114 protein-coding genes and 1 pseudogene (1 of these 115 only partly in view) are annotated in these 108273 nt (G+C 65.8%); 53 read left to right on the top strand and 62 right to left on the bottom strand.

The genetic code is table 11. The features are described from left to right. The 12 genes from sucC to PHA8399_RS05570 form a co-directional block, all read left to right on the top strand. On the top strand, window positions 1–696 hold the 3' portion of the coding sequence (gene sucC / locus PHA8399_RS05620) for an ADP-forming succinate--CoA ligase subunit beta (protein ID WP_008556852.1). It extends 498 nt beyond the left edge of the window; the window shows 696 of its 1194 coding nt (coding positions 499–1194); its start codon lies off the left edge, out of view; the stop codon is at window positions 694–696. A gap of 3 nt (window positions 697–699) precedes the next feature. Beyond that, a complete protein-coding gene (locus PHA8399_RS22205) occupies window positions 700–1227 on the top strand; it encodes a hypothetical protein (RefSeq protein WP_145976976.1) in 528 nt (175 codons plus the stop codon). Between the two features lie 36 nt (window positions 1228–1263). After that, the gene (locus PHA8399_RS05610; RefSeq protein ID WP_082649465.1) at window positions 1264–2109 is read left to right on the top strand and encodes a glycosyltransferase family 25 protein; all 846 of its coding nucleotides are present in this window, start codon (window positions 1264–1266) and stop codon (window positions 2107–2109) included. Between the two features lie 12 nt (window positions 2110–2121). Next, entirely contained in the window at window positions 2122–3006 is an 885-nt protein-coding gene (sucD, locus tag PHA8399_RS05605) for a succinate--CoA ligase subunit alpha (RefSeq protein ID WP_058285186.1), read from the top strand. Between the two features lies 1 nt (window position 3007). After that, complete coding sequence (locus PHA8399_RS22200; RefSeq protein ID WP_145976975.1) at window positions 3008–3802, top strand: hypothetical protein; 795 nt, start codon at window positions 3008–3010, stop codon at window positions 3800–3802. Between the two features lie 31 nt (window positions 3803–3833). After that, on the top strand, window positions 3834–6785 hold the full coding sequence (locus tag PHA8399_RS05600; protein ID WP_058285185.1) for a 2-oxoglutarate dehydrogenase E1 component: 2952 nt from the start codon (window positions 3834–3836) through the stop codon (window positions 6783–6785). A gap of 12 nt (window positions 6786–6797) precedes the next feature. Beyond that, window positions 6798–8330, top strand: coding sequence for a 2-oxoglutarate dehydrogenase complex dihydrolipoyllysine-residue succinyltransferase (gene odhB, locus PHA8399_RS05595; RefSeq protein WP_058285184.1), 1533 nt, complete (start codon window positions 6798–6800; stop codon window positions 8328–8330). A 75-nt stretch (window positions 8331–8405) separates the two neighbouring features. Further along, window positions 8406–8678, top strand: coding sequence for a hypothetical protein (locus PHA8399_RS05590; RefSeq protein ID WP_058285183.1), 273 nt, complete (start codon window positions 8406–8408; stop codon window positions 8676–8678). Continuing rightward, complete coding sequence (locus tag PHA8399_RS05585) at window positions 8675–9085, top strand: MAPEG family protein (protein WP_058285182.1); 411 nt, start codon at window positions 8675–8677, stop codon at window positions 9083–9085. The genes PHA8399_RS05590 and PHA8399_RS05585 overlap by 4 nt, the downstream gene beginning before the upstream one ends. A gap of 166 nt (window positions 9086–9251) precedes the next feature. After that, the gene (locus tag PHA8399_RS05580) at window positions 9252–9521 is read left to right on the top strand and encodes a hypothetical protein (RefSeq protein WP_058285181.1); all 270 of its coding nucleotides are present in this window, start codon (window positions 9252–9254) and stop codon (window positions 9519–9521) included. Between the two features lie 70 nt (window positions 9522–9591). Further along, window positions 9592–10983: a dihydrolipoyl dehydrogenase gene (lpdA, locus tag PHA8399_RS05575; RefSeq protein WP_058285180.1), complete on the top strand. Its 1392-nt coding sequence runs from the start codon at window positions 9592–9594 to the stop codon at window positions 10981–10983. A gap of 116 nt (window positions 10984–11099) precedes the next feature. Next, window positions 11100–11408 carry an EthD family reductase gene (locus PHA8399_RS05570; protein ID WP_058285179.1) on the top strand — a complete coding sequence of 103 codons (309 nt, stop codon included), beginning with the start codon at window positions 11100–11102 and terminating at the stop codon, window positions 11406–11408. A gap of 117 nt (window positions 11409–11525) precedes the next feature. Here the strand turns inward: PHA8399_RS05570 and PHA8399_RS05565 are convergent, their stop codons facing one another. The 4 genes from PHA8399_RS05565 to PHA8399_RS05550 are packed head-to-tail and all read right to left on the bottom strand — an operon-like array spanning window position 11526 to window position 14428. After that, complete coding sequence (locus PHA8399_RS05565; protein WP_058285178.1) at window positions 11526–12131, bottom strand: pyridoxamine 5'-phosphate oxidase family protein; 606 nt, start codon at window positions 12129–12131, stop codon at window positions 11526–11528. Then, a complete protein-coding gene (locus PHA8399_RS05560) occupies window positions 12109–12858 on the bottom strand; it encodes a lysophospholipid acyltransferase family protein (RefSeq protein WP_058285177.1) in 750 nt (249 codons plus the stop codon). The genes PHA8399_RS05565 and PHA8399_RS05560 overlap by 23 nt, the downstream gene beginning before the upstream one ends. After that, a complete protein-coding gene (locus PHA8399_RS05555; protein WP_058285176.1) occupies window positions 12855–13754 on the bottom strand; it encodes a cell division protein FtsX in 900 nt (299 codons plus the stop codon). Before PHA8399_RS05555 ends, PHA8399_RS05560 begins: the two co-directional genes overlap by 4 nt. Further along, window positions 13751–14428 carry a cell division ATP-binding protein FtsE gene (locus tag PHA8399_RS05550; RefSeq protein ID WP_058285256.1) on the bottom strand — a complete coding sequence of 226 codons (678 nt, stop codon included), beginning with the start codon at window positions 14426–14428 and terminating at the stop codon, window positions 13751–13753. The genes PHA8399_RS05555 and PHA8399_RS05550 overlap by 4 nt, the downstream gene beginning before the upstream one ends. 220 nt (window positions 14429–14648) lie before the next feature. Here PHA8399_RS05550 and PHA8399_RS05545 point away from each other — a divergent pair, with 220 nt between their 5' ends. Then, a complete protein-coding gene (locus PHA8399_RS05545; RefSeq protein ID WP_058285175.1) occupies window positions 14649–15572 on the top strand; it encodes a zinc-ribbon domain-containing protein in 924 nt (307 codons plus the stop codon). A 63-nt stretch (window positions 15573–15635) separates the two neighbouring features. Here the strand turns inward: PHA8399_RS05545 and PHA8399_RS05540 are convergent, their stop codons facing one another. The 4 genes from PHA8399_RS05540 to argH all read right to left on the bottom strand — a co-directional run bounded on the left by PHA8399_RS05540 (window position 15636) and on the right by argH (window position 21974). Beyond that, a complete protein-coding gene (locus PHA8399_RS05540; RefSeq protein WP_058285174.1) occupies window positions 15636–18248 on the bottom strand; it encodes a TIGR02302 family protein in 2613 nt (870 codons plus the stop codon). A 48-nt stretch (window positions 18249–18296) separates the two neighbouring features. After that, complete coding sequence (gene lysA / locus PHA8399_RS05535) at window positions 18297–19562, bottom strand: diaminopimelate decarboxylase (RefSeq protein WP_058285173.1); 1266 nt, start codon at window positions 19560–19562, stop codon at window positions 18297–18299. Between the two features lie 801 nt (window positions 19563–20363). After that, window positions 20364–20543, bottom strand: a complete 180-nt coding sequence (locus tag PHA8399_RS05530; RefSeq protein ID WP_058285172.1) for a hypothetical protein — start codon at window positions 20541–20543, stop codon at window positions 20364–20366. Between the two features lie 36 nt (window positions 20544–20579). Then, complete coding sequence (argH, locus tag PHA8399_RS05525) at window positions 20580–21974, bottom strand: argininosuccinate lyase (RefSeq protein WP_208856265.1); 1395 nt, start codon at window positions 21972–21974, stop codon at window positions 20580–20582. 22 nt (window positions 21975–21996) lie between these two features. On the opposite strand from argH, the gene PHA8399_RS05520 reads away from it, so the two are divergent. From PHA8399_RS05520 to PHA8399_RS05480, 9 genes are all read left to right on the top strand, one after another. Further along, window positions 21997–22569, top strand: coding sequence for a TlpA disulfide reductase family protein (locus PHA8399_RS05520; RefSeq protein WP_244270157.1), 573 nt, complete (start codon window positions 21997–21999; stop codon window positions 22567–22569). Between the two features lie 167 nt (window positions 22570–22736). Continuing rightward, the gene (locus PHA8399_RS05515) at window positions 22737–23078 is read left to right on the top strand and encodes a hypothetical protein (protein WP_058285170.1); all 342 of its coding nucleotides are present in this window, start codon (window positions 22737–22739) and stop codon (window positions 23076–23078) included. 75 nt (window positions 23079–23153) lie between these two features. Continuing rightward, the gene (locus PHA8399_RS05510; protein WP_058285169.1) at window positions 23154–23552 is read left to right on the top strand and encodes a hypothetical protein; all 399 of its coding nucleotides are present in this window, start codon (window positions 23154–23156) and stop codon (window positions 23550–23552) included. Next, window positions 23549–24481, top strand: coding sequence for a sterol desaturase family protein (locus tag PHA8399_RS05505; RefSeq protein ID WP_058285168.1), 933 nt, complete (start codon window positions 23549–23551; stop codon window positions 24479–24481). Before PHA8399_RS05510 ends, PHA8399_RS05505 begins: the two co-directional genes overlap by 4 nt. A gap of 127 nt (window positions 24482–24608) precedes the next feature. Beyond that, window positions 24609–25448, top strand: coding sequence for an EAL domain-containing protein (locus PHA8399_RS05500; RefSeq protein WP_058285167.1), 840 nt, complete (start codon window positions 24609–24611; stop codon window positions 25446–25448). Between the two features lie 622 nt (window positions 25449–26070). Continuing rightward, window positions 26071–27246: an acetyl-CoA C-acetyltransferase gene (locus PHA8399_RS05495; RefSeq protein ID WP_058285254.1), complete on the top strand. Its 1176-nt coding sequence runs from the start codon at window positions 26071–26073 to the stop codon at window positions 27244–27246. Window positions 27247–27439: 193 nt separating this feature from the next. Then, window positions 27440–28162 carry an acetoacetyl-CoA reductase gene (gene phbB / locus PHA8399_RS05490; RefSeq protein WP_058285166.1) on the top strand — a complete coding sequence of 241 codons (723 nt, stop codon included), beginning with the start codon at window positions 27440–27442 and terminating at the stop codon, window positions 28160–28162. 143 nt (window positions 28163–28305) lie between these two features. Beyond that, window positions 28306–29796, top strand: a complete 1491-nt coding sequence (locus PHA8399_RS05485; RefSeq protein ID WP_145976974.1) for a S8 family peptidase — start codon at window positions 28306–28308, stop codon at window positions 29794–29796. Further along, window positions 29768–30034, top strand: coding sequence for a hypothetical protein (locus PHA8399_RS05480; RefSeq protein WP_058285164.1), 267 nt, complete (start codon window positions 29768–29770; stop codon window positions 30032–30034). The genes PHA8399_RS05485 and PHA8399_RS05480 overlap by 29 nt, the downstream gene beginning before the upstream one ends. Window positions 30035–30124: 90 nt before the next feature. Here the strand turns inward: PHA8399_RS05480 and PHA8399_RS22630 are convergent, their stop codons facing one another. Continuing rightward, a complete protein-coding gene (locus tag PHA8399_RS22630; protein ID WP_167592825.1) occupies window positions 30125–30274 on the bottom strand; it encodes a hypothetical protein in 150 nt (49 codons plus the stop codon). Window positions 30275–30386: 112 nt separating this feature from the next. On the opposite strand from PHA8399_RS22630, the gene PHA8399_RS05475 reads away from it, so the two are divergent. Together PHA8399_RS05475 and yddG are read left to right on the top strand one after the other, a co-directional pair. Continuing rightward, on the top strand, window positions 30387–31334 hold the full coding sequence (locus tag PHA8399_RS05475; protein ID WP_058285163.1) for a transcriptional regulator GcvA: 948 nt from the start codon (window positions 30387–30389) through the stop codon (window positions 31332–31334). Continuing rightward, window positions 31331–32209: an aromatic amino acid exporter YddG gene (gene yddG / locus PHA8399_RS05470; RefSeq protein WP_058285162.1), complete on the top strand. Its 879-nt coding sequence runs from the start codon at window positions 31331–31333 to the stop codon at window positions 32207–32209. Before PHA8399_RS05475 ends, yddG begins: the two co-directional genes overlap by 4 nt. A gap of 67 nt (window positions 32210–32276) precedes the next feature. Here the strand turns inward: yddG and PHA8399_RS21840 are convergent, their stop codons facing one another. From PHA8399_RS21840 to PHA8399_RS05460, 3 genes are all read right to left on the bottom strand, one after another. Next, window positions 32277–32450: a YdcH family protein gene (locus PHA8399_RS21840; protein ID WP_008557220.1), complete on the bottom strand. Its 174-nt coding sequence runs from the start codon at window positions 32448–32450 to the stop codon at window positions 32277–32279. A gap of 236 nt (window positions 32451–32686) precedes the next feature. After that, window positions 32687–33454: a tRNA1(Val) (adenine(37)-N6)-methyltransferase gene (locus PHA8399_RS05465; RefSeq protein ID WP_058285161.1), complete on the bottom strand. Its 768-nt coding sequence runs from the start codon at window positions 33452–33454 to the stop codon at window positions 32687–32689. After that, on the bottom strand, window positions 33451–33666 hold the full coding sequence (locus PHA8399_RS05460; RefSeq protein ID WP_027244615.1) for a putative signal transducing protein: 216 nt from the start codon (window positions 33664–33666) through the stop codon (window positions 33451–33453). The genes PHA8399_RS05465 and PHA8399_RS05460 overlap by 4 nt, the downstream gene beginning before the upstream one ends. Before the next feature lie 57 nt (window positions 33667–33723). On the opposite strand from PHA8399_RS05460, the gene PHA8399_RS05455 reads away from it, so the two are divergent. Further along, window positions 33724–34722: a polyprenyl synthetase family protein gene (locus PHA8399_RS05455; protein WP_058285160.1), complete on the top strand. Its 999-nt coding sequence runs from the start codon at window positions 33724–33726 to the stop codon at window positions 34720–34722. Between the two features lie 125 nt (window positions 34723–34847). Here PHA8399_RS05455 and PHA8399_RS05450 read toward each other — a convergent pair whose 3' ends face one another. From PHA8399_RS05450 to soxR, 4 genes are all read right to left on the bottom strand, one after another. After that, the gene (locus tag PHA8399_RS05450; RefSeq protein ID WP_058285159.1) at window positions 34848–35669 is read right to left on the bottom strand and encodes a 4-(cytidine 5'-diphospho)-2-C-methyl-D-erythritol kinase; all 822 of its coding nucleotides are present in this window, start codon (window positions 35667–35669) and stop codon (window positions 34848–34850) included. Further along, on the bottom strand, window positions 35659–37371 hold the full coding sequence (locus PHA8399_RS05445) for a tetratricopeptide repeat protein (RefSeq protein ID WP_058285158.1): 1713 nt from the start codon (window positions 37369–37371) through the stop codon (window positions 35659–35661). The genes PHA8399_RS05450 and PHA8399_RS05445 overlap by 11 nt, the downstream gene beginning before the upstream one ends. A gap of 136 nt (window positions 37372–37507) precedes the next feature. Then, window positions 37508–39157 (bottom strand): electron transfer flavoprotein-ubiquinone oxidoreductase, encoded by a 1650-nt coding sequence (locus PHA8399_RS05440; protein WP_058285157.1) that lies wholly within the window; start codon window positions 39155–39157, stop codon window positions 37508–37510. A gap of 168 nt (window positions 39158–39325) precedes the next feature. Next, window positions 39326–39805, bottom strand: a complete 480-nt coding sequence (gene soxR, locus PHA8399_RS05435; protein WP_058285156.1) for a redox-sensitive transcriptional activator SoxR — start codon at window positions 39803–39805, stop codon at window positions 39326–39328. A 96-nt stretch (window positions 39806–39901) separates the two neighbouring features. On the opposite strand from soxR, the gene PHA8399_RS05430 reads away from it, so the two are divergent. From PHA8399_RS05430 to PHA8399_RS05420, 3 genes are all read left to right on the top strand, one after another. Continuing rightward, complete coding sequence (locus PHA8399_RS05430) at window positions 39902–40282, top strand: VOC family protein (protein WP_058285155.1); 381 nt, start codon at window positions 39902–39904, stop codon at window positions 40280–40282. 251 nt (window positions 40283–40533) lie between these two features. Beyond that, entirely contained in the window at window positions 40534–41004 is a 471-nt protein-coding gene (greA, locus tag PHA8399_RS05425) for a transcription elongation factor GreA (RefSeq protein WP_008555606.1), read from the top strand. Between the two features lie 21 nt (window positions 41005–41025). Beyond that, the gene (locus PHA8399_RS05420) at window positions 41026–42060 is read left to right on the top strand and encodes a hypothetical protein (protein WP_058285253.1); all 1035 of its coding nucleotides are present in this window, start codon (window positions 41026–41028) and stop codon (window positions 42058–42060) included. Between the two features lie 148 nt (window positions 42061–42208). Here PHA8399_RS05420 and PHA8399_RS05415 read toward each other — a convergent pair whose 3' ends face one another. Genes PHA8399_RS05415 through PHA8399_RS05400 form a run of 4 tightly spaced genes read right to left on the bottom strand, consistent with a single transcriptional unit; the run spans window position 42209 to window position 46373 of the window. Then, window positions 42209–44341: a molybdopterin-binding protein gene (locus PHA8399_RS05415; RefSeq protein ID WP_058285154.1), complete on the bottom strand. Its 2133-nt coding sequence runs from the start codon at window positions 44339–44341 to the stop codon at window positions 42209–42211. Continuing rightward, window positions 44338–44829, bottom strand: coding sequence for a molybdopterin-guanine dinucleotide biosynthesis protein B (gene mobB, locus PHA8399_RS05410; RefSeq protein WP_058285153.1), 492 nt, complete (start codon window positions 44827–44829; stop codon window positions 44338–44340). Before mobB ends, PHA8399_RS05415 begins: the two co-directional genes overlap by 4 nt. Beyond that, window positions 44826–45470 (bottom strand): molybdenum cofactor guanylyltransferase MobA, encoded by a 645-nt coding sequence (gene mobA, locus PHA8399_RS05405; RefSeq protein ID WP_058285152.1) that lies wholly within the window; start codon window positions 45468–45470, stop codon window positions 44826–44828. Before mobA ends, mobB begins: the two co-directional genes overlap by 4 nt. Window positions 45471–45497: 27 nt before the next feature. Beyond that, window positions 45498–46373, bottom strand: a complete 876-nt coding sequence (locus PHA8399_RS05400; RefSeq protein ID WP_244270156.1) for a formate dehydrogenase accessory sulfurtransferase FdhD — start codon at window positions 46371–46373, stop codon at window positions 45498–45500. A 64-nt stretch (window positions 46374–46437) separates the two neighbouring features. Between PHA8399_RS05400 and PHA8399_RS05395 the strand changes: the two are divergent. Together PHA8399_RS05395 and PHA8399_RS05390 are read left to right on the top strand one after the other, a co-directional pair. After that, window positions 46438–47165: pseudogene (locus PHA8399_RS05395) on the top strand (AzlC family ABC transporter permease). After that, on the top strand, window positions 47162–47491 hold the full coding sequence (locus PHA8399_RS05390; protein WP_058285150.1) for an AzlD domain-containing protein: 330 nt from the start codon (window positions 47162–47164) through the stop codon (window positions 47489–47491). The pseudogene PHA8399_RS05395 and the gene PHA8399_RS05390 overlap by 4 nt, the downstream one beginning before the upstream one ends. Window positions 47492–47513: 22 nt before the next feature. Here PHA8399_RS05390 and PHA8399_RS05385 read toward each other — a convergent pair whose 3' ends face one another. The 5 genes from PHA8399_RS05385 to PHA8399_RS05365 all read right to left on the bottom strand — a co-directional run bounded on the left by PHA8399_RS05385 (window position 47514) and on the right by PHA8399_RS05365 (window position 51731). Beyond that, window positions 47514–48134 carry a hypothetical protein gene (locus tag PHA8399_RS05385; RefSeq protein WP_058285149.1) on the bottom strand — a complete coding sequence of 207 codons (621 nt, stop codon included), beginning with the start codon at window positions 48132–48134 and terminating at the stop codon, window positions 47514–47516. A gap of 23 nt (window positions 48135–48157) precedes the next feature. Further along, the gene (locus tag PHA8399_RS05380; protein ID WP_008557812.1) at window positions 48158–48292 is read right to left on the bottom strand and encodes an aa3-type cytochrome c oxidase subunit IV; all 135 of its coding nucleotides are present in this window, start codon (window positions 48290–48292) and stop codon (window positions 48158–48160) included. 183 nt (window positions 48293–48475) lie between these two features. After that, a complete protein-coding gene (locus tag PHA8399_RS05375) occupies window positions 48476–48928 on the bottom strand; it encodes a DUF6173 family protein (protein WP_058285148.1) in 453 nt (150 codons plus the stop codon). 48 nt (window positions 48929–48976) lie between these two features. Further along, the gene (locus PHA8399_RS05370) at window positions 48977–50044 is read right to left on the bottom strand and encodes an MBL fold metallo-hydrolase (RefSeq protein WP_058285147.1); all 1068 of its coding nucleotides are present in this window, start codon (window positions 50042–50044) and stop codon (window positions 48977–48979) included. Beyond that, window positions 50028–51731, bottom strand: coding sequence for an acyl-CoA dehydrogenase family protein (locus PHA8399_RS05365; protein WP_058285146.1), 1704 nt, complete (start codon window positions 51729–51731; stop codon window positions 50028–50030). The genes PHA8399_RS05370 and PHA8399_RS05365 overlap by 17 nt, the downstream gene beginning before the upstream one ends. 141 nt (window positions 51732–51872) lie before the next feature. Here PHA8399_RS05365 and PHA8399_RS05360 point away from each other — a divergent pair, with 141 nt between their 5' ends. Then, window positions 51873–52823 carry an L-threonylcarbamoyladenylate synthase gene (locus PHA8399_RS05360; protein ID WP_058285145.1) on the top strand — a complete coding sequence of 317 codons (951 nt, stop codon included), beginning with the start codon at window positions 51873–51875 and terminating at the stop codon, window positions 52821–52823. 318 nt (window positions 52824–53141) lie between these two features. Here the strand turns inward: PHA8399_RS05360 and PHA8399_RS05355 are convergent, their stop codons facing one another. Continuing rightward, entirely contained in the window at window positions 53142–53699 is a 558-nt protein-coding gene (locus PHA8399_RS05355; protein WP_058285144.1) for a YqgE/AlgH family protein, read from the bottom strand. Between the two features lie 179 nt (window positions 53700–53878). On the opposite strand from PHA8399_RS05355, the gene PHA8399_RS05350 reads away from it, so the two are divergent. Continuing rightward, window positions 53879–54700 (top strand): protein-disulfide reductase DsbD domain-containing protein, encoded by an 822-nt coding sequence (locus PHA8399_RS05350; protein ID WP_244270155.1) that lies wholly within the window; start codon window positions 53879–53881, stop codon window positions 54698–54700. Continuing rightward, window positions 54697–55158, top strand: coding sequence for an NUDIX hydrolase (locus PHA8399_RS05345; RefSeq protein ID WP_058285142.1), 462 nt, complete (start codon window positions 54697–54699; stop codon window positions 55156–55158). Before PHA8399_RS05350 ends, PHA8399_RS05345 begins: the two co-directional genes overlap by 4 nt. Here the strand turns inward: PHA8399_RS05345 and PHA8399_RS05340 are convergent. From PHA8399_RS05340 to PHA8399_RS05320, 5 genes are all read right to left on the bottom strand, one after another. Further along, complete coding sequence (locus tag PHA8399_RS05340; RefSeq protein WP_058285141.1) at window positions 55128–58523, bottom strand: efflux RND transporter permease subunit; 3396 nt, start codon at window positions 58521–58523, stop codon at window positions 55128–55130. The two genes, PHA8399_RS05345 and PHA8399_RS05340, sit on opposite strands and share 31 nt — an antisense overlap. Before the next feature lie 5 nt (window positions 58524–58528). After that, window positions 58529–59983 (bottom strand): efflux RND transporter periplasmic adaptor subunit, encoded by a 1455-nt coding sequence (locus PHA8399_RS05335; protein WP_058285140.1) that lies wholly within the window; start codon window positions 59981–59983, stop codon window positions 58529–58531. Window positions 59984–60112: 129 nt separating this feature from the next. Next, complete coding sequence (gene moaB, locus PHA8399_RS05330; protein ID WP_058285139.1) at window positions 60113–60655, bottom strand: molybdenum cofactor biosynthesis protein B; 543 nt, start codon at window positions 60653–60655, stop codon at window positions 60113–60115. Window positions 60656–60747: 92 nt separating this feature from the next. Further along, on the bottom strand, window positions 60748–61347 hold the full coding sequence (locus PHA8399_RS05325) for a metallophosphoesterase family protein (protein WP_058285138.1): 600 nt from the start codon (window positions 61345–61347) through the stop codon (window positions 60748–60750). A gap of 9 nt (window positions 61348–61356) precedes the next feature. Then, window positions 61357–62121, bottom strand: a complete 765-nt coding sequence (locus PHA8399_RS05320) for a uracil-DNA glycosylase (protein ID WP_058285137.1) — start codon at window positions 62119–62121, stop codon at window positions 61357–61359. Window positions 62122–62326: 205 nt separating this feature from the next. Between PHA8399_RS05320 and PHA8399_RS05315 the strand changes: the two genes are divergently transcribed. The 6 genes from PHA8399_RS05315 to PHA8399_RS05290 are packed head-to-tail and all read left to right on the top strand — an operon-like array spanning window position 62327 to window position 66380. Next, on the top strand, window positions 62327–63277 hold the full coding sequence (locus PHA8399_RS05315; protein ID WP_058285136.1) for an aspartate carbamoyltransferase catalytic subunit: 951 nt from the start codon (window positions 62327–62329) through the stop codon (window positions 63275–63277). 5 nt (window positions 63278–63282) lie between these two features. Beyond that, the gene (locus PHA8399_RS05310) at window positions 63283–63816 is read left to right on the top strand and encodes a hypothetical protein (protein ID WP_058285135.1); all 534 of its coding nucleotides are present in this window, start codon (window positions 63283–63285) and stop codon (window positions 63814–63816) included. Further along, a complete protein-coding gene (locus PHA8399_RS05305; protein WP_058285134.1) occupies window positions 63816–64199 on the top strand; it encodes a hypothetical protein in 384 nt (127 codons plus the stop codon). Before PHA8399_RS05310 ends, PHA8399_RS05305 begins: the two co-directional genes overlap by 1 nt. Then, window positions 64196–65506, top strand: coding sequence for a dihydroorotase (gene pyrC, locus PHA8399_RS05300; protein WP_058285133.1), 1311 nt, complete (start codon window positions 64196–64198; stop codon window positions 65504–65506). Before PHA8399_RS05305 ends, pyrC begins: the two co-directional genes overlap by 4 nt. Further along, window positions 65506–66111 carry a glycerol-3-phosphate 1-O-acyltransferase PlsY gene (gene plsY / locus PHA8399_RS05295; RefSeq protein WP_058285132.1) on the top strand — a complete coding sequence of 202 codons (606 nt, stop codon included), beginning with the start codon at window positions 65506–65508 and terminating at the stop codon, window positions 66109–66111. Before pyrC ends, plsY begins: the two co-directional genes overlap by 1 nt. Next, on the top strand, window positions 66108–66380 hold the full coding sequence (locus PHA8399_RS05290; protein ID WP_082649464.1) for a hypothetical protein: 273 nt from the start codon (window positions 66108–66110) through the stop codon (window positions 66378–66380). The genes plsY and PHA8399_RS05290 overlap by 4 nt, the downstream gene beginning before the upstream one ends. Here the strand turns inward: PHA8399_RS05290 and lfb1 are convergent. Next, window positions 66370–66723 carry an LIC10280 family protein gene (lfb1, locus tag PHA8399_RS05285; protein ID WP_058285131.1) on the bottom strand — a complete coding sequence of 118 codons (354 nt, stop codon included), beginning with the start codon at window positions 66721–66723 and terminating at the stop codon, window positions 66370–66372. The two genes, PHA8399_RS05290 and lfb1, sit on opposite strands and share 11 nt — an antisense overlap. Before the next feature lie 240 nt (window positions 66724–66963). Here lfb1 and PHA8399_RS05280 point away from each other — a divergent pair, with 240 nt between their 5' ends. Then, window positions 66964–67440 carry a YHS domain-containing (seleno)protein gene (locus tag PHA8399_RS05280; RefSeq protein WP_058285130.1) on the top strand — a complete coding sequence of 159 codons (477 nt, stop codon included), beginning with the start codon at window positions 66964–66966 and terminating at the stop codon, window positions 67438–67440. A 165-nt stretch (window positions 67441–67605) separates the two neighbouring features. Beyond that, a complete protein-coding gene (locus PHA8399_RS05275; protein ID WP_058285129.1) occupies window positions 67606–68478 on the top strand; it encodes a DUF805 domain-containing protein in 873 nt (290 codons plus the stop codon). 51 nt (window positions 68479–68529) lie between these two features. Here PHA8399_RS05275 and PHA8399_RS05270 read toward each other — a convergent pair whose 3' ends face one another. The 4 genes from PHA8399_RS05270 to PHA8399_RS05255 form a co-directional block, all read right to left on the bottom strand. Beyond that, entirely contained in the window at window positions 68530–69900 is a 1371-nt protein-coding gene (locus tag PHA8399_RS05270) for a glutamate--cysteine ligase (protein WP_058285128.1), read from the bottom strand. 65 nt (window positions 69901–69965) lie between these two features. After that, window positions 69966–70493 carry a hypothetical protein gene (locus tag PHA8399_RS05265; protein WP_058285127.1) on the bottom strand — a complete coding sequence of 176 codons (528 nt, stop codon included), beginning with the start codon at window positions 70491–70493 and terminating at the stop codon, window positions 69966–69968. A 340-nt stretch (window positions 70494–70833) separates the two neighbouring features. Next, entirely contained in the window at window positions 70834–71814 is a 981-nt protein-coding gene (locus tag PHA8399_RS05260; RefSeq protein WP_058285126.1) for a hypothetical protein, read from the bottom strand. Further along, complete coding sequence (locus PHA8399_RS05255) at window positions 71814–72539, bottom strand: 16S rRNA (uracil(1498)-N(3))-methyltransferase (RefSeq protein WP_058285125.1); 726 nt, start codon at window positions 72537–72539, stop codon at window positions 71814–71816. The genes PHA8399_RS05260 and PHA8399_RS05255 overlap by 1 nt, the downstream gene beginning before the upstream one ends. Before the next feature lie 12 nt (window positions 72540–72551). On the opposite strand from PHA8399_RS05255, the gene ubiA reads away from it, so the two are divergent. The 3 genes from ubiA to PHA8399_RS05240 are packed head-to-tail and all read left to right on the top strand — an operon-like array spanning window position 72552 to window position 75793. After that, the gene (gene ubiA, locus PHA8399_RS05250; protein ID WP_058285124.1) at window positions 72552–73514 is read left to right on the top strand and encodes a 4-hydroxybenzoate octaprenyltransferase; all 963 of its coding nucleotides are present in this window, start codon (window positions 72552–72554) and stop codon (window positions 73512–73514) included. A gap of 60 nt (window positions 73515–73574) precedes the next feature. Continuing rightward, window positions 73575–75479, top strand: a complete 1905-nt coding sequence (locus PHA8399_RS05245) for an OmpA family protein (protein WP_058285251.1) — start codon at window positions 73575–73577, stop codon at window positions 75477–75479. Next, window positions 75479–75793: a hypothetical protein gene (locus tag PHA8399_RS05240; RefSeq protein WP_008556394.1), complete on the top strand. Its 315-nt coding sequence runs from the start codon at window positions 75479–75481 to the stop codon at window positions 75791–75793. The genes PHA8399_RS05245 and PHA8399_RS05240 overlap by 1 nt, the downstream gene beginning before the upstream one ends. A gap of 332 nt (window positions 75794–76125) precedes the next feature. On the opposite strand, the gene PHA8399_RS05235 is transcribed toward PHA8399_RS05240, so the two are convergent. From PHA8399_RS05235 to PHA8399_RS05185, 11 genes are all read right to left on the bottom strand, one after another. Then, window positions 76126–76572, bottom strand: coding sequence for a molybdenum cofactor biosynthesis protein MoaE (locus tag PHA8399_RS05235; RefSeq protein ID WP_058285123.1), 447 nt, complete (start codon window positions 76570–76572; stop codon window positions 76126–76128). A 4-nt stretch (window positions 76573–76576) separates the two neighbouring features. Then, the gene (gene moaD, locus PHA8399_RS05230) at window positions 76577–76822 is read right to left on the bottom strand and encodes a molybdopterin converting factor subunit 1 (protein WP_058285122.1); all 246 of its coding nucleotides are present in this window, start codon (window positions 76820–76822) and stop codon (window positions 76577–76579) included. Then, on the bottom strand, window positions 76822–77493 hold the full coding sequence (pgsA, locus tag PHA8399_RS05225) for a CDP-diacylglycerol--glycerol-3-phosphate 3-phosphatidyltransferase (protein WP_008554844.1): 672 nt from the start codon (window positions 77491–77493) through the stop codon (window positions 76822–76824). The genes moaD and pgsA overlap by 1 nt, the downstream gene beginning before the upstream one ends. A gap of 137 nt (window positions 77494–77630) precedes the next feature. Further along, entirely contained in the window at window positions 77631–79532 is a 1902-nt protein-coding gene (gene uvrC / locus PHA8399_RS05220) for an excinuclease ABC subunit UvrC (RefSeq protein ID WP_439330518.1), read from the bottom strand. Between the two features lie 299 nt (window positions 79533–79831). Next, the gene (locus PHA8399_RS05215) at window positions 79832–80659 is read right to left on the bottom strand and encodes an SDR family oxidoreductase (protein WP_280137378.1); all 828 of its coding nucleotides are present in this window, start codon (window positions 80657–80659) and stop codon (window positions 79832–79834) included. Further along, window positions 80640–81608: a calcium/sodium antiporter gene (locus PHA8399_RS05210; protein WP_058285120.1), complete on the bottom strand. Its 969-nt coding sequence runs from the start codon at window positions 81606–81608 to the stop codon at window positions 80640–80642. Before PHA8399_RS05210 ends, PHA8399_RS05215 begins: the two co-directional genes overlap by 20 nt. Further along, window positions 81605–81778, bottom strand: a complete 174-nt coding sequence (locus tag PHA8399_RS22625) for a hypothetical protein (RefSeq protein ID WP_058285119.1) — start codon at window positions 81776–81778, stop codon at window positions 81605–81607. Before PHA8399_RS22625 ends, PHA8399_RS05210 begins: the two co-directional genes overlap by 4 nt. 1 nt (window position 81779) lies before the next feature. Then, the gene (locus tag PHA8399_RS05200; RefSeq protein ID WP_058285118.1) at window positions 81780–82577 is read right to left on the bottom strand and encodes a S49 family peptidase; all 798 of its coding nucleotides are present in this window, start codon (window positions 82575–82577) and stop codon (window positions 81780–81782) included. A gap of 207 nt (window positions 82578–82784) precedes the next feature. Further along, a complete protein-coding gene (locus PHA8399_RS05195; protein WP_058285117.1) occupies window positions 82785–83546 on the bottom strand; it encodes an ABC transporter permease in 762 nt (253 codons plus the stop codon). Continuing rightward, window positions 83543–84502: an ABC transporter ATP-binding protein gene (locus tag PHA8399_RS05190; protein ID WP_058285116.1), complete on the bottom strand. Its 960-nt coding sequence runs from the start codon at window positions 84500–84502 to the stop codon at window positions 83543–83545. The genes PHA8399_RS05195 and PHA8399_RS05190 overlap by 4 nt, the downstream gene beginning before the upstream one ends. Before the next feature lie 122 nt (window positions 84503–84624). Continuing rightward, the gene (locus PHA8399_RS05185) at window positions 84625–85146 is read right to left on the bottom strand and encodes an SRPBCC family protein (RefSeq protein ID WP_058285115.1); all 522 of its coding nucleotides are present in this window, start codon (window positions 85144–85146) and stop codon (window positions 84625–84627) included. A 201-nt stretch (window positions 85147–85347) separates the two neighbouring features. Between PHA8399_RS05185 and PHA8399_RS05180 the strand changes: the two genes are divergently transcribed. Then, complete coding sequence (locus tag PHA8399_RS05180) at window positions 85348–86022, top strand: NAD(P)-dependent oxidoreductase (RefSeq protein WP_058285114.1); 675 nt, start codon at window positions 85348–85350, stop codon at window positions 86020–86022. 199 nt (window positions 86023–86221) lie between these two features. Here PHA8399_RS05180 and PHA8399_RS05175 read toward each other — a convergent pair whose 3' ends face one another. Beyond that, complete coding sequence (locus PHA8399_RS05175) at window positions 86222–87082, bottom strand: crotonase/enoyl-CoA hydratase family protein (protein WP_058285113.1); 861 nt, start codon at window positions 87080–87082, stop codon at window positions 86222–86224. 90 nt (window positions 87083–87172) lie between these two features. Further along, window positions 87173–88354, bottom strand: a complete 1182-nt coding sequence (gene pobA / locus PHA8399_RS05170; RefSeq protein WP_058285112.1) for a 4-hydroxybenzoate 3-monooxygenase — start codon at window positions 88352–88354, stop codon at window positions 87173–87175. 104 nt (window positions 88355–88458) lie between these two features. On the opposite strand from pobA, the gene PHA8399_RS05165 reads away from it, so the two are divergent. Together PHA8399_RS05165 and PHA8399_RS05160 are read left to right on the top strand one after the other, a co-directional pair. After that, window positions 88459–89319, top strand: a complete 861-nt coding sequence (locus PHA8399_RS05165) for a helix-turn-helix domain-containing protein (protein WP_058285249.1) — start codon at window positions 88459–88461, stop codon at window positions 89317–89319. 46 nt (window positions 89320–89365) lie between these two features. Continuing rightward, window positions 89366–90451, top strand: coding sequence for a CaiB/BaiF CoA transferase family protein (locus PHA8399_RS05160; protein WP_058285111.1), 1086 nt, complete (start codon window positions 89366–89368; stop codon window positions 90449–90451). A gap of 2 nt (window positions 90452–90453) precedes the next feature. Here PHA8399_RS05160 and PHA8399_RS22620 read toward each other — a convergent pair whose 3' ends face one another. Together PHA8399_RS22620 and hemE are read right to left on the bottom strand one after the other, a co-directional pair. After that, window positions 90454–90621, bottom strand: coding sequence for a hypothetical protein (locus tag PHA8399_RS22620; protein ID WP_027244657.1), 168 nt, complete (start codon window positions 90619–90621; stop codon window positions 90454–90456). Between the two features lie 84 nt (window positions 90622–90705). Then, a complete protein-coding gene (hemE, locus tag PHA8399_RS05150) occupies window positions 90706–91740 on the bottom strand; it encodes a uroporphyrinogen decarboxylase (RefSeq protein WP_058285110.1) in 1035 nt (344 codons plus the stop codon). Window positions 91741–91938: 198 nt separating this feature from the next. On the opposite strand from hemE, the gene hemC reads away from it, so the two are divergent. Continuing rightward, window positions 91939–92898 carry a hydroxymethylbilane synthase gene (hemC, locus tag PHA8399_RS05145; protein WP_058285248.1) on the top strand — a complete coding sequence of 320 codons (960 nt, stop codon included), beginning with the start codon at window positions 91939–91941 and terminating at the stop codon, window positions 92896–92898. A 130-nt stretch (window positions 92899–93028) separates the two neighbouring features. Here the strand turns inward: hemC and PHA8399_RS05140 are convergent, their stop codons facing one another. The 5 genes from PHA8399_RS05140 to clpS all read right to left on the bottom strand — a co-directional run bounded on the left by PHA8399_RS05140 (window position 93029) and on the right by clpS (window position 97143). Further along, the gene (locus PHA8399_RS05140; protein WP_058285109.1) at window positions 93029–93844 is read right to left on the bottom strand and encodes a glycoside hydrolase family 25 protein; all 816 of its coding nucleotides are present in this window, start codon (window positions 93842–93844) and stop codon (window positions 93029–93031) included. A gap of 177 nt (window positions 93845–94021) precedes the next feature. Next, the gene (hemF, locus tag PHA8399_RS05135; RefSeq protein ID WP_058285108.1) at window positions 94022–94915 is read right to left on the bottom strand and encodes an oxygen-dependent coproporphyrinogen oxidase; all 894 of its coding nucleotides are present in this window, start codon (window positions 94913–94915) and stop codon (window positions 94022–94024) included. Between the two features lie 15 nt (window positions 94916–94930). Further along, window positions 94931–95734, bottom strand: coding sequence for an SDR family NAD(P)-dependent oxidoreductase (locus PHA8399_RS05130; RefSeq protein ID WP_058285107.1), 804 nt, complete (start codon window positions 95732–95734; stop codon window positions 94931–94933). 83 nt (window positions 95735–95817) lie between these two features. After that, entirely contained in the window at window positions 95818–96807 is a 990-nt protein-coding gene (locus tag PHA8399_RS05125; RefSeq protein ID WP_058285106.1) for a class I SAM-dependent methyltransferase, read from the bottom strand. Between the two features lie 12 nt (window positions 96808–96819). After that, window positions 96820–97143: an ATP-dependent Clp protease adapter ClpS gene (gene clpS, locus PHA8399_RS05120; protein ID WP_036761102.1), complete on the bottom strand. Its 324-nt coding sequence runs from the start codon at window positions 97141–97143 to the stop codon at window positions 96820–96822. A gap of 106 nt (window positions 97144–97249) precedes the next feature. On the opposite strand from clpS, the gene PHA8399_RS05115 reads away from it, so the two are divergent. The 3 genes from PHA8399_RS05115 to PHA8399_RS05105 all read left to right on the top strand — a co-directional run bounded on the left by PHA8399_RS05115 (window position 97250) and on the right by PHA8399_RS05105 (window position 100275). Beyond that, window positions 97250–97963 (top strand): HAD family hydrolase, encoded by a 714-nt coding sequence (locus tag PHA8399_RS05115; RefSeq protein WP_058285105.1) that lies wholly within the window; start codon window positions 97250–97252, stop codon window positions 97961–97963. A gap of 79 nt (window positions 97964–98042) precedes the next feature. Beyond that, complete coding sequence (locus PHA8399_RS05110) at window positions 98043–98369, top strand: hypothetical protein (protein WP_058285104.1); 327 nt, start codon at window positions 98043–98045, stop codon at window positions 98367–98369. A 262-nt stretch (window positions 98370–98631) separates the two neighbouring features. Beyond that, window positions 98632–100275 carry a D-alanyl-D-alanine carboxypeptidase family protein gene (locus PHA8399_RS05105; protein ID WP_058285103.1) on the top strand — a complete coding sequence of 548 codons (1644 nt, stop codon included), beginning with the start codon at window positions 98632–98634 and terminating at the stop codon, window positions 100273–100275. A gap of 242 nt (window positions 100276–100517) precedes the next feature. Here the strand turns inward: PHA8399_RS05105 and ccoS are convergent, their stop codons facing one another. From ccoS to PHA8399_RS05080, 5 genes are all read right to left on the bottom strand, one after another. Continuing rightward, entirely contained in the window at window positions 100518–100676 is a 159-nt protein-coding gene (gene ccoS, locus PHA8399_RS05100) for a cbb3-type cytochrome oxidase assembly protein CcoS (RefSeq protein ID WP_027235212.1), read from the bottom strand. Window positions 100677–100706: 30 nt separating this feature from the next. Beyond that, complete coding sequence (locus PHA8399_RS05095; RefSeq protein ID WP_058285102.1) at window positions 100707–102884, bottom strand: heavy metal translocating P-type ATPase; 2178 nt, start codon at window positions 102882–102884, stop codon at window positions 100707–100709. 5 nt (window positions 102885–102889) lie between these two features. Next, window positions 102890–103354: a FixH family protein gene (locus tag PHA8399_RS05090; protein WP_058285101.1), complete on the bottom strand. Its 465-nt coding sequence runs from the start codon at window positions 103352–103354 to the stop codon at window positions 102890–102892. Window positions 103355–103357: 3 nt separating this feature from the next. Beyond that, complete coding sequence (gene ccoG, locus PHA8399_RS05085; protein ID WP_244270154.1) at window positions 103358–104920, bottom strand: cytochrome c oxidase accessory protein CcoG; 1563 nt, start codon at window positions 104918–104920, stop codon at window positions 103358–103360. A 230-nt stretch (window positions 104921–105150) separates the two neighbouring features. After that, entirely contained in the window at window positions 105151–106026 is an 876-nt protein-coding gene (locus PHA8399_RS05080; RefSeq protein ID WP_058285099.1) for a LysR family transcriptional regulator, read from the bottom strand. A 98-nt stretch (window positions 106027–106124) separates the two neighbouring features. Between PHA8399_RS05080 and PHA8399_RS05075 the strand changes: the two genes are divergently transcribed. Together PHA8399_RS05075 and PHA8399_RS05070 are read left to right on the top strand one after the other, a co-directional pair. Next, entirely contained in the window at window positions 106125–106304 is a 180-nt protein-coding gene (locus PHA8399_RS05075) for a hypothetical protein (RefSeq protein ID WP_058285098.1), read from the top strand. Between the two features lie 253 nt (window positions 106305–106557). Continuing rightward, window positions 106558–107307, top strand: a complete 750-nt coding sequence (locus tag PHA8399_RS05070) for a DUF2270 domain-containing protein (protein ID WP_058285097.1) — start codon at window positions 106558–106560, stop codon at window positions 107305–107307. Here PHA8399_RS05070 and PHA8399_RS05065 read toward each other — a convergent pair. Next, entirely contained in the window at window positions 107277–108263 is a 987-nt protein-coding gene (locus tag PHA8399_RS05065; protein ID WP_058285096.1) for a calcium/sodium antiporter, read from the bottom strand. The genes PHA8399_RS05070 and PHA8399_RS05065 overlap by 31 nt on opposite strands. Between the last annotated feature and the right edge of the window lie 10 nt (window positions 108264–108273).

The raw sequence follows: 108273 nt of genomic DNA, 5'->3' as shown, positions 1-108273 counted from the left end.
CCCTACCACGGCCGCCGCATCGCGTTCTCGCTGGGCCTCGAAGGCCAGCAGGTCAAGCAGTGCGTCAAGCTGATGGGCCAGCTCTACAAAGCCTTCGTCGAGAAGGACATGGAGATGCTGGAGATCAACCCGCTGATCATCGCCGATGACGGCAACCTCAAGGTGCTGGACGCCAAGGTCGGCTTTGACGGCAACGCGGTCTACCGCCACGCCGACGTGGCAGAGCTGCGCGACACCACCGAGGAAGACCCGAAAGAGCTGGAAGCCTCCAAGTACGACCTGAACTACATCGCGCTCGACGGTGAGATCGGCTGCATGGTGAACGGCGCAGGGCTCGCGATGGCCACCATGGACATCATCAAGCTTTATGGCGCGGAACCCGCCAACTTCCTCGACGTGGGCGGCGGCGCCACCAAGGAGAAGGTGACCGAGGCGTTCAAAATCATCACCTCCGATCCCAACGTCAAAGGCATCCTGGTCAACATCTTCGGCGGCATCATGCGCTGCGACGTGATCGCCGAGGGCGTGGTTGCCGCGGTCAAGGAAGTCGGTCTGAAGGTGCCGCTGGTTGTCCGCCTCGAAGGCACCAACGTCGAGAAAGGCAAGGAGATCATCAACACCTCCGGCCTCGACGTGATCGCCGCCGACAACCTCAAGGACGGCGCCGAGAAAATCGTGAAGGCGGTGAAGGGCTGAGACGTGAATACGCCTCTTCGGCTTCAGCGGTTTACGCAGCAAGGTGAAGGTTTGCATGTTTGGTCGGAAGTAGAAGCTTCCGCCGAAGCAGTTAAACTATATTCACTTTGCAACTCTGCTTATCCCGCTGGAGAAGAAGAGCTTAGAAAGGTCGTTCTTAAGGACATCCTGAACACAGCATTCCGCTTCGCAGTTCACGCACGGAGAGTTCTGGAATTTGAGGGCGACCACACATCTCAAGTTGTGGAAACAGGTACAGACAATCACCTTGCTCGGTACTATAGTGAGACCTTTTCTTTCGAAAAGAACCTTCGGAAGGCGATTAACAAGATCATACACGCAAGAAAAATTGCGATCCTGATGGATCGCGGTGAGATGCGCGGCAATGAAGTCTTGCAGTTCGATAAAGCAGATATGGTTGTAGCATTCGAAATCCAAAGCGATCAGGGGGAGGCATTTCACGTTGTCCCCCAAGGCGTTGCTTGGGGTTATCTTCTGCGAGGACAAACCGCTGAGAAAGGAACCGCTTAGAATGTTGTTCTTCACAACAGAGCAGAGACTGGTTTCGTGCAAGGGCCAGATCCGGTGAAGGCGGCTGTCTACCTCATAGGCTTGCAGCAGGCCACCGGCCGGGCAGCGCTGATGCAGCAGGAGCTGGATCAGGCCGGGCTTTCGGCTGTGCGCATTGATGCGGTGGACAGCACCAAGGTCAGCCGCGAGGAGATGCTGCAGCAGTGCCGCTCCGAGGGGCACTGGGGCTATTTCCAGACCAAGGACATGGCCTGCACCCTCAGCCATGCCAAGGCCTGGGAGGCGTTTCTGAGATCAGATGCCGATGTGGCGCTGATCCTGGAAGATGACGTTTTTCTGTCGCCCGACACCGGTGCCTGGCTGGCGGATCTGTCCTGGTGGCCTGCAGACGCCGGCATCGTCAAGTTTGAACGCTGGCGGGCCAACAGGCTGCAGGTGGCGCTTGGCAAGGATGGTTTCACCCATCTGGGCCGCGAGGTGCGGCAGATGCTGTCCCGCCACGCCGGCGGGGCGGCTTACGTGATCTCGCGCAAGGCTGCACAGCACCTGCTGGACAGCCGCCCGTTCTGCATCACGCTCGACAACCTGCTGTTCAACTTCGACGCCTCGCTGCCTGCACGCGGCATCGCCGTCTACCAGGTCCAGCCCGCATTGGCCGAACAGGGCAATGAGGCACCGGGCGAGGTTGGCGTCGGCCCGCCACGCCACCGGCCCAGGGGCTGGCCGCTGATCCGCCAGAAACTCCGGCGCGGAATCTGTGAATTCCGCGGCGGCTTCCGAATACTTCCCCATGTGGTCCTGGGGCGGGCCACCCTCGAAAAAATCCGCTTCGACGGCCAGGCACTGGCCACCCCGCAGACCCAACACACACATACCGCTTGAAGGAACCGAAACATGGCAGTCCTCATCGACGAAAACACCAAGGTCATCTGTCAGGGCTTTACCGGCTCGCAAGGCACTTTCCACTCCGAACAGGCCATCGCCTACGGCACCAAGATGGTCGGCGGCGTGACCCCCGGCAAAGGCGGCCAGACCCACCTGAACCTGCCGGTCTTCAACTCCGTGCATGAAGCCAAGCACGTGACCGAGGCCAATGCCACGGTGATCTACGTGCCGCCGCCGTTTGCCGCCGACTCGATCCTGGAAGCGATCGACGCGGAAATGGAAGTGATCGTGGCCATCACCGAGGGCATCCCGGTTCTCGACATGATGAAGGTGAAACGGGCGCTGGAGAACTCCTCCTCGATCCTGATCGGCCCCAACTGCCCCGGCGTCATCACCCCCGATGCCTGCAAGATCGGCATCATGCCCGGCCACATCCACAAGCGCGGCACCGTCGGGGTTGTATCGCGCTCCGGCACGCTTACCTACGAGGCCGTGAAACAGACAACCGACGTTGGCCTGGGCCAGTCCACCTGCGTGGGCATCGGCGGCGACCCGATCAAGGGCACCGAGCATATCGATGTCTTGGAATGGTTCCTGGCGGATGACGAAACCGAGAGCATCATCATGATCGGCGAAATCGGCGGCTCTGCCGAGGAAGAGGCCGCGCAGTTCCTGGCCGATGAGGCCAAGAAGGGCCGTTCCAAGCCGGTTGCAGGCTTCATTGCCGGGCGCACCGCCCCTCCGGGCCGCCGCATGGGCCATGCCGGTGCCATCGTCGCCGGCGGCAAGGGCGGCGCCGAGGACAAGATCGAAGCGATGAAATCCGCAGGCATCGTGGTCGCCGAAAGCCCGGCGGGCCTCGGTGAAGCGGTACTGAAAGCGATCGGCAAGTAAGATGTCCTGGTTGCGCGTTCCTCAAAAGAAAATCACCCGCCAATCGGCGAGTGAGGAGGAATGCGCACTCCATTCCGCAGGTGACCCTTTTTGGGTCGCAGCATCATTGGCTCGCAGAATAGCAAACTCCCATCCTGCGAGTTCATTCCGCGAATTGCCTGTAGAAGTTCTTCAAGAAGCCGGGTTTACGCGTGACGACGACCCCGTTTGGCAGGCAATTATGAGGGACGCGGTCTACTATGCAGACGAGCATTTGCTGCCGAATGTCCGTGGAAGATTGCTAAAGGACATCACCGACGAGAACAATCCCAGCTCACACCGGACGCGGAAGTCGAATCCGACGGAAGGCAATGCAACGTCACGACAGTTCCTCAGTGATTTTGAAGACCCGGGCAGTTCGCTATGGCGGGACAAATGTGGCAAGACACTTGCTCTGTTGAAGCCCAATACTGAGCGAACTGTCTCCGGTGAGGCTTTTGCATGGGTAATTTCTTTGCATGACTATTCCAGTTCGGAAACCCGAAACAATGCTGAGAAACTGGAAACCTTCGGGCTCGCATCCTCTTTGTCAGATACTGAAGCGAACTCAGTTTCGGACTGCATTCTGTTAACGGAGGGCAACTCCTGCCACGGAGAAAAGATGCTGTTTGGGCGAATGACAAAGGGATTACCCCGAGAGCACTCCAATGTTGCAATGAAAGCCGCCGCCTTCGGAGATCCCTCCGGATATTATCAAAGCATCAATTCACTGCCATCATTGTTCGTGTGGGTTGAGCACAACTATATCGCAGCTTGAAAAGACCGCCAGTCTGTAAAGGCCGAATGACATGACCGATCAAAGCCCCAACGACCTCTTCCACGCCTCCTCTTTCATGCAGGGGCACAATGCGGAGTATCTGGAGCAGCTCTATGCCCAGTACGCCAATGACCCGAACGCGGTGGATGCCGCCTGGGCGGAGTTTTTCCGCCAGATGGGCGATGCCGAACTGGACGTGAAGGCAGAGGCCACCGGCCCCTCCTGGGCGCGCAAGGACTGGCCGCCGATGCCCGCAGACGAGCTGACCGGCGCGCTGACCGGCGACTGGCCGGCCCCCGTTGAGGCCAAGGCAGCAGGCAAGAAGATCCGCGACAAGGCCGCCGCCAAGGGTGTTGAGCTGACCGACGACCAGGTGCAGCGCGCGGTGCTGGATTCGATCCGCGCCCTGATGCTGATCCGCGCCTATCGGATCCGCGGCCATCTGGCGGCAGACCTCGACCCGCTGGGCATGCGCGCCGCCACCCCGCACCCCGAGCTGGACCCCAAGACCTACGGCTTCACCGGCGGCGACATGGACCGGCCGATCTTCATCGACAACGTGCTGGGCCTGCAGGTCGCGACGATGCGCCAGATCGTCGAGATCGTGAAGCGCACCTACTGCGGCACCTTCGCGCTGCAGTACATGCACATCTCCGACCCCGAGCAATCCGCCTGGCTGAAGGAGCGGATCGAGGGCTACGACAAGGAAATCACCTTTACCCGCGAGGGCCGCAAGGCGATCCTCAACAAGATGGTCGAGGCCGAGGGCTTCGAGAAGTTCCTGCACGTCAAATACACCGGCACCAAGCGGTTCGGCCTGGATGGCGGCGAGAGCCTGATTCCGGCGATGGAGCAGATCATCAAGCGCGGCGGCGCGCTGGGGGTCCGCGACATCGTCATCGGCATGCCGCACCGCGGCCGCCTGTCGGTGCTCGCCAATGTGATGCAGAAGCCCTACCGGGCGATCTTCAACGAATTCCAGGGCGGCAGCTTCAAGCCCGAGGACGTGGACGGCTCCGGCGACGTGAAATACCACCTCGGCGCCTCCTCCGACCGGGAATTCGACGGCAACAGCGTGCACCTCAGCCTGACCGCCAACCCCTCGCACCTGGAGGCGGTGAACCCGGTGGTGCTGGGCAAAGTCCGCGCCAAGCAGGACCAGCTGGGCGACGGCGAGCGCACCCAGGTGCTGCCGATCCTGTTGCACGGCGATGCCGCCTTTGCCGGCCAGGGCGTGGTGGCGGAATGCTTCGCGCTGTCCGGCCTGCGCGGCCACCGCACCGGCGGCACCATGCATATCGTAGTGAACAACCAGATCGGTTTCACCACCGCACCGCATTTCTCGCGCTCCTCCCCCTACCCCACCGACAACGCGCTGGTGGTTGAGGCGCCGATCTTCCACGTGAACGGCGACGACCCGGAGGCAGTGGTGCACGCCGCCAAGGTGGCCACCGAGTTCCGCCAGAAGTTCCACAAGGATGTGGTCATCGACATCTTCTGCTACCGCCGCTTCGGTCACAACGAAGGCGACGAGCCGATGTTCACCAACCCCTTGATGTACAAGAAGATCAAGGGCCACAAGACCACCCTGACGCTCTACACCGACCGGCTGGTCAAGGACGGGCTGATCCCCGAGGGCGAGATCGAGGACATGAAGGCCGCCTTCCAGGCCCATTTGAACGAGGAGTTCGAGGCCGGCAAGGACTACAAGCCCAACAAGGCCGACTGGCTGGACGGGCGCTGGTCGCACCTCAACAAGAAAGACGCCGACTACCAGCGCGGCAGCACCGCCATTGCGCCGGAAACCATGGCCGAAATCGGCACCGCCCTCAGCCGGGTGCCGGACGGCTTCCCGCTGCACCGCACGGTGGGCCGCTTCCTGGACGCCCGCGGCAAGATGTTCGAGACCGGCGAAGGCTTTGACTGGGCCACCGGCGAGGCTCTGGCCTTCGGCTCGCTGCTGCTGGAAGGCTACCCGGTGCGCCTGGCCGGCCAGGACGCCACCCGCGGCACCTTCTCGCAGCGCCATTCCGGCATCGTCGACCAGGAGACCGAGGAACGCTACTACCCGCTCAACAACATCCGCGCGGGCCAGTCCCAGTACGAGGTGATCGACTCGGCGCTGAGCGAATACGCGGTGCTGGGCTTTGAGTACGGCTACTCGCTGGCCGAACCCAACGCGCTGACCCTGTGGGAAGCCCAGTTCGGCGACTTTGCCAACGGCGCCCAGATCATGTTCGACCAGTTCATTTCGTCCGGCGAGTCCAAATGGCTGCGGATGTCGGGCCTGGTCTGCCTGCTGCCGCACGGGTTCGAGGGCCAGGGGCCGGAGCACTCCTCCGCCCGCCTGGAACGCTTCCTGCAGATGTGCGGCCAGGACAACTGGATCGTCGCCAACTGCACCACGCCGGCGAACTATTTCCACATCCTGCGCCGCCAGCTGCACCGCACCTTCCGCAAGCCGCTGATCCTGGTGACCCCGAAATCCCTGCTGCGCCACAAGCTGGCGATTTCCAGCACCGAGGATTTCACCACCGGCTCCAGCTTCCACCGGGTGCTGTGGGATGACGCGCAGAAGGGCAACTCCGACACCCAGCTGGTTGCGGACTCCAAGATCAAGCGCGTCGTGATGTGCTCGGGCAAAGTCTATTACGACTTGCTGGAAGAACGCGACGCCCGTGGCATCGACGATATCTACCTGATGCGGGTGGAGCAGTTCTACCCGTTCCCGGCGATCTCGATGGTGAAGGAGCTGGAACGCTTCAAGGGGGCCGAGATGATCTGGTGCCAGGAAGAACCCAAGAACCAGGGGGCCTGGACCTTCATCGAGCCCAACATCGAATGGGTGCTGACCCGGATCGGCGCCAAGCACACAAGGCCGATCTACGTTGGCCGCGCCACCTCGGCCTCGCCCGCAACCGGCCTGGCCAGCGAACACAAAGCCCAACAAGCAGCCCTCGTGAACGAAGCGCTGAGCATCTGAGGATAAAGAGACATGACAACCGAAGTCCGCGTACCCACCCTGGGCGAATCCGTGACCGAGGCCACCGTGGCCACCTGGTTCAAGAAACCCGGCGACTCCGTCAATGCCGATGAAATGCTCTGCGAGCTGGAAACCGACAAGGTGACCGTCGAGGTGCCCTCGCCCGCGGCCGGCACCCTGGGCGAAATCGTGGCCGGCGAAGGCGAAACCGTCGGCGTCGATGCGCTGCTGGCCACCCTGACCGAGGCCAACGGCACCGCCGCAGCCCCGGCCGCAGCGGAAACCAAGGCCGCGGCAGCACCGGCTCCGTCTGATGCGTCCTCCGGCGGCGGCAGCGCCCCGGTGCCGGTCATGGTCCCCGCGCTTGGCGAGTCGGTCTCCGAGGCGACCGTTTCCTCCTGGTTCAAGAAGGTGGGCGACAGCGTCGCGCAGGACGAGATGCTGTGCGAGCTGGAGACCGACAAGGTGTCCGTCGAAGTGCCCGCGCCCGCGGCCGGCGTGCTGACCGAGATCCTGGCCGAAGAAGGCGCAACCGTGAACGCAGGCGGCAAGCTGGCGGTCATGTCGGCGGGTGAAGCCGGCGCTGCGGGCGGCCAGGATGCCGGACCCGCCGCAGATGCTGACGGCGCGACCCGCACCGGACAGGGCGCAGGCGTCAAAAACGCCCCCTCGGCGGAAAAGGCGATGGCGGAAGCCGGCATTGACGCCAGCCAGGTCAAGGGCACCGGGCGCGACGGGCGCATCATGAAGGAAGACGTTGCAGCCGCCCTCGCCGCTGCCAAATCCGCACCGGCGTCTGCCCCGGCGCCTGCCCAGGTGCGCGGCCCGGTCACAGCGGACGACGCGGCGCGTGAGGAGCGGGTCAAGATGACCCGCCTGCGCCAGACCATCGCCAAGCGCCTGAAGGACGCCCAGAACACCGCCGCGATCCTGACCACCTACAACGAGGTGGACATGACCGAGGTGATGGCGCTGCGGAACCAGTACAAGGACCAGTTCGAGAAGAAGCACGGCGTCCGCCTGGGCTTCATGTCGTTTTTCACCAAGGCCTGCTGCCACGCGCTGAAGGAAGTGCCCGAGGTCAACGCCGAGATCGACGGCACCGACATTGTCTACAAGAACTTCGTGCATATGGGCGTCGCCGCGGGCACCCCGCAGGGCCTGGTGGTGCCGGTGATCCGCGACGCGGATGCGATGTCCTTTGCCGAGATCGAAAAGGCGATCGCCGAGAAGGGCAAGCGCGCCCGTGACGGCAAGCTCAGCATGGCGGAAATGCAGGGCGGCACCTTCACCATCTCCAACGGCGGCGTCTACGGCTCGCTGATGTCCTCGCCGATCCTGAACCCGCCGCAGTCCGGTATCCTGGGCATGCACAAGATCCAGGACCGCCCGATGGTGATCAACGGCGAGATCAAGATCCGCCCGATGATGTACCTGGCGCTGAGCTATGACCACCGCATCGTCGACGGCAAAGGCGCCGTGACCTTCCTGGTGCGCGTCAAGGAAGCCCTCGAGGATCCGCGCCGCCTGCTGATGGATCTGTAAGAACGGGCGCATCCGAATTGCATCGGGCCCATCAGCGGCCCGATGCGTGTTTCTTTAAAGCATTGCGTGAGCGGTATGAGCTACCAACCCGAGCCGGACCATGAAAGGGAATTTCCCAAACTTTTCGCGCTCAAGAAACGCGTGCTCGACTGGAAGGCCAACCGCCCGGTTTCCTTCTGGTTATGGATCTGGTTTCTCTGTGCTTTCGTTGCGCTGTTAACTTACGCAGGACAATCCATCCATCAGATGCAGCGACCGTCGTTCAAGGTCTTCGCTTTGTACGCGGCTTTTGGCTGGGTCTGTCCACTCTGGATTTGGGTGAAAGCTCGAAAAGATCGCCAGGCATGACCCCCGAACTCACTGCCCTCACCCTTGCCGCGCTCTTGCAGGTCTTCCAGATCGCCCTGATGGCGGTGCCTGCCAACCTGGAACTTGGCCAGGGCAAGACGCTCGGCCCCCGCGACCGGGACTGGCTGGGCGGCGATTTGCAGGATCAGGTCTCTCGCCGCACCGCGCGGCTCTACCGCGCGATGAACAACCATTTCGAAGGGCTGATCCTGTTCACAATTGCCTGTCTCACGGTCACGCTGGCAGGCAAAAGCTCGCCCCTCACCGCGGCCTGTGCCTATGCCTACCTCGGCGCGCGCCTGCTCTATATCCCGGCCTACGCCTTCGGCTGGGTGCCCTGGCGCAGCCTGATCTGGAGCGTGGGCTACCTCGCCACCGCCCTAATGCTGGCGGCGGCGCTCATATGACCATTCACCTTTGCCCAAATACTCCGGGGGAGGCCCGCCAGGGCCGGGGGCAGCGCCCCCATTCCGCAAACTTCACCGTTGAAGCCGCCCTTATTGAGGGGAATCAAAGCATTCTCCAGCCGCTTCAGGGCATCCTGCCGGCACTGAGATTAAAGGAGTAACACCGATGGCAACCCACGTACTCTGGCAGGCCGATGTGGCCGATTTCGACGCCTGGCTCACCGTGTTCCGGCAGGACAAGCGCAACCGTCAGGCTTCGGGTATCACCGACATGAACGTCTGGAGCGACCCGGACAAAAAGAATCACGCCGTGGCGCTGTTCGCCATCACCGACCTGGACAAGGCCCGCGCCTTCTTCGGCTCGGAGGAACTCGCCATGCACCTTGAACGCGACGGGGTCACCAATATCTCGATCAAGATGTTGACCCCGGTCTGATCATAAAACAACCATCCCCTAGCGCGTGTTCCGGCAAACGGAACCGGGGAGAAAAGAGGAAAACCGACCCATGTCCCAATATGACGTCATCGTAATCGGCGCCGGCCCCGGCGGCTATGTCTGCGCCATCCGCTGCGCCCAGCTGGGACTGAAGACAGCTGTTGTCGAGGGGCGCGAAACCCTCGGCGGCACCTGCCTCAACGTGGGCTGCATCCCCTCCAAGGCGCTTCTGCACTCCACCCACCTGCTGCATGAGGCAGAGCACAACTTCGCCCATATGGGCCTCAAGGGCAAAGCCCCCTCGGTCGACTGGGACCAGATGAAGGCCTACAAGGACGAGGTGATCGGCCAGAACACCGGCGGCATCGAGTTCCTGTTCAAGAAGAACAAGATCGACTGGATCAAGGGCTGGGCGTCCATACCGGCGGCGGGCAAGGTGCAGGTCGGCGACGATCTGCATGAGGCCAAGAATATCGTGATCGCCTCCGGCTCGGTGCCCGCCTCCATTCCCGGTGTCGAGATCGACGAGAAGATCGTGGTCTCCTCCACCGGCGCGCTGGAACTGCCGAAGATCCCCAAGAAACTGGCGGTGATTGGCGCGGGCGTCATCGGGCTGGAGCTGGGCTCGGTCTATGCCCGCCTGGGGTCGGAAGTGACCGTGGTCGAGTACATGGACGCGGTCTGCCCCGGCATGGACAAGGACGTGCAGCGCTCCTTCAAGCGGATCCTGGAAAAGCAGGGCCTCAACATCATCCTGGGCGCCGCGGTGCAGGGGGTCGAGACCTCCAAGACCAAGGCCAAGGTCAGGTACCAGCCCAAGAAGGGCGGCGGCGAGGAGACGCTGGACGCCGATGTGGTGCTGGTCGCGACGGGCCGCAAACCCTACGCCGAAGGGCTGGGGCTGGATGCCCTGGGGATCAAGATGACCGAGCGCGGCCAGATCGCCACTGATAACCACTGGTCCACCAACATCAAGGGCATCTATGCGATTGGCGACGTGATCGAAGGCCCGATGCTGGCGCACAAGGCCGAGGATGAGGGCATGGCGGTGGCCGAGGTGATCGCGGGCAAGCACGGCCATGTGAACTATGGCGTCATTCCGGGTGTTGTTTACACCACGCCGGAAGTGGCCACCGTGGGCGCGACCGAGGACGAGCTGAAGGCCGAAGGCAAGAAGATCAAGGTCGGCAAGTTCATGTTCATGGGCAACGCCCGCGCCAAGGCTGTGCACCAGGCCGAGGGCGGCTTCGTCAAGATCATCGCTGACAAAGAAACCGACCGCATTCTCGGCGCCGCGATCATCGGCCCGGCGGCCGGCGACCTGATCCACGAGCTGTGCGTGGCGATGGAATTCGGCGCCTCTGCCGAAGATGTGGCACTGACCTGCCACGCGCACCCGACCTACTCCGAAGCGGTCCGCGAAGCGGCGCTGGCCTGCGGCGACGGGCCGATCCACAGCTGAGCCGGGCTGATTTTGCAAATCGTAAGGGCAGCTCGCCGCAGCTGCCCTTTTTCAATTGGCAAGCCAGATTATTGCCTCTTTACTGCTGCTGGATTTCAACCCGCAGGAGGCACGCCATGCCCGTTTCATTGCAAGTCATCTACCCCGTCACAGAGGGCACCAAGTTCGATCACGCCTATTATGCGGACACCCACTTTCAGATCGTGGATGAACACATGGGAGCGCATATCCAGACAATAGTTGTCACCAAGGGTTTGGCAGGCGGACCGGATACCCCGGCACCCTATTACGCCATTGCCACAATGACCTTTGCCGATCAGGCGGCAATGGACGCCGCGATGAAGGCCGCAGGGCCCGCGCTGGAGGACATCCCGAATTTCACCGATGTGAAGCCGCAGATGCTGATTGGCGAGGTCGTCAGCTGACCGGCCGCTCACCGGCAGCGCAACGGGCAGCCAGGGGGCGCAGCCTCACTGGCTGCAAAATTCTTCAAAGAATTTTGCCAAGGACGTTCGAACGTCCTTGAGCGCCCCGCCGCCGGCTCACCACATGGTTTCGGCAGCGCGGGCGTTCCAGCTCTGGTCGTATCCGGCGCCGCCTTCCTCGCCTGCCGTCTGTTCCGCAAGGATCTCGCCCATGGTCGGCAGACCAGCGCTTTCGTCGGCACCGCTCCAGGTGCCGGCCCGCAGCATCGCGCGGGCGCATTGGGAATAGATCTCGCCGATCGAGACCACGATCACCGTGGCCGGCAGCTTGCCTTTCTTCTCGAAACGCGCGCGCAGATCCGGGTCGGCGGTCAGACGGGCGGTGCCGTTGACCCGCACCACATTGTTCGATCCCGGCACCAGAAACATCAGTGACACCCGCCCGTCGCGCACGATGTTTCGCAAGGAGTCCAGCCGGTTGTTGCCGCGCCAGTCCGGCAGCGCCAGGGTGCCCGGGTCCAGCTCCTGCACCACCGGGCCGTCATCACCGCGCGGGCTGTCGTCGGTCCCTTCCGGGCCGACAGAGGCCAGCATGCACAGCTTCGACGCCATGATCCACTTGCGGTAAAGCGGCGTCATCTGCCGCGCCACCTTACGTAAAGAAGGCGCTCCCGGTTCCCCGTAAAGCGCCTCTAGGTCCTCAATGCTGCTGAGGTATTGCATCTGGTTCAAATCCCGCTTCTCTCATTAATTCGTCCGAGCGCCGCTCGACCCGGTTTTCCAATTGCACCATGAATTCGTCGCGGTCCATTCCCGGCAGCATCGGCTCCAGGAACTCCACCACCGCCAGCCCCGGCTTGCGGTAGATGCCGGTGCGCGGCCAGAACACGCCCACATTGGTGGCGGCCGGGACGCAGGGCTGGCTCAGGCCCTGGTACAGCACCGCGGTGCCGATCTTGTAGGGCTTGCGGGCGCCGGGCGCCACGCGGGTGCCCTGGGAGTAGATGATCAGCTGCCCCGGCTCACGGCTTTGCAGCGCCACATCCTTGACCATCTTGGCAATCGCCGCGCCGCGCTTGCCGCGGTCGACCGGCACGCAGCCCAGGCGTTTGGCATAAACCCCGATCACCGGCGTCCACATCAGCTCGCGCTTCATGATGAAGCGGGCGGACGGCACCGCGTTGAAGATGATCAGGATGTCCAGAAAGCTCTGGTGCTTGGCCGCGACGATCACCTCGCCGGAGGGCACCTGGCCGCGCACCTCGGAGCGGATGCCGACCATCCAGCGCGCGGTCCACAGCACCCAGCCGGCGTAGGACTTGCAGGCCAGCCGCGCCCCCTTGGGCGAGACTGCGGCCCAGGGTGCGAAGACCACACCCAGCACCAGCATCGCCAGATACATCTGCACCAGAAAGACCGCCGAGCGCAGCCATTGGACCGGGTTCTTCAAGACAGCTCTCCCAAACGTTTGGTGGCGGCACGGGTGGTGGCGGCAAAGGCCACCAGCGCGCCCAGCGGCGGGATCAGCAGCGGCACCAGCCAGCCCCACCCCTGAAAACCGAGGCCGGTCAGGAAACCGCCCTCATCCGAGGCTTCCGGCATCAGCCAGACCCCGATCATGCCCAGAACCACACCCGCCGCGGCGCCGGTCAGCGCCCGCAGGGTGAAGCGGCGGATGAAGGCCTGGGCGATATAGCTGTCGAGCGCGCCGACCAGCCGCAGCACCTCGATCACCTGGGCATTGGCCGCCAGCGCGGCGTTGGCCGCCAGGGTGATCATTGCCGCGGTGGCGCCGCCGATCAGCAGGATCGACACCCAGGCCAGCCGCCGCAGCGAGCGTGCCGCGTCCACCAGCGGCTCGCGCCAGCGGGTGTGATCGTCCAGCACCGCGCCGGGCACCTCGGCCTGCAGCCGCAGCCGCAGCCCCGCCGGGTCATAGCCGGGATCATCCGCGGTCACCTCGATCAGCTGCGGCAGCGGCAGGCTGCCCGCAGGCAGGCTGGAGCCGAACCAGGGCGCCAGCAGCGCCGCCTGCTCCTCGCCGCTCAGGGCGCGGGCGGTTGCGACACCCGGCGTCTGGCGCAGGATTTCCAGCGCCGCCTCGGTCTGCGCCACGCGCTGCTCTGCCGGGGCGTTGATGCGCAGGGTGGCGGCGCGCGCCAGTTCCGAGGCCCAGCGGTCGGCCAGACGGCCAGAGGCCATCGACAGCGCCAGGGCAAACACCGCCAGAAACCCCATCGCACCCGCCACAAACAGCGTCAGCTGGGCGGTGAAGCCGGTGGGCGGCACCACCCGGTTGGCCTGGGTGTCACCCAGGATCAGCTTGTGCAGCTTGCTGTCGGTCATAGGTCCGCCCCCGCCAGCTGCAATTGCCGGTTGGAGATCCGCAGCACCCGCGCCTGCACCTGGTTCTTGGCGGCCCGGATCAGCGACAGGTCATGGGTGGCGACCAGGATCGTCTTGCCCATCCGGTTCAGCTCCACCAGAAGCTGCAGCAGCCGCTGCGACATCTCCCAGTCGACGTTGCCGGTGGGCTCATCCGCGATGATCACATCCGGCGACAGGATCACCGAGCGCGCCAGCGCGGCCCGCTGGCGCTCGCCGCCCGACAGCTCCGGCGGCAGCGCATGGGCGCGCTCGCTGAGGCCCACCCAGTTCAGCAGCTCATGAAGGTTGGCTTCCTCGTGGCCCAGCTCGCGGCCCGACACCAGCAGCGGCAGGGCGATGTTCTCGATCACCGGCAGATGGTCCAAAAACCGGCAGTCCTGATGCACCACGCCGACGCGGCGGCGCAGATAGGCCATCTGGTCGCGGTCCAGCCCGTGCACATCCATGTTGAAGGCGCGCACCCGGCCCGAGGTCGGGGTTAGCGCGCCGTAGCAGAGTTTCAGCAGCGTCGTCTTTCCCGCACCGGACGGCCCGGTCAGGAAGTGGAACGAGCCCGGTGCCAGCTGCACCGACACGGCATCCAGCAGCTCGCCGCCGCCGTAGTTGTAGCCCACATTTTCCAGCTCGATCACTGCCGCCCCCTGAATGCGCCCCGGTTTGGCGCCCCGGTATTTTGCTCCGGTGTTTTGCCCCAAGGGGCCGGCAGTTTCAATGGGGGCTCTGTTGCCGGGAAGCCAAGGGCTGCGGCGTCCGGCCGATTGTCTCTTTCGCCGCCGGACGCGGACCCATATAATCCGTTGAAAAACAACCCGCCCGCCCGCCGGGCGGCGGGATGGTGCCGAGGAGAGCATGATGCGCCTGACCTGCCCGAATTGTGCAGCCGAATACGAAGTGCCGGAGGATGTGATCCCTGCGGAAGGGCGGGATGTGCAATGTTCCGACTGCGGCCAGACCTGGTTCCAGGCCGCCGCTGCGGAAACGGCGGCTGCCCCGCCGGCAGAGGACGCCGCCGCCCCGGCTGAGGCCGCAGAAGAGCCGGAGCAGCACGCTGCGGCCGCAGCCCCGCGGCAGGCCGCTGAAGAAGCCGCCGACGATGCCGCGGAACCTGCCTCAGAGCGCAGCGGCATCGAAGATGAGGCGGCAGACTTTTTCGCAGGCAGCCGCGCAGACACTCCGGACGGTTTTGCGCAGGACGCAGCCGAGGACACACCGCCTCAGCAGGCCGAACCGCAGCCGCAGCGCGCGCGCGCACTTGATCCGGCCCTGAGCGGCATCCTGCGCGAGGAGGCCGAGCGCGAAGCCTCGCTGCGGGCGGCAGAAAGCCAAAGCCTGGAGACCCAGCCCGACCTGGGGCTGGAGGAGGCCATCGCCCCCGAAGACGAGACCGCCCGCCGCAGCCGTCAGGCCCGCGACCGGATGGCCCGCATCCGCGGCGAGGATCCGCGCCAGCTGGCCGCCGCCGAGAGCGGCTCCCGCAAGGAGCTGCTGCCGGACATCGAAGAGATCAACTCCACCCTGCGCTCTGCCGGCAGCGGCGCGCCGGCCCAGTATGCGGCCACGGAAGAGCTGCCGTTGCGGCGCAAGAACAATTTTGCCCGCGGCTTTTCCCTGTCGCTGATTGCGGCGCTGGTGATGGTGATTGTCTATGACAATGCCAGCCTGATTGCCGAGAAACTGCCGCAGGCGGAGCCCGCGCTCAGCGGCTATGTCAGTCGGGTGGATCAGATGCGGCTGTGGCTGGATGCGCAGGTGAAAACCCTGACAGCCGCGCAGTAACGCAGCCGGCCTCTCACATACCCCTCTTGAACTGACAGCTTTTCCGGCGCGCCCGCCCGGCTCTCAGAACCGGTCCAGCAGCCGCTGCAGATAGCTGCGCTCGCGCTCGGTGCGCTCGCGCTCGCCGGCCCGGCGGCGGATATCCTCCAGCAGGTCCCAGGCCCGGCGGTAGGCGTTGCCCTCGCCAACCTTGCCGCCGTCATCGACCGAGCCGTTGCTGCGGCCCAGCGGGTCCAGCCGGTCGCCCTGCGCCGTGGACGACGGCTGCCCCTGGCCGTTGCGCTGGCCGTCGTCACGCTGGGCCAGCGCCTCGCCCAGGCTGCGCATCCCTTCCCGCAGCGCCTCCATGGCGTCCGACTGGCGGTCGATGGCTTCGGCATTGTCGCCGCCGCGCAGCGCGTCCTCGGCGCCCTCCATGGCGCGGCCAGCACGGTCCAGTGCCTCGCGCGCGGCCTCTCCGGCCTCGCCGCTCAGATACGGCAGCCCGTCGCGCTGCTGCTGCAGCTGCTGGCGCAAGGCCTGCTGACGGTCCGCCAGCGAGCCGCCCTGCCCCGGCTGCTCGCGGCCGCTGCCGCCCTGGCCGCCCTGTCCATCCGGGTTGCGGCTGTCCGCCCCCTCGCCGCCTTCGCCCGCGCCGCTGTCGCCGCCCTGGCCGCCCTGGTGGCTCTGGCCGCGGCCCAGGCCGCCGTCACGGCCCTCGTTGCCCTGGCTCTCGCCGCTGCGGGCGCCGGGGTTGAACTGTTCCTGGAGGTCGCGGAAGGCCTGATCCGACAGGCCTTGCTGCTCGCGCAGGGTCTCCGCCAGCCCCTCCATCGCCTCGCGGCCCTGATCGCCCTGCCCCTGGCCCTGCTGCGAGCGGGTCATCCGCATGTTTTCCATCATCTGCTGGAATTCGCGCAGCGCCTGCTCGGCCTCGGCCATGCGGCCCTGCTCCATCAGTTCCTGGATGCGGTCCATCATCGCCTGCAGGTCATCCTGGCTGAGTGTCATCATGTCCTCGGGCATGTCGCCTGGGTCCATCATCTCGCCATTGGATTCCGCCATCCGGCTCAGCTGGCGCAGATAATCCTGAGTCGCCTCGCGAAGCTCCTGCATCAGGCGGGCGATCTCCTGCTCGCTGGCGCCGTCGCGCATCGCCTGGCTCAGCCGCTCCTGCGCCCGGCGCATCCGCTCCAGCGCATCGCCCACGTCGCCCTCTTCCAGCTGCATCGCCAGATCCCACAGCGCGGCGGCGATCTCTGCCTGCCGCGGTTCGGGAATGGAGCCCTGCACGGTGTAGCTTTCCAGCCGCCGCAGGATGGTACGCAGCCGCAGGTAATCGCCATAATCGCGGAACAGCCCGTCCGGACGGTGCGACAGGGTGCGCAGGATCTGCGCCACCCGCACCGCATTGGCACGCGCCCACAGCAGGTCGCGGCGCTGTTCGATCACTGCCGCCGCCAGCGGGTCAAAGAACCGGCGGGTCAGCAGCTCGGCGCCAAACCCCGCAGCGGCGGAGGACTGGCCCGACTCATCCATGGCGGACAGGGTGAAGACCACCGGCAGGTTGGCCCAGGGATGGCGGGCAAAATCCTCGATCAGCTTTTCGGTGAAGTCCTCGCGCGAGCCGGACAGGGGCAGCGGCAGGTCTAGCACCAGCGCCTCGCGCGGGTCGGGGTCGGCGGCCAGCCCGTGCTGCCGCTCCACCGCGGCCAGATCCAGGCTGATCCGCACCTGCCCGCCGGCGACGCCGTAATCATCCCGGGCGCTGAAGGCGAGCGAGGTGAAGCCGTCAGTCTCCAGCTCCGGCTGGCCGGCCACCGCGATGCCGGGCGGATGATCCGGGATCACCTCCACCTGCCAGTTGCGCCCGCCGTTCCCCTCAATGGAAAAGCCGCCGTTGCGGGTCACATCGAAGGCCATTGCGCCCTCCGGCGCCGGCGGCTGCTCCGCGGCTGGGTCAGAGATGCCTTCCGACAGCGTCAGCGCCCCGGCTTCACCATAGAACCGCAGGGTGACACGGCTGCCTTCGGGCAGTTTCAGCACCCCTTCGGGCTGATCGTTCAGGTAGAGCACCGGCAGGCGGGTATAGGCGGGCGGATCCGCCCAGCCCTCCCAGGCCGGACCGCTCAGGGCCGCCGGGCCGCCGGTGCCCAGATCCCTGACCGAGGCCACCTGCCAGATCGAGCCGAACAGGAGCGCAACCGCCAGAAACAGCATCGCCAAGTAGCGCAGCGCATAGGGGTCGGCGGACGCGACGTTCAGGTCGGGCGCAGGGGCGCGGGCCTGCGCGGCGGCAGCGGCCATCCGGCGCTGGTGCGCCTGCCACAACGCGACGGAGGCGGCGTCCTCAGCGCCAATTGCCTGGGTGTCCAGCAGGGCGCTGACCGGACGGCCCGGCAAGGCCGCGTCCAGCCGCTCCAGCGCCGCGGCCCGGCTCGGCCAGCGGAACCGCCAGGCGCCCCAGCCGCAGGCGGCCGCGGCGGCAACTACAGCCGCAATCGCACCCGTCCAGACCACGCTGTCCGGCAGCAGCTGATGCAGCCCCAGCATCAGCGCCGCCAGCGCCGCCATCAGCACCGAAACCAGCGGCCAGAAGGCGCGCACCGCGCGTTCCGCCACAAGCCCCGCCTGCGTCAAAGCCACAGGCCAGCGCAGTTTCCTCAGGACCGGATCGGCACGTCTGTCAAAGGGCATTCGGGCCTCATGCTGTGATGGCCCGCGCCGGATCGCGTCCGGACCGCTTCAGAGCCACTCCGGGATGGTATCGCGGTTTATCATCTCTTCATAGTCCGGCCGCCGGCGAATAACCGCGAATTGATCCCCGTGCACCAGCACTTCAGGGATCAGCGGGCGGGAGTTGTACTCGCTCGCCATCACCGCGCCATAGGCGCCGGCACTGCGGAAGGAGACCAGATCACCACCAGACAGCGGCGGCAGATCGCGCTGCTTGGCAAAGGTGTCGCCGGTCTCGCACACCGGGCCGACGATGTCATAGGGCCGGCTTTCTGTGCCTGCCTCGGGTTCTTGAACCGGGATGATGTCGTGATGCGCCTCATACATCGCCGGGCGGATCAGGTCGTTCATCGCCGCATCCAGGATCAGGAAATCGCGCCCCTCGCCCGACTTCACATAGATCACTTTCGACACCAGCTGGCCCGCGTTGCCCGCGATCAGGCGGCCCGGCTCGATCTCGATTTCGCAGCCGAGGTGGCCAAGCGTTTCCTTGACCATCTGGCCGTATTCCACCGGCAAGGGCGGGGCGGAGTTCGAGCGCTCGTAAGGAATGCCCAGGCCGCCGCCGAGATCGAGGCGGCGGATGTCGTGGCCGTCGGCGCGCAGGGCGTCCGTCAGCTCCGCCACCTTCTGGTAGGCCAGACGGAACGGCTCCAGATCGGTCAGCTGCGAGCCGATGTGGACGTCGATCCCCACCACCTCCAGCCCGGGCAGCGCAGCGGCGCGGGCATAGACCTCGCGGGCGCGGGCAATCGGGATGCCGAACTTGTTCTCGGATTTGCCGGTGGCGATTTTGGCGTGGGTCTTGGCATCCACATCCGGGTTCACCCGGATGGTGATCGGGGCCTTGGTGCCCAGCGCCTCAGCCACGGCGCTGATCACCTCCATCTCGGGCTCGGATTCCACGTTGAACTGGCGGATGCCGCCAGTGATGGCCACGCGGATTTCCTCTGCCGTCTTGCCGACGCCGGAAAACACGATCCTGTCGCCCGGCACGCCCGCCGCCCTGGCCCGCAGGTATTCGCCCTGGCTGACCACATCCATGCCCGCGCCGGCCTGCGCCAGCGTCTTCAGGATCGCCTGATTGCTGGCGGCTTTCATCGCGAAACAGACCAGATGATCGGTGCCCTCCAGCGCCTCGTCGAACAGGCGGAAATGGCGCAAGAGAGTGGCGGTGGAATAGACATAGAACGGGGTGCCCACCGCCGCGGCGATCTCGGAGATGGGAACGTCTTCGGCGAAAAGCGCGCCGTCGCGGTAGAGAAAATGGTCCATGGCCCAGCGTTTAGGGCAAAAGGGGCAGATGGATCAAATGATTCCGCCCAGCCCTCCGGCGTCCAGCCAGCGGCCGCGCCGGGATTTTTGAGTATTTGGAAGAAAGATGAAACGAGGGCGCCGCGCCTTCATCTTTCCCCAAATACTCACTGCGCAACCGCGGCCCCCGGGTGCCGCGGCCCCGGGGGTTGCGCCCCCTGCGCACGCTGCCCTCACCCGATCTTAAGCGGTATGCGGCATTCTTTTCCCTGATCGCGGTCACTGCCGGGCCTGACACCCCCGGCATCCTGGAACAGGGCCCCTTGGCACGGGCACGCAAAGACGACGTTCAGCGTGCGGGAGAAACCCTCCCGTCCCGCCTCCGCCCCTTGGCGGCGCCGCCATTCCTTACGTCTGACAGCTGCCGAACCGGCAGCAGATCAGGACAGGCAGAACAAGACTGGCAGATCAAGCCAAGCAGATCAGGACTGGCAGAACAGCAACACAGCAAAGCGCACCCGCCACGGCCGGCTGGCCGGACGGGCAAAAGCCGTGCGCCTAGAAGCTATGAGACACCCCAACCCGGGCCGAGCCGGACACTTTCACACCGGGTTTGGCAGGCGCACTGGACTTGGCGGTGTCATGCTGTTGCGGCCGCCCCGCTGCCGGCGCCCCGGTCTCGCAGGCTGCAAGTGCAAGCAATGCCGCAAACATAACAACAGGCTTCATCGCGCAATCTCCAAAGAAAAACCGCCCCGGCTGTTGCAGAGGGGCGGTTCTCAGATGGTGGCTGAGCGGTTGCGCATCAAGGGCGCGGCACCGCTAGAACCCCAGATAGACGCTGACCGGCCCCTTATGCAGCCCGACCGCGCCGCCGACATGCACGCTTCCGCCGCTTCCGACACCAACGCCGGCGTTCAGCGTCGGCTGCACCGGCTCGCCGTCGACGCCGCAGGCGGCCAGCGCCGCCAGCCCGATCAGGGCAAAGATCGCATTACGCATTGTCTGCCTCCTTGCAGCAGCCCGGCCCGGACGGCCTCAGCCGCCCAGAATCTCTCTCCAGCGGGCGATCTGGGCGCGCACCTGGGCGGGGGCGGTACCGCCATAAGACATGCGCGAGTTTACCGAATTCTCAACGCCAAGCACAGTGAAGATGTCGTCGGTGATCCCTTCGTGCACACCCTGCATATCCGCCAGCGAAAGATCCGGCAGGTCGCAGCCGCGGCTTTCGGCCATCGCGACCAGCGTGCCGGTCACGTGGTGGGCATCGCGGAACGGTACTTTCAGCACCCGCACCAGCCAGTCGGCGAGGTCGGTGGCGGTGGAGAAGCCGGAGCCTGCCGCGGCGGCCAGCGACTCGCGGTTGCCGGTCATGTCTTTGACCATGCCTTCCATCGCTGCCAGCGCCAGCATCCAGTTGTCGGCGGCATCAAACACCTGTTCCTTGTCTTCTTGCATGTCCTTGGAATAGGCCAGCGGCAGCCCCTTCATCACCATCATCAGCGCTGTGTTGGCGCCGAAGATCCGGCCCACCTTGGCGCGGATCAGTTCAGCCGCATCCGGGTTCTTTTTCTGCGGCATGATCGACGAGCCGGTGGAGAAACGGTCGGAGAGCGTCACGAAACGGAACTGGGCGGAGGACCAGATCACAAGCTCCTCGGCAAAGCGCGACAGATGCACCGCGCTGATCGAGGCGCAGGACAGGAACTCCAGCGCGAAGTCGCGGTCGGACACCGCATCCAGCGAGTTGGCGGCCGGGCGGTCGAAGCCCAGCGCCTTGGCTGTCATCTCCCGGTCGATCGGGAAGGAGGTGCCGGCCAGCGCCGCCGCGCCCAGCGGCGATTCGTTCATCCGGGCGCGGGCGTCGCGCACCCGGCTGAGGTCGCGGCCGAACATCTCCACATAGGCCATCATGTGGTGGCCCCAGGTCACCGGCTGCGCGGTCTGCAGGTGGGTGAACCCCGGCATCACCCAATCGGCGCCGGCCTCCGCCTGCGACAGAAGCGCGCGGATCAGCGCCAAGAGGCCCGATTCCGCCGCGTCCAGCTGGTCGCGCACCCAGAGTTTGAAATCGGTCGCCACCTGGTCATTGCGCGACCGGCCCGTGTGCAGACGGCCCGCAGGCTCGCCGATGATTTCCTTCAGGCGGGCCTCCACATTCATGTGGATGTCTTCCAGAGCGGTGGAAAACTGGAAGGTTCCGCCCTCGATCTCTGACAAAACGGTGAGCAGCCCTTCCCGAATGGCCTCGGCATCATTATCCGTAATGACGCCTGTGGCGGCCAACATCGCCGCATGGGCCCTGGAGCCGGCAATGTCCTGCGCCGCCATCCGCTTGTCGAACCCGATCGAGGCATTGATTGCCTCCATGATCGCGTCCGGGCCAGCGGCAAAGCGGCCGCCCCACATCTGGTTCGAGGATTGATCTGTCATGGTGTGGAACCCCGGAGATAATATGCGTCTGTTTCGTCAGCTTTCCCTTTATATGGCCCTCGCCTTGGGTGCAAATGCCGCTGTTGCGGCGGATCAGGCGCAGCTGGAGGCTCTGCGCGACGGCTCGATGAAGAAGCTGGTGGTGCATGCCGAGCCGCGCGATGTGTCCGCGGCCGCGTTTGACCTGGCCGACGGCGCGGGCACCGCGACCCTGGCCGACTACAGGGGCAAGATCGTGCTCTTGAACTTCTGGGCCACCTGGTGCGCCCCCTGCCGCAAGGAGATGCCGCAGCTGGAAGAACTGCAGCAGGAGTTCGGCGGCGAGGATTTCCAGGTGCTGACCATCGCCACCGGGCGCAACTCGCCCGCGGGCATCCAGAAATTCTTTGATGAAAACGGCATCAACAGCCTGCCCCGCCACCAGGACCCGAAACAGGCGCTGGCCCGTGAAATGGCGGTGATCGGCCTGCCGATCACGGTGCTGCTGGACCGCGACGGTAAGGAGGCCGCGCGGCTTTTGGGTGATGCCGAATGGAACTCCGAGAGCGCCAAGCAGATCATCGCGGCGATGATCGCTGATCCGGAAGGCAGCTGAGCGAAGCACCCGGGACGCTTGGGCTGAGGGCTGGCCGGCGCTGCAAACGAGAGAGTTTCTTTGCCGCGCCGCCGCTCACCCCGTGGCCCTGACCCAGCAGAGATTCGCACTATTTCACTCCTGAGGGACGCCCCGGTAAGGCGCCCGCGTTTAGGGTGGAGCGTAATATGAAACCTGTTGTGTTACTGATCGGCAAGCTGCCGAATGTGATCGGCAATGTGGCTGAACAGCTGGACCATCTGCCGATCCAATGGCTGGGCGCGCATGACCAGCCCGAAGTGGTGCGCCAGCTGGAAACCGAGCCGCGCATCGAATGCGTGATCATGGGCGCAGGCCTGGACGACCAGATCCGCGGCGATCTGATCGGCATCATTGCCGCCCTCCGGCCGGACGTCTGCATCCACCTCAAGGACCGCGCCTCCGGGCCGGAAGGGCTGGTGCCCTTTGTCGAGCGGGTAGTGCAGATGGAGGTTCTGGCCCGCCCGCGCAGCACCGCAATGGCGGGATAGCGGCAGCCGGGCTTGACCCCACGCCACCTTTGACAGCCTTCCGGCAGGCCGCCAGTCTACCCGCGGGAGGACGTGATGCCGCTGGAACTGCTGCTGGCCCTGGTCGTGGGCGGGATATCCGGAATTGCCGTGCTGCTGCACTTGGCGGGGCGGTCCCGGCAGGCCGTTCTGACCGCCGGCAGCGCCCGCTCCGCCTGGCTGCGCCATTTTCCCAACGACTGCGTTACCAAGGTTCTGCCCGCCGCCAGCGGGCAGGCGGCGCTGGTGCTGACCGAGGGCGGCCCCGGGCTGCTCTGGGCCTTTGGCGCCGATACGGTGGGCCGCCCTCTGGCCGCGGCCCGGGTTCGCGAAACCGCCAGCGGGCTGCGGTTTGAGTTCAACGACTTTTCCGCCCCCGGCCTCTCCCTGTCCTTGCCAGACGACGAGCGCCGGCAGTGGCTGGAGCTGATCAACACCCCGGCGGAGGCTGCATGACCGGACAGATTTCCTTTCCCGACGTGACTCAGCTGGCGGTGCCGTTTTTAATCGCCGCGATCCTGGCCGAGTTCCTGTGGATCGCCCTCAAAAAGCGCGGCGGGCGGTATGAGACCCGCGATGCTGTCACCTCGCTGATTATGGGCGCGGGCAGCGTCGCCGAGGGGCTGCTGCTGGGCTTCATCGCCTGGGCGCTGCTGATGTTCCTGTGGGAGCTGACGCCGCTGGACATGGGCACCTCGCTCTGGGCGGTGCTGGCCTGTTTCGTGCTGGACGACCTGCGCTATTACTGGGTGCACCGCCTGGGCCACCGGGTGCGCTGGGTCTGGGCCTCCCACGTGAACCACCACTCCAGCCAGCACTACAACCTGACCACCGCGCTGCGGCAGACCTGGACCGGCACTTTCACCTTCATGATGGTGGTGAAGGCGCCGATGGTTCTCTTGGGATTTCACCCGGCGCTGGTGCTGTTCTGCGGCGGTCTGAACCTGATCTACCAGTTCTGGATCCACACCGAGGCGGTTGGCCGCCTGCCGCGCTGGTTCGAGGCGGTGATGAACACCCCCAGCCACCACCGCGCCCACCATGGCCGCAATCCGCGCTATCTGGATTGCAACTATGCCGGGGTGTTCATCATCTGGGACAAGCTGTTTGGCACCTTCGTGCCCGAACAGGACCACGACCGGCCCGATTACGGGCTGGTGCACAACATCGCCAGCTTCAACCCGCTGCGCGTGGCTTTTCATGAATGGGCAGGCATCTTCAAGGACATGGCCCGGCCCGGCCTGACCCTGAAACAACGGCTGCTCTATGCCTTTGCGCCGCCCGGCTACAGCCATGACGGCAGCCGCGAGACCTCTGCCGGGATCAAGGCCGCCCACTTGGCCCGCCACCCCGAAGATGCGGGCACTCCTGGCTTTGGCGGCTGAGCCGGACCTGGGCCAGCAGCCCGAAAGCTCAAATTTGAACTTTAATCCCGGCTCAACCCTTTTGCGCGACGCTGCCCGGAGCATCATACTGTGTCACATCTTAGCCGGAACAAGGCCCCAGCAGCACATGAACGATAGAATCGAGATGGCAGATCTGCCCGAAGGCTCCGATAACCCGCTGAGCGCGGCCGTGGCCGGCCGCGACCGGACTACGCTGGATATGGTTGGCGAAGCGGTCCGCCATGGCCAGACCGTCTTGGCCTATCAGCCCATCATGCAGGCGATGGCGCCGCATGGCGTCGCCTTTTACGAGGGCTACATCCGGGTGCTGGACCCGACCGGCCGGGTGATTCCCGCGCGGGAATTCATGCATGTGGTCGAGGATAAGGAAATCGGCCGCGAGATGGACTGCCTGGCGCTGCAGCACGGCTTGCGCGCGCTGGAGAAATTCCCGCAGATCCGCCTCTCCGTCAACATGTCCGCCCGCTCCATCGGTTATCAGCGCTGGACGCAGGTGCTGCACCGGTTTCTGAGAGGCGACGCCACGCTGGGCGAACGCCTGGTGCTGGAACTGACCGAGGCTTCGGTCATGGCCGCGCCGGAGCTGGTGCTGGATTTCATGGGCCGGATGCAGCAGCACGGGATTGCCTTTGCGCTCGACAACTTCGGCGCCGGCACAACGGCGATCGGCCATTTCCGCCAGTTCTTCTTTGACGCGGTAAAGATCGACGGCCAGTTCGTGCGCGGCATCCACGCCAGCCATGACAATCAGTCGGTTGTGCGGGCCCTGATCGGCATTGCCAAACAGTTCGACATGTTCACCGTCGCCGAGTCGGTGGAAAGCCAGGAAGATGCCGCCTTTCTGGTGGAGAACGGGGTGGATTGCCTGCAGGGCTACCTGTACGGCGCGCCGTCAGTGTCGCCGCCCTGGATCGAGGACATGAAGCAGCGCCAGCAGGCCGGATAAGAACAGGGGCGCGCACAGGTCCCGCCCGCTGACGCCCTGCCAGCGGAATACGCTCCGCTGCCCGGCGCACGCGCGCGGCTCCCGGGGGCTGGGCGGCAGCATTCGTTCTGACCGCCGCATCCGTCAGCGGCCGGCCCCGGCATGCCGCGCCGGTCCAGCGGCCTCCAAGCGTTTACTCGACTCAACCTTGCCTTGTGCCACGAGCCAGGCCGGATGCCGATCGAAGGCGGGCCGCGGTCCTTCACGCCGCCTCCTCTGCGGCCCTCCGCGCCGGATGCCGGCGGTGCCGCAGCGCAAATCACCCCGGCCGCAGACCGGCTGCCCCCGCGTTAGCGCGTTGTCTTTGCAGCCGCTTTCCAGCCCGCCCCGCGCCGCGGTCCGGCGCCCGGGTCCGCGGCCCCGCAGCCCCCCGCCCCGGCGCTGACGGAAATCCTCCGGCAGAGGACGTTTCTGGCGGTTGACTCTTGCGCTCTGACTGGGACACCCTGTCAATTGCTGCACGTGCAGCAATAGATTATGCCGGGACCCGGAGGATACGGGAAAGATTGTTGCGCAGGCACGGCCCGGCCGTTTGCGCGGCGCTTTTCCGAAGACCAAAATGATGGCAGAGGACCAGAAATCAATGACCAATGTTGTAATCGCATCGGCCGCACGCACCGCCGTCGGCTCCTTTGGCGGCGCGTTCGCTAATACCCCTGCCCATGATCTGGGCGCCGCGGTGCTGGAAGCCGTGGTGGAGCGGGCCGGTGTCGACAAATCCGAAGTTTCGGAAACCATTCTGGGCCAAGTGCTGACCGCCGCCCAGGGCCAGAACCCGGCCCGCCAGGCGCATATCAATGCGGGCCTGCCCAAGGAAAGCGCCGCCTGGGGCATCAACCAGGTCTGCGGCTCCGGCCTGCGCGCCGTGGCCCTTGGGGCGCAGCACATCCAGCTGGGCGATGCATCCATCGTGGCGGCCGGCGGCCAGGAGAACATGACCCTCAGCCCCCATGCCGCGCATCTGCGCGCGGGCCATAAGATGGGCGACATGCAATACATCGACACGATGATCCGCGACGGCCTGTGGGACGCCTTCAACGGCTACCATATGGGCCAGACCGCCGAAAACGTGGCCGAGCAGTGGCAGATCTCCCGCGACATGCAGGACGAGTTTGCTGTCGCCTCGCAAAACAAGGCCGAAGCGGCTCAGAAGGCAGGCAAGTTCGCCGATGAGATCGCTGCCTTCACCGTGAAGACCCGCAAGGGCGAAACCGTAGTGGACCAGGACGAATACATCCGCCACGGCGCCACCATGGAAGCGATGCAGAAGCTGCGCCCGGCCTTCACCAGGGACGGCTCGGTCACTGCGGCCAACGCTTCCGGCCTGAACGACGGCGCCGCTGCCACCCTGCTCATGAGCGCTGACGAGGCCGAACGCCGCGGCATCGAGCCGCTGGCCCGCATCGCCTCCTACGCCACCGCCGGGCTGGATCCGGCGATCATGGGCGTCGGCCCGGTCTATGCCTCCCGCAAGGCGCTGGAGAAGGCCGGCTGGTCGGTCAATGACCTGGATCTGGTCGAAGCCAACGAAGCCTTTGCCGCCCAGGCCTGCGCGGTGAACAAGGACATGGGCTGGGATCCGGCGATCGTGAACGTGAACGGCGGCGCCATTGCCATCGGCCACCCGATCGGCGCCTCGGGCTGCCGGGTTCTGAACACGCTTCTGTTCGAAATGAAGCGCCGCGGTGCCAAGAAAGGCCTGGCCACGCTGTGCATCGGCGGCGGCATGGGCGTTGCCATGTGCGTGGAGCGCCCGTAAGTGGCGCAAATCCGCTGATATCGCAGGGCGCCCTTTCGGGGCGCCCTTTTTCTTTTACAATTCAGCGGTATTCCGCGGGTGCGACAATTTAATTGCGGCAATGCAGAAATTTCATGACGCAATAATGTTGCGCCCGCATAAGCAAAACTGTAGCAAGATTACCAAAGCAAAAACTCATCTGGAGGATTCTTGAATGGCACGTACTGCACTCGTCACCGGCGGTTCCCGCGGCATCGGCGCAGCAATTTCCCAGGCGCTGAAGGCGCAGGGCTGCAATGTGGCCGCGACCTATGCCGGCAATGACGAAGCCGCGGCGAAATTCACCGACGAAACCGGCATCAAGACCTACAAATGGAATGTTGGCAGCTACGAGGAAAGCGCCGCCGGCATCGCCAAGGTCGAAGAGGAAATGGGCCCGATCGACATCGTTGTGGCCAACGCCGGCATCACCCGCGACGCGCCCTTCCACAAGATGACGCCGCAGCAGTGGCAGGAAGTGATCGACACCAACCTGACAGGCGTGTTCAACACCGTTCACCCGGTCTGGCCGGGCATGCGCGAGCGCAAGTTCGGCCGCGTCATCGTGATCTCCTCAATCAACGGCCAGAAGGGCCAGTTCGCGCAGGTGAACTATGCCGCGACCAAGGCAGGCGACCTGGGCATCGTGAAATCGCTGGCGCAGGAAGGCGCCCGCGCCGGCATCACCGCCAACGCGGTCTGCCCCGGCTATATCGCCACCGAAATGGTGATGGCAGTGCCGGAGAAGGTGCGGGAATCGATCATTGCCCAGATCCCGGCCGGCCGCCTGGGCGAGCCGGAAGAGATCGCCCGCTGCGTGGCCTTCCTGGCGTCTGACGAGTCGGGCTTCATCAACGGCTCGACCATCTCCGCCAACGGCGCGCAGTTCTTCGTCTGACACGCTGAACCGATGACAGCCCGCACCCCGCCCCGGCGGGGTGCGGGCCCCTGCTTAGGCGGCGGCAACTGCCTTGAACCGCAACTGGTTGCGGGCGCGAAAAGCACTATCCTCATACGTGCAGCAAGGAGGGAGTGCAGATCATGCAATTCGTGATGTCTAACCGGCGCGCCGGCAAATTCCAGGACGCCGAAAAGACCGCCTCGCGCGCGGCGCTGGCCGAGGCGCTGACGGTGCTGCCCGCCACCGCCCATATCCGCTCTGAATCCCGCCCGGCCGATGATCTGGCCCGGCGCAGTGTGATCCTCGAAGGCACCCCGGCCGAGATGATTGCGCTGGATGCGGCCACCTCCAGCGACGTGATCGTCGAGCCGCTGATCCTGCACGAGCGCGAGGGCGCGCTCTCTATGTTCAAACACGCCCGGGTGCCGCTGGCGGGGCTGATGCGGGCCGCGCCCGCAGGCGCCGCGCCGCTGGAGTTCCATGTGCGCGGCGGCGGCGCGCCGCTGGCGCAGGCCACCGTCATTTTGTTCCTGCGGCGCCTGGATGGCGAGGTGATGCGGGAGGAGGCCCGCACCGGGGCAGACGGGGTCGCCGCCTTCCCGAGCAACCTGGCCTTTCAGCCCCTGGCCGCCATCGTCAAACCCTATGCAGGTTTCTGGGCGCGATGGGCGCAAGTCTCGGGGCAGAAGACCACGGTGGTCTGCAGCAAGCTGCCGGGCAACCGGCGGCTGGACTGGTGGCATCACGCCAGCGGCATCAGCAGTTTCGCGCCGGACGCAGGCGCAGGCATCAGGGTAGGCGTCATCGACACCGGGCTGGGCCCGCATCCGCATCTTCAGGGCACCGATCATGGCGCCTTTATCCTCGGCATCCACGACCCCGATGGCGGGGCGGATGCGGATGTGCATGGCACCCATGTGGCCGGCACCATCGCCGGGCGCCCGGGGGAGGTGCTGGTGCATGGCGGCATCGCGCCCGGCGTTGAGCTGCACACGGCCCGGGTGTTCCCGCCCGGCGAAGGCGCCGCGAATATCGACATTGCCGATGCAATCGACAGCCTCAGCCGCGCGGGCGCGGATCTGATCAACCTGTCGCTGGGCGCGCCGGTCAAATCCGAGGTGGTCCAGGATGCGGTGCAGGACGCCGCCGAGCGCGGCACGCTGTGCCTGTGCGCCGCCGCCAATTCCTTTGAGTTCGTGCATTTCCCCGCCGCCCTGCCGGAAACCGCCGCGGTTTCCGCCGCGGGCAAGCTGGGCACCGCGCCGGAGGACTCCGTTTCCGGCGGCCAGTTGCCGGATCAGCCGGAGCTGTTCGGCCTTGACGGGTTCTACTTCGCCCGCTTCTCCTGCTTCGGACCGGAAATCGACGCCATCGCGCCGGGGGTCGGCATCATCGCGCCGGTCCCGGCCCGGCACGGGCTCGCCGCGCCTTATGCGGCGCTCGACGGCACCTCGATGGCGACACCGGTGGCCTGCGGCGTGCTGGCGCGGGTGCTGGCGGAAGATGCGTCTTACCTTGCGATGCCGCGCAATATCTTCCGCAGCGACCTCGCCCGCCACCGGCTGCGCGAAATTTGCAGGACGATCGGTCTTGCTGCCATATATGAAGGGCACGGAATGCCCCGAAGCTGAAGCGGAGGCCGGGCCGATGGCCGATTATGTGATTGCGGTAAAGCGCACGATGCGGGAGGAGCTGCCGCAGAACTGGCAGAGCCAGCTGGAAGACATTGACGGGCTCACGCTGCTCAGCCCGCCTGCCCGGGAGCGGGTGCTGGTGTCTGCCAGCCCGGACGCCTTGCGCCATCTGGACGCGCAGCTGGGCCGCTACCTCAGGATCGAACCGCTGATCCGCCACCAGACCTCCCGCTGAAGCGGCTCGTGGCAGAAACGGCAAGGGCCAGCCCCGCAAGGCCGACCCTCTTCCTATCCCGTAAGAACCTTTTCTCGAATTAGAGCGCGCTCAGGCCCAGCGGGAAACCTTGGGGCGGAGGGCGGGCACCGGCTTCTTGCCCAACAGCCATGTCCAGGCCAGTTTCAGCACCTGACCGCGTTCGGCGTGGGCGCGGGCCATGGCAGACCTCACGGCGGCATCAGCAGAATATTCCAGCATCTTCGGCCTCCTTTCGGATCAGTATCCTTTGCCTGCATCCAATATGAGGGTATGTCCGGAAACGCACAAACGAGACTTTTCCAGCGTTCAGTTAAGGTATACTTATGTGATCATGTCTGACCGCCTGCCCCCCCTCACCGCCCTGCGCGCCTTTGATGCCGCGGCCCGCCACATGTCCTTTGCCAAGGCAGCGGAGGAGCTGAACGTAACCCCTGCGGCGCTGTCGTTTCAGATCAAATCGCTGGAGGAGCATCTGGGCCAGCCGCTGTTCCGGCGCCTGAACCGCGCCGTGGAGCTGACCGAGGCGGGGGAGACGCTGGCCCCCGGCGCCGCCGAGGGTTTCCGGGCGCTGGGCCAAGCCTGGCAGAGCACCCGGCGGCTGCTGGATGAGACCACGCTGACGGTAACCGCCGGGCCTGCGCTGACGGCGAAATGGCTGGCGCCGCGGCTGTTCGAATTCGCCCGCAGCCATCCGGAGATCGAGCTGCGGCTGTCGGCCTCGCTCAAGGTGGTGGACCTGCGCCGCGGCGGTGTGGATGTGGCGATCCGCTTTGGCGTCTCCGACGATGCCGGGCTGGCGTCCTACGGCACGCGCCCCGACTGGCTGACACCTGTGATGACGCCGGAGATGCACGCGCAGTTTCCGACCCCGGAGTCGCTGCGCCGCGCGCCGCTGATCTTCGACGATTCCCTCAGCACCGTTGCGCCGGGCTGCGACTGGCCTGCGTGGTTTCAGGCAGTGGGCGTGGAATTCGCCCCTGGCACCGGCACCCATTTTTCGGCACCAGATCACGCCATTGACGCCGCTTGCGCGGGCCTGGGCGTGGCGCTGGGGCGGCGGCCGCTGATCATCAAGGACGTCCGGGAGGGGCGGCTGGTGGCGCCGTTCAAGGTGGCGATCCAGACCGATGCGCGGTTCCGCTTCCTGTGCCTGCCGGAAGCCAGGGACCGGCCGCAGATCGTAGCCTTCCGCGACTGGTTCTTTGCGGAAATCGAAAAAACCGCGCATATGTGGGGCGATTTCGACATTATCCCTGTTCAGGATTTGCAACCCCAATGACCAAGACCCGCGCAACCGCCATTGGCTTCATCGCTGTTTTGCTGTGGGCGCTGCTGGCGCTGCTGACCGTCGGCTCGGAACCTGCCCCGCCGCTGCTGCTGAACGCGCTGTGCTTCACCATCGGCGGCACCCTGGGGATCATCTGGACCGCAGCGTCGGGCAAGCTGGGCCAGCTGCGCCACGTGCCGGTCAGGGTCTACATCTTCGGCACCCTGGGGCTGTTCGGCTATCACGCGCTGTATTTCTCGGCGCTGCGGCTGGCGCCCGCCGCGGAGGCCGGGCTGATCGCCTATCTGTGGCCCCTGCTGATCGTGCTGCTGTCCGGCCTGCTGCCCGGCGAGCAGCTGAAAGCGGGGCATCTGATCGGCGCCGGCTTGGGCTTTGCCGGGGCGGCGACCATCATTTCCGGCGGCGGCGGCGGGTTTGAGGCGCAGTATCTGCCGGGCTACGGGCTGGCGCTGCTGTGCGCGCTCACCTGGTCCGGCTATTCGGTGCTGTCGCGGCTGGTGGGCGGCGCGCCGACCAGTTCGGTCGCGGTGTTCTGCCTGGCGACCGCCGTGGCCTCCTGGGGGCTGCATTTTATGCTGGAGGAGACGGTGTGGCCCGCAGGCACGCTGGGCTGGGTGTCGACCCTGCTGCTGGGGCTCGGCCCCGTGGGGCTGGCGTTCTACGTGTGGGACATTGGCGTCAAGCAGGGCGATATCCAGATGCTTGGCACCAGCTCCTATGCGGCGCCGCTTTTGTCAACGCTGATCCTGGTGCTGGCGGGAATTGCCGCGGCCTCCTGGGGGCTGGCGCTGGCGGCGGCGCTGATCACCGGCGGCGCGCTGACTGCCGCCCGGGCCAGCACCGGTGCCGCAAAGCCCCGCAAATAAAAAGAGGGCCGCCGCAACCGGGCAGGCCCTCCAAACCTCATGCCGGGCAAGGCCCCGGCAAGCCCCCTCAGACCGCTTCGGCCGTCAGGCGCTCAATCTCTTCCTTCAGTTTGAGCTTCTGCTTTTTCATCGCTGCAATCTGCAGCCCGTCGGTACTGGGTGACCGTTGGGCCTGTTCCACTTCCATGCTCAGGTGCTCGTGCTTCTTCTTAAGTTCGGTCAGATGCGAGCTGAGGCTCATGGCAACCCTCCTTCTTTGAGCTAGATGTGTTTGACGAATATGAGTGGAGCACAAGTTCCCGCATCTGTCACGCTGCAGCCGCAGTATTTTTGTCATGAAATTTTCATATCGGCTATGCGCCGCGCATTTTGCCGCAGACGCCGGCGCATAGCAGCAGAAACCCGCGGATCTGGATTCGCCAAAGGTTGAAACCAGCCGGCCGCGCCCCTAAGTTTGCGCCGCTGGGAAACAGCGTCTCAGCCCGGCCAGGGCAAGGCGGCGCCGTCGCGCAGAACCGCGCGGATTTCCGGCCGGTAGCTCTCGCCATCGCGTTCGTGCCGGTCGCCTTCATGCAGAATCAGCGGTGCATGCAGCCGGAAGCCGGCCCGCCCGCCCTTGCGCGCGCGCAGGATCACCAGTTCCGCCGCGCGGGCCTGGCGCGGGGCCAGCGGCAGAACCTCCAGCGAGCCAAGCACACCGGAGCAGCCCGCCAGCATGTCCGGCAGCCGGTCGGCGCGCTGGATCATGTGCAGATAACCCTTGGGCGCGAGGCGGCGGGCGGCGGCACCGATCCAGTCCGCCAGCGGCGTGCCCTCCCCCAAGGCAATCTTGCGGCCCGTGTCGCGGGCCTGGCTGTGGGCGCCGGCCCTGTAATAGGGCGGATTGGCGATGACGTGATGAAACTGGCGCTGCTTCAGCGCCTCCGGCAGCGCGGCGAGATCGGCCTCATAGACATCAATCGCCTGCCCGCTGGCGGCAGCATTGCGGCGGGCGAGGTCCGCATAAGGCGCTTGCAGCTCCACCCCTGCCAGGGCCAGCCCCGGCACCCGTGCCGCCAGGCACAGCAGCGCCTGGCCGGCACCGCAGCCCAGCTCCAGCACCGCCTCTCCGGCCCGCGCGGGGACCGCCGCCGCCAGCAGCACCGGATCCACCCCGGCGCGGTAGCCGCGGGCGGGCTGCCACAGCTGCACCCTGCCGCCGAGAAAGCCGTTGCGGGTCAGCTCGTCTTCGCGGAAGCCGCTCATCTGCCCAGCGGGATTTCATTGTCGCGCATCACCACCACGGCGGCGTCGTAATCCTCGGCGCGAACCATCAGACGGCGCGGGAAAATTCCGATCCCGCCTTCCAGGACGCTCATATTTACGTCCATTTGAAAGCAGTCTATATCCTCTCCCTCAAGGAGGGCGGAGGCAAAGGCGATGATCGTCGGATCGGTGCTGCGCAGAAGCTCTTTCATGGATTTGGATCTAAGGGCAAGGCCCGCGCCTTGTCGAGCCTTGCAAGCGGGAAAGTGATGGACCAAGTGATGACCCGGAAGCCGCATGAGATGCTGGCCGCCACGCTGAGCCAGGAGTTGGAGGCGGTGAATGCGCTGATCCGCACCCGGATGGCCTCCGAACACGCCCCGCGGATCCCTGAGGTGACCGCGCATCTGGTCGAGGCGGGCGGCAAGCGGCTGCGGCCGATGCTGACGCTGGCGGCGGCGCGGCTCTGCGGTTACGAGGGCGACCATCACCTGAAGCTGGCCGCCACGGTGGAGTTCATCCACACCGCCACCCTGCTGCATGACGACGTGGTCGACGAAAGCGCCCAGCGGCGCGGGCGGCCCACTGCAAACCTGCTCTGGGACAACAAGAGTTCTGTCCTGGTGGGCGACTACCTGTTTGCCCGCAGCTTCCAACTGATGGTCGAAACCGGCTCCCTGCGGGTGCTGGACATCCTCGCCAACGCCTCCGCCACCATCGCCGAGGGCGAAGTGCTGCAGATGACCGCGGCGTCGAACCTGAAGACCGATGAAGGCATCTATTTGCAGGTGGTGCGCGGCAAGACCGCGGCGCTGTTCTCGGCCGCGACCGAGGTGGGCGGTGTGATTGCCGGCGCGCCGGAGGCACAGGTGAAAGCGCTGTTTGAGTATGGCGATGCGCTGGGGATTGCCTTCCAGATTGCCGATGACCTGCTGGACTACCAGGGCGACAGCAAGGCGACCGGCAAGAACGTCGGCGACGACTTCCGCGAGCGCAAGCTGACCCTGCCGGTGATCAAGGCGGTGGCGCATGCGACGGACGAGGAGCGCGCCTTCTGGACCCGCACTATCGAGAAAGGCAAGCAGCAGGACGGCGATCTGGAAGAGGCGCTGGCGCTGATGGCGAAATACGGCACGCTGGAGGCCACGCGGCAGGATGCGCTGGGGTGGGCGGCCAAGGCCCGCGCGGCGCTGGAGGTGCTGCCCGATCACGAGATCCGCACCATGCTGAGCGACCTGGCCGATTACGTGGTGGCGCGGCTGAACTGATGCCCGGAGGGGCTTTGCCCCTCGCGCCTGCGGCGCTCACCCCAGAGTATTTTTGCAAAGATGAAAAGGCGAGCCCGCGGCGCGCAATACCCCGGAGCGCCCTTACCGGCGGCGGAGTGCGCCCGTCAAGTCAGGGTGACCGCGCTGCACCACCAGTCGGGATGCTCCGCCCCGATTTCATAGGCCGCCATGTGGGCGGCCTTTTTCGTGGGATAGAGCGCAAAGCAGGTGGCACCGGAGCCGGACATGCGCGCGAGCAAGGCCTGGCGGGAGCTGCGCAGATCCGATAGCACCCGTTCGATGTCCGGCGCGGCGGTGATGGCCGGGGCTTCCAGATCGTTGCGCTGTTCGCCAAGCCAGGCGGCGCAGTCTTCGGCAGAGGTGAAGGACGGGATGTCTGACGGCTTCGGCGGGTTGTCACGCGAGGCAAGCGCGGAGAAGACCGCGCCAGTGGGCACATGCACGCCCGGATTGACCAAGAGCGCGTGCAGTTCCGGCAGCGCCACCCGCGTGACCTGCTCGCCGATCCCCTGCATCCGTGACGCCCGCGCCGCCATGCAGACCGGCACATCGGCGCCAAGCGACAGCGGCAGGTCTTCGGGGATACCGGTGCCCTGCCCGGCCAGTGCGCGCAGGACGGCAGCGGCATCCGATGACCCGCCGCCGATGCCGGCGCCGTGCGGCAGCTGCTTGTCCAGGCTGATGCGCCCGGTCCAGCCCGCCCCGGCAGCGGCTTGCCACACCAGGTTGCGCTGATCCGCTGGCACGCCGTCCGCAAACAGGCCGGAGACCTCCAGCGCCAGCTCCGGGCCGGGGTCAAGCCGCAGCCGGTCGCCGGTGTCCGCAAAGACCACCAGCGAATCCAGCAGGTGATAGCCGTCCGCGCGGCGGCCGGTCACATGCAGGGTCAGGTTGATCTTGGCAGGCGCAAAGACCTCAGCCGCCATTGGCGACCTTCAGGGGTTCTGCGCCCTCTTCGGCCAGCACCGCGTCCAGGCCGATGTCCAGCTTGCGGCGGATGCGCTCAGGGTCGGCCTCGCCGTCGGTGTCTTCCGGGTCGATGAAGGAGAGGGCGCGCTTCCACTGGAACTCTGCCTCGCGCGCGCGTCCCACGGCCCAGTAGACATCGCCCAGATGGTCATTCACCACCGGGTCCACCGGCATCAGTTCCACCGCACGCTCCATATGCGCCACCGCCTCGTCAAAGCGGCCCAGGCGGTACAGCACCCAGCCAAGGGAGTCGACGATATAACCGGAGTCGGGCCGCGCGGCGACCGCGCGCTCGATCATGTTGAGCGCCTCATCCAGCTTGCTGCGCTTTTCCACCAGCGAGTAGCCCAGGTAGTTCAGCACCTGCGGCCGGTCCGGCTCCAGCGCCAGAGAGGCACGGAAGTCCGCCTCCGCCTGCTCCCACTGGTTCAGCCGCTCGTGGCAGATGCCGCGGGCATACAGCAGGAACCAGCGGCTGCCGTCATCCTCCGGCGTGTTTGCCAGCGCCTTGTCATAGGCCCGGGCCGCCCCTGCATAGTCCTCCTGCTGGCGTAACAGGTCGCCGAGGCTGACGTAGACGCCGGGCTGGTCCGGAAATTGCCGCGCCAGCTGCTCCAGCACCTCGATCGCCGCATCCGGCTTGGCCGCGCGGCGCAGTGCCTCGGCGCGCCCCAGTTCCGCGGCGTGGTAATCCGGATGGCTGCGCGGCACCTGCTTGTAAGTCGCCACCGACAGCTCGTAACGGCCCAGCTGGTCCAGCAGACTGGCGCTCAGCAAAATGGCGTCCACGTGGTCGGGCCGCACCGACGCCGCCATGCGGGCATACATCAGCACGTAATCATTGGCGGTATCGCCATTCAGCGCCGCCCCCAGGGTAAAGAAGACCTCGGCAATGCCTTCGCGCGGGCCCGGCGCGATGGTGTAGGCCAAGGTCTTGCCGTCCTGCAGCTGCGCATCCAGCGCTTCCAGCCCGGGGTCGAGGCGGCTGCCGAAAGCCGCCTCCAGCGTCTCGCGGGCCTCTTCGTTGCGGCCCAGCTGCGACAGGATCTGCACCCGCGCCACCGCGGCGCGGCGGCTGAGGCTGGCCAGGCGCCCGTCCTCGGCGGCGAACAGCGCCTCGGCGCCGCCGTAATCGCCGGCGGAGGCCAGCGCCAGCGCCCGGTGATAAAGCACGAAAGGCTTCAGGCTGCTGTCCTTGGCCATCCGGTCAAACGTCTTGAGCGCGCTGGACACCGACCCGGTGCCGATATGCGCCCAGCCTTCCAGCAGCCCGTCCACCAGCGGGTGGATTGCCTCGCGTTCGAGATCGCGCTCCAGCAGCGCCTGGAAATTCCCGCCGGAAGCATGACCGCCGGCAATGACGATGCTGGCCACCTGGCTGCGCGCGCCGATCTGGCGCAGGCGCTCCGCCACCGGCACGGCGAGTTCCGCCTTGCCCATGGCGAGCTGGGCAAACACCACGTTTTCCATCAGCAGCGGATTTTGCGGGTCGCGCGCCAGCGCCTGGGTGTAATAAAGCGCCGCCGCGGCAAAGTCGCTGTCATAGGTCGCGGCGCGCCCGGCCAGGTAGGATCCTGCCAGCCCCTCTGCCTGCACGGCAGGGGCGGCGGCGGCCATCAGGGCCGCACAGGTCAAGCTGCGAAGAATGGATACGGGCACGCGGGGACCCCCTTACGATTTACTGCTCTTGCTCTTCTAAGAAAGGGTAGTGCGGCGGCCGTCAACACGCAATGGGGCGGCCCGGCGGCCGCCCCATAAAATCCGGCGAAAGCGCGCCGAAAATTTAAACTTCCCGTTACATGTTGGGGTAGTTCGGGCCGTCGCCGCCCTGGGGTGTGGTCCAGGTGATGTTCTGGGACGGATCCTTGATGTCGCAGGTCTTGCAGTGGACGCAGTTCTGGAAGTTGATCACGAACTCCGGCTGGCCGTCCTTTTCCACCACTTCGTAGACACCGGCCGGGCAATAGCGCTGCGCCGGTTCGGCATATTTCGGCAGGTTGACCCGGACCGGGGTGTCCTCGTTGCCCAGGCGCAGGTGGCAGGGCTGGCTTTCCTCGTGGTTGGTCATCGAGAAGCTGACGTTGGTCAGGCGGTCAAACGACAGCACGCCATCGGGCTTGGGATAGTCGATCACCTTGTGCTTGGAGGCTTCCTCGGTCGCCTCGGCATCGTTCTTGCCGTGGCCCAGGGTGCCGAAGAAGGAGAAGCCAAGGAGGTTGTTGGTCCACATGTCGAGGCCGCCCAGCGCCAGCGAGGCGGTGAGGCCCCACTTGGACCACATCGGTTTCACGTTGCGGACCATCTTGAGATCCTTGCCGATGGCGCCGTCGCGCACGTCGGCTTCATAGGCGGTCAGCTCATCGCCGGAACGCTCTGCCTTGATCGCGTCAAAGGCGGCTTCGGCTGCGGCCTTGCCCGACAGCATCGCGTTGTGGTTGCCCTTGATGCGCGGCACGTTGACCATGCCCGCGGAGCAGCCCAGGAGCGCCACGCCCGGCGCCACCAGTTTCGGCATCGACTGCCAGCCGCCTTCGGTGATGGCACGGGCGCCATAGGCCACGCGCTTGCCGCCCTTCAGCAGCTCGGCCACCACCGGGTGGTGCTTGAAGCGCTGGAATTCCATGTAGGGGAACAGGTGCGGGTTCTTGTAGTTCAGGTGCACCACGAAGCCCACGTACACCTGATTGTTGTCCAGGTGGTAGATGAACGAGCCGCCGCCCGCATTGGAACCCAGCGGCCAGCCCATGGTGTGGGTGACGGTGCCTTCCTTGTGCTTGGCCGGGTCGATCTCCCAGATCTCTTTCATGCCGACGCCGTATTTCTGCGGCTCCTTGCCGTCAGACAGGCCGTATTTGGCGATCACTTCCTTGGACAGCGAGCCGCGCACGCCTTCGCCCAGGAAGACATATTTGCCGTGCAGCTCCATGCCGGGCTCATAGGCCGGGCCTGGGGTGCCGTCGGGGTTCTTGCCGAATTCGCCGGCAACCACGCCCTTCACTTCGCCATTGTCGCCGTAGACCAGTTCCGAGCACGCCATGCCCGGGAAGATCTCGACGCCCATTTCCTCGGCCTGCTCCGCCATCCAGCGGCAGACGTTGCCCATGGAGACGATGTAGTTGCCATGGTTGTTCATCAAGGGCGGCATCGGGAAGTTGGGGATGCGGACGTGGCCCGCCTCGCCCAGCATGTAGAAGTTGTCTTCCTTGACTTCCACGTTCAGCGGCGCGCCCTTTTCTTTCCAGTCGGGGATCAGCGCATTCAGGCCGCAGGGATCCAGCACCGCGCCCGACAGAATGTGCGCGCCCACTTCGGAGCCCTTTTCCAGGACCACGACCTGCAGGTCGGCGTCCAGCTGTTTCAGGCGGATGGCCGCGGACAGACCAGCAGGGCCGGCCCCGACGATCACCACGTCGTATTCCATCGCTTCGCGTTCAATCTCGGCCATCTGCGGCGCTCCTTGGCTAACTTTTGCTACCGGCCCCGCAACAGTCTGCGGGCGCAATATTCTTTCGCGGTTGCTTAGCGTTCGGCGCCCCCATGGGTCAATCCAAACTCCGCGTCAAACACCTGTAAAACAGGCAACTGAGACAAAAAGTGCGTCCATTATCGTCACTCAAGGATCATTTTCCGCCGCCATCTCTGTCTCGGGCCGGTCTCCCATCAGGTACCGGGGTCCCTGCCCCTTCTGTGCCGCCCGGTCCTCGGGATTGTAAAGCTTGCAGTTCGGCAGCGACAGGCAGCCGCAACCGATACAGCCGTCCAGATTGTCGCGCAGTTTGACCAGGGTCTCGATTCGCTGATCCAGGTGGCTGCGGAAGTTCTCGGAAATACGCGCCCAGTCGTCTTTGGTGGGGGTGCGGCTGCCCGGCAGGCTTTTGAGGAAGCCGCGGATTTGCGGCAGGGAAAAACCGAACTGCTGCGCGATCATGATGAAGCTGAGCCGCCGGATATCGGCCCGCTGGAACCGCCGTTGGCCGCCGGCGTTGCGCCAGGGCTCCACCAGGCCTTGCGCCTCGTAATAGCGGATGGCGGACACCGCGAGGCCGGTGCGTTCGGCCAGATACCCGATGGAAATCCCGGCAGACTGGGGCATGGGGAACTCCCTGAAGAAATCTCTTGAGCTAAAGTTAGGTTTAGGACCTAGGGTGAGTCGCATCAACAGGTTTGCTCAGGCAAAAGGAGATTTCCGATGAGCGCAGTTCTGGAACATGCAAATGTCACCGTCGCAGACCCCCATGGCACCGCGGCCTGGATGGAAAGTGTTTTCGGCTGGCATGTGCGCTGGCAGGGCGAGGCCAAGAACGGCGGCTACACTGTGCATGTTGGCGGGGAAAACAGCTATCTGGCGCTGTACACGCCGCGTACCTCTGCAGGCAAAGCGCCGGAAAGCTACGGCATTATCGGCGGGCTGAACCACCTGGCGGTGATTGTCGAGGATCTGGACGCCACCGAGGCCGCGGTGAAGGCTGCAGGTTTCACGCCGATGAACCACGGCGACTACGAGCCGGGCCGCCGGTTTTATTTCCACGATGAAAACGGCATCGAATACGAGGCGGTGCAATATGATTGACCTGCTGTGGCAAGCGGGGCTTCCGCGGCTGCCCGCGCACGGCATTTTCTTGCGCATTCCTGTGGAAAAGCCGGCCAAAGCACGCAGTTAGGCGGATTTGCGGGCCAGCAGCCCCCGCGGCCACTTGAAATCAGGCACCGGATTGGGTCAGGTAATTGTCAACCGGACCGGACGCCCCGCGGCACATGCTGCGGGGCTCCGGCTTTCGTACTGACAAAAACAAAACATAAAGAGCGACCTGGACCAACCACATGGAAAAGATCCCGATGACCCCGGCGGGTCACGCTGCCTTGGAAAGCGAACTGAAGACCCTGAAATCCGTCGAACGCCCGGCCATCATCCAGGCGATCGCCGAAGCGCGCGAGCTGGGCGACCTGTCGGAAAACGCCGAATACCACTCTGCCCGCGAGAAACAGTCCTTCATCGAGGGCCGCATCAAGGAGCTGGAAGGCATCCTGTCGCTGGCCGATGTGATCAACCCGGCCAAGCTGAACGGGGCGATCAAGTTCGGCGCCAAGGTGACCGTGGTGGACGAGGACACCGACGAGGAAAAGACCTGGCAGATCGTCGGCGAGCATGAGGCCAACATCGAAGCGGGGCTGTTGAATATCAAATCCCCCATCGCGCGCGCCTTGATCGGCAAGGACGAAGGGGACAGTGTCGAAGTGCGTACGCCCGGCGGCGAACGGTCCTACGAGATCCTCAAGATCGTCTATTCCTGATCTGCAAGGCGGTGAATGGTCATGACAGGCTCCAGCAGCAGCCCGGGCTCCAGCCCGACCTCCGCAGGCGGACGCCCGCTGCGCAGCTATGACGCGCCCGCGGGCAGCGGGCTGGGCGGGGCCGAGCTGGTGGCCATCGGGCTGGGGGCGCTGTGGCTGCTGGCGGCAGTTGCGTTCTATGTCTTTGCCCCGCACGGCGCCGGCCTGTCGCAATGGACCGATCTGATCACCGGTGTGCTGGCGGTGGTGCTGCCGCTGGCGATGCTGTGGGTCGCCGCCTCTGCCGCGCGCTCGGCCCGGGTGATGCGGGAGGAAAGCGAACAGCTGCAGGCCGCCATCGACGGGCTGCGGCAGACCTATCTGGCCCAGGCCCAGCAGCATGCCGCGGTGGCCGAGCCGTCGATGGCCAAGCGGCTGGAGGAGATCGCCGAGGCGACCCGCAAGACCGAAACCGCGCTGGCCACCTTCCACACCAGCCGCCGCGCCAATCCGGTGCGCCCGGCAATCCCCGCCGAGGCCGCCGAGATGACTGCCGCCGGCCAGGGTTCGCTGGCGCTTGGCACCCAGGCCGCGGACACCGCGCCGCCGCTGCCTGCGGATCAGTTCATCCGCGCCCTGAATTTCCCGGAAACTGCCGAGGATGAAGAAGGCTTTGCCGCCCTGCGCGCCGCGCTCAAGGACCGCAAGGCGGCGCAGGTGATCCAGGCCTCGCAAGACGTGCTGACGCTGCTCAGCCAGGACGGCATCTATATGGACGACCTGCGGCCCGACATGGCCCGGCCCGAGGTCTGGCGCCAGTTCGGCCAAGGCGCGCGCGGCCGCGCGGTGGCGGCGCTTGGCGGCGTGCGCGACCGCACCTCGCTGGCGCTGACCGCAGCGCGGATGAAACAGGACCCGATCTTCCGCGACGCGGCGCACCACTTCCTGCGCCGGTTCGACCAGATGTTTGCGGATTTCGAGGCCGAAGCCACCGACGGCGAGATTTCCGCGCTTGGCAACACCCGCACCGCCCGCGCCTTCATGCTGCTGGGCCGGGTCGCCGGGACGTTTGATTGATCGGGCGGCCCTGACCGGGCCGCTGCCTGCGGCGCGAGTATTTCTGGAAAGATGAAAGAGCGGAGCGGCGCCGGGCGTCAGCGCGGCGCCGGGCCCAACGGCGGGCAAGCATCTTTGATGCGCCAGGCCGCGGGCGGGAGGGCTCCGTTCACATCGAAAAGCTGCCGTAGGGGAGGAAGCGGACCGGATCGCCGGGCTTGATCTCCGCGGCGCTGTCGCCAAGCTCCACCAGCCCTTCCGCCCAGCTGAGGCCGCTGATGCGGCCGGAGCCTTCGGATTTGAACACCTCGGCCCGCCCGTCCCGCACGCGCGCCCGCAGGTATTCGCGGCGGCCCGGTTTCTTGCGCTTTTCAAAACCGGCCGGGACTTCAAACGCCTGCGGCTCCTGCCAGCCGGCGCCTGCCATCAGCCCCATGGCGGGCCGGGCAAAGATCAGCGTGCAGACCAGCGCCGCCACCGGATTGCCCGGCAGCCCGAACACCGGTGTGCCCTGCCACATGCCCAGCGCCAGCGGGCGCCCGGGTTTCAGCGCGATGCGCCATTCCTGCAGCGCGCCCGCCTCGCGCAAGAGCGCCGACATATGATCCTCATCCCCCGCCGACGCGCCGCCTGATGTCAGGATCACATCGGTTTGCGCCGCGGCGCCGTCCAGATGCGCCCGCAGCGCCTCGCGGTCATCTGCGGCTTTGCCCAGATCCACCGGCACAAAGCCCAGCTGGCGGATCAGCGCTAGCAGCATCGGGCGGTTGGCGTCGAAGATCTGCCCCTTGCCTGCGGTTTCACCCGCCTCGACCAGCTCGTCGCCGGTGGAGAGCACGCCCACCCGCAGCGGCAGCCGCACCGTCAGCTGCGCCAGCCCGGTGGCGGAGGCCAGGGCCAGATCGGCCGGGGTGATGACCCGGCCTGCGGGCAGGATGCGTTCGCCCGCGCAGACGTCCTCGCCCGCCTTGCGGGTGTTCGCCCCCTGTTTCAGCGGGCCGTTGAAGGCGATCCGGGTGCCGTCGGTGTTGACGTCTTCCTCCAGGATCACGGTATCCACGCCATCGGGCAGCGCGGCGCCGGTCAGTACGCGGATGGCGCTGCCTTCGGGGACCGTGCCGTCAAACGGCACGCCGGCGGCTGCGCGCCCCGGCACCAGCGGCAGCTCATGCGGCCCCTCTGCCCTGCCGCCGGCAAAGCCGTAGCCGTCCACCGCCGTATTCGGCAGCGGCGGGTTGGCGCGTTTGGCCGCCGCATCCTCTGCCAGCACCCGGCCCAGGGCGTCTGCCAGCGGCACGGTTTCAGCGCCGGTAACCGGCCCCAGCCTGTCCCGGAGCAGGGCCAGCGCATCATCCACCGGAGTCCAGTCCACCCCCGCAGGCAAGGCAAAACAGTCGTTGCTGAGCGGCGGCGGTGTCAGCCCGCCCGGCTCATCCCGGGCCAGCGCGTTCAAGCGGTCATCGTGTCCCGTGCCCAAAATCCAAGCCTCCTCTTGCGCTTCCTCAGGCACTGCGGCCAGCATTTCACTTAGCTCTTCCGCCGGCAGGCGGCTGAGCGCTTGCGACAACAGCCGCATCTGCACCCGGTCGCGTATTTCTTCCCGGCCGGCAACAGCCATGGCAGCCTTGACGGCCGGCTCGATCAAACCTGGCCAAATTTCCGCGAACACAATTTGCGCGGCCGCAATGTTTTCGAAAGGCCAGACAGCCGCCTTGTGCCGGAGACGCAGCCGCTGCAGGACCGGCAGCCCCATCAGGACCTGGCTGCCAACCGTCGGATTGAAGAACAGCTGAAAGCAGGAGGAGGCCGCCTTGGCTGCCAGATCCGCGCGGCGCCGTTCCGGAACGTCTTTGTATGCGATACCGGCCTTGCGGTAGGGAATATCCGGCCAGCGCGTCTGGTCCGGTTTGCCCCAGAACGGGCCGGTGCCGGCAAACAGCCGGTTCATCTCGGAAGCGACGTCAAACCGGTTGTTGCTGCCGTCCTCAGCATCTTCTATGCGCTCTTCCAGCCAGTGCCAGAGGGCGAAGGGGTCATCCGACCCGGTGATCCGGCGCGCGAAGCCGCGCGGATAGCCGAAGGGAAAGTCAAAGGCTGCCAGCACCCGCCGCCGCGCGGCCTGCTCTTGCTCCAGGAAGCTGCTGATCCAAGCTTCCGCCTCCTGCCGGCTGCGGCAGTAGATTTGCTGTTCCGCAGTGCCGCCGCGTGCCACGCCGAGCCAGATCGCGTCCTTGCTTTCCCGCGGCGGTTTACGCTTGGCGGCAGACCAGTCGACGGCCAGAACGGTGTCGAAAACGCTCACAGGTCCAATTCCGACTGAATGAAATCAGCTATCGCGGAGGTGCCGTCCAGATCGAAGACAGGGCGGTCCAGCTCTAGCGCCGTGTCGCTGGCAACGGCCCGGATGCTGGGATCCTGCGGGGCAATCAATTCGGTGCCGGCGGACTGCCGGTAGGCCTCGATCTTTGGGTGCGGTTCGCGTTTGTAGCCCTCCACCAGCACCAGGTCGACCGGGAGGAGACGGGCCAGCAGCTCCGCCAGCGGCGGTTCTGCTGCGCCGCGCAACTCCTGCATGATGGCCACGCGCCCGGCTGAGGCCAGCACGACCTCCGACGCGCCGGCCTGGCGGTGGCGGTGGCTGTCGGTGCCGGGCTGGTCCACATCCGTTGCGTGATGGGCGTGCTTGATGGTGGAGACGGTGTATCCGCGGGCGCAGAACTCCGCCACCAGCCGCTCCATCAACCCGGTCTTGCCGTTGTTCTTCCAGCCGGTGACGCCATAGATCTTCACTTCAAGAGCGCCTCGGCGCGGGCCAGGTCCTCTGGCGTGTTGATGTTGAAGAAGGGGTCGAAGGGATCGGCCTCGAACAACGCCTCGCGGCCGCCGTGCTGGTCGGTCCACAGCACCACCTTGCGCAGCCCGCCGTTCAATGCGGCGCGCAGGTCGTCGCGCAGAGCGACAGGCCAGAGGCCAAAGGCCGGGTGCCGGTTCACTTTGCTCCGCCCGCCGGATTTCAGCGCCTCAACGCCGGTGCGCGGGGTGGTGGCGAGGACCAGAGGGTGCTCCATACCCTCCGCCGCTGCGGTCAGCCGCGCCACCAGGTCCAGCGGGAAGAACGGCGTGTCGGCGGCGGCGGTCACAATGGTGCCCACCCCCTGCCCTGCCGCCCAGTCGAGCCCGGCCAGAACGCCCGCCAGCGGGCCGGCAAAGCCCTCGATCGTATCGGCGATGACCGGCAGGCCCAGATCGGAGAACCGTTCCGGATCGCCATTGGCGTTGAGCGCGAGCCCCGCGACCTGCGGTGCCAGCCGGTCCACCACGCGGGACAGGAGGCTCTGGCCGCCGACCTGCAGCCGCCCCTTGTCGCCTCCGCCCATCCGGGTGGCGAGACCGCCTGCGAGGATTACGCCCAAAGGCTTTTGTTCTGCCATTTGTTCTCCTCCAGAGCCAGACTCCGGTTACCCGTCCGCACCCTTGCGCCGGTGCTTCTTCTCTTCCACCGGCGCGTCCTTGGGGTCCATGTCCCGCACCAGCCGTTCCTCACCGGACAAGCAGATGAACCGCTGGCCGCGCATCCGGCCGATCAGGGTGAGGCCGACCTCGCAGGCGATCTCCACGCCCCAGGCGGTGAAGCCCGAACGGGACGCAAGCACCGGAATGCCCATCATTGCCGTCTTGATCACCATCTCCGAGGTGAGCCTGCCGGTGGTATAAAGGATCTTGTCCGCGGCCTCCGCCTGCTCCGACAGCATCCAGCCGGCGATCTTGTCCACTGCGTTATGGCGGCCGACGTCTTCCATATAGACCAGCGGACGGTCCTGGCGGCAGAGCACGGTGCCGTGGATGGCGCCGGCCTCCAGATACAGCGAGGGTGTGCGGTTGATCTTGTGGGCCAGCGTATAGAGCCAGGAGGTGCGGACCTCCGCCTCGGGCAGGCGCACGTCCTCCAGCCCCTCCATCATGTCGCCGAAGACGGTGCCGACCGCGCAGCCGGAGGTGCGGGTCTTCTTCTTCAGCTTCTCCTCGTGGCTGGTTTCCACCGCGGTGCGGACCACGACGGTTTCCAGGTCCTCGTCGTAGTCGACGCGGGTCACCTCGTCCTCATCCTGCAGCATTCGCTGATTGCGCAGGAAGCCGAGCGCCAGGTATTCGGGGTAGTCGCCGATGGTCATCGCGGTGACGATTTCCTGTGAGTTCAAGAAGATGGTCAGCGGGCGCTCCTCGACCACGGCGATCTCAGCCGCGTCGCCATTTTGGTCGGTGCCAGTGACAGCGCGGGTGAGCCGCGGGTCTGCGACGCCGGGGGCGATCAGATATTCTGACGTGATATCCATGCTCACCAATTGCATTCCTTCTGCGTCCGCCTTAGGGCGGTTCAACGCAATCTAGGACGCGCAGATGGCAATCACCACCACCAAATCGGCCTTCTGGAAGGGGTTTCGCGACAGCGCGCCCTTCATTTTCATGGCCTCGCCCTTCGGCTTTCTGTTCGGAGTGCTGGCGGCAGAGGCCGGGCTGATCGTGCCGGAGGCCTTTGCCTTCTCGCTGGCGGTCTTTGCGGGCGCTGCCCAGTTCACCGCGCTGCAGCTGATGCAGGAGAACGCGCCTCTGATCATCATCCTGATCTCGGCGCTGGCGGTGAACCTGCGGATGGCGATGTATTCGGCCTCGCTGACGCCATATCTGGGCGATGCGCCGATGTGGCAACGGGCACTGGCCGCCTATTTCGTGGTGGACCAGTCCTATGCGCTGTCGATCGTGCAATTCGAGACCGAGCCGGAGATGCCGCTGGCGCAGCGGGTGGCCTATTTCTTTGGCACCAATGGCATCGTGGCGCCGGCCTGGGTGATTGCCACGGCGCTTGGCGCGCTGGTCGGCACCCGCATTCCGGAGAGCTGGGGCGTGGATTTCGTGCTGCCGCTGGCGTTTCTGGCGATGATCGGACCGATGCTGCGCACGCCGGCCCATATCGCCGCCTGTTTCGTGGCCGTTGCGGCCTCGCTGCCCGCGGCTGCGCTGCCCTATAATCTGGGCTGATCGTTGCGGGTATTGCAGGCATGGTGGCCGGGGCGCAGGCGGAGCTGTGGCTGGAGCGGCAAAAGGCAAAATCGGAGGCCGCGAAATGAGCAGTATCCCCGCCCCCATCCTGTGGACCGTGATCATCGGGCTGGCGCTTGGCAGCTACGCCCTGCGGTTCGCCTTCATCGGCTTCATGGGCGGGCGCGCGATCCCGGAATGGCTGATGCGGCATCTGCGCTATACGGCAGTGGCGATCATTCCGGCGCTGGTGGCGCCGCTGGTGGTCTGGCCCGCCCCCGCCGGGGGAGAGCCGAGCCTGATCCACTTTGCCGCCGCGGCCGCGACCTTTGCCGCGGGCTATCTGACCAGAAACGTGCTGTTTGCCCTGGGCACCGGCGGGCTGTCGCTGCTGCTGTTGTATCTTGCCGCCTAGCGCTGCGCGCCTGGCAGCACGATCACTCTGAAGCGGCGCTGAGCGTGGCGTTGCTTTTGGCGAGGCCCGCCTGCAAATCGCCGCTGTCGTTTTCGTAATAGCGCTCTGTCACCACCCCCGGCAGCTGGCCGAACTGCTCTGCCAGTTTTTCCGGATAGAAGGTGCGGTCCAGGCTTTCGAACCCCGGAACCTGCTGCAGAATGCCAATCGTCGCCTGCGCGCAGAATGCCCCCGGAACCCGGCCGTTGCTTAGGGCAAGCCGGTAGGCTTTCTCCGCCTGCTCCGGTGTAACCTCGATGCGCTGGATGACAACGTGATAGGTGCTGCGGGCGTGGGCGCCGCGGTAGGCCTTCTCGACAGCGGGCGTGATGCCGTGGATGACATCGTCCCGTTCCGGCACCACGGAGGCATAGAAAGACCCTGCAGGATCGAAAATCACCCGTTCAGAGGCGTTGATCATCAGCGACGTGTGGCCGCCCCGCCCGGTGCGGTTGTTGATCATCGTGTAGAGGGTGAGCGCGGGCGGTCCGGGGTGGCGGTAGGCCACCCGGGCCAGGGTTTCAGCATCCGCGTTGGGCTGCTGCGGCGCAGCGCAACCCGCGAGCGCGGCCAGGACCGCGCCAAGGCAGAGCAGATTGCGCATCGAAGCAATCCCCGTTCAATAAATCAGGACGCGAAGACCGCCAGGAAAATGGCAAAGATGACCAGCGCAATGCTGAAGCGGGTCACGAAGGTCAGGAAACCGGAATAGGTCTTTTCCTGAACGGTGGTATCCATGGTGCCGTGCTGATGTTCAGCCATGTGAGTTTTCCCTCAATTCACGTGCATTTTTCCGGTGATTACTGGATTTGCGCCGCTCTGTCACCACGTCAATCGGGCGCATCTGACAGAAATGAGACGCGAATCCCGATGCCGCAGCGGCAATCCGGGCCGCTGCTGCGCTGCGTCCGGTTGCGGCGCCGAATCGGCGCCGGGGCGCGGGCCTCAGTCCTGCTGCAGGTCGGAGGCCAGGCGGAAGCCGATCCGGTTGGCGGGGGCCTCCTGGCGCGCCTTGGGCACCGCGCGCAGCATCACGTTCAGCTGGCTGACATGCTGCACCAGCTGGGTCCGGGAGCCGCTGCCCTCGCTGCCGTAGAAGGTGATGATGTCGGGATCGAAATAGCCCATGCCCTCGATCCGCAGCACCCCGGCATTGCCGCCGGCAAAGCCCATCGCCACCTCGTGTTCAGCATCCAGCTGTTTCTCGAAGTTCTGGATATAGAGTATCAGGCGCTCATATGCCCAGCGGGCGGGGCTTTTGGAGGCATCGGGTTTCTGCAGTTTCTCGGGCACCTCGGTCAGCCCGGCGCAGGCATCGGGATCGGAGTGAACTTCATGCACGCACGGCAACACCGCCGCTTCCGCTGCCTCGGCGCTGGTTGAAATCTCGTCGTTCATGGTTCCCCCTTGTCCGGGGTGCGTCACCCCTTGCTTGTCCGGGGTGCCTCACCCCTGGCGCTGGTAGAGCCAGGCGCCGTCTTCGCGCACCCAGCGCGTCACCTGACCGGTATGGTACAGATGGTTTACATGGGCCACCGCCTCCACCAGTGCAAGGCCATACTCGCCTTCGCCGATTGTGCGCTTGAACAGGGGGGCAAAGCAATCTGCGGCCGTGCGCGGCTCTGACAGGTGGTCCATCAGCCGGTCCAGCGCGCCGTGGTGGTTGCCGATCAGCTGCTGCATCCGAAGCGGCAGACGGGTGAACGGCAGCTTGTGGCCGCCCAGGGCGAGGTGATCGGGGCGCGCCAGCTTCGACAGCCGCTCGCAGGACTCCAGCCATTCGCCCAGCGGGTCCGCCATCGGCTCGGTTGCGTAGACGCCGATATTGGGGCTGATGGTCGACAGGATCTGATCGCCGGAGATCACTAGATTGTCATCGCGGCTCCAGAAGGTTGCGTGCTCCGGCGCGTGACCGTTACCGATGTGCACATCCCAGTCGCGCCCGCCCATGCGGATCACGTCGTCCTGCTTGATCCGGGTGAACCCCAGCGGCATCGGGTGCACAGTGTCGGCAAAGTTGAAGGGCCGGTCATTGACCCGCTTTTGATAAAATTCCGGCGCCATGCCCGCGCTGCGGTAATAGGCCAGGGTCTCTTCCGGCCAGACCTCCTGCACGTCCAGCGTCAGCATCCGGGCAAACAGCCAGGCGGTGCGGGTGGTGACCAGCTCAGCCCCATGTGCGCTTTGAAACCAGCCGGCCAGTCCGATGTGGTCGGGATGGTGGTGGGTGCCGACGACGCGCCGCACCGGCTTGCCCTGCAAGGGGCCAGCCATCAGGCTGTCCCAGATCGCGCGGCCTTTGCGGGTGTTGAAGCCGGTGTCGATCACCGTCCAGCCGTCGCCGTCATCCAGCGCGTAGATGTTGACGTGGTCCAGCTTCATCGGCAGCGGCTGGCGCATCCACAGGACGCCCTCGGCCACCTCGATCGCTTCGCCCTGCGCGGGCGGCTCCTGCCACGGAGTGCGGGGCGAAACGTCGGGGATGTCGGTCACGGCGTCAGCCTGCCAGCTCATCAAGGCTGAGGGCAAAGGTGCCCGCGGCCCCCGCCTGAGCGTGCGCCAGAAGCGAGGCATGTTCCGGCAGCATCCGGGTGATGTAGAAGCGGGCCAGTTTCTCGCGCGCACCGCCCTGGTCCGCCATCGCCGCGGCCAGGTGGTAATGGCCGCCCAGCACCCGGGCAAAGGCCCGCAGATACGGCACGGAGCCTGCAAAGCGGTCCTGCATGTCCTCTTGCGCCACCAGCCACTCGGTGGCCTCACGCAGGGATTCGCAGGCCTGCCAGACTGATTCCGCCATGTTGGGATGGGTGGCGCGGGCGCGCTCGGCCTGTTCCTCGATCTCGTCGATGAGGGCAAAGGCGGTCTCGCCGCCGTCCATCATCTTGCGCGCCACCAGGTCCATCGACTGGATGCCGTTGGTGCCTTCGTAGATCGCCGTTACCCGCACGTCACGGTAATACTGCGCGGCACCGGTCTCTTCGATAAAGCCCATGCCGCCATGCACCTGCACGCCGGTTTCCGAAACCCGGATACCGGTGTCGGTGCCAAAGGCCTTGGCAATCGGGGTCAGGAACGCAGCGCGGGCGGCCCAATCCTTTTCGCCGGTTGCGGTCTGCAGGTCGATCGCCTGGGCACAGGCCAGAAGGATCGCGCGGGAGGCGAACAGGTCCGCCTTCATCTCCATCAGCATCCGGCGCACGTCGGCGTGGTCAGCGATGAAACCGCTGGCGGTCTTGCCCTGCTTGCGCTCCAGCGCATAGGCCAGCGCGTGCTGATAGGCACCCTCACCGGCGCCAACACCCTGCCCGCCGACGCCGAGGCGCGCGTTGTTCATCATGGTGAACATGGCCGCCATGCCGCCATGCTCCTTCCCGACCAGCCAGCCGGTGGCGCCGTCATACTGCATCACGCAGGTGGGGGAGCCGTGCAGGCCCATCTTGTGCTCCAGGCTGACGACCTTCAGGCCGTTGGCCTTGCCCGGGTTGCCATCAGCGTCCGGCAGGAATTTCGGCACCAGGAACAGCGAGATCCCCTTGGTGCCCGGTGCCCCGTCCGGCAGCCGCGCCAGCACCAGGTGGCAGACGTTTTCGCAGAAATCATTGTCGCCCCAGGAGATATAAATCTTCTGGCCGGTGACCGCATAGGTGCCATCGCCGTTCGGCTCTGCCTTGGAGCTGAGCGCGCCCACGTCGGAGCCAGCCTGCGGCTCGGTCAGGTTCATGGTGCCGGACCATTCGCCGGAAATCAGCTTGGGCAGGTACAGTTCCTTGATCGCGTCGGAGGCGTGATGCTCCAGCGCCTCGATCTGGCCCTGGCTCATCAACGGGGCCAGCTGCAGCGACAGGCAGGCGCCGGCCATCATTTCGTTCACCGCGGTGGCGACCGTCAGCGGCAGCCCCATGCCGCCGTGCTCTTCCGGCGCGCTCATTCCGATCCAGCCGCCTTCGGCGATGGCCTTGAAGCCGTCAGCAAACCCCGGGGAGGTCCGCAGCACGCCGTTCTCCAAGTAAGCGGGCGTCAGGTCGCCGTTGCGCTGCAGCGGTGCCAGCACCTCGTCGCACATCTTGCCCGCCTCGTTCAGGATGGCGCTCACGACATCCGAAGGGGCCTCGGCAAAGCGGTCGGTGGCGGCGATTTCGTTATAACCGGTTACGTTGTTCAGCAGAAACTCGTACTCGGAAACGGGGGCACGGAAGGTCATGGGCGTCCTTTAGCGGTGTTTCGGGGGCGTCCTGGCGCGGGCAGCCTTGGCTTCCCGGCACGGGCCTATTATGGTCAGTGGCTTGACCGATTACCTAATCGCACGCCTGTTTCAATCAACCAAAACGCCGCGTCACCCGGAATGCCCCAGCACAGCACCGAAATCCTTGCCGCAACGGAAGCGGGCATCGCCCGTGCCGCCCAGCTTTTGCGGGAGGGCAAGCTGGTCTCCTTCCCGACCGAAACGGTCTATGGGCTTGGCGCCGATGCCCGCCAGGGCGAAGCGGTGGCAGCGATCTATGAGGCCAAGGGGCGGCCGTCCTTCAACCCGCTGATTGCGCATGTGCATTCGGCGGAGGCCGCGCAGCGCTATGTGGAGTGGAACGGCATGGCGGAGACGCTGGCGCAGGCCTTCTGGCCCGGCCCGCTGACCCTGGTGCTGCCGCTGCGCGCGGGCCACGGCATCTCGCCGCTGGTGACGGCCGGGCTGGACACTTTGGGCGTGCGCGTGCCTGCCCATCCCGCGGCCCAGGCGCTGCTCAGGGCGCTGGACGGCCCGGTGGCGGCGCCCTCGGCCAACCCCTCCGGCAAGATCAGCCCGACCACTGCGGCGCATGTGAAGGCCGGTCTGGACGGGCGCATCGCTGCCATTCTGGACGACGGCGCCTGCGGGGTCGGGCTGGAGTCGACGATTATCGGCCTGGCGGGGCCGGAGCCGGTGCTGCTGCGCCCCGGCGGATTGGCGGCGGAGGAGATCGAGGCGGTGCTGGGCCGCAAGCTGGCGGTGCGCGATGTGCGTGATCCGATGACCGCGCCCGGCCAGCTGCTGTCGCACTACGCCCCCGGCGCGCCTGTCCGCCTTGATGCCGCCGCGCCTGCCGAGGGCGAGCTTTACCTCGGCTTCGGCCCCGGCGCGTGCGACCTGAACCTGTCCGAGCGCGGCGACCTGGCTGAGGCGGCGGCCAATCTGTTCGGCCACCTGCACCGCCTGGACGCGCTCGGCAAGCCGATCGCCGTGGCGCCAATCCCGGAGCACGGGCTGGGCGAGGCCATCAACGACCGCCTCCGCCGCGCCGCCGCGCCGCGGGATTGAACGGCGGGTTTGCAGCCCCACGCGGGGCTCCCGCCCCTTTGAGGCCCATCACAGATGGGCCGCAAAGCGTTGGGCCAAGCGCCGCGCAAGCGCGGCGCGCGTTGCGGCCTGTCCAAGCGTTGCCTCATGGGCTGGAAGGCCGGCCGCCAATTGAAATTGGAAACCGTCCTTAAGGCTCCGGGACGCCAGCCGCTGCGCACCCCGGCGCCGTGCGCCAGCACGGCGCTGGGCCCAACCTTTTTCCGGTCATCTTTGATGATTGGAACAAAGGGCGGGAGCACCCCCTGCCCTGAAGCACAACGCCCCTGCGGCCGCGCCTCAGGCGTGGCCCGCGCTGGCCGACAAGGTCAAGGGATCGACGCCCAGCGTCTTCAGCGCGGCTTCCCATTTGCTGTCATCGGACAGGCTGAAGACCAGTTCAGGGCTCGCCTCTGCCGTCAGCCAGCCGTTCAACGCAATCTCCGACTCCAGCTGCCCCGGCCCCCAGCCGGCATAGCCCAGCAGCACCAGCAGGTCCTTCGGCCCCTTGCCGCCGGCAATATCTTCCAGGATGTCCAGCGTCGCAGTCATCGAAAAGCCGCCCGGCACCTTCAGCGAGCTGACATCCGATTCGTAGTCCGGCGTGTGCAGCACGAAGCCGCGCTGTGTCTCCACCGGGCCGCCAAAGCGCACCGGCAATTCTGCCGCGGCGCTGCCTTCGCCGCCCATGTCCAGCTGTTCCAGCAGATCGCCCAGCGCCACGCCGTCGGCGGGCTTGTTGACGATAAGCCCCATCGCCCCCTCTTCGCCGTGCGAACAGAGGAATACCACTGCGTGCTCGAACCTCGGGTCGCCAATTCCAGGCATTGCAATCAAGAGCTTGCCGGTCAGATCCATGAATTTCCATCTTTCTGCTGCCTGTCCCCACCATGACGCGCAGCCGCCCGGCACGCAAGGGGCGCAAACGCGCAGGGCGGTGAAGCCTCCGGCAAATTTGCCGCAAACACAGGGTGATGAGCGGCGCATGACCGGATCGTGACTTGGCAAACCGCGCTGCCGGGCGCATGTATTTGTGCATGAGGAAGACACTGACCAAAGCTGCTGCCTGCGCGGCCTCCCTTCTGGCCCTTGCCGCTGGCTCCCCGGCCCTGTCGGGCGCCGCCGAAGGCGGCATCGTGGAGATCGAGGTGCTGGACGGCGGCATGACACCGCGCGGCACCTATATGGGCGCGCTGCGGGTCAAGCTGCAGCCCGGCTGGAAAACCTATTGGCGTGCGCCCGGCGATGCCGGTATCCCGCCCAGCTTTTCCTGGCGCGGCGCGCGCAACGTGGGCGCGCTGTCGATCACCTGGCCTGCCCCCGAAGTCTTCCTGACCTCTGGCTACCGCACCATCGGCTATCACGATCAGCTGGTGCTGCCGGTGGAGATCACGCCGGAGACCCCGGGCAAGCCGGTGCGGCTGAAGGGGCGGATGCAGCTGGGGGTGTGCAAGGATGTCTGCGTGCCGGCCGAGCTGAAATTCGACCATCAGTTGGACGCAAGCGCGGGCCGCAACCCGGCGATTGCCGCCGCGCTCGCGAGCCGCCCCTGGTCGGCCAAGGAGGCTGGCGTGCGCCAGGCGGCTTGCAGCCTGCGCCCGTCTGAGTACGGCATGAAGGTCACCGCCCGCATCTCGATGCCCCCGGCCGGCGGCGAGGAGATCGCGGTGATCGAGCCCGGCAACCCCAAGCTTTACGCCGGCGAAACCACCACCCGCCGCGAGGGCGGGCTGCTGGTGGCGGAAACCGAGTTTCTGCCTGCCGACAACAGCGCCTATGCCATTGACCGCTCGAAACTGCGGATCACCGTGCTGGGGCAGAACCACTCTGTCGACATTCAGGGCTGCAGCGCCGGATGAGCTCAGCTGACAGCCCGCAGCGCCCGGTGCTTGGCACCATTGCCGTGGTCTGCCGTCATTTCGATGGCCAGGACCACGTGATCCTGGTGCAGCGCGGCAAGGAGCCGAACGCAGGCTGGTGGGGCTTTCCCGGCGGCCATGTGGAGATGGGCGAGACCGCCCTCCAGGCCGCCGCGCGCGAACTGATGGAGGAAACCGGTGTCTCCGCCCGGCCGCTGGAATATCTCACCAATGTGGATGTCATCGTCCGCGCCGCGGCGGGCGGGGTGGAGCGCCAGTACCTGCTGACCGTGGTCCTGTGCGCGCACGCCAGTGGTGATCCGCTGCCGGATGATGATGCCGAACAGGCGGAATGGATCCCCATCGCGGAGATCGAAAACCGCGGCCTGCAGCTGCTGGATCAGGTGGGCGAGGTCGCCCGGCTGGCTCAGGCCCGCTGGCGGGCGCTGAACCGGTAGGCCGCGCCGCCAGCCAGATAGGCCAGCAGCGCCAGCACCAGCGCCCCGGCCAGACAGGCCAGCAGCCCGGCCCGCACCGGCTCCATCGCCGCCAGCGCAGGCACCGCCCGCAGCAGCGGATGCAACGCCCCCGTGGCCATCGCCCAGCCCAGCGTCAGCACCAGCCAGCCCAGCTGCGCCAGCGCGGTGCCCAGCACCAGCCAGCGCAAACGCCCTGCCCCGCGCCGCAGGGCCCGGCGCAGCGCTGTCATCGGCCGCGACAGGTCCCGCTGCATCGCCACCAGGGCAGGCACCACCAGCAGCACCAGGAACATGCCAAAGCCCAGGCCGTAGACCAGGGTGATCACCGTCGGCTTCAGGAACTGTGCCTGCTGCGCGCGTTCGAACAGCAGCGGCGCCAGTCCCAGCACCGTGGTCATCGTCGTCAGCATCACCGGCCGCAGCCGGTCCGCCGCCGCGTCGATGATCGACGGGATCAGCCCGCGGTCTTTGGCATACTGGTCGATCGTGGTCACCAGCACGATGGAATCGTTGATGATGATCCCGGTCATCCCCAACAGGCCCACCACCGTGAACATGGACAGCGGCACCTCCCAAATGTAGTGACCCCAGATGGTGCCGACGAGGCCAAAGGGAATGATCGCCATCACCACCAGCGGCCGGGTCCAGCTGGCAAAGATCCAGGCCAGCACCAGGTAAATCCCGGTGAGGCAAAGGATCAGGCCGGTACCCGCTTCCTGCAAGAAAGTCTGCTCCTGCTCCGCCAGCCCCGACAGGCGCCATTCGACCTGCCGCTCGCTGGCGATCTTCGGCAGGATCTCCTCCTGCAGTGCCTGCATCACCGCCTCGGCGCGGGCCGGATCGTCCTCGGAGATGTCGCCGGTCACGCTGATCACCCGGATGCCGTTCTCGCGGCGCACGGTGGAAAACCCGGTGCGCTGCGTGACCGAGACGATATCGGCCAGCGGCACGTAGATCCCGCTGGGCGCCCGCATCAGGGTGCGCTCCAAGAAATCAGCGGTCAGTTCATTTTGCGGCAGCTCCACCCGGATCGCTGCGCTGCGCGGCCCGTCGGGATAGGTTGCTGCCTCAATCCCATTCAGCCGCGCCCTGAGCGCGCGGCCCAGGCTGCCGATGGTGAAATTCAAAGCCTGGCCGTGCGGGGTGAGGTCCAGGATCACCTCCTCCTTGTCGTAGGCCAGGTTGTCCTCGACCGCGGACACCTCGGGGAAGCGCAGCAGCGCAGTTTTCAAGTCCTCTGAAGCGGTCTTGAGCGTCTGCACGCTGGCGCCCGCGAACTGCACGTCCAGCGCATCGCCGCCCGGGCCGGAGCGCCAGCTGCGGAAGGACACCGTCTCGACCATCGGGTGGCGCGCAACCCGTTCCTGCAGTTCCGCCACAAAGGCGAAGCTGGAATAGGGGCGCAGGTCGGCGTCGATCAGCTCGATCGAGATCCCGCCCAGCAGGTCGGCTTCCTTGCCTTCAACCCCCGACAGGCCACGGCCCGCATTGCCGCCGGTCTCGGCCATCACGAAATCCAGCGGGTTGCGGCCGTAGCGTTCGGCGTATTCGGCGCCCAGCGCCTCTGTCGCGCGCTGCATCTCCCGCATCATCGCAAGGGTATCGGCGCGGGTGGCGCCCTCGGCCATGACGAAATTGCCGGTGATTGAACCGCGCTCCGGCGCGTTGAAAAAGCGCCATTGCACATCGCCGTTGATGAACAGCGCCGCCTGGCTGGCCAAGATCGCCAACGCCCCGGCCAGCACCGCATAGCGCGCGGTGACGACCAGCCCCATCAGCGGGCGGAACGCATGGTCGCGCAGCCAGCGGAAGCCGCGGTTCACCATCCGGTTCGGCCAGTCGTACCAGTGCCGCGCCTGCGCATGGGTCAGCGCATGGGCCAGGTGGTTGGGCAGGATCAGGAAGCATTCGACCAGCGAGGCCGCCAGCACCGCGATCACGGTGAAAGGGATGTCGCGGATCAGTTCGCCGAACCGCCCGCCCACCAGCGTCAGCCCGAAGAAAGCAATGATCGTTGTCAGGGTCGCCGCAAAGACCGGCATCGCCATCCGCCGGGCGGCATTCTCGGCGGCCTGCACCGGATTTTCGCCCAGTCGGCGCACCCGGAAATCGGCGTGCTCCCCCACCACGATGGCATCATCCACCACGATGCCCAGGGTGATGATCAGGCCGAACAGGCTGACCATATTGAGGGTGATCCCGGCCGCATACATCAGAGCCACCGCGGCAAACATCGAGGCCGGTATCCCCACCGCGACCCAGAAGGCAATCCGGGTGTTGAGGAACAGGAACAGCAGGCACAGCACCAGCGCAAGCCCCATCAGCCCGTTGTCGACCAGCAGGTTCAGCCGGTCGGTGATGTGTTCAGCGCGGGTGCGGATCAGCTGCGCTGTGACCCCTTGCGGCAAGCTGGCCTGCATTTCCGCGACCACGTCCTGCACCTGGCCCTGCAGGCGGATCGCATTGCCCTGGTCAGAGCGGTCGACCCGGATCGACATCGCCGGATGGTCACCGACAAAATAAGAGCGGTTGCGGTCCACCCCCTCGACCCGCACCGCGGCCACATCATCAATGGTCAGGACGGAGCCGTCGGGATTGGTGCGCAGGACGATGGCTTTCAGCTCATCCGGCTGGCGTTTCTCGCTGCCGGTGCGTACCCGGGCATTGGCGCCGCTCACGTCGCCTGCAGGATCCGCGTCGACCTCGGCGGCAATCGCTTCGGCGATCTCGCGCATGGTGATGTCATGGGTGATTAGCTGGGCGGTCGGCACTTCGACGATGGTTTCCGGCGCCGCCACCCCGCGGATGGTGGTGCGGGTCACACCGGCCTCGAACAGCCGCACCACCAGCTCATCCGCAAAGAGGCCAAGCTGGCCAGGCCCCACCGGGCCGGTGATCACCACATCTGTGACCCGGTCGCGCCAGGCGCCGCGCCGCACCTCCGGCTCCTCCGCCTCTTCCGGCAGCGAGGTGATGCCGTCCACGGCGCTTTGCACGTCATCGGTGGCCTGCCCCATGTCGGAGCCCGGCTCGAACTCCAGCGTCAGCGTTGCCAGCCCTTCGCGCGAAATGGAGGACGTCTTCTCCACCCCGTCGACCGCCAGCAGCACCGGCTCCAGCACCTGGACGATGGCGTTGTCCACGTCCTCCGGCCCGGCGCCCTCCCATTCAACCGAGACAGTCACCCGCTCGACGATAACATCCGGGAAGAACTGCGCCCGCATATTGGGCATCGCCGCCGCCCCCAGCACCAGCATGATCACCAAGAGCAAGTTTGCGGCGGTGCGGTGGCGGGCGAAGTAACTGAACAGCCCGCGGGCCGGACGGGGGAGCTTGCGGACCACGGCCCTCAGCCTCCCATCCGGGATTCAATACGGGTGACCAGTTGCGCCGGCACCCTTGCCTCAGCCAACTGCTGCAGCATCTTGGCCTTTATCTCAGACGGCATTGCACTGCTGCCCTCGACAAAGGCCACCAGCCGGGCGCGGCGCTCGTCGCTCAGCTCGATCAGCTCGGGCAGCGCCTGCACCCCGGCGCCCTGGCGCAAGGGGCGCACCTTGATGCCAGCGCCCAGCAGCGGCGTGCGGCCGGTGACGATTTCGCGGCCCTCCAGCCCGGCGCCGCGGATCAGCACATCATCGCCCTGGCGGCGCACCAGCTCCACCGGCAGCGCCTCCAGCCGCCCCTCCTCGCCCAGCACCAGCACCTTGCCATCGGCCCCCAGCGCCGAGGCGGGCACACGGGCCACCGCCGCGACCTCGGGCTCAGTTACCTTGACTGTGACAAAATCCCCGGGCTCGAACCCCGGCGCGGTCTCCAGGCGCGCGTAGACCAGCCGCCCGGTCTGCCCGTTGCCCGCCGCGCCGCTGGCGCGGGAGATCCGCCCGGCGGCGCTCAGCCCCGCCCCGTCGGCATCCAGCGCCACCCGCACCGGTGCTGGCAGCAGATGCCCTTCGGCGTCCAGCAGCCGGGCGTATTGCGCGGTCGAGACCCGGAAAGCCACCTCCAGCAGGTCCGGATCGACCAGATCCGCGAGCTTCTCATTGGCCGAAACCAGCCGTCCCTGCACCAGGTTTACCGATTGCAGGGTGCCGTCGAAGCGAGCCTTGATCGTGGTGTCGCCCAGATCCCGCTGCGCCTCATCCAGCGCGATCTGCGCCCGTGCAACCCGGGTTGCGGCCTGATCGGCGCGGGCCTCAGCCTGGTTCACCGCCTGACGGCGCGAGATCACCGCCTGGCGCGCCTGCACCGAAGCCAGTTCTGCCGTTTCCACCGCCGCCGCGGTGCCGACGCCCCGGCTGGCAAGATCCACCTGCCGCTGAAAGGCGCGTTCGCGCAGCTGCGCCTGATCCTGGGTGGCTTGCAGTTCATCCTCGGCCAGAACCAGCGCGCGGCCTGCATCGCGCTCCTCGGCGCGGGCGTCCATCATGTCGGCCTCTGCCCGGTCCAGCGCCGACTGCGCATCCGCCGGATCAATCTGCACCAGCACCTCGCCCGCGCGGACCGTGCCGCCGTCCTCGAAATCCTCAGAGAGCTGCACCACCCGGCCGCCGACCGCGGTGCGCAATTCCAGTGCGCGGCGGCTCTCAACCCGGCCAAAGGCAGTCAGCTCCGGTGCCACTGTCTGCAGCTCCGCCGTCACCACATTGACCGCGAAAATCCGCTCCCGCGCCGGAGGGGCTGTCTTCTCCGCGTTCAGCTGCGCCTCGATTGCGCCGAAGATCAGCTGCCCGGCATAAAGCAGCAGGGCCGCCGTGACCGCCGCCAGGAAAACCCCTGTCACACTCTGACGCAAAAAGCGCATGTTTCTCCCTTCCGGTGGCGGCTGCTGCCGGGACCGCGCAGGCGGCCTGCCAAAGCGTAAAATGCCTTGTGCCCGCTTGGAAATATATGAATTTCCGCACGGGTTTGCGAGGTTACACGCCGCGCGCGCTTACTTCCGGCGCAGATGTTCCTCCAATCTGGGCATGATTTCCACGAAATTGCAGGGCCGGTGGCGGTAATCGAGCTGTTTTGACAGGATTTCATCCCAGCCGTCCTTGCAGGCGCCGGGGCTGCCGGGCAGCGCAAACAGGTAGGTGCCCCCCGCGACCCCGCCAGTGGCGCGCGACTGCACCGCGCTGGTGCCGATCTTCTGCATCGAGACCCAGGTAAAGACGGTGCCGAAGGCCTCGATCTCTTTCTCATAGACGTCGCGGTGCGCTTCCACCGTCACGTCCCGGCCCGTCAGGCCGGTGCCGCCGGTGGAGATCACCACATCCACCTCCGGATCGGCCACCCAGGCGCGCAACTGCGCGGCGATCTCCGCCCGCTCGTCGGGGATGATCTTGCGCGCAGCCAGCACGTGACCCGCCTCGCCGAGCCGGTCGACCAGAACCTGACCGGAGCGGTCATCCTCCAGCTTGCGGGTGTCCGAGACCGTCAGCACCGCGATGCGGACGGGGATGAAGTCCATGTTTTCGTCAATCCGGGACATTGCCTGTCACGTCCTCTCCGTAATCGTCAGCGTCATGGCCGGCGCTGCAAAAATTCCCGCCGGGGCGCACGCCGGCAAACCTGCACCAGCACTCATGGCGCCACCTCGAACCAGCTTACGCTTGGGCCGAGATTGGCCACCTGCGTCTTGCCTAATGTGCCGCGAAAGCCCCAGCAATCATGCACATGGCCGCAGAGCAGCAGCTTCGGCCGGATCCGCTCCGCCGCGGCCCGGATGGCGGTGGAGCCGACAGACTGCCCGCCGGAGGTCAGATCTCCCAGCCCCTTGGGCGGGGAATGGCAGATCAGGATGTCCGCGCGCGCACAGGCCGCCAGCATCGCTGCCGCCTGCGTCTCGCTCAGGTCGCAGGACCAGCTGCCAAAAGGCGTTTCCGGCACGCCGTAGCCCAGCCCGAACAGGCGCAGGCCTTCGAACGCCCCGCCTTCCCCATGCAGCACCGTGGTATCCGGCAAGCCCGCCGCCCGCAGCTCATCCGCGCTTTCGCCGTTTCCGGGCACCGCGACCATCGGCGCCTGCAAACCGGCCAGCAACGCCACTGCCCGGTCCAGCCCCTGCCGGCAATTGCAGAAATCGCCGGTGCCGATCACCAGATCCGCACCGGCGCTGGCCGCCACGATATCCGCCGCATGGGAGGCCGAGAGATGCAGGTCGGAGAACGCCAGGATTTTCATCGCTTTACCTCAGGACAAACTGCCCAGCCGCGCCTTGAGCTCCAGCAGGTCTGCCCAGGCCAGCCGTTTCTGCGCCGGCTGACGCAGCAGATAGGCGGGATGGAACATCGGGATCACCGGCCTGTTCCAGGCCTGGTCCCATTTGCCGCGCAGCCGGGTGATGCCGCGCTTGCCCAGCACCGCCTGGCAGCTGATATTGCCCATCAGCACCAGAACTTCCGGTTCCGCCAGCGCCACATGCCGCTCCAGAAAAGGCGTCAGCATGGCAATCTCTGCCGGCAGCGGGTCGCGGTTCTGCGGCGGCCGCCAGGGCAGCACGTTAGTAATATAAACGCTTTCGGCGCGACTGAGGCCGATCGCCTCCAGCATCCTGTCCAGAAGCTGCCCGGCCCGGCCCACAAACGGCTTGCCCTGCAAATCCTCGTCCCGGCCCGGCGCCTCGCCGATGATCATCACCCGGGCACCCGGCCGGCCGTCCGAAAACACCAGATTGCGCGCGCCGCGCTTCAGGTCGCAATGATCGAAACCCGCCAGCGCATCACGCAAGGCGGGCAGCGACGCAGCCCCCTTGGCGGCCTTCTGCGCCACCTCCACGGGATCCGCTTCCTTGGGCTTGGGCGGCGGCGCGGGGGCAGCGCCCGGCTTCGGCTTGGGGGCCGCCTGCTCCAGCGCATAGCGGTCGACCGGCGCGTCGCACAGCGCTTCGGTGGCGCCAAGCTCCGCCTGCCACTCCAACAGCGCCCGGGCGCTCCAGTAATCCAATGCCGATTCCATGCGCCCAAGCTACTCCGCCCAGCCGGCAAGCGGAACACCTCACCGGCCCTGCCCTGCAAATTCAAGCCATTCATCTTTCTGAAAATACTCCGGGGAGCGCGAGGGGCCGGCCCCTCGCCTGCGCGCCGCCAGCCCCGCGGCAACGCCTTGCCGCAACCGCGCACGCCGCCTATAAGAACCTGCAAATCAAGCGGAGCCGCCCCCTATGTCCTTCGAACACCGCCATTTGCTTGGCATCGAACCGCTGAAACCGCATGAGATCACCGCGATCCTCGACCTGGCCGACGACTATGTGGCGCTGAACCGCCGTCCCGAGAAGCACTCCGACGTGCTGGCGGGCCTCACCCAGATCAACATGTTCTTCGAGAACTCAACCCGCACCCAGGCCTCGTTCGAGCTGGCGGGCAAGCGGCTGGGCGCCGATGTGATGAACATGGCGATGCAGGCGTCGTCGATCAAAAAGGGCGAGACCCTGATCGACACCGCGATGACGCTGAATGCGATGCACCCGGATCTGCTGGTTGTTCGCCACCCGCATTCCGGCGCCGTGGACCTCTTGGCGCAGAAGGTGAACTGCGCGGTGCTGAACGCGGGCGACGGCAAGCATGAGCACCCGACCCAGGCGCTGCTGGATGCGCTGACCATCCGCCGCTCCAAAGGCCGGCTGCACAGGCTGAACATTGCGATCTGCGGCGATATCGCCCACAGCCGTGTGGCGCGGTCCAACCTGATCCTGCTCGGCAAGATGGAAAACCGCATCCGCCTGATCGGCCCGCCGACGCTGGTGCCCGGCCAGTTCGCCGAATTCGGCGCCGAAATCTATGACGACATGCGCGAAGGGCTGCAGGACGTCGACGTCGTGATGATGCTGCGGCTGCAGAAGGAGCGGATGGACGGCGGCTTTATCCCGTCAGAGCGCGAGTATTACCACCGCTATGGCCTCGACGCCGAAAAACTGGCGCTGGCCAAGCCCGACGCCATTGTCATGCACCCCGGCCCGATGAACCGCGGGGTGGAGATTGACGGCACGCTCGCCGACGACATCAACCGCTCGGTCATCCAGGAGCAGGTGGAAATGGGCGTCGCAGTGCGGATGGCGGCGATGGACCTGCTGGCCCGCAACCTGCGCGCCGAACGCCAGGCGGAGGCAGGGTGAGCGGCATGGACGGCGTGATCCATATCCCGGCAGGCGAACGCGGCGTGATCCGGCTGTTCGAACTCGCCATGCGGCCGGAGCAGGCAGCCTTCCTGAAGGAACCTGGCGCGCTGGCGCAGGTGCTGGGGGCCGAGACGCTCGACATGGAGCAGGTGGAAATTTTCCCGGTCTCCGATCTGGAGGACATCGGCCTGACCGGTTACCTCACTGAAGGCTGCGGCGTGCCGCGCGCGCAGGTCGAGGAGGACCGGGAGGTTCTGCAGGCCCAGGAGGGTCATGTGCTGCTGATCCGCTCCCGCGCGTTTGACGGCAAGGAGACGCGGCTGACCCCGGCGGATCAGATCAAGCTGATCGGCACCTATGGCGAGCGGCAGACCAATTGGAGCGCGCCGCCCGAAACGGCCGAGAGTGCCAAGCCTTATTCTGCCCCGAAACTGACGCCGCGCGCGGCGCGGGCCCAGTCCCGCCGCATCGGGGCTGTGCTGTTTACCGTTGTCATGCTGCTGATTGCGCTGCTGATCTGGGTGCTTGTGACCTGATGGCGGCACGCGAATTCAAACCGGACCGCGGCGCCTATTTCCGCGCTCACGCCTGGATGGCGGCCATCGGCATGGGCGGCGCCATGGCGGTTCTGTGGATCATGGGCAGCCCGCACATCTGGACCGGAGCCATCGGCGGCCTGGCGGCCATCGCCCTGCGCGGCTGGTACATGGCCAGCGAGGAGCTGGCGGTGGTCTGGACCCTGACGGAAGATGCCCTCAGCGGCCCGGCCGGGCGCGGCGTCGCGCTCTCTCAGATCGGCACTGTCCGCACCATGGGCAGCTATGTGCAGGTGGTCACCAAAGGCGGCGACAAGCACCTGATCAAATACCAGGCCGACCCGGCCGCGACTCTCAACGCTATCGAAAGAGCCAAGGCATGAGCACTCTCTTCATCAACGCCCGCCTGATCGACCCAGAGGCAGGCACCGATACGCTGGGCATGGTTCTGGTGCAGAACGGACGGATCGCGGCGGTTGACAGGAATGGCACCGGCGCCGCCGCGCTGCTGAGCGCCCGCAACATCGGCCAGGACGGCGTGACCCAGGTGGACTGCGGCGGCAAATGCCTGGCGCCGGGGATCGTGGACATCGGTGTCAAGGTTTGCGAGCCCGGCGAGCGGCACAAGGAAAGCTATAAATCCGCGGGTCTGGCGGCAGCTGCCGGCGGCGTCACCACCATCGTGACCCGCCCGGACACCGCGCCCGCGATCGACAGCCCGGAAACGCTGGAGTTCGTGACCCGGCGCGCCCAGGCCGACACGCCGGTGAACGTGCTGCCGATGGCGGCGCTCACCAAGGGGCGCGAGGGCCGCGAAATGACCGAGATCCGGTTTCTGATGGATGCGGGCGCGGTGGCGTTTTCCGATTGCGACCACGTGGTGCAAAACACCAAGGTGTTCCAGCGGGCGCTGACCTATGCCCGCTCCTGCGGCGCCCTGGTCATCGCCCATCCGCAAGAGCCGGGCCTGAGCGCCGGCGTGTCGGCCACCAGCGGCAAGCTTGCGGCGCTCTACGGCTTGCCCTCGGTCTCGCCGATGGCAGAGCGGATGGGGCTGGACCGCGACATTGCGCTGCTGGAAATGTCCGGCGCGAAATACCACGCGGACCAAATCACCACCGCCCGCGCCCTGCCCGCGCTGGAGCGCGCCAAGGCCAATGGGCTGGATATCACCGCAGGCACCTCTATCCACCACCTGACTCTGAACGAACTGGACGTGGCCGGCTACCGCAGCTTTTTCAAGGTGAAGCCGCCCCTGCGTTCCGAGGATGACCGGCTGGCGGTTGTCGAGGCGGTACGAACTGGGCTCATTGACGTCATATCCTCAATGCACACGCCGCAGGATGAGGAAAGCAAGCGGCTGCCGTTCGAGGAAGCCGCCGCCGGCGCGGTCGCGCTGGAGACGCTGCTGCCCGCCGCCTTGCGTCTGTACCATGACGGGCTTCTGGATATGCCCGCGCTGTTTCGCGCGATGGCGCTGAACCCGGCGAAACGGCTGGGGCTGGACAGCGGCCGCCTGGCCGAAGGCGCGCCGGCCGATCTGGTGCTGTTCGATCCGGATGTGCCCTTTGTGCTGGACCGCTTCAAACTGCGCTCGAAATCGCAGAACACGCCTTACGACGGCCAGCGGATGCAGGGCCGGGTGGAAGCAACCTATGTGGCCGGTGAGCCAGTTTACCGGAGGACCTGATGCCAGTTATCGAAAGCTCCGCCGCCGTTCTGATCCTTTGGGCGGTGATCGGCTACGGCCTTGGCTCGGTGCCGTTCGGGCTGGTAGTCACCAGGGCCTTCGGCCTTGGCAACCTGCGCCAGATCGGGTCCGGCAATATCGGCACCACCAACGTGCTGCGCACCGGCAGCAAGGCCGCCGCGGCACTGACACTGCTCCTGGATGGCGGCAAAGGCGCGGCGGCGGTGCTGCTGGCCCGCTCCCTGGCCGGCGAGGATGCGGCGCAGGCGGCGGGGCTGATGGCCTTCCTCGGCCATTGCTTTCCGGTCTGGCTGGGGTTCAAGGGCGGCAAGGGCGTGGCCACGTTCCTCGGCCTGCTGCTGGCGCTGGCCTGGCCCGCGGGCATTGCCTGCTGCCTGACCTGGCTGGCGGCGGCGGCGGCCAGCCGGATTTCCTCGATGGGGGCGCTGGTCTCGGCCCTGTCAGCGCCGGTTTGGGCGTTTGTGCTGGGATATCAGGCAGTGATTGCCCTGTCGGTGCTGCTGGCGGCGATCGTCTTTGTCCGCCATTCGGCCAATATCGCCCGGCTGCGCGCAGGCACCGAACCCAGGATCGGGCAGAAGTGACCACCGCAGAGCTGCAAGCCTTCCTTGCAGCTTTTGACGCGCTGCCGCTGGGGGCCTTCACCAGTCTGGCCGACGGGCGCAAATACGCGGTCATCCGGCAGAATTTGGCCGCGGGCAAGGCGCAGAAACTGGTGGCGCGCGAACTCGGCGGCGGCGATTACATCAGCCTCAACCTCTACCGGCTGGCCTCGGGCGCGCGGCTGAAACCCTGCGAGATGCCCGCGGAAAAGGTGGTCCGCTTCGTTCTTGATCTGAACGTTATGGAATAAGACGCTCCAGCGCCCGGCCGTTGGACCAGGTGCCATGCAGCTCTCCGCTGGGCATCCGCACATAGACCACCGGATAGGTATCGCCCCAATTCACCCAGACCACATCGCCATTGCGTGTGCCGCTGCCGGCATAGGTCTGGGTGCCGACCTGCCACTGCATCTCGATCACCCCGCCGCTGTCACGGATCTGCACGGTGCCGGAATAGCTGCTGCCGTCCGGGTTGCGGCCCTCGGCACGGTAACTGCCGCTGATGTCTTGGGCGCTGACCGGCACTGCCGCCGCCATCAAGGCCGCGGCCAGCCCGCACAGCAGCGCGCGGCGGGCGGGGAATGGGTGTTTCATGTTTGCCTCCGGTTTGCCTGCCCCTACCCTGCCCGCCGCATCGCGGCCTGTCACCCGGTCTGCGCAGGAATGCACAACCCGCTGCCGTCCGGTGCACAGTCAAATTGAGTTGTTTTGAACGTGATCGCCCGGGCCTCCACATCGGTGCCGTGACCCGCAGCATTCCGCGGCGCACATGGTGAAACACCGGCCGGGCAAGCATTTGGGAACGCCGCGGCCAGGATTTGAAAGGACGGGACCATGAACAAAGTAAAAGCACTGATCAGCGGTGTGGCATTGTCGGTTGCGATGGCAACCTCAGCCCTGGCGGCGGGGGTTGAGATCAACGCCTCCTCCACCGGTCTGGCGCTGCAGGGCTATGACCCGGTAGCCTATTTCACGGTTGGGGAGCCGACTCCGGGCAACTGGAAAATCACCGCCACGCACAACGACGCGCTGTACCGTTTCGCGTCTGAAGAGAACAAAGCCCAATTTGAAAAGAACCCCGAAGCCTACCTGCCTGAATACGGCGGCTACTGCGCCTTTGGCGCGGCGATGGGCTTCAAATTCGACGGTGACCCGACCCTGTGGAAGATCGTCGACGACAAGCTGTATTTGAACCTCGCCAAGGATATTCAAACCCGCTGGGAAGGCGACATTCCCGGTTTCATCGAAAAAGCCGACTCCAACTGGGACGGCATCGCGGACAAGGATCCGGCGGACCTGCAGACCCAGTAAGGCTCAGGCCACCACTCACAAGCACGCAGCCGGCGGCAGGACATCCTGCCGCCGGATTTTTGATGAGCGGCCGCGGCTGATACCACGGGCCTGCCCTGCCCGGGCCCCAATTCCGCCGCAGTTTCCTGCGCAACCCAAGGGAGATTAAAATGCAGCAGGTTTCCAATGATTTCCCGCATTCTTCCCGCCTTTGAAAGCTTTGCTTTCAAGTTTCTCGACTTTGACGGCCGCGCCACCCGCCTAGAGTACTGGTGCGTCATCCCGCTGGTCTGGCTGTTTATTTTCCTTATGCTGCCTGGTGATGCCTCGGAAGTCTGGGGGCACCTCCTGCGCCGCGAGGTACCGCCGCTGAACCCCTTCCACTATGGCTCGCTCGGGTTGTTCCTGTTCACCTTCATTCCGCGGCTGTCGCTGACCGTGCGCAGGCTGCATGATGCCGGGCGCAGCGGCAGATGGGCCAAGCTGCCGTTCACTGCAGTTTCGCTGGGTCTGGTGTTGAGCGTTGGCCTTCTGACAGCAATTCCGATGAGTGATCCAAGCGGCCTTGGCCCCGGGCTGATGGTCGCCGGGGCAGTGACGGCTTCCCTGTCCGGCAGCTTCTGGGAGGCGCTGTTCAATCTGGCAGCCATCGCCAATGCACTGGACTGGGACGCCATTCTAGCGATGCTGCTGGGCGTTGCAGCGCAGGCCGATCCGGGCGGTGTGCTGGATCAGACCGGCGCCATAGCGAAGCATGATCCCGTCCTGGCGTTTCAGTACTTGTTCCACTTCACGCTGATCGCGCTTGGACCATTCATCGCGCTGTTGCTGCATCTCTATTTCATGCTGCTTCCCTCAGAACGCGGCGGCAATACACACGGCACCAGCCCGGTGCCACCCCGCACGCGCGAGGCCCGCGGCGGTGAAGGAAACGCCTATGCGGGCTATGCCTATCTGGCCAAGCGCACGGAGGAAGAGGAAAGAAAGCTGCAGGCGGCGCGCATGGCGCAGGCCCGGGAATTATATCAGCGCCGGGTACTGGGCAAGCCGGGCAGCTGAGCCCGGCTTTGGAAACCAAAGGACCGCGTCGTGAACGCGGCCCTTGCAGTCTTAATAAGCGAATTCGCTGTAAATGCGGTTGAGGTCCCCGTCCCAGGCGCCGTGATAGCGCTCCAACAGCTCATCTGCCGGGACCTTGCCGCTTTCGAGGCTGTCTTTCAGGGCATTCAGGAAATGGGTCTCATCCGGCACCAGGCCGCCCGCGCCGGGCTTGTGCCGGGCCTTGAGGCCGCTTTCCGAAATAGCCACCACCTCCCGCGCCAGCTCATGCATGCTGATGCCGTTCACCTTGGCCTGCAATCCTTGCTCAGAGGCCGCCACGCGCAGGCCCTCGCGGGTCTCGGCGTCCCAGCCCTTGACCAGGTCCCAGGCCGCGTCCAGCGCGCTCTGGTCGTAGGTCAGGCCGACCCAGAAGGCGGGCAGCGCGCACAGGCGGCGCCAGGGGCCGCCGTCGGCACCGCGCATCTCGATGAACTTCTTGATGCGGGCCTCGGGGAAGATGGTGGTCAGGTGGTCCGCCCAATCGCTCAGCGTCGGGGTCTCCCCCGGCAGCGCGGGCAGCCCGCCCTTGAGGAAGTCGCGGAAGGACATGCCCAGCGCGTTGATGTATTCACCGTTGCGGTAGACGAAGTACATCGGTACATCGAGCGCATACTGCACCCAGGCCTCGAACCCGAAGCCTTCTTCAAACACAAACGGCAGCATGCCGGTGCGGTCGGCATCCAGCGAGCGCCAGACGCGGGAGCGCCAGGATTTGTGGCCGTTCGGCTTGCCGTCCAGAAACGGGGAATTGGCGAACAGCGCCGTGGCGACGGGCTGCAGCGCCAGGGCCACCCGCAGCTTCTGCACCATGTCGGCCTCGGAGGAGAAGTCGAGATTCACCTGCACGGTGCAGGTGCGGCGCATCATGGTGGTGCCCATGGTGCCGACTTCCTGCATGTAGGCGTCCATCAGCTTGTAGCGGCCTTTGGGCATCAGCGGCATGTCTTCATGCTTCCAGACCGGAGCAGCGCCCAGTCCGATGAAGCCGACGCCGATCTTATCGGCGATGTCCTTGACGTCGCGCAGATGGGCGTTCACCTCGTCGCAGGTCTCGTGGATGGTTTCCAGCGGCGCGCCCGACAGTTCCAGCTGGCCGCCCGGCTCCAGGCTGATGTTGGCGCCGCCTTTTGTCAGGCCGATCAGGTTGCCGCCTTCAATCACCGGCGCCCAGCCGTGGCCGTCGCGCAGGCCTTCCAGCACCGCCTGGATCGAGCGCTCACCAGCATAGGGCAGCGGCTTCAGCGTGTCCTTGCAATAGCCGAACTTCTCATGCTCGGTGCCAATGCGCCAGGCGTCCTTGGGCTTGCAGCCGTCGGCAAGGTATTCGGCAAGCTGCTCATGACGTTCGATCGGCCCGCCGCCGGACTGGGGAATGGACATGCCTGGCACTCCGTCCTGTTAGGTCTGTGTTGAAGGGTCAGTCGTGGGCGGAATCGCCGCCGGTGTCAATGCAGACGCAGATGTTCCGGGCGGCTGGATCTGCGCTCCCAGATCACGACCTGGTGAGCACCTTTGCGCCGCAGCTCGGTCAGCATGCGCTCGGTTTTGAGGCCCGGCAGCGCAGCAAAGACGTCAAACAGCGCCTCATAGCCTTCGGCATTCACCGGAATTGCCAGCGGCGGCTGGCCCGGCTGCTCCAGCAGCCAGTGCGGCGGTTTCGAGGAATGGTCGAGCGCCAGCCGCTCCAGCTCGGAGGCCGCCACCGCACCGCCGGTCAGAGGACCGAAATAGGCAATCTGCCCCTCGTCCACCTGCACCACGCCCGGCCCGGCTGTGCCGCGCCGGAACCGCATCCGCTGCGCGCCGATCACTGCGGTCACCAGGCCGGTGGCCACAAGGGCCCAGCCGGTGATGGCTGTGAACCCGGCCGAAGAAAACGCCCATTTCAGCCCGAGCAGGAACATCAGCACGGCGGCCAATACTTCGCGCCATTGCCACAGGGTGGCACGGGCTTCGGGGCGGATGAAACTCATTTGCTTCGCCTTATTCCAACGTCGGGCGGGGCAGCGTCCCGCCCCACCCTTCTTATTTGAGCAGCCAAGCCGGCGGATGCAATGGGCAACGCACCGATCGCCGTGCGGTTTTAGCCGCAGCTGCCCGTGACGGGCTCCTGAAACCCGGCAATCCAGTACTCGTCGAAGGCAGTCCTGCCCCTCTGGCCGGCTCGCACCACGCATTTTCGCCCGGCCCGGCACGCTGAACCGGAAGCTGCAGCCGGTATAACAGGATCCGGTTAGCAGAATCTGATCTTGGGGCAGACGAAAGCGATCCGCACGCCATGCAGGAAAATGCGGGGTTCGGGGCTGATGAAAGTCATGCTCTGATTCCAACGCCTCGCCTCAGGTCGTTGAGATAAGCCCGGATTCTGCGGCGCCTCATCTTCATGGGCCGCCCGCGCCTCGGTTTGGTAGAGTACATTCTGAGAAGAGTCAGACCGATAAAGAAAACCAGAACTGTATTGATTTCGTCCTCTGGCACGCTCGATTGGGCCAGAAACTGCAGCATCTCACTTTGGTCCAGCCCGAATAGCAACGAACCTTCTGCACACTCGCTCTGGAAGTCTTTGGACACGAGAAATATGGCCGCCTGACGGGACTGGAAGAAGGTGCCGCTGCGATGGATATCGACTGCCGTAACGCCGCCGTCCGGGCGCAGAATCAGGTTGCGGGGGGCGAAGTCGGGATGCCCGGGCGCCCGCGCTGCCGGCTGGCCGTCGAGCAGCGGCAGCAACCGCAGCAGTTCATTGCCCAGTTCGGCCAGCAGCGCCGCGTCCGGGTGCCGGGCACTGGCGCCGAGAATGGTGCGGATTTCAGCTTCGATCAGGTTCGAAGGCAGGGCGGAACGAATGATTTCGCCCTGCCCCGCCCAGCTCTGCCACGCGCAGCATTGCCGCAGGATTTGCGGCCGGTTTGCGGCGGTCTGCTTGAGCAGCTTGTCCACCGGCGTTCCGGCCTCGAAACTTACCACCACAAGGCCCAGATGGCCGGAACTGGCGAAACACCTGTTGACGGAGAAGTCCGGATGGGCGCCAAGGCGCTCAAAGCGGCGGAACGCTTGCACAGTGCCGCCGACAAAGCCGCGCCGTGCGCTGAGATCCCAGAATTTCTTCACCACCACCGGGTCCTCGCCGCGATAGCCGCGGAAGACCGAGGTCTCTTTGGAGACTTTCAGCGCACTTTGCAGCCTGATGCCGGCGCCGGGCCATTTCAGCTGCGCCTGCAGTTGCACCCGTGCCATTTGGCGGGCGGCGCCCTTCGGGCGGGCGAAAAACGGCAGCGGTTCAAGATATCCCATTACCAGTCCCCCAGTGCCTGCTGCCACAGCGTCATGGCCGCCACCGCCGCCGTATCGGCCCGCAGGATGCGGGGGCCAAGGCTGACGACGTGGGATTGCGGCAGCGCGTGCAGGCGCTTGCGCTCAGCCTCCGAGAACCCGCCCTCCGGGCCGATCAGGATGGCCCAGGGCGCGCCCTTCTGCGTCTGAGCCGCCAGTTGCAGGGCATTGCCGACCTCAGCCTCGTCGCAGAACATCAGCTGCCGCCCGGCGGGCCACTGGTCCAGGACGCGGGAGAGCTTTTGCAAGTCCGCCACTTCCGGCACATAAGTACCGCCGCATTGTTCCGCGGCTTCGACCGCATGGGCCTGCAGCCGGTCCTGGCGGATGCGCTCGGAATTGGTGAATTCGGTCTGCACCGGCAGGATGCGGGCAGCACCCATCTCGGCCGCTTTCTCGACAATGAAATCAGTGCGCGCCTTCTTGATCGGCGCGAACATCAGCCACAGGTCCGGCGGCAGCTGCAAGGGCTTGGTCTGCACTTGGCAGACCAGCGTGCCGCCGCGTTTGCCGGTCTCGGCCACTTCGGCCAGCCACTCGCCGTCCTTGCCGTTGAACAGCGCCACAGCAGCGCCCGCTGCCAGCCGCATCACCCCGAACAGGTAATGCGCCTGATCCCGGTCCAAAGGAACCGTTTGCCCTGCCCCCAAGGGGTGCTCTACATACAGTCTGATTTTTGCACTCATGGGGTCCTACATATGCAAGGCCAGAAGCCAGCGCCAGAGGGTCAGGTCGCGGATGCGGTTACCGGAAACTGGGTCGACACACATGCCCCGGAATGGACGCGCCCCTATCTGCGGCTCTCCCGCGCCGACCGGCCGATCGGCACCTGGCTCTTGCTGATCCCCTGCTGGTGGGGGCTGGCCTTAGCGATCCTGGCGGATCAGAGCCCGCGCTGGCAGGATCTGTGGATCGCCATCGGCTGCGCCGCCGGCGCCTGGCTGATGCGCGGCGCGGGCTGCACCTGGAACGACATCACCGACCGCAACTTCGACGGCCAGGTCGAGCGCACCCGGTCGCGCCCCATCCCCTCCGGCCAGGTGACGGTCAAGGGCGCGCTGGCCTGGATGGCGCTGCAATGCTTGGCTGGCCTGATGATTCTGCTGACCTTCAACCAGGCGGCCATCGCCATGGGCATCCTGTCTCTGCTGCCGGTCGCGGTCTATCCCTTTGCCAAGCGGTTCACCTGGTGGCCGCAAGTGTTTCTGGGTCTCGCCTTCAACTGGGGCGCCATGCTGGCCTGGGTGGCCCATACCGGCTCCTTGGGCTGGCCGCCGGTGCTGCTGTATCTGGCCGGGATCGCCTGGACGCTGTTCTATGACACCATCTATGCCCATCAGGACACCGAGGACGACGCGCTGATCGGGGTGAAATCCACGGCCCGCTTGTTCGGGACGCAGACACCGGTGTGGCTGCGCCGCTTCATCGTGGCCTTTGTCAGCCTGATGGCGCTGGCAGTCATCGGAGCGATGCTGGAGAGCGCTTCGGTGCTGGCCCTGGTGCTGGCGCTGGCCGGGCCTTGGGCGATGGGCTGGCATATGACCTGGCAGCTGCGCGCCTTTGACGCAGAGAACAGCCAGCGGCTTTTGCAGCTGTTCCGGCTCAACCGCGATACCGGCCTGATTCCGCTGATCTTCTTTGTCCTGGCCATGTTCGTGTGATTGAATCGCGGCCGCTCGCGGGGTAAGAGCCTGTAACGCAAACTGGGAATGTGCCGCCATATGCGCTTGTCTAAGCTGATGATCCCGGGCCTGGCCTTTGCCGCCGCAGCCGGGCTGAGCCTTGTTGCCGCCGGATTTGCCGTCACCGCCGTGGAAGAGAGCACTGAGCGCGGCGTGCGCGCGGCGCTGGACGGCGGCGGCTATACCTGGGCGGAGGTGACGGCAGACGGGCTGCAGGTGCTGCTGGAAGGCACCGCCCCGGATGAGGCCACGCGGTTTTCGGTCAAATCGCTGGTGGGCACGGTTGTCGACGCGGCCCGGATCGTGGACGGGATGGAGGTTCCGCCTGCGGATGGCCTGGCGCCGCCGCGGTTCTCGGCGGAAATCCTGCGCAATGACGGCGGCATTTCCATCATTGGACTGATCCCCGCAGGCTCCGGCCGCGCCGCGCTGGTTGAGGAGCTGGAGAGCCTGGCCGGGCCGGAACATGTGGCCGACTTCCTGGAAACCGCGAAATACGGCATTCCCGAAGGCTGGCCGGAGGCGATGGGCTTTGCTGTGGAGGCGCTGAAACTGCTGCCGCGCGCCAAGATTTCCGTTTCGGCGGGAGAGGTCTCGGTGACGGCCATTTCCGGCAGCGAGGAGGCCAAGGCGCAGCTGGAAGAGCGGCTGGGCCGCACCGCGCCGCCGGGACTGCGGCTGGCGCTCGACATCGCAGCACCGCGGCCGGTGATCACCCCGTTCACCCTGCGTTTCCTGCTGGACGGCAACAGCGCGGAGTTTGACGCCTGCTCTGCCGAAAGCGAGGAAAGCCGCGACCGTATCCTGGCTGCCGCCCGCAAGGCCGGGCTGCAGGGGGATGCGGATTGCGTGATCGGCATGGGCGTGCCCTCGCCCAACTGGGCCCGGGCGGCAGAGCTGAGCATTGCCGGCCTTGCTGAGCTGGGCGGCGGCTCGGTCACTATCGCCAATGCGGATATCACGCTGGTGGCCGCCGAAGGCACTCCGGAGGCGCGCTTTGATCACGTGGTGGGCGAGCTGGAAGGTGCCCTGCCCCGGGTCTTTGCCCTGCACGCGGTGCTGCCGGTGCCAGAGGCGCAGGATGCCGGCGGCGTGCCGGAATTCACCGCCACCCTCAGCCCCGAGGGTCAGGTGCAGCTGCGCGGCCGCCTGTCCGATGCCGCCCTGCGCAAGGTTGCGGACAGCTACGCCAAGGCGCGGTTCGGCTCCGGCAATGTGCATACAGCGGCGCGGGTCGCCGCCAACCTGCCCGCTGACTGGCCGGTGCGGGTGCTGGCGGGGCTGGAAGCGCTGTCTTATCTGCAGCGCGGCGCGGTCACGGTGACACCCGGCAACCTGGAACTGCGCGGCATGAGCCACCGCAAGGACGCACCGGCGGAAATCGCCCGCTTCCTGTCGGCCAAGCTGGGCGAGGCCGAGACTTATGGCCTCGACATCACCTATGAAAAGCCGCCGGAGCCGACGGACAAGCCGCTGCCGCCGGAACTCTGCGAGGCGCAGCTTGCCAGCGCCCAGAGTGACGGCAAGATCACATTCGAGCCCGGCTCCGCCACCATCGCCGCGGACAGCGCCGGGACAATGGACCGGATCGCGGACATCCTGGGCCGCTGCGGCCCGGTGCGGCTGGAGATCCAGGGCCACACCGACAGCCAGGGCCGCGAGGCGATGAACCAGAACCTGAGCCAGGCGCGGGCGCAATCGGTGCTGAACGAGCTGCGGGCGCGCCGGGTTGTGACCTCGACCTTTGCCGCCAAGGGCTATGGCGAGAGCACCCCGATTGCCGGCAATGACACTGAGGAAGGCCGCGAGGCCAACCGCCGCATTGAATTCAAGCTGATCCGCCCTGCCGCACAGGCGGGGAGCGCAGAAGGCAGCACCGGTGACGAGACCGCCGGCGGCGAGGACGCCGAAGGCGCAGAGGACGCACAGGAGACCACAGAGTAATGAACAGAACCGAGTTCATCATCACCACCGCGATCATCCTGTTTGCGGCCTTTGCCATCGGCTGGTTCGCCAACTGGCTGGTGCACCGCTTCACCCGGGTGCGCCAGAGCGACGTGGCCGACCTCGACCGGATGAGCCAGGAGCTGCATGAGGCAGAGGAGACCCGCGACCAGGCGATCACCTATCTGCAGCAGCGCGAGGCGGAGCTGACCAACCAGCTGACCCAGACCGAAGCCGAGTTGCGCGCGGCAATGGACGGCCTGCGCGAGGCCCGCCGCGAGGCCGAAGAACTGCGCAGCCAAATCCCGCACTAAGGGTCCAAGCGGGGCACTCCCGCGCCTGCAGGCCGTGATGGCTGCGCCAGCACATCCTGAACAGCCTTGGGCCCGGCGCCGCGCTGACGCGCGGCGTTTTCTTTATGCTAAGAAGGCCTGAACGGGCAGGTCTGCCCATCTTGGCCTCATTCGATTGTATTTGAAGGTTGGCGCGTCAAGGTCAAGCCGCTTCGCGGGGCCTGCGGCCTCCTTGACCCGCCGGCTGCTGCAGGCGGCCGCCGTCGCGCGTCAGCGCGGCGCCGGGCCCAACAGATAGAGATCATCTGTGATGATCGATTAGCTGGCGGGAGCCCCCGCCTTGGTTCTGCAGACTACCAGCGCTTCAATGCGTCTTCGTCGGCGTCCTTGGCAGCCACCCAGTCCGAGCCGCCACCTGCCAGGATTTCCTTCTTCCAGAACGGCGCGCGGGATTTCAGGTAGTCCATCAGGTATTCCGCTGCCTCAAAGGCATCCTTGCGGTGGCGGGCGGCGGTGGCGACCATCATGATCCGCTCGCCAGGGGCCAGGCGGCCGTGGCGGTGGATCACCAGCGCATCGGCCAGCGACCAGCGCTTCATCGCCTCTTCCGCGATGGCGGTCAGGGCTTTTTCGGTCATGCCGGGGTAATGCTCGATCTCCATCGCGGCAAGCCCGCACTGATCGGCGTCCCGGACAACGCCGGTGAAGGTCACCACCGCACCGGCCCCCGCAACGCCCTCGGCGAAAGCGTCGCTCTCGGCGCCCAGCTCAAACGGGGCCTCCTGGACGGAAATCCGCATCGCCTCAGCCGCCGGTCATCGGCGGGAAAAAGGCTACCTCGCGCACACCGTCCAAGGAGGCGTCGAACTCCGACAGTTCCTGGTCCAGCGCCACCCGCAAGGCGGAGAGGTCCGCAAAGGCGGCAGCGTAGCGTTCTTCCCGCGCGCGCAGCTCTTCGACCAGATCCGCCACCGTGGCGGCAGAAGTCTCCACCTGCTCGCGCGGCAGTCCGATACGCTCGCGCACCCAGGCAAAATACAGAATGTCCATCAATGCGCCTCCTTCAGATGCGGCATCGCCTTGCGCAGGTAATCCAGCCCGGTGATCGCGGTCAGCGCCGCGGCGATCCACAGCAGCCACAGGCCGATGCGGCCGGTCCAGAACACCCCGGCCTCCTTCCAGCGCAGTCCGAACAGATCCTCCAGCTCGCCTGCAATGACCTGGCTGTAGATCTGATCATCCATGCCAAAGGAGGACATCACCAGGTAATGCTCGAAGATGCCCTGCGAGAACAGCGTGGCAATGGCGAGCATCTGGGCGGTTGTTTTCCACTTGGCCAGTTTGGTGACCTTGAGCGTGCCGGCGGTGTCGCCAAGATATTCGCGCAGGCCGGAGACAAACACTTCGCGGAACAGGATCACCGTCGCGGGCAGCACCAGCCAGGGGGTCCAGTGCTCAGCCGAATAGCCCACCAAAATCATCAGCGCGATCACCACCATCGCCTTGTCGGCAATCGGATCCAGCATCGCGCCAATCTTGGTTTCCTGCTTCCAGGCCCGGGCCAGATAGCCGTCAAACCAGTCGGTCACCGCGGCGGTGATGAACAAAAGCAGCGCAAACCAGTCTGCATAGGGCCGCGAGAAGTAAAGGAACATCACCGCAAGGCCGGGCGCAGCGACAAGCCGCAGCAGGGTGAGGATATTTGGCAGGGTCCATTTCATGCGGGCACATTATCCGGCTGGCTGGCGTGTGGAAAGCAGATGGCAGACAAAAATCCGCCCCCTGGGGGCGGATGCCTCCGGCGGGGATATTTCTGGCCAGATGAACAAGGGAGTGGTCCGGTTTTCAAGGGCTTATTTCACCCGCTGCTGTGGAAGTGGTCGTAAATGCGCTCCGCCAGCGCCTCGGAGATGCCCTCCACCGCCTTGAGGTCGGACAGATTTGCGCGGCTTACCGCCTTGGCGCTGCCGAAATGGGACAGCAAAGCGCGTTTGCGCGAGGCCCCAACGCCGGGCACTTCATCCAGAGGCGTGGCGCTGACCGCCTTGGCGCGTTTGGCGCGGTGGGTGCCGATCGCAAACCGGTGCGCCTCATCCCGCATCCGCTGGATGAAATATAGCACCGGGTCGTTGCGCTGCAGGGCAAAGACCGGCGCGCCAGGGCGGTAGAACTCCTCCTTGCCGTGATCGCGGTCGACCCCCTTGGCCACCCCTACCATCGGGATGTCCTGCACGCCGTGCTTCTCCATGATCTCTGTCACGGCTGACACCTGGCCTGCGCCGCCGTCAATCAGCAGCAGATCGGGCCACAGCCCCTTGCCCCGGTCCGGGTCTTCCTTCAGCAGCCGCGAGAAGCGGCGGTGCAGCACCTCCTTCATCATGCCGAAGTCATCGCCCGGCACCAGGTCATCCCCCTTGATATTGAACTTGCGGTAGGCGTTTTTCAGGAAGCCCTCCGGCCCCATCACGATCATGCCGCCCACGGCGTTGGTCCCCTGGATATGAGAGTTGTCGTAAACCTCGATCCGCTGCGGCGGGCCTTCGAGGCCAAAGGCCGCTGCCAGCCCGCGCAAGAGCTTGGCCTGGGTGGCGCTTTCGGCCATCCGGCGGGCCAGGCTTTCGCGGGCGTTGCGCACGGCAAAGGCCACCAGTTCGGTCTTTTCGCCGCGCTGAGGCACCAGCAGTTCAACCTTGCGGCCTGCCGTCCCGCTCAGCGCCGCCTCCATCAGGTCGGCGTTTTCGATGGCGTCGGACAGGATCAGCTGCCGCGGCGGCTCCTTGTTGGCATAGAACTGGCCGAGGAAGGCCTCCATGATCTCTGCCGGGCTGTTGTCGGCATCCACCCGCGGATAGAAATCCTGGTTGCCCCAGTTCTGGTTGGCGCGGATGAAGAACACCTGCACGCAGGCCTGGCCGCCCTCCATGTGCAGGCCGATCACATCGGCCTCGGCGACGCCGCGGGGGTTGATGCCTTGGGAGGACTGCACCTGGGTCAGCGCCTTGATCCGGTCGCGCAAGGCGGCGGCGCGCTCGAATTCCATCGCCTCGGAGGCGGCCATCATCTGCTCTGCCAGCTCTTCCTGCACTTTGGTGGAACGGCCGGACAGGAAGCGCTCGGCGTCGCGCACGCTGGCGGCATAGTCCGCTTCAGAAATCAGCCCGGTGCAAGGCGCCGAGCAGCGCTTGATCTGGTACTGCAGGCATGGCCGGGTGCGGGTCTCGAACATGGAATCCGAGCAATTGCGCAACAGGAACGCCTTTTGCAGCTGGTTCAATGTCCGGTTCACCGCGCCCGCGCTGGCAAAGGGGCCGAAATAGCTGCCCTTCTGCTTGCGGGCGCCCCGGTGCTTCTTGATCTGCGGAAAGGCGTGATCCTTGGCCACCAGAATATTCGGGAAGCTTTTGTCGTCGCGCAGCAGAACGTTGTACTTGGGTTTCAGCTGCTTGATCAGGTTCTGTTCCAGCAGCAGCGCCTCGGTCTCTGTCCGCGTGGTCAGGAACATCATCGAGGCGGTGAGCGCGATCATCCGCTCGATCCGGGGGCTGTTGCCGGGGCGGGTATAGTTCGACACCCGCGCCTTGAGATTGCGCGCCTTGCCCACATAGAGCACCCGGCTGTCCGCATCCAGCATCCGGTAAACCCCGGGTGAGGCGTCCAACGTCTTCACGTAATCCTGGATCACGGCATAGCCGATTCTGGGCTTTTTGGCGGGCGAATCCGGGGATGTTTCGGCAGGCTGGTCGTTCATATGCTCAGACATATGATTCCCCGCTCCTGGCTGCAATGTTTGCCTGTCCGGATCAAGAGCGGTAAAATCCACGGAAGTTGTGGATAACTACGAAGATATCTTTGGGCTATCCCGCGTTTTTCCTTATTTCGAGATGGTTTCGGACGGATGCCTAAAATTTAGGCACATTGTTAAGGTGCTGATTTGACTATTTATTTTTTAGGCAGCCTGTCAAGGTTCTGAAAAGAAAGGCACTTTTGTAACGCTTCCGTGACGGCAGGCACACCGGTGCAAAACTTGCAGCGAAAGGTATGGTTTCGCCCCTGTTTGCGTCACTCCAGCCCGTCACTGTCGGGTGTTTGCCAGGCCAGGTGCTGGCCGCCGTCCACACAGATCATCTGGCCGGTCACCGCCTTGGCCTGCAGTAGATACGACAAGGCCGCGGTGATGTCCTGCGGGTCGGCGCCGCGCTGCAAAATCGTGGCCTGGCGCTGGCGGGTAAACTGCTCCGCGCTTTGGCGCGGCCCCTGCAGCGTCGGCCCCGGACCGATGCCGTTGACGCGGATCTGCGGCGCCAGCGCCTGGGCCGCGGTGCAGGTCAGGGTCCACAGCGCCGATTTCGCCAGCGTGTAGCTCATGAACTCCGGTGTCAGCTTGCGCACCCGCTGGTCGATCATGTTGACCGCCAGCCCCCAGGCACAGGGCTCGCCCCGGGCGTCGGTCTCCAGCGGCACGTCCTGCGCCGCCATCGCCTGCAGCAGCACGAAAGGCGCCCGCAGGTTGCTGCCCATGTGTCGGTCCCAACTGTCCCGGGTGGCGCTGGCCAGCGTATCGTGTTCGAAAATGGACGCGTTGTTGACCAGGCAGGTGACGGGCCCGCCCAGCGCCTCAGCCGCCCGGGGCAGCAGCGCCTGGGACTGCGCCTCGTCCAGGAGATCCGCCTGCAACACCGCCGCCCGGCGGCCCTGTGCGCGGATTTCCACGGCAGTTTCCTCGGCATCCTGCGCGGAAGTTGCATAGTGGACGGCGACGTCATGGCCGCGCGCGGCCAGTTCCAGAGCCATCGCCCTGCCCAGCCGCCTGCCCGCTCCTGTCACCAATGCCCGCATCTGCGCCTCCCCTGCTGCTGTCGGCCTAGAGTTAGAACAGGACGACCATATAAGCCAGATAGAGCGCGCTGAGAATGACACCCCAGGCCCGGGTGATGTCCTGCTTGAAGAAGACAAAAGGGATCAGCAGCAGCGAGGCCGACAGCATCACCCAAAGGTCGAACTGCAGGAACTCCGGATCGACGCTGATCGGACCGACAAAGGTGGCAATGCCGATGATGGCCAGGAGGTTGAACATGTTGGAGCCGATCACGTTGCCCAGCGCCACATCCGCCTGGCGGCGCATCGCCGCCATTGTGGTTGTGGCCAGTTCCGGCAGCGAGGTGCCCACCGCCACCAATGTCAGGCCGATCACGGTTTCGCTGATCCCGTAAAGACGCGCGATGATCGAGGCGTTGTCCACCAGCAGGTCGGCGCCCAGCGGCAGGCCGATCAGGCCCAGCAGCAGGTAGATGCCGACACGCCAATACGGCATGTCCGGATCGGCTTCCTCGATCTCTTCCAGGTCCGTATCCGCGGCGCAGCCATTGCCATTGCCTTTGCCATTGCGGCGGTGTTTGCGGGCATCGCGGAAGGCCACGCCCAGCACCCCGGCCAGTGCGGTCAGCAGGATCAGGCCGGACCAGACCGTGAAGGTGCCGCTGAAAGCCAGACCGATAAACAGCACCGAGGCGCCCAGCATGAAGACATAGTTCCTGCGGGTGCTGCATTCGCTGGTGTGCAGCGCCCGCATCAGCGCGGGGATGCCAAGCACCAGCAGGATATTGGCTGTGTTGGACCCGACCACATTGCCCATCGCGATGCCGTCTGCGCCTTCATGCACTGCACTGACGGCAATCAGCAATTCCGGCGCCGAGGTGCCAAAGGCAACGATGGTCAGGCTGACGATCAGCGCAGGCACCCCCAGCCGCAGGCTGAGGTTTACCGCGCCGCGCACCAGCGCATCGCCCGCCAGCAGCAGGATCACCAAACCAAGCGCCGAATACAGCCATGGCATCATTTGCCACGATCTCCTTTTTTACAGGCGCACGGCCCCTTGCCGATCCGGAAGCGGCCGCAGGCCGGGCAGCGCCTGGAATTGATGTGCTTCTGGCCGGGAAACCGCAGCTTGCCGAACATCGCAAGCACGGCCATCACCACCAGAAAGAGGGCAACGATCTTGAACAGCACGTCAGAGCCCGAAACGCGCGTATTCGGCACGTTCCTCGATCCCGGCCAGCGCGTCCTGGGCAAGCCGCATGCCGAACCGGCTCCAGAACGGCTTCTTCAGGCCGTAGCGGCGGAAGCGGACCTTCTCGCCGAACCGCTCCTGCATCTTGGGTTTGAGGTGGCCGATACCGTCGATCAGGCCCAGCTCTTCAGCTCTGCGCGCCAGCCAGATCTCGCCGGTGAACAGATTTTCATCGTTCTTCAGCTTGGCGCCGCGCCGTTCTGTGACGTGGTCGATGAAATTGGCGTGGATGTCGTTCAGGATCACCTTGAGGCGCTGCACGTCCTCGGGATTTTCCGGACGGAACGGATCCAGCATGGATTTGCTTTCGCCCGCGGTGTAAACCCTGCGCTCCACACCCTGGCGGGCCAGCAGCACATGGGCGCCGAACCCGGCGGAGATCACCCCGACCGAGCCCAGCACCGAGCTGGCGTCGGCCCAGATCTCATCCGCAGCAGCGGCCAGCCAGTAGCCGCCGGAGGCAGCAACGTCCTCGACAAAAGCATAGACCGGGATGCCCAGTTCCTCCGCCAGGAGGCGGATGCGGGCACCGATCAGCGAGCTTTGCACCGGCGAGCCGCCGGGGGAGTTGATTTCAAGCGCGACGGCGGCCGGCTTGCCCTTGCGGAAGGCGCGCTCCAGCACCGGGGCCAGGGCGGCATCGCTGAGCGAGCCGCGCCCCGGCATACCAATGGCGCCGTTGAGGCGCACCACCGCCACCAGCGGCTGTCTTTTCAGGAAAGGCAGGTGAATTCTCATGGCGCCGATGTAGAGGGCCGCCCGGGGTGAAACAAGATGCACCCCCCGGGGTTTTATGGCGAAACGCAAAAACCGCCGCCTCCGCGGGCATAAATGCAACGCTGATTTACGCTGGGAAAATGGGTTCCGGCGACTGCGGGGGCGGCTCCCGCCGGTCAGGACGGCAGCTTGCAATTGCGGCCGTCCCGCCCTGCTTCCGGCCCCCGATCAGGCCCGGATGCGCCAGCCGGTTTTGAAGATCCACCAGATTACTGCCATGCAGGCCAGGGTAAAGCCGCCGATGGCACACAGGCTCAGCAGCACCGGCACATCCGCCTGACCGAAGAACGCCCAGCGGAAGCCCGACACCAGATAAACCACCGGGTTGAACAGGGTGATGGTCTGCCACACCGGCGGCAGCATGGAGATCGAGTAGAACGACCCGCCCAGGAACACCAGCGGCGTCACCACCAGCAGCGGCACCAGCTGCAGCTGCTCGAAATTCCCGGCCCAGATGCCGATGATGAACCCCATCAGCGAAAAGCTGAGGCAAGTCAGCACCAGGAAGGCGACCATTGCAACGGGATGCTGGATCGAGAGGTCCACGAACAGCGAAGCGGTACACAAGATCACCACGCCGATGAACAGCGACTTGGTCGCCGCCGCCCCGGCAAAGCCCGCGACCACCTCCAGGAAGTTGATCGGCGCCGACAGGATTTCATAGATATTGCCGATGAATTTCGGGAAATAGATCCCGAAGGAGGCATTGGATATGCTCTGTGTGATCACCGAAAGCATCACCAGCCCCGGCACGATGAAGGCACCGTATTCGACCCCGTCGACCTCCTGGATGCGGCTGCCGATGGCGCTGCCGAACACCACGAAATAGAGCGAGGTGGACAGCACCGGCGAGATGAAGCTTTGCAGAAAGGTGCGCCAGAACCGCGCCATTTCAGCCTTGTAGATGGTGGCAACCGCTGTCCAGTTCATGCCGCGTCCCCCTCGGCTGCGCCCTTCGAATCCCCGCCCGTCGAAACGAGGCCGACAAAAATGTCTTCCAGGCTGGATTCGCGCGTCTGCACATCCGACAGCACCAGACCGGCCTGCGCCACATCATTCAGCAGCGTGGTGATGCCGGTCCGTTCCGCCCTTGTGTCATAGGTGTAAAGCAGCCCGCCGCCGCCGTTGACCAGCTGCAGGTTGTGCTGCGACAGCGCTTCCGGAACCGCCTCGACCGGCTTGGCCAATTGCACTTCCAGCTGTTTCTGGCCCATCCGCGCCATCAGCTGCTCCTTCGCTTCGACCAGCAGCAACTCGCCGCCCGTGATCACCCCCACCCGGTCGGCGATGGCCTCTGCCTCCTCAATATAATGGGTGGTCAGAATGATGGTGACGCCGCCGGCCTTCAGTTCGCGCACGATCTCCCACATGTCCTTGCGCAGTTCGACGTCCACTCCGGCGGTGGGTTCATCCAGGAACAGGATGCGCGGCTCATGCGCCAGCGCCTTGGCAATTAGCACCCGTCGCTTCATGCCGCCCGAAAGGTCCATGATGCGGCTGTCGCGCTTCTCCCACAGCGACAGCTTGCGCAGGATGCTCCCGATCAGCTCCGCGTTGGCAGGCTTGCCGAACAGGCCGCGGGAGAATGTGACCGTGTCGAGCACCTTGGTGAAGGGCTCCAGGGTAATCTCCTGCGGCACCAGCCCGATCAGCGCCCTGGCTGCGCGGAATTGGGAGACGTTGTCGAAACCGCCCACGCTGACGCTGCCCGAGGTCGCGGTGGTGATGCCGCAAACGGTTGAAATCAGGGTGGTCTTGCCCGCGCCGTTGGGGCCGAGCAGGGCCAGGATTTCGCCCTCTTCGATATCGAGCGAGACGCCTTTCAGCGCCTCAAAACCGCCATCGTACATTTTGCGCAGATCGCGGATGGACAGGATGGCCGCCATGATGCCTCCGGGATGGTCTCAGATCCCGGCTACCCTAGCGGCGGCGTGCCGCGTCTGCCAGCCCCGTGCCGCACATCGGGCCGCAGATTGGCCTGTGCGCTTGCGCAGAGTTCCGGGCAGGCTCAGCCGCGGCCGGTCACCTTGCTGAACCAGCCTTTCTTTTCGCCGTCCTCCGGGGCATCGCCGCCGTCGTCTGCCGCGGCCTCCGGCGCCAGATGCGCCTGCAGGTTGGCAAAAAACTGGTCCGCCATCTTCTTGGCAAAGCCGTCGATGATCCTGCTGCCCAGCTGCGCCAGCTTGCCGCCGACCTTGGCTTCGACATCATAGGACAGCAGCGTGCCGGAGCCCGATGGCGCCAGGGTCACGATGGCGCCGCCCTTGGCAAAGCCGGCCGCCCCGCCCTTGCCCTCGCCGCTGATGGTCAGTTTCTCGTTTTCAACCAGGTCCGACAGGGTCACCTGCCCCTTAAAGGTGGCTTTGACCGGGCCGACCTTCTGGGTGACCGTGGCCTGGAACCCTTCCTCGGGTGTGCCCGTCACGTCCTGCGCGCCGGGCACGCAGGCTTGCAGCACCTCCGGCGTCAGCAGCGCCGCGTAGACGGTTGCCGGATCGGCGGCGATTTCCTTGTGGTCACTCATCTGCATGGGCTGGGCCTCCCTGGCGCTGTGTCGTCGGCTCCCCAAGACCTAGCCGCCCGGCTCCGCCCTGCCAAGTCCGGAGTGGCCCAGAGGGCGGTGGCGGGCACCCCGGGGCAAGGAACAGCCGCAGGAAATCTTGAAATTCATCTTGACGTCAAGATTAATGACAGATTATCTTCACGTCAAGATAAATGAAAGGACTCACCCATGAAAATCATCCTCTTTGGCGCAACCGGCGATGCAGGCAGCGCAGCCCTGAGGGCAGCGGTCGCGCGCGGCCACCAGGTAACGGCGGTGTCCCGGCAGCCGCAGGCGCTGGCGGGTCTCAGCCCCCTGGTCACCCCGCAGCCCTTGGACTTGCAGGCGGATCCCCAGGCGGCGGCAGAGGCCGCCCGGGGACACGACCTGGCGATCAGTGCCCTTCGGCCGCCCGCGGGGCGGGAAACCGATCTGGTGCCGCTGACCCGTGCCGCGCTTGATGCGGCCCGGCTGGCCGGCATTCCGGTGCTGGTGACCGGCGGCGCCGCGACATTGAAGCTGGCCGACGGCAGCGGCTACACAGTGCTGAGCGCGCCGGGTTTCCTCCCGGAAAGCGTCCGCCCGATTGCCGAGGCCTGCGCCGCGCAGGACGCGCTGCTGGAGGCGGAGACCGAAACGGAATGGACCTGTCTCCGCCCGCCCGCGCTGCTGACGGAAGGCCCGCAGACCGGCCGCTACCGGTTCGGCACCGATACGCTGGTAACGGATGCGGATGGCGCTTCGCAGATCTCCTTTGCGGATTTCGGTGCGGCTCTGCTGGATCTGGCGGAGCACCCGCGCGGCAGCCGGCAAAGGCTGACCGTCGCCTGGGGCGCTCCCGCCCCCGCCCTGGCGGCCGGCTGACGCCGGACCTTGGGCGGCGTTGGGCCGGGCAGCAGCACGCGCGCGCTCCAACCCCAACCTTTGCGCCGCGTTGTCTCACTAGGCGCACCCGTCGCCCAAACGCCACGGCGCCGCGCGTCAGCGCGGCGCCGGACTCAAGGCTTTGCCTTGCATCTGCGATGCATGGCACAGGCGCGGGAGCCCTCCCGCCTTGCTCCGGTCAGCGGTTGCGCTTGGGGAGCGCCTCATTGGCGGTCCAGTCGAAAGCGCCCTGATCCCGCTCCTGCACCGCTTGCTTCCAGCCCGCCTCCTCCGCTCTCGCCTTGAAGTTCAGCCCCTCGGGCGAATGGCGGCTGATCCCGTCAAAGACCGTGGCCAGCCGCTGGGTCTGCATCAGCCCGGTCTGCTCAATCGCCTGGTTGATCACCAGTTTCTGCATTGCCAGCTGATTGATGGGCACCGTGGCCATCCGCGCCGCCATCTCCTCGACCGCATCGTCCAACTGCTCCGCCGGCACAGCCTGCAGCACCAGCCCCATCTCCGCCGCCTCCCTGCCGCTGATCCGGTCGCCGGTGTACAGCATCCGCTTGGCCCGCTCCGCGCCCAGACGGTAGACCCACATCGCCGTGGTCGGACAACCCCAGACACGGGCGGGCATGTAGCCGATCTCCGCATCCTCCGCCATGAACGTCAGGTCCGCGCACAGCGCGATGTCCGACCCGCCCGCCACCGCAAAGCCGTGCACCTTGCAGATCACCGGCTTGGCCGCCCGCCACAGCGACATGAAGGCCTGGGTATTTTCCCACATGAAGCGGTAATCCTTGATGGGGTCCCAAGGCATCGGCTGGGTCACCTCGCCGCTGCCGTTGCCCTCGGCGTAATAGGTCAGGTCGTAGCCCGCGCAAAAGCCCTTACCCGCGCCGGACAGGATCATCACATGCACCTGCGGGTCCGCATCCGCCTGTGCCACCGCCGCGGCCAGATCCCGCGGCATTTCGTCATTGATGGCATTCATCACGTCTGGCCGGTTCAGCGTGATCCGCGCGATCCGGCCGTCTTTTTCGTACAGTACCGTGGACATAAGCTCCTCCTCCGCTGCGCAAAGGAGATCACAGGCCGCGCCCCCCGCATAGACGGGCCGACGCAGCGTCAGCCTGCCCAGCTGCGGCGCCTAGTACGGCAACCCGACGTAATTTTCGGCCAGCGACGCCTGCGCCGCATCCGAGGAGAACAGGTAGTCCAGATCCGCACGCTGCAGCCGCAGGTCGGTCTCGCTGCCCTCCGGCGCGCGGTGCAGCAGGTTTGTCATCCACCAACTGAAGCGCTCCGCCTTCCAAACCCGCGCCAGCGCCTTTTCCGAATAGGCGTCCAGCCCGGCGCTGTCGCCTTTCAGATAGTGGTCCAGAAACCCGTGATAGAGGTAATGGATGTCCGAGGCTGCCAGGTTCAGCCCCTTGGCACCGGTGGGCGGCACGATGTGGGCGGCGTCGCCTGCCAGGAACAGGTTGCCATAGCGCATCGGCTCCGCCACGAAACTGCGCAGGGGTGCGATGGATTTCTCGATCGACGGACCGGTCTGCAGGCCAGCCGCAACCTCATCCGGCAACCGGCGCTTCAGCTCCTGCCAGAACGCCGCATCGCTCCAGTCCTCCACCCGGTCCGTGAGCGGCACCTGGATGTAATACCGGCTCAGTGTCCGGCTGCGCAGCGAACACAGGGCAAAGCCGCGCTCATGCCGGGCATAGATCAGCTCCTCAGAGACCGGAGGCGTTTCCGACAAAACCCCAAGCCAGCCAAAGGGATAGACCTTCTCGTATTCCTTCAGCACATCCGAGGGAATCGACTTACGGCTGACCCCGTGAAAGCCGTCGGCGCCGACGATGAAATCGCACTCGGCCCGCTGCGCCTCGCCGTCCTGCTCCCAGGTCACAAAGGGGCGCGCCTCGGTCAGCGCATGAGGCTGCACGTTCTGCGCTTCGTGGATCACGACACCGCTCATCGCGTCGCGCGCTTCATAGAGGTCGCGGGTCACTTCGGTCTGGCCGTAGACCATCACCGTGTCGCCGCCGGTGTGCTTCGCCAGGTCGATCCGGTCCAGCTGCCCCTGATGGGCGATGTGGAATCCTTCGTGGATCTCGCCCTCCCGGTCCATCCGCGCGCCGCTGCCCGCCTCGCGCATCAGGTTGACGAAACCATGCTCAAGCACGCCCGCCCGGATCCGGCCCAGCACATGGGCGCGGGTGTGCTTTTCCAGCACGATGGAGCTGATCCCCTTGCGGTGCAAAAGCTGCGACAGCAGCAGCCCGGACGGCCCGCCGCCAATGATAACAACCTGCGTCTGATGCGTGGTCATGCGCGTTCCCCTGATCGTTCGGTATTTTCGTACGAATGGGATTATGCGCCGGGCGCACCTGATTGCGAATGGACCAACCGTGCCATCTCTTGTATATTTCGCACATGCATTCCTCAGCCCGCATCGACAGCTACAACCTGTTCGGCGAGACCGCCGAATTGGCCGATGTGCTGCATGTCGAGACGATTCGCGCCCGATCAGAGCTGCATGACTGGGAATTGCGGCCACACCGGCACGCCAGGCTGCATCAGCTGCTGGTGCTGACCAGCGGCGGGGGAGAGGCGGATCTTGACGGAAACAGACCTAACCTGGCCCCGCCCTGCCTGATCAATGTGCCCCGCGGCGTGGTGCATGGCTTCCGGTTCGGCAATGGAACCGGCGGCTGGGTGATCACCCTGACCTCCGATCTGCTGGACCAGAACCTGGCTCCGGGCGAGGGGATCCACGCGCCGCTAGACCTGCCTGCCGTGCTGCCGCTGCCAGAGGGAATGCAGGACCTGGCAGAAAGGCTGTTCAAGGAATACCGCGCCAAGGCGTTCGGGCGGGCGCAGATGCTGCGCGGGCTGGCACTCAGCCTCACCGCCCTGGCCGCCCGCGCCGCGGCGGCCGGGCAGGAGGCCGGCGTGCAGTCGCGGTCCGGCACGCTGTTTGCCCGGTTTGAAGCGCTGGTCGAGCGCGACTTCCGCCTGCGCCGCCCGCTGGCGGACTACGCGGATGAGCTGGCGGTGTCAGCGACCCATCTGAACCGGATCGCCCATCAGGCCACGGGCCAGCCGGCCTCGGCGCTGGTCGGCGCCCGGGTGCTGCGGGAGGCGCGGCGGCTGCTTATCTATACCAACATGACCGCGGCGCAGATCGCCTATGAGTTGGGCTTCAACGATCCCGCCCATTTCAGCCGCGTCTTTGCCAAGGGCACCGGAATGCCGCCACGGAAATTCCGCCAGCAGCTTGCCGGAAGCGGCTGAGCCGGAGCAGACTGGCCTTTGCAAAGACATCGCAAGGGGAACGCAAATGCTGCAGGGGATCCGCATTCTGGAGGTCGAGGGCCTGGGCCCCGGCCCCTTTGCCGCGATGACACTGGCCGACCTCGGGGCGGAGGTGATCTGCGTGCACCGGCCGTACACCGGGCGTACACCGGGGATGCCGGAAAACTCGCTGCTGGACCGGGGCAAGCGGTCAATCACGCTTGATCTGAAAACCCCTGAGGACGCCGAAACTTTCCTGAAACTTGCCGAAACCGCACATGGGCTGATCGAAGGATTCCGCCCCGGCGTGATGGAACGGCTGGGGCTGGGGCCGGCAGAGTGCCACGCGGTGAACCCAGGCCTGGTTTACGGTCGGATGACCGGCTGGGGGCAGGACAGCCCGCTGGCCCATGCTGCCGGACATGACCTGAATTACATCTCGCTGTCGGGCGCGCTTTGGTATGCCTCAAACCCTGGTGACGTGCCACTGACGCCCACCACACTGGTCGGCGATATCGGCGGCGGCGCGATGTATCTGGTGGCAGGGATGCTGGCGGGTATTCTCAAGGCCAAGTCCACCGGCGAGGGCTGCGTGGTCGATGCCGCGATCTATGACGGCTCGGCGCATATGATGAACCTCTTGATGAGCATCCGCCAGGCCGGGAACTTCGGCGTCACACGTGGAGCAAATCTGCTCGACGGGCCGCATTGGAGCCGCACCTATGTCTGCGCCGGCGGCGGCTATGTCTCGGTGCAATGCCTGGAGCCGAAGTTCTATGCGCTGTTTCTGGAGAAGCTGGGGCTGGCGGAGGAAGCGGAGTTCCAGCAGCAGTTCAACAAGGCGCTCTGGCCAGCCCTGACCGGCCGCCTTGCCGGGATCTTTGCCAGCCAGCCGCGCGATCACTGGGCGGCGCTGTTCGACGGAAGCGATGCCTGCGTCGCCCCGGTGCTGAACCCGGAGGAGGCCCAGGCGCATGCGATGAACGCCCGCGGCACCTGGGTCGAAGACCAGGGCGTGCTGCAAGCCGCCCCTGCCCCGCGGTTTTCCGGCCAGCCAGAGTGGGTGCCGCCGGAAATCCCGCATCGCGGCCAGCACACAAGGGAAATCCTGGCAGAGCTGGGCCGGAAATAGGGTCAGTCTTCTTTCTTGGCCTTCTCGGCGGCAGCTTTCATCCGCTTAAGCAGTTCAGTCTTATCCGCCTGCTTGCCAAAGGGGTTTTTCTTTGTGCCCTTGGCGTTATGTTCGGCGTGACGAGGTTTATTCTTGCCCATTTTGGGTGCTCCAGATTTACCGTAATCCACCGTTATGTCCTCTTTCGCGGCGCGTCGTTCTGCGCTGATGCCTGAAACAGCCAGCCGGCACAAGGCCGGGCAGCGCGCAGCAGGTCAGCCGCCCCTGACCGTGTCGATCATCAGCTGCACATTGTCCGGGTCCGCGTCCGGCGTGATGCCGTGGCCCAGGTTGAAGATATGCGGGCCTTTTTTGAATGCCTCGACAATGCGGCGGGTGTCATCCACCAGATCCTGCCCGCCTGTCACCATGTGGCGGGAGGCCAGGTTGCCCTGCACGCAGCCGTCCACCTGCACATTGGCGGCGGCCCATTCCGGATCCACCGAGTTATCGAGTGCCACGCAATCCACACCGGTTGCCTTGGCGAAACCCACGTATTTCTCACCCGCCTCGCGCGGGAAGCCGATGACGGGGATGCCCGGGTGGCGTTCCTTCAGCGCCGCGGTGATCTGGCGGCAGGGCTCCAGCGCATACTTTTGGAATGCTTCGCCCTTCAGAGAGCCGGCCCAGCTGTCGAAGATCTTCACCACCTCGGCGCCCGCCTCGATCTGCTTGGAGAGATAGTCGATGGTCGCTTCGGTGATCCGTGCCAGCAGCGCCTCGAACAGGGCAGTGTTTTCTTCGCGCAGGGCGTGGGCAGGCCCCTGATCCGGCGTGCCGCGGCCCGCGATCATATAGGTCGCCACGGTCCAGGGCGCACCGGCGAACCCGATCAGCGTGGTCTCGGACGGCAGTTCGCGCGACAGGATGCGGACCGTTTCATAGATCGGGTTCAGCGTCTCGTGGATATCGGACGCAGGGCCCAGCTTGGCGAAGTCTGCCTCCGTCGTGATGGTGGATAGCCGCGGGCCTTCGCCGGTCACGAACCACAGGTCAGCACCCAAAGCCTGCGGGATCAGCAGGATGTCGGCAAACAGGATGGCCGCATCAAAACCGTAACGGCGGATCGGCTGCAAAGTCACCTCAGCGGCGAGGTCAGAGTTATAGCAGAGCGACAGGAAATCCCCGGCCTCGGCCCGTGTGGCGCGGTATTCCGGCAGGTAGCGGCCCGCCTGGCGCATCATCCAGATCGGCGGCACATCCTGTTTTTCACCCGCCAGTGCGCACAGCAGCTTCTTTTGTCCGGCCATGATTTTCCTCGCTATCTTTCGCCCACATAGGTCGCCCTCTGAGGTCACGCCTGCGGGGGCGAATGTCAAGAGCACGGGCGATCTGCCGCGCACTGGCCCTTTGCGCTTTGTCCTATGTCAAAGCCCGCGCGCGATGCCCGTGGGAGATGCGCAAAAACCGGTTTCCACCGGGCCGCAAACTGATTTATGGCTTCTTCCATGACACTGACCCTGCCCTCCCCCGCTTCGCCCCTGAAAATCGGCACCCGCGGATCGCCGCTGGCGCTGGCCCAGGCGTATGAGACCCGCAGCCGCCTCGCCGCTGCCTTCGATCTGCCGCTGGAGGCGTTTGAGATCGTGGTGATCAAGACCACCGGCGATAATCAGGCGCTGATCGCGGCGGACAAGCCGCTGAAGGAGCTTGGCGGCAAGGGGCTGTTCACCAAGGAGATCGAAGAGGATCTGCTGTCGGGCGCCATCGACATTGCGGTCCACTCGATGAAGGACATGCCGGTGGCGCAGCCTGAGGGGCTGGCGCTGGACACCTATCTGCCGCGCGAGGATGTGCGCGATGCCTTCATCTCTCCCGCGTTGACATCGCTGCATGAACTGGCCGAGGGCGCGGTGGTCGGCACCTCCTCGCTGCGCCGCCGGGCGCAACTTCTGAACCGCCGCCCCGACCTGAACGTGGTGGAGTTCCGCGGCAACGTGCAGACCCGCCTGCGCAAGCTGTCCGAGGGCGTGGCGGACTGCACTTTCCTGGCGATGGCCGGCCTCAACCGTCTGGCGATGGCCGATGTGCCTGCCAATCCGATCGAGACCAGCGACATGCTGCCCGCGGTGGCGCAGGGCGCCATTGGCATCGAGCGGCGCGCGGCTGACGGCCGCGCGGCGGAGATGCTGGCGGCAATCCATGACGGCGAGACCGGTTTGCGGCTGGCGGCGGAACGGGCCTTCCTGGCGGCGCTCGACGGCTCCTGCGAGACCCCGATTGCCGGTCTTGCGGAACTGGACGGCTCCACCCTGCGCTTGCGCGGCGAGGTTCTGCGCCCGGACGGGTCTGAAGCGATCAGCGATGATCAGTCCTGCCCGGTTGAGGACGGTGCGGAACTGGGCCGGGAAATGGCGGCAAAGCTGCTCGAAAAAGCCGGGAAGGGCTTCTTCGACTGGAAGGCCTGAGCGAGGCTCTGCCTCGCGCTCCGGGATATTTGAGGCCAGAAGAATAAAGGCCCCCTCTTCTTCTGGCTGGAAATATCCTGGGGGGTGAGCGCCAGAGGCGCGAGGGGGCAAAGCCCCCTTCTGCCCGGCGTCAACCCTGCCCTGACCACCTCAGCCAGCTTTGCGGGCTGCCGCCGAAGGTGTTGAGGTCCACATCGCCCGCGACCCCCGGCACCTGGCCGGTGCCGGAATACTGCCAGAAGCTCCAGCTTTCACCCGGGTAGACCTTTTGAGGATGGCCCGCGACGGAGCGCAGCCAGAATTCGGTGCCGCTGAGCTGCCCGATGCCGGTGTCGCGGTAGAAATCCACTGTCGTATAGACCACCGGGCGCTTGCCGTAGTGGCGTTCCAGAATATTCAGGAACTTGCGCGCCTCCGCCCGCACGGTTGCGCCGTCCGGCCGCGTCCGGCAGGTGCGGGAGCGGTGGTTCCATTCCATGTCCAGCACCGGCGGCAGCGCGTTCGGGTCTTTCGGCACGTGGCGGATGAACCAGCGGGCCTGCTCTGCCGCCGGGCGGCAGAAGTAAAAATAGTGATAGGCGCCGCGCTTCAGCCCCGCGGCGCCCGCCCCGCGCCAGTTGTCGCGGAACTTGGCGTCGGTGTGATCACCGCCCTCAGTCGCCTTGATATAGGCAAAGGACACGCCGGAGCGGCGCACCTTGATCCAGTCGATATCCCCCTGATAGCGCGAGACGTCGATGCCATGCACCGGGTAGGACCAGGGCGTGCGCCCGTCCCAATCGTGCGGGTCGCGGTCGCCGAAGCGGGGATAAGTGGACAATCCTGCCAGCCGCGCATTCGCGGGCTCGGCACGGGTGACCTGAGGCGCGCTCACCGCCCTGTCCGGCGGCCTTCCGCAACCTGCTGCCAATGCCAGCGCCAATACCCCCAGAACCAGTCTGCGCATGTGATATGCTCCCTGCCTCAAGTTGAGAAAACTGCTGTTGTCTTTGCCTGTTCTGTCCCACTCTAGCGCAGGCAGGCGCAAAGTCGCGCACCCGGAAAGGCCGTCAGCAAAAATCCGCCAAAAGAAAACGCGCCGCTGTGGGGGCGGCGCGCTGGCGGTGTCACAGGTGCGGCAGGGTCAGACCCATTTGGCCAGCGGCGGCAGGCTCATCAGCACCGCATTGGCATCATGGCCGGTTTCCAGCCCGAACTTGGTGCCGCGGTCATAGACCAGGTTGTATTCGGCGTAGAGACCGCGGTGGATCAGCTGGGCGTCCTTGGCGGCCTCATCGAAGTCCTGCACCCGGCGCTTTTCGACCAGCGGCACAAAGGCCGGCAGGAAGGCGCGGCCGATGTCCTGGGTCAGGGCAAAATCCGCGGCCCAATCGCCGGAGTTCTGGTCGTCCATGAAGATGCCGCCCACCCCGCGGGCGCGGTTGCGGTGGGGGATAAAGAAATACTCATCCGCCCACGCCTTGAGCCGCGGGTACTGGTCTTCACCATGCGGGTCCAAGTGCTGTTTTTGCGTCGCGTGGAAATGCGCGGTGTCCTCGCCGTATTCGATGCAAGGGTTAAGGTCCGAGCCGCCGCCGAACCACCAGGCGTGCGGGGTCCAGAACATGCGGGTGTTCATGTGCACGGCCGGCACATGCGGGTTGCGCATATGGGCGACCAGCGAGATGCCCGAGGCCCAGAACCGCGGATCGTCTTTCATGCCCGGGATGCCTTTGCGCGCTGCCATGGCGGCTTGCGCGCGGTCGCCCAGGGTGCCGTAGACTTCGGAGATGTTGACGCCGACTTTCTCGAACACCCGGCCGCCGCGCATCACGCTCATCAGTCCGCCGCCGGCATCAGAGCCGTCGTCTGAGGTGCGCTTGGTCTGCGTCACTTCGAACCGGCCCGGTTCCATGTCAGAGAACGGACCTTCGCTGTGGCTGTCCTCCAGCCCCTCGAACGCCGCAACAATCTGGTCGCGCAACTGGCGGAACCAGGCGGCGGCCCGGGCTTTTTCCTCGATCATCTCTGCGGTCATGCCAAATCTTTCCAATCAGTGCATCGGCGCGGACACCGGGTCCAAGAGGGTGCGGCCGCCGTCCAGCGTCACCACCTGGCCGGTCATGAACCCGGAGGCATCCGAGGCCAGATACTGCGCGGTTTCGGTCAGCTCGGTCGGAGAAGCGACCCGGCCCAGCGGCGTGTGCGCCTCGATATCCTGGCGGAAACTGCGGTTTTCCTTAAGCGTGTCCCGCATCGACGCGCTCATCACCGAGCCGAAGGCGATGGAGTTCACCCGGATCCGGTACGGCGCCAGCGCAACCGCCAGCGAGCGGGTCGCCTGATCCAGCGCGGCAGAGGCGACCGAATAGGCCATCAGGTCGGGATGGGTGCGCCGCGCGGCAATCGACGACAGGTTGATGATGCTGCCGAGAGGGCTGTCGCTGCCGCGCTCCTCGCCCTGTTTGATCATCCGCCGGGCCACCTGCTGCGACAGGCGCACAGTTGGCAGCAGGCTTTGGTTCAGCAGCTGGTCCAGGGTTTCGTCCTGCGCATCCAGCGCGTCGGTTGCCACCACCTGGCGGGCGCCGTTGACCAAAATGTCGATGTCATCAAAGGCGTCGATGGTGGCCGACAGCAGATTGGCGATGGTCAGACGCTCCCGCAGGTCGCCGGCGAAATAGCGGATGTTGCTTTCGTCGGCCTGCTCGCCCAGCTCGGCAACCAGCTGCGCCTCCTGGGTGTCGGCGAACATGACATTGGCGCCGGCATCGGCGAACTGCTTGCCGATCGCCAGGCCAATGCCGCTGGCGGCGCCGGTCACGATGGCAGTCTTGCCGGAGATGGAAAAGGACATGCGAGATCACTCCCTGGGCCGTTTGGCAGGCACGTTAGACCGGGACTGCCGGATTGGAAACCGGCATTGCGCCCGAAGCGCGGTTACTTGCGCGCGCGCTTTGGTCTGGCCGCGTGCAGAATCTTGAAGCGGTTATCGCCGCCTTCTTCGCGCACCTGGGCAAAGCGGTCCGCCAGCGCGGTCTCATATGGCAGGTGCCGGTTGGCCACCATCCACAGGCTGCCGCCCGGCGCCAGCATCGCGGCCGCGGCGGCGATGAACGCCTGCCCCAGCGACGGCTCCGCCGCGCGGCCGGTGTGGAACGGCGGGTTCATCACCACGGTGTTCACCGGGCCCGGCGCCTTCCAGCTGCGGGCATCGGCCCAGTGAAACTGCGTCCGCGGGTCCGCTGCATTCAGGCGGGCGCAGGCCAGTGCGGCATGGTCCGCCTCAACCAGGTGCAGCTCCTCAACGCCTTCATGCTTCAGCACCTGCGCCGACAGATAGCCCCAGCCGCCGCCCAGATCGGCCACACAGCGGCCCAGTTTCTTGGGCAGCGCCGCCGCCAGCAGGCGGGAGGCCGGGTCGATCCCGTCTGCCGAAAACACTCCGGGGGCGGTGATGAACCCCTCAACCTGCTGCGGGCCTGCGGGCAGCCAACCGGACAAATCGGTGCCGCCCTCGATCCAGAACACCTTGCCATGCGCCTTGGACACCGGCGCAGAAGGCTCGCAGCGCTTGCGCAGGCCCTTCAGGACCGAATCGATGCCTTCGGTCTTGGCGCCGTCGATCAGCACTTGGCCCCGGGTGGCAGCGGCGGCCTGCGCCACCAGCATCCGCGCCAGCGCCTTGGCCCGCGGCAGAAAGACGACGGCGGCTGAATACTCTGCCCCCGCCTCAGGTGCCGGAACGCAGCCGTACCCCTGCGCGGCGAAGTGATCGTGGTCGGGGCGGAACGGCTGGATGATCAGCAGCTGCTCCTTCGGCAGCGCCGACAGGTCGTGTTCGGCGCGCGGGTGGAACACGGCGATGCGGCCCTCGGACGGCACAGCAAAGCCGCCCGATTGGGCGGCCAGGGACAGGCGTACAGACATATAAAGGCCTCTTCAGTCTTCTTTTTCCATGGTGCACTGCAGCGGGTGCTGGTGGCGGCGGGCGAAATCCATCACTTGGCCCACCTTGGTCTCAGCCACCTCATGGCTGAACACGCCGACCACCGCCACGCCTTTTTTGTGCACCGTCAGCATGATCTCGAACGCCTGCGCGTGGGTCATGCCAAAGAACCGTTCCAGCACCATCACCACGAATTCCATCGGGGTGTAGTCGTCATTCAGCAGCAGCACCTTATAGCGCGGCGGACGCTTGGTCTTGGGGCGCGTCTTGGTCAGGACGCCCGCTTCTGTGTCGTCGTCTGAATGATCCGTCATCATGATGGGCTGCAGCGGCATAAGCAATTTGATCCAGTGATGCATGGAATTTCCTGTGCCGCTTATATAGCCTCTTACCTGTTCAGGAAAAGAGACTGAGACCCGCAGATTGACACGTAATTTGACAACAATCGGCTTTGATGCCGACGATACCCTCTGGCACAACGAACGGTTCTTCCGCGTGACGCAGGAGAGATTCGCCGAATTGCTGATGGATCACACGCCGGATGACATCGGCCCCGGAGAGCTGGAGCGGCGGCTGCTAGACGCCGAGATGCGCAACCTGGGGCGCTATGGCTACGGGGTGAAGGGCTTTACCCTGTCAATGATCGAAACCGCGCTCGACGTGACGGAGGAGCAGGTTCCCGGCGCCGTGATCAAGGAGCTGATCACCGCGGGCCAGATGATGCTGTCCTACCCGATCGAACTGCTGCCCCATGCGCGCGAGGCGGTGGAGGCGGTGGCGGGCCGTTATAAGGTTGTGCTGATCACCAAGGGCGACCTGCTGGATCAGGAGCGCAAGCTGGCGCAATCCGGCCTGGGCGAGCTGTTTGACGGGGTTGAGGTGGTCTCGGAAAAAACGCCCGAGGTCTATCTGGACATCTTTGCCCGCCACGGCGACGGCGCCGCGCGGGCGATGATGGTCGGCAACTCGATGCGCTCGGACGTGGTGCCGGTGATCGAGGCCGGCGGCTGGGGCACTTATGTGCCGCACGGGCTGGTCTGGGAGGTGGAGCACGCCGAAGCGCCGGAGCACAGCCCGCGCTATACCGAGATTACCGACCTCGGCAGGCTGGCGGATCTGGTGGGGCGTCTAGGCTGACCAGCTTACCCGGTGGATGCTGGACGGGCCGCTGCGCGGCCGTTATCCCATTAGCAAACCGCGAAGGAGACACCGGGACATGCCGCACGCCGAGCTGAAATACTCCGGCGATCTGGAGATCGACGCCGCCGCCATCCTCGCCACGATTGAGGCGGTGATTCTGGAGCACGACGCCGCTGCGGGCGCCTGCAAGGGGCGCGCCTATCCGGCAGATCAGTTCCGCCACAGCCATATCGCCGTCAGCGTGGCGCTGCTGAGCAAGCCGCACCGGGACGAGGCGTTTTCCAGGGCGCTGCTGGCCGATCTCGAATCCCGCATCAAGGCGCAGCTGGGCCAGCCTTGCGAATTCTCGCTGGGCCTCAGCTATTCCCCGCCCTTTTATGTGACCCATTTTCACCCCGGCTAAGGGCTTTGCAGACCCTGCAGCCCGTCTCGAGGCCCGCCCCAGGCCGCTTTAGATTGCTCAATTGCAAGTTTTTTTTAGTAACCCTTTATTAGCACATCCCGCATCTAGCGGCCCGGCGTACAAAACCCACTACATGCCGGCAGTGCTTAACGGCTGCGCCGGACACGCGCGTTTCGCCGCTGTTTATTCCTCGTAAACCCTGTGTTACGCTTTAACCAACAGGCAGAAACGTCAGCCGGACAACCGGCGGCACGAGGCAAACATGGCAGTGATCACGCAGGACACTCCGGCGTCTGGCCGGTATTTCCGCACCCGGTTCCTCTGGGCAGCGGCAGGTATTCTTCTGGCAGTTCTGGGACTGGGGCTGGGGCTGGCTCCGCAAAGGGCGCAGGCCGCGCCCTATGCGGCGATGGTCATTGATGCCAGGACCGGCGAGGTGCTGCACTCGCGCAATGCCGATACCCGGCTGCACCCGGCCTCGCTGACCAAGATGATGACGCTCTACATCGCGTTCGAAGCTGTGCGGAACGGCGAGATCACGCTGGACACCAAGGTCAAGATCTCGCGCAACGCGGCTGCCGAACCGCCCTCGAAGCTGGGGCTCAAGTCCGGCCAGCGGATTGCCTTCCGCTACCTGATCCGTGCCGCGGCGGTGAAATCCGCCAATGACGCGGCCACCGCCATCGGCGAGACGCTGTCGGGGTCCGAGGCCGCCTTTACCCGCCGGATGAACCGCACTGCCAAGGCGCTGGGGATGACCCGCACCACCTTCAAGAACGCCCATGGTCTGACTGCCAGCGAGCATTTGTCGACCGCCAGCGACATGACCACGCTGGGGCGGCATCTGCTGTATGATTACCCGGAGTACTACAACCTGTTCTCGCGCCGCTCGACCAATGCCGGCATCCGCGAGGTGCCCAACACCAACCGCCGCCTGCTGGCCGCCTACCGCGGCGCCGACGGGATCAAGACCGGCTATACCCGGGCGGCGGGCTTCAACCTGGTGGCCTCCGCCAAGCGCGGCAACGAGCGGATCATCGCCACCGTGTTCGGCGGCAAGTCCACCACCTCGCGCAATGCCAAGGTGGCGGAGCTGCTGGATCTCGGCTTCCGCCGCGCCCCCTCACGCGCCGCGCTGCGCAAACCGCAGCGGCCTGCCTATCAGGGCGCTGGCAATGTTGTGGTGGCCGAGGCCGATGACGGGCCCGCGCACGCGGTTGCCGGCAAGACCATCCGGGTGAGCGGCCAGGTGGAAACCAGCCTGCGCCCGAAACTGCGCCCCGGCGCCAGCGAGTCACCGGTGCTGGTGGCCGCGCTTGAAGAAGCGCTTCAGACGCCGCCCGCGGAAGCTGCGGCAGCAGAGGCGGTGGCAGAGACAGGGGCCGCGCCGGAAGAGACGGCTCCAGAGCAGATCGAGAACGTGCAGACTGTCAGCGCAGACGGGGCCCTGCAGCGGGATGCCGTGCGCGACAGCATTGCCGTTGCGCTGGCCGAAGCGGAGGCGGAGCCGGCGCCCCTGGAAACAGCTGCGGCCGCCACGGTGATCGCCGCGGTGCAGCAGGTGCCCTTTGCCGGCCTTCGGCCTGCCGCCCGCCCGGCCAGCCTGGCGCTGGCAGAGGCCTCGCCGGAGCCGGAACCGGTTGTGGTCACCCGCCTGTCCACCTCCGGCGGGCGCTACTGGGGCATCAATGTCGGTCTCTACAGCAGCCGCTACCAGGCTGAGAAGGTGCTGCTGCGCACCGCGCTGTCGGAGCTGGAGACACTGGACGGCTCCCTGCGCAAGGTGGCCAACACCCGGCGCGGGTTTGAGGCGAACTTCCTCGGCATGAGCCAGGAGCAGGCGGAACTGGCCTGCCGCCGCCTGAACGCCCGCAACGTGACCTGCAACCCGATCGGCCCGTCCTGACGACCGGCGTATCTTCAGATCAGCAGCAAAGAGGCGCCCCCGCGGCGCCTTTTTTTTCATGACCTGCATCCGGCATCGGGCAACCTCTCCCGCCCGTCGTCAGGCTTTTCTTGCGAAAACCCCTCCTCCCGTTGGGCGTGGCACCGCGCATGGCGCGGTGCCACGCCCAACGCCGCCAAGGGGCTCTGGCCTCAGCCAGGGCACCTGCGGGGGCAGGAGTTTTTTGGGTGCTAGGAACCCGCTCAGGGCTTGGGCTTGTCGTCCCACTCGTCGCTCAGGATGCGGCGGGCGTCGCCTTCGGGGTCATCATACTGGTTGCTGCGCACCGTGTAGATGAAGGCCGCCAGACCCACCGCACCGAGGATCAGCGAAATCGGGATCAGGTAGGTGAGGACGCTCATGAGCTCAGTTCCGTGATTGCTGGCGCGCCCTCAGCGCAGCCGCAGCGCGTTGAGGGAGACGGTAATGGAAGAGGTAGACATCGCCAGCGCCGCAATCAAGGGCGTGGCCAGCCCGGCAATCGCCAGCGGCACCGCGATCACGTTATAGAGCGTGGCAATGCGGAAGTTCTCGCGGATGCGGCGGGTCGCCTTCTGCGCCACACCGCAGGCCTCGGCTATGGGCTCAAGGTCCTGGCCCAGCAGCACGATATCGGACGCCACCCGCGCCGCATCCAGAGCGGAAGCCGGAGAGATAGAGACATGCGCTGCCGCCAGCGCCGCGGTGTCGTTGAGGCCATCGCCCACCATCAGCACCTTCTTGCCCTGATCCGCCAGCAGTTGCACCCGGGCGGATTTATCGGCAGGCAGCGCCTCTGCCACCCATTTGGAGATGCCCAGCCGCCGGGCCAGATCCTCGACCGCGCCGGTGGTGTCGCCGGAAATCAGCAGTACGTCCTTGCCGGCCGCCTTCAGCGCCTGCACAGCCTCTGCCGCGCCGGGGCGCAGCGCATCGGTGAACAGGAAGGGTTTGGCCGACCCCGCCCCGCTGTCCAGCCAGGCCGCGGTCTGGCTGCCTTGTTCAGCGCCGACCCAGGCTGCGCGGCCCAGCCGCACGCGGGCGCCGCGGTACAGGCCTTCGGCGCCATACCCCGGAACCTCGGTGATCTCCTGCACTGCGGCAGGCTTGACCCCGGCCTCACGTGCCGCACGGGCCAGCGCCACTGACAAGGGATGCGAGGAGCCTTCGGCCAGCGTCAGCGCAATCTCCAGATCCCCGCGGGCGTGGCCACCCAGGTTGGTGACCTCCGGCGTGCCGGCGGTCAGCGTGCCGGTCTTGTCGAACACCACCGTGTCCACCTCTGCCAGCCGCTCCAGTGCGGTGGCGTGCTTGATCAGCATGCCCTTCTTGAACAGCCGGCCTGAGGCGGCGGTGGTGACCGCAGGCACCGCAAGGCCCAGCGCGCAGGGGCAGGTGATGATCAGAACCGCGGCGGCGATATTCAGCGCCGTGCGGATGTCGAAGGTGTAAAGATACCAGCCCGCAAAAGCGAGCGCCGACAGGATATGCACCCCCGGCGCATAGAGCTTGGCCGCGCTGTCCGCCAGTGAGGTGTAGCGCGAGCGGCCCGATTCAGCGATCGCAACCAGATCGGTCATGCGGTGCAGCGAGGTATCCTCGCCCACTGCCGTGGCGCGGATGGTCAGCGGGCCGGTCAAGTTCACTTCACCGGCGGAAACCGCCAGGCCCGGTGCGGCAAACACCGGCAGGGTTTCGCCGGTCAGCAGCGAGCGGTCGAGCTCCGACTGGCCTGCGACGATTTCGCCATCCACCGGCATCCGCCCGCCGGGGCGCACCAGGATCAGATCGCCGATGGCTAGATCCGCCACCGGCACCTCATATTCATCGCCGTCCAGCAGCCGGACCGCCCGGGGCACCTCCAGCGCCGCCAGTTCCTCTGCTGCGGAGCGCGCCACGGCGCGGGTGCGGTAATCCAGGTAGCGGCCCGCCAGCAGGAAGAAGGTCAGGGTCAGGGCAGCGTCGAAATAGGCGTGCTCGCCAGACAGGAAGGTCTCCCACAGCGAGGTCAGCAGCGCCAAGACCAGCGCCAGCACGATCGGCACGTCCATGTTGAGGCGTTTGACCCGCAGGACGGTCCAGGCATTGGCAAAGAACGGCTGGGCGGAGAAGATGATCGCCGGGAAGGTGATCGCGGCGGAGATCCAGTGGAACATGTCCCGGGTCGCGTCCGAGGCGCCGGACCAGACCGATACCGACAACAGCATCACGTTCATCGAGGCAAAGCCCGCGACCGCCAGCCGCATCAGAAGATCGCGGCCCGCCTTGTCGTTCTGGGTCGCCGCAAGCGCCGCCAGATCCAGCTCATGCGCCTCGTAACCGATGCGTTCCAGCACCGGGATCAGGTCGGCGGCGCGCACGTCCGGGTCCGCCTCGATCAGGGCCCGTTTCAGGGTCAAGTTCACCCGCGCCGAACGGATTCCGGGCTCGGCGTTCAGCTCCCGTTCCACCGCCGAGATACAGGCCTGGCAGTGAATGCCCGGCAGCGACAGCGCCAGCCGCGCCTCCGTCGGCGCCTGCTCCGCACTGTCATGCGGGGCGGCGACGCAGGCCGGGCAGGCCGCAAGCGAGGGGCGGAGCTGGGCGGTCATGGCGGTCAGCCTTTCACGTGCAGGATCACCCGCTGGGTGAATTCGGTGCCGTTCTTGGCCCGCGCCACCATGCGGATGTTCCAGTTGCCCGGACCCAGATCGGCCGGCGCAACATAGGCCTGGCCGTTAAAGGCGAACTCCGGCTGCTGATCGTCCTGCACATGGGTCGCCCGGCCCAGGGTGGCGGTCAGCTTGGCCACCTCCACCGGGTTGCCATCGGCATCGGTGATCTCCAGCTTGACCTGGTCCCCGGCTGAGGAGGCATAGACCGACCAGCCCAGCGCCTCCTGCGCGTTCCGGCGCTTGTCGAATTCCTGGCTGGCGACATAGGAGTTCTTCACCTCCAGCCCCGGAAAGGTCTTTACCGCGCTGACGGCCAGGGCGATATTCACCCCGATGATCACCGCAAAGGCGCCGCCGAACAGCATCAATGCGTGCTTGCCGGTAAATTCCCGTTCGCGCTTGGCCATGGTTCAGTTCCCCTTGCCGTTAAAGCTGGTGTCCTTATGGGCGCGTTCGCCGCTGTCCAGATCTTCCACCCAAATGCGCACCGGAGTCGAGGCCGCGTTGGACGGGGCAGCGTCCTTGGGCGTCACGATATAGACCCGCTGTAAGAGCGCGGTGTCGGCAGGCACTGCCACGGTTGTGCCATCGGTGCCCTCCAATGCGATCTGCATTGCCGGATCGCCCTTGATCGACAGCTGGAACGGGCGTTCCACGCCATGCTTGTTGCGCAGACGCACGTCGTAGGTGTTGCGGATCGAGCCGTCAGACAGCGTCACATAGGTCGGGTTGCGTTCCGGCGCCACGGTCAGCTCGATGTCGGAGCGGATGAACAAGGCAAACAGCAGCCCCAGGCCGACCAGCGACCACAAGGTGGTGTACATGATGGTGCGCGGGCGCAGGATGTGCTTCCAGATGTTCTTGGGCGGCTTGCCCTCGCGCTCCTCCGCCTCATCCGACAGCGCCATATAATCGATCAGGCCGCGCGGCTTGCCGATCTTGGCCATCACGTCGTCGCAGGCGTCGATGCACAGCGCGCAGGTGATGCATTCCATCTGCTGGCCGTCGCGGATGTCGATCCCCATCGGGCAGACGTTGACACAAGCCATACAGTCGATGCAGTCGCCGGGCCCTGCGGCCTCGGCAGTGCCGGTTGCGGCGGTAGGGTCCGCGTCCGGGGAGAGGCCGGGATACGGCGTGCCGGCATAAGCTGCCTGGCCAGGGCCTGCCGCCTGTGCGGCCTGCTCAGCCGCTTCCGCCTCGGCCTTGCTGCGGCGGCGGACGTTGCCCTTGCCGCGCGGCTCGCCACGCCATTCGCGGTAGCCGACGGTCAGCGTGTCCTCATCCATCATTGCCGCCTGGATGCGCGGCCAGGGGCAGGCGTAGATGCAGATCTGTTCGCGTGCAAAGCCGCCGAACAGGAAGGTTGTCGCGGTCAGCACCAGCATGGTGGTGTAGGCAACCGGATGCGCATTCAGCGTTACCAGATCATAAGCCAGCGTCGGCGCATCGGCGAAATAGAACACCCAGGCGCCGCCAGTGGCCAGCCCGATCAGGAACCAGGCCACCCATTTGGTGACCCGCAGCCGGATCTTGCGGAAATCGAGCTTTTTCTGCCGGTGCAGGCGCAGGCGGGCGTTGCGGTCGCCCTCGATCCATCGCTCCACCAGGATAAACAGATCGGTCCAGACGGTCTGCGGGCAGGCATAGCCGCACCAGACCCGGCCCAAAGCGGAGGTGAACAGGAACAGCCCCAGCCCCGCCATGATCAGCAGGCCAGCGACAAAATAGAATTCGTGCGGCCAGATCTCGATCCAGAAGAAATAGAACCGCCGGTTCGCCAGATCCAGCAGCACCGCCTGATCCGGCAGCGACGGCCCGCGGTCCCAGCGGATCCAGGGGGTCAGATAGTAAATCCCCAGCGTCACCGCCATGATGTACCACTTCAGGTTTCGGAAGGGTCCGGAGACGCGCCGGGGAAAAATCGGTTCCCTGGCGGCATACAGGCTCGGGGCTGGGTTGGAATCGCTCACGGACTCTCTCCGTCTTGTGGCTGTCTGGCGCCCTTGTCACAGATGCAAAGTGCCAGAACTTTGACGTGGATCAAAAAGCGTATCGGACAATCATGTTTTCACGCCCGGTACAGCGTCTTGTGAAGGCAAAAGGCCACCTATGCCTGCGTGCAGCGGCCTGCCAGAGGCAAGTTGCCGCAGCGCAGAGATTACGGCAATGCACAGCCGGTTTCCGTCGGGAAACAGCGGTTTCAGAACGGCTGCCGCTGCCGCCCGAGCCAGGCGATGAACTTGCGCGCCTCCGGGCGCAGCACGCCCGGGCGGGTGGCGATGTGGTAGCCGCGGCCCTCGCCTTCGGTGAACAGTGCCAGCAGCCGGCCTTCTGCCAGTTCCTCCTCGACAAAGGCGCGGACGCTGACCGCAACCCCCTGCCCGGCCTTCACCGCCTGCATCAGCAGGTTGCCCGGCAGCCGGGTGCGCGGGCCGCGCAGGCCTTCGCTGACGCCGCGCGATTGCAGCCAGAGGCCGGCCTCAGACGTGCCCAGCTCCTCCAGCCAAGGGAGATCCAGCAGATCCTCGGGCGCGCTCACCTGCCGCCCGCCCAAAAGCCCCGGCGCGGCAACCACCACCATCGGCGAGGCCAGCAGCATTTCCGTTTCCAGCCCCGGCCAGCTGCCGTCGCCGTAGCGCAGGGCGATGTCGATGCCGCCGGGCTTCAGCTCAACCAAGCTGCCCGTGGGGTCGAGCACCAGGTCAATCCCGGGATTGTCCGCCTGAAACCCCGGCAGCCGCGGCATCAGCCAGTGCGCGCCAAACATCGGCGTGCAGGTGACATGCAGCGGCCGGGCGGTGCCCGCTTGGGTGATTTCCTGCACAGCAGCCTGGATTGCGCCAAAGCCCAGCTGCAGCGCCCTTGCCAGATGCGCGCCCTCAGCAGTCAGCGCCAACGCCCGGCCGCTGCGGTCGAGCAGCGCCGCGCCCAGATGCGACTCCAGCGCCCTCAGCTGCTGGCTGATGGCAGCATGACTGACATTCAGCGCCGCGCCTGCCTGCACCACATTTCCCGCCTCCGCAAAGGCGGAGAAGGCCCGCAAAGACGCCAGCGGCGGCATGTGCAACCAATCCATATGTAATCTCAACTTACACAGTGCGATTTTTCTTAACTCGCAGGAATCGCCCGCTCGCGCAAGGATCAGGGACAGACAGCAGGATAGGAGGCTGACCCATGCTGACCGGTATCTACGCCCGCTCAATGCTGACCGCGACACGGCAGGACTGTGTGAAACTGCGCGATCTGCCCGCTGCCAAACCGCTGCCCCGCCCGCCCGGCGGGCTTGCCAAACTGTTGCGGCGGCTCATGCCGAAGCCGCGGAAAACGCGCTGCATCCATCCGCGGAGCATCTAGGCAAGCGCTGTTCAGGAAGAAAGAAAAAGCGCCGGTTTTCCAGGAAACGCGCGAACAGATCGGAAAACCGGCGCATGACCCGTTCGGCCTGCACGTCGGCCTAGCGGGATGTCATGCTGCTTTGGCGGGGATGTCTGCCAGGCAGCAATGTCTTTCACTTGCCTGTGTAGCGCGGTTCGCGGCGGCGCAGTTTGACACGGATCAAACAGCCGCAAAAATTTGCCCGTCTCCAGCAAAAAACTATTCTCAACCCATGGCCAACGTAGAAAACGGACAGGCAGACGCCGGGAACCGCGCTCCGCTGTCGGCGGCCGAGGTCGGCGCTTTGGCGCATTTGTACCGCGGCGAGGTTTACCGCAGCGTGATGTGGCGCACCCGGCTGGACATCACCACCAACTGGGCGGTGGTGACGCTGGGGGTTGCGCTGTCGATTTCCTATTCCTCGCCTGAAGCCTCGCCGCTGCCGCTGATCCTGGTCGGCATCCTGATCATCTTCTTCCTGATGCTGGAGGCGCGGCGCTACCGGTTCTACAACGTCTTCCGCGCCCGAGCCCGCTGGTTGGAGAAGCATTTCTACGCGCCGATGCTGCATGACGGCGACCTGCATCTGGAGGAAAACTGGCAGAAGGTGCTGGCGCAGGATTACAACCGGCCGGACTATCACATCAACCTGCTGCAATCGATCGGGCGGCGGATCAAGCGCAACTATCTGTGGGTGCTGCTGATCCAATCGCTGGCCTATGCCGGCAAGATCGCGGTCCATCCCCGCCCCATCGAGTCCTTTGATCAGGCGCTGGAGCGGGCGGAGATCGGCCCGCTGCCAGGCGGCGTGGTGATCGCGGCGGGCGTTCTCTATGTGGTGAGCTGGAGCTGCATTGCCATCTGGAGCAGCCTTTACGACCAGCAGGGGCTGGGCATCCACCCGCCGGCATCGGGGCGCAAGCCCAAGACCCTGGCGGATTCAGCGGCGGCTCAGGCCGCCGGCCAGAGCCACCAGAGATAGGCCGCATAGCCTGCCAGCAGCACCGCGCCTTCGCGCCGCGACACCCGCAGGCCGGTCCAGGCCAGCGCCAGGAAGCCCAAGGTCACCAGCACCATCACCGGGTTATCAAAGCCCGCAATCCGCCCCGGTACCTCAGAGGGCGCGATCAGGGCCGTTGCACCGCCGATCCCCATCAGGTTGTAGATGTTGGAGCCGATGATGTTGCCGAACGCCATTTCGCCCTGACGCCGCAGCGCCGCGGCGACAGAGGTCGCCAGTTCGGGCGCGGAGGTGCCCACGGCAACGATTGTCAGGCCGATCACCGTCTCGGAGACCGCCATCGAGCGCGCCAGCTCCACCGCGCCATCCACCAGCAGGCCGCCGCCGCCGATCACCAGGGCAAGCCCGGCCAGGGCGGTTGCCAGCGGCCGCCACAGAGGCAGCCTGGGCTGGCTTGCAGGCACAATCGCCGGATCGACGCCTTCCAGCGCGGCGGCCTTGTCATACAGCGCGCCGTGGTCTGCGGCGGGTGTCCGCTCCTGCCGGACGGCCAGCCAGATATAGGCAGCCAAAGCCAGGACAAAACCTGCCCCCGCGGCCCGGGTCACCGGCACCGTTGCGGCAAGTACGGCAAAGACCAGCGTCGCGGCCAGCATGACACCGCCGTCGCGCCGCAGTGCTGCCGACTGCACCGCCATCGGGGCAATCAGGGCGGAAACGCCGGCAATCAGCAGGATATTGGCAATGTTGGAGCCTGTGATGTTGCCATAGGCAATCCCCGGCGCCCCGGCCAGCGCTGCCCGCACCGACGTCACCAGCTCCGGCGCCGAGGTGCCAAAACCGACCAGCGTCAGCCCGATCACCAGCGGCGAGACGCCAAAACGCTCTGCCAAACGCACGGCGCCGCGCACCATAAACTCGCCGCCCAGGATCAGCAGACCAAGCCCGCTCAAAAGCGGCAGCCAAATATCAAACACGCAAAACCTT

It is taken from the genome of Leisingera aquaemixtae, from assembly GCF_001458395.1.
Classification (GTDB): Bacteria; Pseudomonadota; Alphaproteobacteria; order Rhodobacterales; family Rhodobacteraceae; genus Leisingera; species Leisingera aquaemixtae.
The sequence above is the reverse complement of the archived record's forward strand: the minus strand, read 5'-3'. Positions and strand labels throughout refer to the sequence as shown.

Excerpts from the sequence above, each read along its gene's own strand:
- sucD (WP_058285186.1), top strand. The coding sequence starts at position 2,122 with ATGGCAGTCCTCATCGACGAAAACACCAAGGTCATCTGTCAGGGCTTT.
- PHA8399_RS22200 (WP_145976975.1), top strand. The coding sequence starts at position 3,008 with ATGTCCTGGTTGCGCGTTCCTCAAAAGAAAATCACCCGCCAATCGGCG.
- PHA8399_RS05600 (WP_058285185.1), top strand. The coding sequence starts at position 3,834 with ATGACCGATCAAAGCCCCAACGACCTCTTCCACGCCTCCTCTTTCATG.
- odhB (WP_058285184.1), top strand. The coding sequence starts at position 6,798 with ATGACAACCGAAGTCCGCGTACCCACCCTGGGCGAATCCGTGACCGAG.
- PHA8399_RS05590 (WP_058285183.1), top strand. The coding sequence starts at position 8,406 with ATGAGCTACCAACCCGAGCCGGACCATGAAAGGGAATTTCCCAAACTT.
- PHA8399_RS05585 (WP_058285182.1), top strand. The coding sequence starts at position 8,675 with ATGACCCCCGAACTCACTGCCCTCACCCTTGCCGCGCTCTTGCAGGTC.
- PHA8399_RS05580 (WP_058285181.1), top strand. The coding sequence starts at position 9,252 with ATGGCAACCCACGTACTCTGGCAGGCCGATGTGGCCGATTTCGACGCC.
- lpdA (WP_058285180.1), top strand. The coding sequence starts at position 9,592 with ATGTCCCAATATGACGTCATCGTAATCGGCGCCGGCCCCGGCGGCTAT.
- PHA8399_RS05570 (WP_058285179.1), top strand. The coding sequence starts at position 11,100 with ATGCCCGTTTCATTGCAAGTCATCTACCCCGTCACAGAGGGCACCAAG.
- PHA8399_RS05565 (WP_058285178.1), bottom strand. The coding sequence starts at position 12,131 with ATGCAATACCTCAGCAGCATTGAGGACCTAGAGGCGCTTTACGGGGAA.
- PHA8399_RS05555 (WP_058285176.1), bottom strand. The coding sequence starts at position 13,754 with ATGACCGACAGCAAGCTGCACAAGCTGATCCTGGGTGACACCCAGGCC.
- PHA8399_RS05545 (WP_058285175.1), top strand. The coding sequence starts at position 14,649 with ATGCGCCTGACCTGCCCGAATTGTGCAGCCGAATACGAAGTGCCGGAG.
- PHA8399_RS05540 (WP_058285174.1), bottom strand. The coding sequence starts at position 18,248 with ATGCCCTTTGACAGACGTGCCGATCCGGTCCTGAGGAAACTGCGCTGG.
- lysA (WP_058285173.1), bottom strand. The coding sequence starts at position 19,562 with ATGGACCATTTTCTCTACCGCGACGGCGCGCTTTTCGCCGAAGACGTT.
- PHA8399_RS05530 (WP_058285172.1), bottom strand. The coding sequence starts at position 20,543 with ATGCGTAATGCGATCTTTGCCCTGATCGGGCTGGCGGCGCTGGCCGCC.
- argH (WP_208856265.1), bottom strand. The coding sequence starts at position 21,974 with ATGACAGATCAATCCTCGAACCAGATGTGGGGCGGCCGCTTTGCCGCT.
- PHA8399_RS05520 (WP_244270157.1), top strand. The coding sequence starts at position 21,997 with ATGCGTCTGTTTCGTCAGCTTTCCCTTTATATGGCCCTCGCCTTGGGT.
- PHA8399_RS05515 (WP_058285170.1), top strand. The coding sequence starts at position 22,737 with ATGAAACCTGTTGTGTTACTGATCGGCAAGCTGCCGAATGTGATCGGC.
- PHA8399_RS05510 (WP_058285169.1), top strand. The coding sequence starts at position 23,154 with ATGCCGCTGGAACTGCTGCTGGCCCTGGTCGTGGGCGGGATATCCGGA.
- PHA8399_RS05505 (WP_058285168.1), top strand. The coding sequence starts at position 23,549 with ATGACCGGACAGATTTCCTTTCCCGACGTGACTCAGCTGGCGGTGCCG.
- PHA8399_RS05500 (WP_058285167.1), top strand. The coding sequence starts at position 24,609 with ATGAACGATAGAATCGAGATGGCAGATCTGCCCGAAGGCTCCGATAAC.
- PHA8399_RS05495 (WP_058285254.1), top strand. The coding sequence starts at position 26,071 with ATGACCAATGTTGTAATCGCATCGGCCGCACGCACCGCCGTCGGCTCC.
- phbB (WP_058285166.1), top strand. The coding sequence starts at position 27,440 with ATGGCACGTACTGCACTCGTCACCGGCGGTTCCCGCGGCATCGGCGCA.
- PHA8399_RS05485 (WP_145976974.1), top strand. The coding sequence starts at position 28,306 with ATGCAATTCGTGATGTCTAACCGGCGCGCCGGCAAATTCCAGGACGCC.
- PHA8399_RS05480 (WP_058285164.1), top strand. The coding sequence starts at position 29,768 with ATGAAGGGCACGGAATGCCCCGAAGCTGAAGCGGAGGCCGGGCCGATG.
- PHA8399_RS22630 (WP_167592825.1), bottom strand. The coding sequence starts at position 30,274 with ATGCTGGAATATTCTGCTGATGCCGCCGTGAGGTCTGCCATGGCCCGC.
- PHA8399_RS05475 (WP_058285163.1), top strand. The coding sequence starts at position 30,387 with ATGTCTGACCGCCTGCCCCCCCTCACCGCCCTGCGCGCCTTTGATGCC.
- yddG (WP_058285162.1), top strand. The coding sequence starts at position 31,331 with ATGACCAAGACCCGCGCAACCGCCATTGGCTTCATCGCTGTTTTGCTG.
- PHA8399_RS21840 (WP_008557220.1), bottom strand. The coding sequence starts at position 32,450 with ATGAGCCTCAGCTCGCATCTGACCGAACTTAAGAAGAAGCACGAGCAC.
- PHA8399_RS05465 (WP_058285161.1), bottom strand. The coding sequence starts at position 33,454 with ATGAGCGGCTTCCGCGAAGACGAGCTGACCCGCAACGGCTTTCTCGGC.
- PHA8399_RS05460 (WP_027244615.1), bottom strand. The coding sequence starts at position 33,666 with ATGAAAGAGCTTCTGCGCAGCACCGATCCGACGATCATCGCCTTTGCC.
- PHA8399_RS05455 (WP_058285160.1), top strand. The coding sequence starts at position 33,724 with ATGGACCAAGTGATGACCCGGAAGCCGCATGAGATGCTGGCCGCCACG.
- PHA8399_RS05450 (WP_058285159.1), bottom strand. The coding sequence starts at position 35,669 with ATGGCGGCTGAGGTCTTTGCGCCTGCCAAGATCAACCTGACCCTGCAT.
- PHA8399_RS05440 (WP_058285157.1), bottom strand. The coding sequence starts at position 39,157 with ATGGCCGAGATTGAACGCGAAGCGATGGAATACGACGTGGTGATCGTC.
- soxR (WP_058285156.1), bottom strand. The coding sequence starts at position 39,805 with ATGCCCCAGTCTGCCGGGATTTCCATCGGGTATCTGGCCGAACGCACC.
- PHA8399_RS05430 (WP_058285155.1), top strand. The coding sequence starts at position 39,902 with ATGAGCGCAGTTCTGGAACATGCAAATGTCACCGTCGCAGACCCCCAT.
- greA (WP_008555606.1), top strand. The coding sequence starts at position 40,534 with ATGGAAAAGATCCCGATGACCCCGGCGGGTCACGCTGCCTTGGAAAGC.
- PHA8399_RS05420 (WP_058285253.1), top strand. The coding sequence starts at position 41,026 with ATGACAGGCTCCAGCAGCAGCCCGGGCTCCAGCCCGACCTCCGCAGGC.
- mobA (WP_058285152.1), bottom strand. The coding sequence starts at position 45,470 with ATGGCAGAACAAAAGCCTTTGGGCGTAATCCTCGCAGGCGGTCTCGCC.
- PHA8399_RS05400 (WP_244270156.1), bottom strand. The coding sequence starts at position 46,373 with ATGGATATCACGTCAGAATATCTGATCGCCCCCGGCGTCGCAGACCCG.
- PHA8399_RS05390 (WP_058285150.1), top strand. The coding sequence starts at position 47,162 with ATGAGCAGTATCCCCGCCCCCATCCTGTGGACCGTGATCATCGGGCTG.
- PHA8399_RS05385 (WP_058285149.1), bottom strand. The coding sequence starts at position 48,134 with ATGCGCAATCTGCTCTGCCTTGGCGCGGTCCTGGCCGCGCTCGCGGGT.
- PHA8399_RS05380 (WP_008557812.1), bottom strand. The coding sequence starts at position 48,292 with ATGGCTGAACATCAGCACGGCACCATGGATACCACCGTTCAGGAAAAG.
- PHA8399_RS05375 (WP_058285148.1), bottom strand. The coding sequence starts at position 48,928 with ATGAACGACGAGATTTCAACCAGCGCCGAGGCAGCGGAAGCGGCGGTG.
- PHA8399_RS05370 (WP_058285147.1), bottom strand. The coding sequence starts at position 50,044 with ATGAGCTGGCAGGCTGACGCCGTGACCGACATCCCCGACGTTTCGCCC.
- PHA8399_RS05365 (WP_058285146.1), bottom strand. The coding sequence starts at position 51,731 with ATGACCTTCCGTGCCCCCGTTTCCGAGTACGAGTTTCTGCTGAACAAC.
- PHA8399_RS05360 (WP_058285145.1), top strand. The coding sequence starts at position 51,873 with ATGCCCCAGCACAGCACCGAAATCCTTGCCGCAACGGAAGCGGGCATC.
- PHA8399_RS05355 (WP_058285144.1), bottom strand. The coding sequence starts at position 53,699 with ATGGATCTGACCGGCAAGCTCTTGATTGCAATGCCTGGAATTGGCGAC.
- PHA8399_RS05350 (WP_244270155.1), top strand. The coding sequence starts at position 53,879 with ATGAGGAAGACACTGACCAAAGCTGCTGCCTGCGCGGCCTCCCTTCTG.
- PHA8399_RS05345 (WP_058285142.1), top strand. The coding sequence starts at position 54,697 with ATGAGCTCAGCTGACAGCCCGCAGCGCCCGGTGCTTGGCACCATTGCC.
- PHA8399_RS05335 (WP_058285140.1), bottom strand. The coding sequence starts at position 59,983 with ATGCGCTTTTTGCGTCAGAGTGTGACAGGGGTTTTCCTGGCGGCGGTC.
- moaB (WP_058285139.1), bottom strand. The coding sequence starts at position 60,655 with ATGTCCCGGATTGACGAAAACATGGACTTCATCCCCGTCCGCATCGCG.
- PHA8399_RS05325 (WP_058285138.1), bottom strand. The coding sequence starts at position 61,347 with ATGAAAATCCTGGCGTTCTCCGACCTGCATCTCTCGGCCTCCCATGCG.
- PHA8399_RS05320 (WP_058285137.1), bottom strand. The coding sequence starts at position 62,121 with ATGGAATCGGCATTGGATTACTGGAGCGCCCGGGCGCTGTTGGAGTGG.
- PHA8399_RS05315 (WP_058285136.1), top strand. The coding sequence starts at position 62,327 with ATGTCCTTCGAACACCGCCATTTGCTTGGCATCGAACCGCTGAAACCG.
- PHA8399_RS05310 (WP_058285135.1), top strand. The coding sequence starts at position 63,283 with ATGGACGGCGTGATCCATATCCCGGCAGGCGAACGCGGCGTGATCCGG.
- PHA8399_RS05305 (WP_058285134.1), top strand. The coding sequence starts at position 63,816 with ATGGCGGCACGCGAATTCAAACCGGACCGCGGCGCCTATTTCCGCGCT.
- pyrC (WP_058285133.1), top strand. The coding sequence starts at position 64,196 with ATGAGCACTCTCTTCATCAACGCCCGCCTGATCGACCCAGAGGCAGGC.
- plsY (WP_058285132.1), top strand. The coding sequence starts at position 65,506 with ATGCCAGTTATCGAAAGCTCCGCCGCCGTTCTGATCCTTTGGGCGGTG.
- lfb1 (WP_058285131.1), bottom strand. The coding sequence starts at position 66,723 with ATGAAACACCCATTCCCCGCCCGCCGCGCGCTGCTGTGCGGGCTGGCC.
- PHA8399_RS05280 (WP_058285130.1), top strand. The coding sequence starts at position 66,964 with ATGAACAAAGTAAAAGCACTGATCAGCGGTGTGGCATTGTCGGTTGCG.
- PHA8399_RS05275 (WP_058285129.1), top strand. The coding sequence starts at position 67,606 with ATGATTTCCCGCATTCTTCCCGCCTTTGAAAGCTTTGCTTTCAAGTTT.
- PHA8399_RS05270 (WP_058285128.1), bottom strand. The coding sequence starts at position 69,900 with ATGTCCATTCCCCAGTCCGGCGGCGGGCCGATCGAACGTCATGAGCAG.
- PHA8399_RS05265 (WP_058285127.1), bottom strand. The coding sequence starts at position 70,493 with ATGAGTTTCATCCGCCCCGAAGCCCGTGCCACCCTGTGGCAATGGCGC.
- PHA8399_RS05260 (WP_058285126.1), bottom strand. The coding sequence starts at position 71,814 with ATGGGATATCTTGAACCGCTGCCGTTTTTCGCCCGCCCGAAGGGCGCC.
- PHA8399_RS05255 (WP_058285125.1), bottom strand. The coding sequence starts at position 72,539 with ATGAGTGCAAAAATCAGACTGTATGTAGAGCACCCCTTGGGGGCAGGG.
- ubiA (WP_058285124.1), top strand. The coding sequence starts at position 72,552 with ATGCAAGGCCAGAAGCCAGCGCCAGAGGGTCAGGTCGCGGATGCGGTT.
- PHA8399_RS05245 (WP_058285251.1), top strand. The coding sequence starts at position 73,575 with ATGCGCTTGTCTAAGCTGATGATCCCGGGCCTGGCCTTTGCCGCCGCA.
- PHA8399_RS05240 (WP_008556394.1), top strand. The coding sequence starts at position 75,479 with ATGAACAGAACCGAGTTCATCATCACCACCGCGATCATCCTGTTTGCG.
- PHA8399_RS05235 (WP_058285123.1), bottom strand. The coding sequence starts at position 76,572 with ATGCGGATTTCCGTCCAGGAGGCCCCGTTTGAGCTGGGCGCCGAGAGC.
- moaD (WP_058285122.1), bottom strand. The coding sequence starts at position 76,822 with ATGGACATTCTGTATTTTGCCTGGGTGCGCGAGCGTATCGGACTGCCG.
- pgsA (WP_008554844.1), bottom strand. The coding sequence starts at position 77,493 with ATGAAATGGACCCTGCCAAATATCCTCACCCTGCTGCGGCTTGTCGCT.
- uvrC (WP_439330518.1), bottom strand. The coding sequence starts at position 79,532 with ATGTCTGAGCATATGAACGACCAGCCTGCCGAAACATCCCCGGATTCG.
- PHA8399_RS05210 (WP_058285120.1), bottom strand. The coding sequence starts at position 81,608 with ATGATGCCATGGCTGTATTCGGCGCTTGGTTTGGTGATCCTGCTGCTG.
- PHA8399_RS05200 (WP_058285118.1), bottom strand. The coding sequence starts at position 82,577 with ATGAGAATTCACCTGCCTTTCCTGAAAAGACAGCCGCTGGTGGCGGTG.
- PHA8399_RS05195 (WP_058285117.1), bottom strand. The coding sequence starts at position 83,546 with ATGAACTGGACAGCGGTTGCCACCATCTACAAGGCTGAAATGGCGCGG.
- PHA8399_RS05190 (WP_058285116.1), bottom strand. The coding sequence starts at position 84,502 with ATGGCGGCCATCCTGTCCATCCGCGATCTGCGCAAAATGTACGATGGC.
- PHA8399_RS05185 (WP_058285115.1), bottom strand. The coding sequence starts at position 85,146 with ATGCAGATGAGTGACCACAAGGAAATCGCCGCCGATCCGGCAACCGTC.
- PHA8399_RS05180 (WP_058285114.1), top strand. The coding sequence starts at position 85,348 with ATGAAAATCATCCTCTTTGGCGCAACCGGCGATGCAGGCAGCGCAGCC.
- PHA8399_RS05175 (WP_058285113.1), bottom strand. The coding sequence starts at position 87,082 with ATGTCCACGGTACTGTACGAAAAAGACGGCCGGATCGCGCGGATCACG.
- pobA (WP_058285112.1), bottom strand. The coding sequence starts at position 88,354 with ATGACCACGCATCAGACGCAGGTTGTTATCATTGGCGGCGGGCCGTCC.
- PHA8399_RS05165 (WP_058285249.1), top strand. The coding sequence starts at position 88,459 with ATGCATTCCTCAGCCCGCATCGACAGCTACAACCTGTTCGGCGAGACC.
- PHA8399_RS05160 (WP_058285111.1), top strand. The coding sequence starts at position 89,366 with ATGCTGCAGGGGATCCGCATTCTGGAGGTCGAGGGCCTGGGCCCCGGC.
- hemE (WP_058285110.1), bottom strand. The coding sequence starts at position 91,740 with ATGGCCGGACAAAAGAAGCTGCTGTGCGCACTGGCGGGTGAAAAACAG.
- hemC (WP_058285248.1), top strand. The coding sequence starts at position 91,939 with ATGACACTGACCCTGCCCTCCCCCGCTTCGCCCCTGAAAATCGGCACC.
- PHA8399_RS05140 (WP_058285109.1), bottom strand. The coding sequence starts at position 93,844 with ATGCGCAGACTGGTTCTGGGGGTATTGGCGCTGGCATTGGCAGCAGGT.
- hemF (WP_058285108.1), bottom strand. The coding sequence starts at position 94,915 with ATGACCGCAGAGATGATCGAGGAAAAAGCCCGGGCCGCCGCCTGGTTC.
- PHA8399_RS05130 (WP_058285107.1), bottom strand. The coding sequence starts at position 95,734 with ATGTCCTTTTCCATCTCCGGCAAGACTGCCATCGTGACCGGCGCCGCC.
- PHA8399_RS05125 (WP_058285106.1), bottom strand. The coding sequence starts at position 96,807 with ATGTCTGTACGCCTGTCCCTGGCCGCCCAATCGGGCGGCTTTGCTGTG.
- clpS (WP_036761102.1), bottom strand. The coding sequence starts at position 97,143 with ATGATGACGGATCATTCAGACGACGACACAGAAGCGGGCGTCCTGACC.
- PHA8399_RS05110 (WP_058285104.1), top strand. The coding sequence starts at position 98,043 with ATGCCGCACGCCGAGCTGAAATACTCCGGCGATCTGGAGATCGACGCC.
- PHA8399_RS05105 (WP_058285103.1), top strand. The coding sequence starts at position 98,632 with ATGGCAGTGATCACGCAGGACACTCCGGCGTCTGGCCGGTATTTCCGC.
- ccoS (WP_027235212.1), bottom strand. The coding sequence starts at position 100,676 with ATGAGCGTCCTCACCTACCTGATCCCGATTTCGCTGATCCTCGGTGCG.
- PHA8399_RS05095 (WP_058285102.1), bottom strand. The coding sequence starts at position 102,884 with ATGACCGCCCAGCTCCGCCCCTCGCTTGCGGCCTGCCCGGCCTGCGTC.
- PHA8399_RS05090 (WP_058285101.1), bottom strand. The coding sequence starts at position 103,354 with ATGGCCAAGCGCGAACGGGAATTTACCGGCAAGCACGCATTGATGCTG.
- PHA8399_RS05080 (WP_058285099.1), bottom strand. The coding sequence starts at position 106,026 with ATGGATTGGTTGCACATGCCGCCGCTGGCGTCTTTGCGGGCCTTCTCC.
- PHA8399_RS05075 (WP_058285098.1), top strand. The coding sequence starts at position 106,125 with ATGCTGACCGGTATCTACGCCCGCTCAATGCTGACCGCGACACGGCAG.
- PHA8399_RS05070 (WP_058285097.1), top strand. The coding sequence starts at position 106,558 with ATGGCCAACGTAGAAAACGGACAGGCAGACGCCGGGAACCGCGCTCCG.